Source organism: Rhizobium indicum, assembly GCF_005862305.2.
In the GTDB taxonomy this organism is placed as follows: domain Bacteria; phylum Pseudomonadota; class Alphaproteobacteria; order Rhizobiales; family Rhizobiaceae; genus Rhizobium; species Rhizobium indicum.
Genome location: NZ_CP054021.1, coordinates 2,135,758 through 2,247,290 on the forward strand (window position 1 = coordinate 2,135,758; position 111,533 = coordinate 2,247,290).

General features: G+C 61.5%; 112 protein-coding genes, 1 tRNA gene and 2 pseudogenes (1 of these 115 running past the window's edge). 57 read left to right on the forward strand and 58 right to left on the reverse strand.

Annotation, left to right across the window (positions count from 1 at the left end):
• Positions 1-284: 284 nt before the first annotated feature.
• Entirely contained in the window at positions 285-1,184 is a 900-nt protein-coding gene (locus FFM53_RS10605) for a GntR family transcriptional regulator (RefSeq protein ID WP_138388238.1), read from the reverse strand.
• Positions 1,185-1,526: 342 nt separating this feature from the next.
• Here FFM53_RS10605 and FFM53_RS10610 point away from each other — a divergent pair, with 342 nt between their 5' ends.
• The 7 genes from FFM53_RS10610 to FFM53_RS10640 all read left to right on the forward strand — a co-directional run bounded on the left by FFM53_RS10610 (position 1,527) and on the right by FFM53_RS10640 (position 9,496).
• Positions 1,527-3,029, forward strand: a complete 1,503-nt coding sequence (locus FFM53_RS10610; protein WP_062940023.1) for a UxaA family hydrolase — start codon at positions 1,527-1,529, stop codon at positions 3,027-3,029.
• A 45-nt stretch (positions 3,030-3,074) separates the two neighbouring features.
• Positions 3,075-4,094, forward strand: a complete 1,020-nt coding sequence (locus FFM53_RS10615) for an aldo/keto reductase (protein ID WP_138388240.1) — start codon at positions 3,075-3,077, stop codon at positions 4,092-4,094.
• 9 nt (positions 4,095-4,103) lie between these two features.
• Positions 4,104-4,550 (forward strand): RbsD/FucU family protein, encoded by a 447-nt coding sequence (locus FFM53_RS10620; protein ID WP_138388242.1) that lies wholly within the window; start codon positions 4,104-4,106, stop codon positions 4,548-4,550.
• Positions 4,551-4,759: 209 nt separating this feature from the next.
• Positions 4,760-5,749, forward strand: coding sequence for an ABC transporter substrate-binding protein (locus FFM53_RS10625; protein ID WP_138388244.1), 990 nt, complete (start codon positions 4,760-4,762; stop codon positions 5,747-5,749).
• A 108-nt stretch (positions 5,750-5,857) separates the two neighbouring features.
• Positions 5,858-7,411, forward strand: coding sequence for a sugar ABC transporter ATP-binding protein (locus tag FFM53_RS10630; RefSeq protein ID WP_138332397.1), 1,554 nt, complete (start codon positions 5,858-5,860; stop codon positions 7,409-7,411).
• Positions 7,412-7,438: 27 nt separating this feature from the next.
• Positions 7,439-8,413: an ABC transporter permease gene (locus FFM53_RS10635; RefSeq protein ID WP_138332396.1), complete on the forward strand. Its 975-nt coding sequence runs from the start codon at positions 7,439-7,441 to the stop codon at positions 8,411-8,413.
• A 63-nt stretch (positions 8,414-8,476) separates the two neighbouring features.
• Positions 8,477-9,496: a zinc-binding alcohol dehydrogenase family protein gene (locus FFM53_RS10640; RefSeq protein WP_138388246.1), complete on the forward strand. Its 1,020-nt coding sequence runs from the start codon at positions 8,477-8,479 to the stop codon at positions 9,494-9,496.
• Between the two features lie 402 nt (positions 9,497-9,898).
• Here the strand turns inward: FFM53_RS10640 and FFM53_RS10645 are convergent, their stop codons facing one another.
• Together FFM53_RS10645 and FFM53_RS10650 are read right to left on the reverse strand one after the other, a co-directional pair.
• The gene (locus FFM53_RS10645) at positions 9,899-10,624 is read right to left on the reverse strand and encodes a copper homeostasis protein CutC (RefSeq protein ID WP_138388248.1); all 726 of its coding nucleotides are present in this window, start codon (positions 10,622-10,624) and stop codon (positions 9,899-9,901) included.
• Entirely contained in the window at positions 10,621-11,868 is a 1,248-nt protein-coding gene (locus FFM53_RS10650; protein ID WP_138388250.1) for a LysR family transcriptional regulator, read from the reverse strand. Before FFM53_RS10650 ends, FFM53_RS10645 begins: the two co-directional genes overlap by 4 nt.
• Positions 11,869-12,388: 520 nt before the next feature.
• Here FFM53_RS10650 and osmF point away from each other — a divergent pair.
• The 6 genes from osmF to FFM53_RS10680 all read left to right on the forward strand — a co-directional run bounded on the left by osmF (position 12,389) and on the right by FFM53_RS10680 (position 19,231).
• Complete coding sequence (gene osmF, locus FFM53_RS10655) at positions 12,389-13,297, forward strand: glycine betaine ABC transporter substrate-binding protein OsmF (RefSeq protein WP_138388254.1); 909 nt, start codon at positions 12,389-12,391, stop codon at positions 13,295-13,297.
• A gap of 87 nt (positions 13,298-13,384) precedes the next feature.
• Positions 13,385-14,551 (forward strand): ABC transporter permease, encoded by a 1,167-nt coding sequence (locus FFM53_RS10660; RefSeq protein WP_138388256.1) that lies wholly within the window; start codon positions 13,385-13,387, stop codon positions 14,549-14,551.
• The gene (locus FFM53_RS10665) at positions 14,548-15,492 is read left to right on the forward strand and encodes an ABC transporter ATP-binding protein (protein ID WP_138388258.1); all 945 of its coding nucleotides are present in this window, start codon (positions 14,548-14,550) and stop codon (positions 15,490-15,492) included. The genes FFM53_RS10660 and FFM53_RS10665 overlap by 4 nt, the downstream gene beginning before the upstream one ends.
• The gene (locus tag FFM53_RS10670) at positions 15,489-16,238 is read left to right on the forward strand and encodes an ABC transporter permease (protein WP_138332390.1); all 750 of its coding nucleotides are present in this window, start codon (positions 15,489-15,491) and stop codon (positions 16,236-16,238) included. The genes FFM53_RS10665 and FFM53_RS10670 overlap by 4 nt, the downstream gene beginning before the upstream one ends.
• A gap of 56 nt (positions 16,239-16,294) precedes the next feature.
• The gene (locus FFM53_RS10675; RefSeq protein WP_138332389.1) at positions 16,295-16,690 is read left to right on the forward strand and encodes a VOC family protein; all 396 of its coding nucleotides are present in this window, start codon (positions 16,295-16,297) and stop codon (positions 16,688-16,690) included.
• Between the two features lie 81 nt (positions 16,691-16,771).
• Positions 16,772-19,231 (forward strand): glycoside hydrolase family 2 protein, encoded by a 2,460-nt coding sequence (locus FFM53_RS10680; RefSeq protein WP_138388260.1) that lies wholly within the window; start codon positions 16,772-16,774, stop codon positions 19,229-19,231.
• 261 nt (positions 19,232-19,492) lie between these two features.
• Here the strand turns inward: FFM53_RS10680 and FFM53_RS10685 are convergent, their stop codons facing one another.
• On the reverse strand, positions 19,493-19,885 hold the full coding sequence (locus tag FFM53_RS10685; protein ID WP_011650296.1) for a PRC-barrel domain-containing protein: 393 nt from the start codon (positions 19,883-19,885) through the stop codon (positions 19,493-19,495).
• A 246-nt stretch (positions 19,886-20,131) separates the two neighbouring features.
• On the opposite strand from FFM53_RS10685, the gene FFM53_RS10690 reads away from it, so the two are divergent.
• The 3 genes from FFM53_RS10690 to otsA all read left to right on the forward strand — a co-directional run bounded on the left by FFM53_RS10690 (position 20,132) and on the right by otsA (position 25,576).
• Positions 20,132-21,832 carry a long-chain fatty acid--CoA ligase gene (locus tag FFM53_RS10690; protein ID WP_138332387.1) on the forward strand — a complete coding sequence of 567 codons (1,701 nt, stop codon included), beginning with the start codon at positions 20,132-20,134 and terminating at the stop codon, positions 21,830-21,832.
• Between the two features lie 151 nt (positions 21,833-21,983).
• The gene (gene pgi / locus FFM53_RS10695) at positions 21,984-23,609 is read left to right on the forward strand and encodes a glucose-6-phosphate isomerase (protein ID WP_138332386.1); all 1,626 of its coding nucleotides are present in this window, start codon (positions 21,984-21,986) and stop codon (positions 23,607-23,609) included.
• Positions 23,610-24,160: 551 nt separating this feature from the next.
• On the forward strand, positions 24,161-25,576 hold the full coding sequence (otsA, locus tag FFM53_RS10700; RefSeq protein WP_138388262.1) for an alpha,alpha-trehalose-phosphate synthase (UDP-forming): 1,416 nt from the start codon (positions 24,161-24,163) through the stop codon (positions 25,574-25,576).
• Between the two features lie 279 nt (positions 25,577-25,855).
• Here otsA and FFM53_RS10705 read toward each other — a convergent pair whose 3' ends face one another.
• The 3 genes from FFM53_RS10705 to FFM53_RS10715 all read right to left on the reverse strand — a co-directional run bounded on the left by FFM53_RS10705 (position 25,856) and on the right by FFM53_RS10715 (position 28,263).
• Complete coding sequence (locus FFM53_RS10705; RefSeq protein WP_138388264.1) at positions 25,856-26,782, reverse strand: carbohydrate kinase family protein; 927 nt, start codon at positions 26,780-26,782, stop codon at positions 25,856-25,858.
• A 62-nt stretch (positions 26,783-26,844) separates the two neighbouring features.
• A complete protein-coding gene (locus FFM53_RS10710) occupies positions 26,845-27,534 on the reverse strand; it encodes an orotate phosphoribosyltransferase (RefSeq protein ID WP_138388265.1) in 690 nt (229 codons plus the stop codon).
• 75 nt (positions 27,535-27,609) lie between these two features.
• Positions 27,610-28,263: a TetR/AcrR family transcriptional regulator gene (locus FFM53_RS10715; RefSeq protein ID WP_138388267.1), complete on the reverse strand. Its 654-nt coding sequence runs from the start codon at positions 28,261-28,263 to the stop codon at positions 27,610-27,612.
• Between the two features lie 100 nt (positions 28,264-28,363).
• Between FFM53_RS10715 and FFM53_RS10720 the strand changes: the two genes are divergently transcribed.
• The 3 genes from FFM53_RS10720 (at position 28,364) to FFM53_RS10730 (ending at position 30,771) form a co-directional block, all read left to right on the forward strand.
• Positions 28,364-29,188 carry an NmrA family NAD(P)-binding protein gene (locus FFM53_RS10720; protein ID WP_138388268.1) on the forward strand — a complete coding sequence of 275 codons (825 nt, stop codon included), beginning with the start codon at positions 28,364-28,366 and terminating at the stop codon, positions 29,186-29,188.
• Positions 29,176-29,673, forward strand: a complete 498-nt coding sequence (locus FFM53_RS10725; RefSeq protein ID WP_173883573.1) for an anthrone oxygenase family protein — start codon at positions 29,176-29,178, stop codon at positions 29,671-29,673. The genes FFM53_RS10720 and FFM53_RS10725 overlap by 13 nt, the downstream gene beginning before the upstream one ends.
• A 537-nt stretch (positions 29,674-30,210) precedes the next feature.
• Positions 30,211-30,771 carry a hypothetical protein gene (locus FFM53_RS10730; protein WP_138388566.1) on the forward strand — a complete coding sequence of 187 codons (561 nt, stop codon included), beginning with the start codon at positions 30,211-30,213 and terminating at the stop codon, positions 30,769-30,771.
• 7 nt (positions 30,772-30,778) lie between these two features.
• Here the strand turns inward: FFM53_RS10730 and FFM53_RS36275 are convergent.
• The 8 genes and pseudogenes from FFM53_RS36275 to FFM53_RS10770 all read right to left on the reverse strand — a co-directional run.
• Positions 30,779-30,966 (reverse strand): annotated as a pseudogene (locus FFM53_RS36275) (diguanylate cyclase domain-containing protein); the annotation flags it as partial.
• A 29-nt stretch (positions 30,967-30,995) separates the two neighbouring features.
• Positions 30,996-31,532 carry a glyoxalase superfamily protein gene (locus FFM53_RS10740; RefSeq protein ID WP_138388272.1) on the reverse strand — a complete coding sequence of 179 codons (537 nt, stop codon included), beginning with the start codon at positions 31,530-31,532 and terminating at the stop codon, positions 30,996-30,998.
• A gap of 190 nt (positions 31,533-31,722) precedes the next feature.
• Entirely contained in the window at positions 31,723-32,901 is a 1,179-nt protein-coding gene (locus FFM53_RS10745; RefSeq protein WP_138388273.1) for a GGDEF domain-containing protein, read from the reverse strand.
• 179 nt (positions 32,902-33,080) lie between these two features.
• Positions 33,081-34,127 carry a dihydroorotase gene (gene pyrC / locus FFM53_RS10750; RefSeq protein ID WP_138388275.1) on the reverse strand — a complete coding sequence of 349 codons (1,047 nt, stop codon included), beginning with the start codon at positions 34,125-34,127 and terminating at the stop codon, positions 33,081-33,083.
• 72 nt (positions 34,128-34,199) lie between these two features.
• Positions 34,200-34,832, reverse strand: coding sequence for a nucleoside triphosphate hydrolase (locus tag FFM53_RS10755; protein WP_138388277.1), 633 nt, complete (start codon positions 34,830-34,832; stop codon positions 34,200-34,202).
• A complete protein-coding gene (locus tag FFM53_RS10760; RefSeq protein ID WP_062945140.1) occupies positions 34,829-35,611 on the reverse strand; it encodes an ATP-binding cassette domain-containing protein in 783 nt (260 codons plus the stop codon). Before FFM53_RS10760 ends, FFM53_RS10755 begins: the two co-directional genes overlap by 4 nt.
• 2 nt (positions 35,612-35,613) lie before the next feature.
• The gene (locus FFM53_RS10765; RefSeq protein ID WP_138388278.1) at positions 35,614-36,678 is read right to left on the reverse strand and encodes an ABC transporter permease; all 1,065 of its coding nucleotides are present in this window, start codon (positions 36,676-36,678) and stop codon (positions 35,614-35,616) included.
• A 155-nt stretch (positions 36,679-36,833) separates the two neighbouring features.
• Positions 36,834-37,853: a sugar ABC transporter substrate-binding protein gene (locus FFM53_RS10770; protein WP_017958798.1), complete on the reverse strand. Its 1,020-nt coding sequence runs from the start codon at positions 37,851-37,853 to the stop codon at positions 36,834-36,836.
• A 228-nt stretch (positions 37,854-38,081) separates the two neighbouring features.
• Here FFM53_RS10770 and FFM53_RS10775 point away from each other — a divergent pair, with 228 nt between their 5' ends.
• The 4 genes from FFM53_RS10775 to FFM53_RS10790 all read left to right on the forward strand — a co-directional run bounded on the left by FFM53_RS10775 (position 38,082) and on the right by FFM53_RS10790 (position 42,723).
• The gene (locus tag FFM53_RS10775; protein WP_138332374.1) at positions 38,082-39,329 is read left to right on the forward strand and encodes an ROK family transcriptional regulator; all 1,248 of its coding nucleotides are present in this window, start codon (positions 38,082-38,084) and stop codon (positions 39,327-39,329) included.
• On the forward strand, positions 39,313-39,789 hold the full coding sequence (locus FFM53_RS10780; RefSeq protein ID WP_138388280.1) for an RbsD/FucU family protein: 477 nt from the start codon (positions 39,313-39,315) through the stop codon (positions 39,787-39,789). The genes FFM53_RS10775 and FFM53_RS10780 overlap by 17 nt, the downstream gene beginning before the upstream one ends.
• A gap of 246 nt (positions 39,790-40,035) precedes the next feature.
• Positions 40,036-40,710, forward strand: coding sequence for a hypothetical protein (locus FFM53_RS10785; RefSeq protein ID WP_138388282.1), 675 nt, complete (start codon positions 40,036-40,038; stop codon positions 40,708-40,710).
• 468 nt (positions 40,711-41,178) lie between these two features.
• Entirely contained in the window at positions 41,179-42,723 is a 1,545-nt protein-coding gene (locus FFM53_RS10790; RefSeq protein WP_138388283.1) for a putative bifunctional diguanylate cyclase/phosphodiesterase, read from the forward strand.
• Positions 42,724-42,776: 53 nt separating this feature from the next.
• On the opposite strand, the gene FFM53_RS10795 is transcribed toward FFM53_RS10790, so the two are convergent.
• A complete protein-coding gene (locus tag FFM53_RS10795) occupies positions 42,777-42,944 on the reverse strand; it encodes a hypothetical protein (RefSeq protein WP_246413135.1) in 168 nt (55 codons plus the stop codon).
• A gap of 67 nt (positions 42,945-43,011) precedes the next feature.
• On the opposite strand from FFM53_RS10795, the pseudogene FFM53_RS10800 reads away from it, so the two are divergent.
• A pseudogene (locus FFM53_RS10800) lies at positions 43,012-43,338 on the forward strand (TetR family transcriptional regulator C-terminal domain-containing protein); the annotation flags it as partial.
• A gap of 243 nt (positions 43,339-43,581) precedes the next feature.
• Positions 43,582-43,878 (forward strand): YciI family protein, encoded by a 297-nt coding sequence (locus FFM53_RS10805; protein ID WP_138388285.1) that lies wholly within the window; start codon positions 43,582-43,584, stop codon positions 43,876-43,878.
• A gap of 62 nt (positions 43,879-43,940) precedes the next feature.
• On the opposite strand, the gene FFM53_RS10810 is transcribed toward FFM53_RS10805, so the two are convergent.
• Complete coding sequence (locus FFM53_RS10810; protein WP_138388287.1) at positions 43,941-44,573, reverse strand: TetR/AcrR family transcriptional regulator; 633 nt, start codon at positions 44,571-44,573, stop codon at positions 43,941-43,943.
• A 487-nt stretch (positions 44,574-45,060) separates the two neighbouring features.
• On the opposite strand from FFM53_RS10810, the gene FFM53_RS10815 reads away from it, so the two are divergent.
• Positions 45,061-45,876 carry an oxidoreductase gene (locus FFM53_RS10815; protein ID WP_138388289.1) on the forward strand — a complete coding sequence of 272 codons (816 nt, stop codon included), beginning with the start codon at positions 45,061-45,063 and terminating at the stop codon, positions 45,874-45,876.
• A gap of 144 nt (positions 45,877-46,020) precedes the next feature.
• On the opposite strand, the gene FFM53_RS10820 is transcribed toward FFM53_RS10815, so the two are convergent.
• On the reverse strand, positions 46,021-46,761 hold the full coding sequence (locus FFM53_RS10820; RefSeq protein WP_138388290.1) for an SDR family NAD(P)-dependent oxidoreductase: 741 nt from the start codon (positions 46,759-46,761) through the stop codon (positions 46,021-46,023).
• 81 nt (positions 46,762-46,842) lie between these two features.
• Between FFM53_RS10820 and FFM53_RS10825 the strand changes: the two genes are divergently transcribed.
• A complete protein-coding gene (locus FFM53_RS10825; RefSeq protein ID WP_138388292.1) occupies positions 46,843-47,511 on the forward strand; it encodes a TetR/AcrR family transcriptional regulator in 669 nt (222 codons plus the stop codon).
• 106 nt (positions 47,512-47,617) lie between these two features.
• Here FFM53_RS10825 and FFM53_RS10830 read toward each other — a convergent pair whose 3' ends face one another.
• The 11 genes from FFM53_RS10830 to FFM53_RS10880 all read right to left on the reverse strand — a co-directional run bounded on the left by FFM53_RS10830 (position 47,618) and on the right by FFM53_RS10880 (position 57,547).
• Positions 47,618-48,016, reverse strand: coding sequence for a hypothetical protein (locus FFM53_RS10830; protein WP_138388293.1), 399 nt, complete (start codon positions 48,014-48,016; stop codon positions 47,618-47,620).
• Between the two features lie 162 nt (positions 48,017-48,178).
• Positions 48,179-49,216, reverse strand: coding sequence for a 4-hydroxyproline epimerase (locus tag FFM53_RS10835; RefSeq protein WP_138388295.1), 1,038 nt, complete (start codon positions 49,214-49,216; stop codon positions 48,179-48,181).
• Positions 49,217-49,231: 15 nt separating this feature from the next.
• On the reverse strand, positions 49,232-49,942 hold the full coding sequence (locus FFM53_RS10840; protein ID WP_138388296.1) for an SDR family oxidoreductase: 711 nt from the start codon (positions 49,940-49,942) through the stop codon (positions 49,232-49,234).
• An 8-nt stretch (positions 49,943-49,950) separates the two neighbouring features.
• The gene (locus FFM53_RS10845) at positions 49,951-51,201 is read right to left on the reverse strand and encodes an NAD(P)/FAD-dependent oxidoreductase (RefSeq protein ID WP_138388298.1); all 1,251 of its coding nucleotides are present in this window, start codon (positions 51,199-51,201) and stop codon (positions 49,951-49,953) included.
• Positions 51,202-51,383: 182 nt separating this feature from the next.
• A complete protein-coding gene (locus tag FFM53_RS10850) occupies positions 51,384-52,661 on the reverse strand; it encodes an alpha/beta hydrolase (protein WP_138388300.1) in 1,278 nt (425 codons plus the stop codon).
• 698 nt (positions 52,662-53,359) lie between these two features.
• Positions 53,360-54,241 (reverse strand): aldo/keto reductase, encoded by an 882-nt coding sequence (locus FFM53_RS10855; protein WP_138388302.1) that lies wholly within the window; start codon positions 54,239-54,241, stop codon positions 53,360-53,362.
• 309 nt (positions 54,242-54,550) lie between these two features.
• The gene (locus FFM53_RS10860) at positions 54,551-55,186 is read right to left on the reverse strand and encodes a TetR family transcriptional regulator (RefSeq protein WP_138388303.1); all 636 of its coding nucleotides are present in this window, start codon (positions 55,184-55,186) and stop codon (positions 54,551-54,553) included.
• Positions 55,187-55,205: 19 nt separating this feature from the next.
• Positions 55,206-55,877 (reverse strand): class I SAM-dependent methyltransferase, encoded by a 672-nt coding sequence (locus FFM53_RS10865; RefSeq protein ID WP_138388305.1) that lies wholly within the window; start codon positions 55,875-55,877, stop codon positions 55,206-55,208.
• Positions 55,878-56,208: 331 nt separating this feature from the next.
• On the reverse strand, positions 56,209-56,511 hold the full coding sequence (locus FFM53_RS10870; protein ID WP_138388306.1) for a hypothetical protein: 303 nt from the start codon (positions 56,509-56,511) through the stop codon (positions 56,209-56,211).
• 154 nt (positions 56,512-56,665) lie between these two features.
• Positions 56,666-57,037: a cell surface protein gene (locus tag FFM53_RS10875; RefSeq protein WP_138388307.1), complete on the reverse strand. Its 372-nt coding sequence runs from the start codon at positions 57,035-57,037 to the stop codon at positions 56,666-56,668.
• A gap of 189 nt (positions 57,038-57,226) precedes the next feature.
• Positions 57,227-57,547, reverse strand: coding sequence for a hypothetical protein (locus FFM53_RS10880; RefSeq protein WP_029873856.1), 321 nt, complete (start codon positions 57,545-57,547; stop codon positions 57,227-57,229).
• A gap of 199 nt (positions 57,548-57,746) precedes the next feature.
• Between FFM53_RS10880 and FFM53_RS10885 the strand changes: the two genes are divergently transcribed.
• Positions 57,747-58,448, forward strand: a complete 702-nt coding sequence (locus FFM53_RS10885) for a class I SAM-dependent methyltransferase (RefSeq protein ID WP_138388308.1) — start codon at positions 57,747-57,749, stop codon at positions 58,446-58,448.
• An 84-nt stretch (positions 58,449-58,532) separates the two neighbouring features.
• On the opposite strand, the gene FFM53_RS10890 is transcribed toward FFM53_RS10885, so the two are convergent.
• Positions 58,533-59,120 (reverse strand): hypothetical protein, encoded by a 588-nt coding sequence (locus tag FFM53_RS10890; RefSeq protein ID WP_138388309.1) that lies wholly within the window; start codon positions 59,118-59,120, stop codon positions 58,533-58,535.
• Between the two features lie 211 nt (positions 59,121-59,331).
• On the opposite strand from FFM53_RS10890, the gene FFM53_RS10895 reads away from it, so the two are divergent.
• Positions 59,332-59,823: a hypothetical protein gene (locus tag FFM53_RS10895; protein WP_138388310.1), complete on the forward strand. Its 492-nt coding sequence runs from the start codon at positions 59,332-59,334 to the stop codon at positions 59,821-59,823.
• A gap of 212 nt (positions 59,824-60,035) precedes the next feature.
• Entirely contained in the window at positions 60,036-61,514 is a 1,479-nt protein-coding gene (locus tag FFM53_RS10900) for a hypothetical protein (protein WP_138388311.1), read from the forward strand.
• A 26-nt stretch (positions 61,515-61,540) separates the two neighbouring features.
• Here FFM53_RS10900 and FFM53_RS10905 read toward each other — a convergent pair whose 3' ends face one another.
• On the reverse strand, positions 61,541-61,837 hold the full coding sequence (locus FFM53_RS10905; protein ID WP_138388312.1) for a hypothetical protein: 297 nt from the start codon (positions 61,835-61,837) through the stop codon (positions 61,541-61,543).
• 28 nt (positions 61,838-61,865) lie between these two features.
• Positions 61,866-62,048 (reverse strand): hypothetical protein, encoded by a 183-nt coding sequence (locus FFM53_RS10910; protein WP_138332347.1) that lies wholly within the window; start codon positions 62,046-62,048, stop codon positions 61,866-61,868.
• A gap of 198 nt (positions 62,049-62,246) precedes the next feature.
• Here FFM53_RS10910 and FFM53_RS10915 point away from each other — a divergent pair, with 198 nt between their 5' ends.
• Positions 62,247-62,768 (forward strand): hypothetical protein, encoded by a 522-nt coding sequence (locus FFM53_RS10915; RefSeq protein WP_138388313.1) that lies wholly within the window; start codon positions 62,247-62,249, stop codon positions 62,766-62,768.
• A 175-nt stretch (positions 62,769-62,943) separates the two neighbouring features.
• The gene (locus FFM53_RS10920; RefSeq protein WP_027666185.1) at positions 62,944-63,189 is read left to right on the forward strand and encodes a DUF982 domain-containing protein; all 246 of its coding nucleotides are present in this window, start codon (positions 62,944-62,946) and stop codon (positions 63,187-63,189) included.
• Here FFM53_RS10920 and FFM53_RS10925 read toward each other — a convergent pair.
• Entirely contained in the window at positions 63,179-65,074 is a 1,896-nt protein-coding gene (locus FFM53_RS10925; protein ID WP_138388314.1) for an adenylate/guanylate cyclase domain-containing protein, read from the reverse strand. The genes FFM53_RS10920 and FFM53_RS10925 overlap by 11 nt on opposite strands.
• 386 nt (positions 65,075-65,460) lie before the next feature.
• Between FFM53_RS10925 and FFM53_RS10930 the strand changes: the two genes are divergently transcribed.
• Positions 65,461-65,655 carry a hypothetical protein gene (locus FFM53_RS10930; protein WP_138388315.1) on the forward strand — a complete coding sequence of 65 codons (195 nt, stop codon included), beginning with the start codon at positions 65,461-65,463 and terminating at the stop codon, positions 65,653-65,655.
• 22 nt (positions 65,656-65,677) lie between these two features.
• Here the strand turns inward: FFM53_RS10930 and FFM53_RS10935 are convergent, their stop codons facing one another.
• From FFM53_RS10935 to FFM53_RS10950, 4 genes are all read right to left on the reverse strand, one after another.
• A complete protein-coding gene (locus FFM53_RS10935) occupies positions 65,678-67,549 on the reverse strand; it encodes an adenylate/guanylate cyclase domain-containing protein (protein WP_138388316.1) in 1,872 nt (623 codons plus the stop codon).
• A gap of 475 nt (positions 67,550-68,024) precedes the next feature.
• Positions 68,025-68,101: transfer RNA gene (locus tag FFM53_RS10940), tRNA-Arg, on the reverse strand.
• A gap of 122 nt (positions 68,102-68,223) precedes the next feature.
• The gene (locus tag FFM53_RS10945) at positions 68,224-69,744 is read right to left on the reverse strand and encodes an ATP-binding protein (RefSeq protein ID WP_138388317.1); all 1,521 of its coding nucleotides are present in this window, start codon (positions 69,742-69,744) and stop codon (positions 68,224-68,226) included.
• Positions 69,745-69,962: 218 nt separating this feature from the next.
• Positions 69,963-71,960, reverse strand: a complete 1,998-nt coding sequence (locus FFM53_RS10950) for a methyl-accepting chemotaxis protein (protein ID WP_138332341.1) — start codon at positions 71,958-71,960, stop codon at positions 69,963-69,965.
• A gap of 420 nt (positions 71,961-72,380) precedes the next feature.
• Between FFM53_RS10950 and rpmH the strand changes: the two genes are divergently transcribed.
• From rpmH to FFM53_RS10990, 8 genes are all read left to right on the forward strand, one after another.
• On the forward strand, positions 72,381-72,515 hold the full coding sequence (gene rpmH, locus FFM53_RS10955; protein WP_003545006.1) for a 50S ribosomal protein L34: 135 nt from the start codon (positions 72,381-72,383) through the stop codon (positions 72,513-72,515).
• Between the two features lie 20 nt (positions 72,516-72,535).
• Positions 72,536-72,937, forward strand: coding sequence for a ribonuclease P protein component (rnpA, locus tag FFM53_RS10960; RefSeq protein WP_138332340.1), 402 nt, complete (start codon positions 72,536-72,538; stop codon positions 72,935-72,937).
• A complete protein-coding gene (yidC, locus tag FFM53_RS10965; protein ID WP_138332339.1) occupies positions 72,937-74,730 on the forward strand; it encodes a membrane protein insertase YidC in 1,794 nt (597 codons plus the stop codon). Before rnpA ends, yidC begins: the two co-directional genes overlap by 1 nt.
• 153 nt (positions 74,731-74,883) lie before the next feature.
• Positions 74,884-75,537: a ribosome biogenesis GTP-binding protein YihA/YsxC gene (gene yihA / locus FFM53_RS10970; protein WP_062939810.1), complete on the forward strand. Its 654-nt coding sequence runs from the start codon at positions 74,884-74,886 to the stop codon at positions 75,535-75,537.
• A 267-nt stretch (positions 75,538-75,804) separates the two neighbouring features.
• On the forward strand, positions 75,805-76,014 hold the full coding sequence (locus FFM53_RS10975; RefSeq protein ID WP_003545000.1) for a cold-shock protein: 210 nt from the start codon (positions 75,805-75,807) through the stop codon (positions 76,012-76,014).
• A gap of 132 nt (positions 76,015-76,146) precedes the next feature.
• Positions 76,147-76,371 carry a hypothetical protein gene (locus tag FFM53_RS10980; RefSeq protein WP_024323875.1) on the forward strand — a complete coding sequence of 75 codons (225 nt, stop codon included), beginning with the start codon at positions 76,147-76,149 and terminating at the stop codon, positions 76,369-76,371.
• 121 nt (positions 76,372-76,492) lie between these two features.
• Positions 76,493-76,768 (forward strand): hypothetical protein, encoded by a 276-nt coding sequence (locus FFM53_RS10985; RefSeq protein WP_003556110.1) that lies wholly within the window; start codon positions 76,493-76,495, stop codon positions 76,766-76,768.
• A gap of 121 nt (positions 76,769-76,889) precedes the next feature.
• Positions 76,890-77,966, forward strand: coding sequence for a sensor histidine kinase (locus tag FFM53_RS10990; protein WP_138388318.1), 1,077 nt, complete (start codon positions 76,890-76,892; stop codon positions 77,964-77,966).
• A gap of 272 nt (positions 77,967-78,238) precedes the next feature.
• On the opposite strand, the gene FFM53_RS10995 is transcribed toward FFM53_RS10990, so the two are convergent.
• From FFM53_RS10995 to FFM53_RS11005, 3 genes are all read right to left on the reverse strand, one after another.
• Positions 78,239-78,793 carry a fasciclin domain-containing protein gene (locus tag FFM53_RS10995; protein ID WP_138388319.1) on the reverse strand — a complete coding sequence of 185 codons (555 nt, stop codon included), beginning with the start codon at positions 78,791-78,793 and terminating at the stop codon, positions 78,239-78,241.
• 137 nt (positions 78,794-78,930) lie between these two features.
• Positions 78,931-79,650, reverse strand: coding sequence for an anti-sigma factor (locus FFM53_RS11000; RefSeq protein WP_131719561.1), 720 nt, complete (start codon positions 79,648-79,650; stop codon positions 78,931-78,933).
• Positions 79,647-80,186, reverse strand: coding sequence for a sigma-70 family RNA polymerase sigma factor (locus tag FFM53_RS11005; protein ID WP_138332336.1), 540 nt, complete (start codon positions 80,184-80,186; stop codon positions 79,647-79,649). Before FFM53_RS11005 ends, FFM53_RS11000 begins: the two co-directional genes overlap by 4 nt.
• 143 nt (positions 80,187-80,329) lie before the next feature.
• Between FFM53_RS11005 and argB the strand changes: the two genes are divergently transcribed.
• Together argB and FFM53_RS11015 are read left to right on the forward strand one after the other, a co-directional pair.
• Positions 80,330-81,217, forward strand: coding sequence for an acetylglutamate kinase (gene argB, locus FFM53_RS11010; RefSeq protein ID WP_011650234.1), 888 nt, complete (start codon positions 80,330-80,332; stop codon positions 81,215-81,217).
• Between the two features lie 69 nt (positions 81,218-81,286).
• Positions 81,287-82,435 (forward strand): alpha-hydroxy acid oxidase, encoded by a 1,149-nt coding sequence (locus FFM53_RS11015; protein ID WP_138388320.1) that lies wholly within the window; start codon positions 81,287-81,289, stop codon positions 82,433-82,435.
• A 66-nt stretch (positions 82,436-82,501) separates the two neighbouring features.
• Here the strand turns inward: FFM53_RS11015 and FFM53_RS11020 are convergent, their stop codons facing one another.
• Both FFM53_RS11020 and FFM53_RS11025 read right to left on the reverse strand, forming a co-directional pair.
• Complete coding sequence (locus tag FFM53_RS11020) at positions 82,502-83,272, reverse strand: isocitrate lyase/PEP mutase family protein (protein WP_138332334.1); 771 nt, start codon at positions 83,270-83,272, stop codon at positions 82,502-82,504.
• Positions 83,269-84,342, reverse strand: a complete 1,074-nt coding sequence (locus FFM53_RS11025) for a bifunctional transcriptional activator/DNA repair enzyme AdaA (protein ID WP_138388321.1) — start codon at positions 84,340-84,342, stop codon at positions 83,269-83,271. Before FFM53_RS11025 ends, FFM53_RS11020 begins: the two co-directional genes overlap by 4 nt.
• 102 nt (positions 84,343-84,444) lie before the next feature.
• Here FFM53_RS11025 and FFM53_RS11030 point away from each other — a divergent pair, with 102 nt between their 5' ends.
• Positions 84,445-85,152 (forward strand): pyrimidine 5'-nucleotidase, encoded by a 708-nt coding sequence (locus FFM53_RS11030; RefSeq protein ID WP_138388322.1) that lies wholly within the window; start codon positions 84,445-84,447, stop codon positions 85,150-85,152.
• A 104-nt stretch (positions 85,153-85,256) separates the two neighbouring features.
• On the forward strand, positions 85,257-85,895 hold the full coding sequence (locus tag FFM53_RS11035; RefSeq protein WP_138388323.1) for an EF-hand domain-containing protein: 639 nt from the start codon (positions 85,257-85,259) through the stop codon (positions 85,893-85,895).
• Positions 85,896-85,970: 75 nt separating this feature from the next.
• On the opposite strand, the gene FFM53_RS11040 is transcribed toward FFM53_RS11035, so the two are convergent.
• Positions 85,971-86,837, reverse strand: a complete 867-nt coding sequence (locus FFM53_RS11040) for an LOG family protein (protein ID WP_138332330.1) — start codon at positions 86,835-86,837, stop codon at positions 85,971-85,973.
• A gap of 193 nt (positions 86,838-87,030) precedes the next feature.
• On the opposite strand from FFM53_RS11040, the gene dapD reads away from it, so the two are divergent.
• The 3 genes from dapD (at position 87,031) to FFM53_RS11055 (ending at position 89,768) form a co-directional block, all read left to right on the forward strand.
• Positions 87,031-87,891: a 2,3,4,5-tetrahydropyridine-2,6-dicarboxylate N-succinyltransferase gene (gene dapD, locus FFM53_RS11045; RefSeq protein ID WP_138388324.1), complete on the forward strand. Its 861-nt coding sequence runs from the start codon at positions 87,031-87,033 to the stop codon at positions 87,889-87,891.
• Between the two features lie 100 nt (positions 87,892-87,991).
• Positions 87,992-89,185 (forward strand): succinyl-diaminopimelate desuccinylase, encoded by a 1,194-nt coding sequence (gene dapE / locus FFM53_RS11050; RefSeq protein WP_138388325.1) that lies wholly within the window; start codon positions 87,992-87,994, stop codon positions 89,183-89,185.
• Positions 89,172-89,768 carry a hypothetical protein gene (locus tag FFM53_RS11055; RefSeq protein ID WP_138332327.1) on the forward strand — a complete coding sequence of 199 codons (597 nt, stop codon included), beginning with the start codon at positions 89,172-89,174 and terminating at the stop codon, positions 89,766-89,768. The genes dapE and FFM53_RS11055 overlap by 14 nt, the downstream gene beginning before the upstream one ends.
• 6 nt (positions 89,769-89,774) lie before the next feature.
• Here FFM53_RS11055 and truA read toward each other — a convergent pair whose 3' ends face one another.
• The 6 genes from truA to FFM53_RS11085 form a co-directional block, all read right to left on the reverse strand.
• The gene (truA, locus tag FFM53_RS11060) at positions 89,775-90,593 is read right to left on the reverse strand and encodes a tRNA pseudouridine(38-40) synthase TruA (protein WP_138388326.1); all 819 of its coding nucleotides are present in this window, start codon (positions 90,591-90,593) and stop codon (positions 89,775-89,777) included.
• Complete coding sequence (fmt, locus tag FFM53_RS11065; protein ID WP_138388327.1) at positions 90,593-91,528, reverse strand: methionyl-tRNA formyltransferase; 936 nt, start codon at positions 91,526-91,528, stop codon at positions 90,593-90,595. Before fmt ends, truA begins: the two co-directional genes overlap by 1 nt.
• A 20-nt stretch (positions 91,529-91,548) precedes the next feature.
• On the reverse strand, positions 91,549-91,971 hold the full coding sequence (locus tag FFM53_RS11070) for a type II toxin-antitoxin system VapC family toxin (protein ID WP_138388328.1): 423 nt from the start codon (positions 91,969-91,971) through the stop codon (positions 91,549-91,551).
• On the reverse strand, positions 91,968-92,252 hold the full coding sequence (locus FFM53_RS11075) for a FitA-like ribbon-helix-helix domain-containing protein (RefSeq protein ID WP_062943809.1): 285 nt from the start codon (positions 92,250-92,252) through the stop codon (positions 91,968-91,970). Before FFM53_RS11075 ends, FFM53_RS11070 begins: the two co-directional genes overlap by 4 nt.
• Before the next feature lie 64 nt (positions 92,253-92,316).
• Positions 92,317-92,832 carry a peptide deformylase gene (def, locus tag FFM53_RS11080; protein ID WP_138388329.1) on the reverse strand — a complete coding sequence of 172 codons (516 nt, stop codon included), beginning with the start codon at positions 92,830-92,832 and terminating at the stop codon, positions 92,317-92,319.
• 97 nt (positions 92,833-92,929) lie between these two features.
• Positions 92,930-94,426 (reverse strand): globin-coupled sensor protein, encoded by a 1,497-nt coding sequence (locus FFM53_RS11085; protein ID WP_138388330.1) that lies wholly within the window; start codon positions 94,424-94,426, stop codon positions 92,930-92,932.
• A gap of 206 nt (positions 94,427-94,632) precedes the next feature.
• Here FFM53_RS11085 and FFM53_RS11090 point away from each other — a divergent pair, with 206 nt between their 5' ends.
• The 3 genes from FFM53_RS11090 (at position 94,633) to FFM53_RS11100 (ending at position 99,424) form a co-directional block, all read left to right on the forward strand.
• Positions 94,633-95,859 (forward strand): DNA recombination protein RmuC, encoded by a 1,227-nt coding sequence (locus FFM53_RS11090; RefSeq protein ID WP_138388331.1) that lies wholly within the window; start codon positions 94,633-94,635, stop codon positions 95,857-95,859.
• Positions 95,860-95,939: 80 nt separating this feature from the next.
• Entirely contained in the window at positions 95,940-96,839 is a 900-nt protein-coding gene (locus FFM53_RS11095) for a ribokinase (protein WP_138388332.1), read from the forward strand.
• Between the two features lie 245 nt (positions 96,840-97,084).
• Positions 97,085-99,424, forward strand: a complete 2,340-nt coding sequence (locus FFM53_RS11100) for a methyl-accepting chemotaxis protein (RefSeq protein ID WP_138388333.1) — start codon at positions 97,085-97,087, stop codon at positions 99,422-99,424.
• An 88-nt stretch (positions 99,425-99,512) separates the two neighbouring features.
• Here the strand turns inward: FFM53_RS11100 and ptsN are convergent, their stop codons facing one another.
• The 7 genes from ptsN to lptC all read right to left on the reverse strand — a co-directional run bounded on the left by ptsN (position 99,513) and on the right by lptC (position 105,839).
• Positions 99,513-99,977, reverse strand: a complete 465-nt coding sequence (ptsN, locus tag FFM53_RS11105; RefSeq protein WP_017995882.1) for a PTS IIA-like nitrogen regulatory protein PtsN — start codon at positions 99,975-99,977, stop codon at positions 99,513-99,515.
• 70 nt (positions 99,978-100,047) lie between these two features.
• Positions 100,048-100,623, reverse strand: a complete 576-nt coding sequence (gene hpf, locus FFM53_RS11110; protein ID WP_011650214.1) for a ribosome hibernation-promoting factor, HPF/YfiA family — start codon at positions 100,621-100,623, stop codon at positions 100,048-100,050.
• Between the two features lie 292 nt (positions 100,624-100,915).
• On the reverse strand, positions 100,916-101,839 hold the full coding sequence (locus FFM53_RS11115) for a DMT family transporter (RefSeq protein ID WP_173883574.1): 924 nt from the start codon (positions 101,837-101,839) through the stop codon (positions 100,916-100,918).
• Between the two features lie 130 nt (positions 101,840-101,969).
• Positions 101,970-103,529, reverse strand: a complete 1,560-nt coding sequence (gene rpoN / locus FFM53_RS11120; protein ID WP_138388334.1) for an RNA polymerase factor sigma-54 — start codon at positions 103,527-103,529, stop codon at positions 101,970-101,972.
• A 173-nt stretch (positions 103,530-103,702) separates the two neighbouring features.
• Positions 103,703-104,479, reverse strand: a complete 777-nt coding sequence (gene lptB / locus FFM53_RS11125) for an LPS export ABC transporter ATP-binding protein (protein ID WP_138332433.1) — start codon at positions 104,477-104,479, stop codon at positions 103,703-103,705.
• Positions 104,480-104,519: 40 nt separating this feature from the next.
• Positions 104,520-105,158, reverse strand: a complete 639-nt coding sequence (locus tag FFM53_RS11130) for an LptA/OstA family protein (RefSeq protein ID WP_138388335.1) — start codon at positions 105,156-105,158, stop codon at positions 104,520-104,522.
• 15 nt (positions 105,159-105,173) lie between these two features.
• Positions 105,174-105,839 (reverse strand): LPS export ABC transporter periplasmic protein LptC, encoded by a 666-nt coding sequence (gene lptC, locus FFM53_RS11135; RefSeq protein ID WP_138332314.1) that lies wholly within the window; start codon positions 105,837-105,839, stop codon positions 105,174-105,176.
• 225 nt (positions 105,840-106,064) lie between these two features.
• Between lptC and sppA the strand changes: the two genes are divergently transcribed.
• The 3 genes from sppA to FFM53_RS11150 all read left to right on the forward strand — a co-directional run bounded on the left by sppA (position 106,065) and on the right by FFM53_RS11150 (position 107,837).
• Positions 106,065-107,015 (forward strand): signal peptide peptidase SppA, encoded by a 951-nt coding sequence (gene sppA, locus FFM53_RS11140; protein WP_003544935.1) that lies wholly within the window; start codon positions 106,065-106,067, stop codon positions 107,013-107,015.
• Positions 107,016-107,044: 29 nt separating this feature from the next.
• Positions 107,045-107,344 carry an integration host factor subunit beta gene (locus FFM53_RS11145; protein ID WP_062943815.1) on the forward strand — a complete coding sequence of 100 codons (300 nt, stop codon included), beginning with the start codon at positions 107,045-107,047 and terminating at the stop codon, positions 107,342-107,344.
• 160 nt (positions 107,345-107,504) lie between these two features.
• Positions 107,505-107,837: a LapA family protein gene (locus tag FFM53_RS11150; protein ID WP_003544923.1), complete on the forward strand. Its 333-nt coding sequence runs from the start codon at positions 107,505-107,507 to the stop codon at positions 107,835-107,837.
• Positions 107,838-107,889: 52 nt separating this feature from the next.
• On the opposite strand, the gene FFM53_RS11155 is transcribed toward FFM53_RS11150, so the two are convergent.
• The gene (locus tag FFM53_RS11155) at positions 107,890-108,324 is read right to left on the reverse strand and encodes a GNAT family N-acetyltransferase (protein ID WP_062943816.1); all 435 of its coding nucleotides are present in this window, start codon (positions 108,322-108,324) and stop codon (positions 107,890-107,892) included.
• A 36-nt stretch (positions 108,325-108,360) separates the two neighbouring features.
• Complete coding sequence (locus tag FFM53_RS11160) at positions 108,361-108,816, reverse strand: SRPBCC family protein (protein ID WP_138388336.1); 456 nt, start codon at positions 108,814-108,816, stop codon at positions 108,361-108,363.
• A 114-nt stretch (positions 108,817-108,930) separates the two neighbouring features.
• Here FFM53_RS11160 and FFM53_RS11165 point away from each other — a divergent pair, with 114 nt between their 5' ends.
• The 3 genes from FFM53_RS11165 to FFM53_RS11175 all read left to right on the forward strand — a co-directional run.
• Entirely contained in the window at positions 108,931-109,521 is a 591-nt protein-coding gene (locus FFM53_RS11165; RefSeq protein ID WP_138332311.1) for an NUDIX hydrolase, read from the forward strand.
• Between the two features lie 185 nt (positions 109,522-109,706).
• Positions 109,707-110,804 (forward strand): class I SAM-dependent methyltransferase, encoded by a 1,098-nt coding sequence (locus FFM53_RS11170; protein WP_138388337.1) that lies wholly within the window; start codon positions 109,707-109,709, stop codon positions 110,802-110,804.
• On the forward strand, positions 110,801-111,533 hold the 5' portion of the coding sequence (locus tag FFM53_RS11175) for a TrmH family RNA methyltransferase (protein ID WP_138388338.1). Its footprint extends 128 nt past the window's final position; 733 of the gene's 861 nt are visible here — the first part of the coding sequence; its start codon is at positions 110,801-110,803; its stop codon lies beyond the right edge, outside the window. Before FFM53_RS11170 ends, FFM53_RS11175 begins: the two co-directional genes overlap by 4 nt.

Sequence of the window (111,533 nt, forward strand, 5' to 3'; positions counted from 1 at the left end):
CCGGACATTTGCAGCGACGCTGCATCAGGATGGGCTAATCGTCGTTGATGTCGTGCCTGTGGCCCCCTCATCCGACCCTTCGGGCCACCTTCTCCCCGCTGGGGAGAAGGGGAGATCGCGGCGTCGCCATCGACTCCATTGGATGGAGTGCCTTTAAGCAGGCCGTTCGTTTGGGCAGTGTCGGCGCGCCTTGCTGCCTCTTCTCCCCTCGGGGAGAAGGTGGCCCGAAGGGTCGGATGAGGGGGCTGCACGGCACGACTTTTGTCGCCCTTCGCTTACGCTCCTCACGCGCTCTCCGTCGCGACCTGCGGCAGGGATTGCAGCAGGGTCTGGCGGGCGGAGTGCAGATGCGCGCGGCAGGCGGCGTCGATCGCGGCCTGGTCGCCGGATTCGAGCGCTGAGATATAATCCAGATGTTCGTGGATGGCGCGCTCGTTGCGCTGGCGGGCGGCCGTCTTGTTCCACTGGTAGTGATAGTGGAACACGATGGCGATCGCATCGTAGAAATCGGCGATGAAGCGGTTTTTCGAGGCGCGGTGGATCAGCAAGTGGAAGCGCTCGTCGAGGACGGAGAAATCCTTGAAGCGCTGGTTGATGTCGGCCAGCATGGCGTGATGTTCGTCGCGGATGGCGGCAAGATCGGCCCAGCTCTGATTATCCCTGGGAAGCCGGCCGAATTCGGCGGCGGAATGCAGCTCGAACATCTCGCGCACATCGGCAAGTTCGAGGGCGAATTCGCGGGTGAACCCTTTGAGCGTCCAGTGGCTGTTCGGCCGTTTCTCGATGAGGCCGAAGCGGGAGAAGCGGATCAGGAATTCGCGCACGCTGGTCGTGCCGGTGCCGATCTCGCGGGCCAGCTCCAGCTCGTTGATCTGCATGCCAGGTGCTGCATCATCGGCAAGGATGCGCTGCATGAAGCTGCGCTCGATGATATCGTGGAGGGAGTCAGTTTCCTCGGAGGGAAAGAGGTCATGGTCTGTGGGTTGTCGCAGCACGATCTTCTGGCGCTTGTTCCAGCGGATGATGCCTTCTTCGCTCAGCCGCGTCAGGATGGCGCGCGCCGTCGAGCGGCTGACGCCGAGCTGGGCGGCGATCTCCGGTTCCGAGGGCAGCGCCGTATCCGTGCGCAGGGCTACGGCATACCTGTTATAGGCTTCCTTGAAGACCGTATTCTGCCTTGCCACCAGACCCCGCTTTCCGCCCTCGTGACCGTCGCCCCGCTTCAAAGCAGGACGGAGCGGACCGGGGCTTGTTCAAACGACCTTTAGCTTATTTCCGGTCGCCTGCGGCTCATTGCCTCCCTCGTCCACAGGATCAATATTCCCGTTGACTTGAAAATGTTTATTGTAGATAAAAAACAAAATCAATGCGCTTTCGCCGATGTAGCGAGCCTTTCGCTAGAACAGGATGATTTTAGGTGGGATGGCCTAAAAATCTGAATCCTGTTCTAAATTAAAGAGTTAGAGCACGATGTCGTCCGAAAACCGCTGACACTTTTCGGTATCATGCTTTAGGGAGATAGAGACTTGGACAAACTGCCTTGGATCATCCTTTCGGCCGGCGACAATGTCGCTGTTGCAACGGCGGCAATCGCGCCGGGTTCGACGGTTGCCGGCATTCAGACCCGTGAGAAGATCGACCCCGGCCACAAGGTGGCGATCGCGGATATTCCGCTCGGGTCGCCCGTGGTCAAATACGGACAGGCGATCGGCCGCACCACGGCCGAGGTCAAGGCCGGCGACCATGTGCACAGCCACAACCTGCATTTCGAAAACGACCGGCTGGCGGCAACCGCCAATTCGGCGCCGGAAACGGCGACGGCCGACGACGTGGGGCGCACCTTCATGGGCTATCGCCGCGCCGACGGGCGGGCAGCGACCCGCAACTACATCGGCATCATCGCCAGCGTGAACTGTTCCACCACGGTCTGCCGGGCAATCGCCGATGAGGCGAACCGGACGATCCTGCCGCATTATGAAGGCATCGACGGTTTCGTGCCGATCGTGCACGACCAGGGCTGCGGCATGAGTTCGACCGGCGACGGCATGAACGTGCTGCACCGGACGCTGGCCGGCTATACAAGACATGTGAATTTCGGCGGCGTGCTGATGATCGGCCTCGGCTGCGAGGTCAATCAGCTGACGCTGTATGGCCAGAGCGGTGCGGGCGCGTCGAAGCGGCATTTCAACATCCAGGATGCCGGCGGTTCGCGCCGCGCGGTCGAGCGCGCCATGGGCATGCTGCGCGAAATCGCCGCCGATGTCGGCAAGGAAAAACGCGTGCCGATGTCGATCGGTGAGATCATCATCGGCCTGCAATGCGGCGGCTCCGACGGCTTTTCCGGCATCACCGCCAATCCGGCGCTGGGTGTCGCGGCCGATCTGCTGGCGGCGGCCGGCGGCACGGCGATCCTGTCGGAAACCTCCGAAATCTATGGCGCCGAACATCTGCTGCGCAGCCGCGCCGTCAGTGACGAGGTGGCAAAGAAGCTCGACGACAAAATCGCCTGGTGGGAAGATTACGTCGCCCTGCACGGCGCCTCGCTCGACAACAACCCGTCGCCCGGCAACAAGCGCGGTGGTCTCACAACCATCCTCGAAAAGTCGCTCGGCGCCGTCGCCAAGGGCGGGCGTTCGCCGCTGACGGCGGTTTATGGTTATGCCGAGCGCGTCACGGCCCCCGGTCTCGTCTTCATGGACACACCCGGCTACGACCCGGTCTCGGCGACCGGCCAGGTGGCCGGCGGGGCAAACATGATCGCCTTCACCACGGGCCGCGGCAGTTGCTTCGGCTGTCGGCCGGCGCCGTCGCTGAAGCTTTCCAGCAATTCGGCGCTCTTTGCCTCGATGGAAGAGGATATGGATATCGATTGCGGCACGATCGCCACGGGTGACGCGACGATCAGCGGCAAGGGCCGCGAGATCTTCGACCTCATCGTCGATACGGCATCAGGCAAGAAGACCAAGAGCGAGCTCTTCGGCTACGGCGACAATGAATTCGTGCCGTGGCATCTGGGTGCGACGCTGTAAGCTTTTGTTTTTAACAAAAATTCAAGTTCTTCGCGAGGAGGCATGATGAAGACGAGACGGATCGGCAAGACCAAGCTGGAGGTGACCGAAATCAGTTTCGGTGCCGCCGCTCTCGGCGGTCTCTACCGCGCCTGTCCGCGCGAGGTGGCGATGGACACGCTGCAGGCGGCCTGGGATAGCGGCATCCGCTATTTCGACGTGGCCCCCTGGTATGGGCTCGGCCTTGCCGAGCGGCGGGTCGGCGATTTCCTGCGCGACCAGCCGGATGGCAGTTACGTGCTTTCCACCAAGGTCGGCCGGCTGCTTCGGCCGGTGCCGACAGGCACCGTGCCTGATTACAGCTATGTCGACCCGCTCTCCTTCGATGCCGATTACGACTATTCCTATGACGGCATCATGCGCTCGGTCGAATTCAGCTATGCGCGCCTCGGCCTCAACCGCATCGATATTCTCTATGTGCACGATCTCGGCGTCTACACGCATGGCGCAGCGAAGAACGCGGTCCACCAGAAGCAGTTTCTCGATTCCGGCGTGAAGGCGCTGGAGGAACTCAAGTCGTCTGGCGCGATCTCCGCCTTCGGCCTCGGCGTCAACGAAGTGCCCGTCTGCCTCGACGTCATGCGCCATTCCGATCTCGACTGCATCCTGATGGCCGGCCGATACACGCTGCTCGACCGCTCCGCCGTCGCCGAACTGCTGCCGCTCTGCCGTCAGAAGGGCACCTCGCTCGTCGTCGGCGGCGTCTTCAACTCGGGCATTCTCGCAACCGGCCCGGTGCCGGGTTCGCATTTCGACTATATGCCGGCTGATGACGACGTGCTTGCCAAGGTCGGCGCCATGGAGGCGATCGCCAAGAGCCACGGCGTGCCGCTGGCAGCGCCCGCCCTGCAGTTTCCGCTGCGTGAGCCGATCGTCGCATCGGTGCTGATCGGCACGGCGAAGCCCTCGAGCCTGACGCGCAATATGGAGATCGTCGAGCCGCGGCTTGCCGACGAGATCTATGCCGAATTCGAACCCTATACGCTGGTCGCGCCGCCGCTCGGCGCCGAAGCCGTCCGAGTCTGAGGAGAGATTATGCTCAAGGGTATTCATCCGCTGCTTGGCCCCGACCTGCTCCATGCTTTGAAGACCATGGGACATGGCGACGACATCGTCATATCGGACGCCAATTTTCCCTCGGGCTCGATGGGCCCGCCGGTCATTCGCGCCGACGGCGTCAGCGCCACTGACATGGCCGAGGCCATCCTGACGCATATGCCGCTCGACACGTTCGTGCCGGAAGCGGCGTGGCGGATGGAAGTGGTCGGCGATCCCGATGCGATGCCCGAGGTCTGCACCGAGTTCCAGCAGATCGTTTCCAAGCACGCCGGCGATTTCCGCATCGTGCCGGTGGAGCGTTTTGCTTTCTACGCGATGGCCCGCAAGGCCACCTACATCGTCGCAACGACGGAATTCCGGCTGTACGGCAACCTGATTTTGAAAAAGGGCGTTGTGCATCCGCACGAGGTCGACAAGGCCTGATCCCTATTTTAGGGTATCGTTGTATTGGAATAAAATCAGTTGCTTGGCGGGAGTTTACCAAAGCAAAAAAGCCGGTTTGGCGCTCTTGCAATTTGATTGCGCCTCGGCTAGCTTCACCTGGCAAATGTTTTTTATCGATAAAAATCGTCCGCCTGCGTTCAGCGGCCGATTTAATTCGGAGGAGAACGCACCCTGAGAGGAGAACCCTTATGAGCATCGTGAAATCCCTTCTGTCCCGCCGCGCCTTTACCGCGCTTGCAGGCGCCGCAGTCATCGCCACGGCGATGCCGGCACCATCGTTTGCCGCCGACGTGACGATCCCGATCATCGTCAAGGACACGACGTCCTTCTACTGGCAGATCGTTCTGGCCGGCGCCCGCAAGGCCGGTCAGGATCTCGGCGTCAAAGTGCCGGAACTCGGCGCACAGGCCGAATCCGACGTCAACGGCCAGATCAGCATTCTGGAGAACGCCGTTGCCGGCAAGCCGGCCGCTGTCGTCATTTCGCCGACCGAATTCAAGGCGCTCGGCAAGCCGATCGATGAAGCGGCCAAGTCGGTTCCGATCATCGGCATCGACTCGGGCGCCGACTCCAAGGCGTTCAAGTCGTTCCTGACGACCGACAACGTTCAGGGCGGCCGCATCGCCGCTGACGGCCTGGCCGCCGCCATCAAGGGCGCCACCGGCAAGGAAGAGGGCGAAATCGTCATCCTCACCAATCTTCCGGGCGTCGGCTCGCTGGAACAGCGCCGCGAAGGCTTCCTGGATCAGGTGAAGACCAAGTATCCGGGTCTTAAGGTCATTGCCGACAAATACGGCGACGGCCAGGCAACGACCGGCCTCAACATGATGACCGACCTGATCACGGCAAACCCGAACCTCGTCGGCATCTTCGCCTCGAACCTGATCATGGCGCAGGGCGTTGGCCAGGCGATCGCAGAAAACAAGCTCGGCGAGAAGATCAAGGTCATCGGCTTCGACAGCGACGACAAGACGGTCGGCTTCCTCAAGGATGGTGCGATTGCCGGCCTCGTCGTTCAGGACCCCTACCGCATGGGTTATGACGGCGTGAAGACCGCTCTTGCCGTCTCCAAGGGCGAGAAGGTCGAAGAGAACGTCGACACCGGTGCAAACCTCGTCACCAAGGCGAATATGGCCGATCCGAAGATCGACGCGCTGCTGAACCCGAAGATCAAGTAACAAAAACAGACAGGCCGCGCCGGCTTCAAAAACCGGCGCGGCTTTTTCCATCCGTGCTATGTTTTGCGGGGGATGGAGAGCAGACGCGACACAAGGAGGAGAGGTCCCATGATCGGACTGGAAGAGGTCAGTCATCGCCATGATGACAGTGCGACGCTGAAAGAAGCCAATCGAATTCCCGCCGGATCGCCTATCCTCGAACTCAAGGGCCTGCAGAAGAATTACGGTCATGTGCAGGCGCTGAAGCCAGCGACGCTGACCTTTCTCGCCGGTGAAATCCACGCCATCGTCGGTGAAAACGGCGCCGGCAAATCCACCCTCATCAAATTGCTGACCGGCGTCATTACCCGCACAGCGGGCGAAGTGCTGTGGTGCGGCCAGCCGGTGGGCCTGTCGACGCCGAACGAGGCGATCGCCCGCGGCATCAACGCCGTCCACCAGGAAGTCGTGCTCTGCCGGCACCTGACGGTCGCCGCCAATCTCTTTCTCGGCGACGAGGTCAACCGCTTCGGCCTGATGCGCAAGAAGCAGATGGAGAAGATGGCGCAGGCCGTGCTCGACGATCTCGGCTTCGGCCTGCCGGCCGGTGCGCTGTTGAGCTCGCTGACGATCGGCCAGCAGCAGCTGGTGGCAACGGCGCGCGCGGCTATGCGCGGCACGCAATTCCTCATCTTCGACGAACCGACTGCCTATCTGACACGCCAGGAATCGGCGCAGCTCTTCAAGCTGATCCGCCGGTTGCAGGGCGAAGGCGTCACCATCGTCTATATCAGCCACCGCATGGAGGAAGTGTTCGAGCTTGCCGACCGTGTCTCGGTGCTGCGCGACGGCACGCATGTCGGCACGCGGCTGATCGGCGAGACCAACGATGCCGAACTGATCTCGCTGATGATCAACCGCTCGATCGAACAGATCTACCACAAGGAAAAGATTGCGATCGGCGAGACGATCCTCACGGTCAACGGCCTCTCCGGCCCGGGCTTCGAAGATGTGTCGCTGAGCGTCAAGGCGGGACAGATCGTCGGCCTCTACGGCCTGATCGGCGCAGGGCGCAGCGAATTCGCGCTCGGGCTCTACGGCCGCCAGCCGACGACATCGGGCGATGTCGAATGGATGGGCAAGCGTGTCGACATCCGCAACGAACGCACCGCCATGGAGCTCGGCATTGCGCTGGCGCCGGAAAGCCGGCGCGACCAGGGACTTTGCCTCAACCTGCCGATCGGCCTCAACATCAACCTGCCGGTGTTCGGGCGGCTGAGCCACGGGCCGGTGATCAATCACACGCGCGAATCGGCCAATGCCGACCAGCAGATCCGCAATCTCAGCATCAAGACGCCGAGCCGGCGCGTTCCGGCCTCCAGCATGTCGGGCGGCAACCAGCAGAAGATCGTCATCGGCAAGTGGCTGAGCCATGGCGCCCGGCTTTTCATCTTCGACGAGCCGACCGTCGGCGTCGACGTCGGCACCAAGGCGGAAATCTACCGGCTCTTCGCCAAGCTTCTGAAGGACGGCGCGGGCATCATCCTGATCTCCTCCTATCTGCCCGAGGTCTACGAACTGGCCGACCGGCTGCACGTCTTCCGCGCCGGCAAAATCGTCGCGAGCCATGACTATCACGCGGCGACGCATGAAGAAGTGCTCAGCGAAGCGATCGGCGTCTGAGCCAAAAGAATAAGAGGGAGAAAATTCATGACTGCCACCCCCACTGAAATCGTCGCACCGCCGCCGCGCCGGAAAATGAACATCCTGTTCGGCCTGACGCTGATCGGCCTGCTGATCTTCCTCTGGATCGTGCTCGGCCTTGTCACCCCGAGCTTCTGGACACCGCTCAACATTTCGAACCTGCTGCGTCAGGGCGCGATGACGGCGATCCTCGCGCTCGGCCAGACCTTCGTCATCATCACCGCCGGCATCGACCTTTCGGTCGGCGCCATCGTCGGCTTCTGCACCGTGATCATCGCCTGGCTGCTGCAGGCGGGCGTGCCGGTCTGGGGTGCGATCGCGCTGACGCTGCTCATGGGTGTGGCGATCGGCGCCTTCCATGGCTTCGGCATCGTGCATATGGGCCTGCCGCCGTTCATCATCACGCTGGCAACCCTGACATCGCTGCGCGGCATCGGCCTGCTGATCACCAACGGTTCGACGATCAACATCACCAATGAGGGCTTCAGCAATTTCGCCCGCGCCGATCTGCTCAGTATTCCGAGTCTGTTCTGGATGGTCATCCTGGTGGCGGTGCCCTCCTTCATCTTCCTGCATCTGAGCCGGTGGGGCCGCTATCTCTTCGCGGTCGGTTCGAACGCCGAGGCGGCGCGCCTTTCCGGCGTCAACGTCAAGGGCATGATCTACCTTGCCTATATCCTGTCTGCCTCCTTCGCCGCCTTCGTCGGCGTGCTGCTCGCCTCACGCATCGCCATCGGCAATGCGACGCAGGCCGACGGCTGGGAACTGCAGGCGATCGCCTCCTCCGTCATCGGCGGCACCAGCCTGTTCGGTGCGGTCGGCTCGGTGCATGGCCCGCTGATCGGCGCCTTCATTCTCGCCACCATCAACAACGGCGCCAACCTTCTGAACGTCAACTCCTTCTGGCAGCGCATCATCACCGGTCTGCTGATCATCGTGATCGTGTTCTTCGACCAGCTGCGCCGCCGCCGGAGCAATTGAGCGACAAGAGACAGCCGGCCTGAACAGGCCGGCTTCCTCCATTCCAGGAATGCGAGACCCGTCATGAAAGCAGTTCTTTGCCGGGAGCCCGGCGTGCTCGATATCGTCGAGCGTCCCTCGCCAGCGGCTCCCGCCGCCGGCTGGGTGCGGCTTGCCGTCAGCCATGTCGGCATTTGCGGCACCGATTACCACATCTTCGAGGGCAAACATCCCTTCCTCGAATATCCCCGGGTGATGGGGCATGAGATCTCGGCAACGGTGCTGGAAGCGGGCGACGGCGTTGCCATGGCGGTCGGCACGCCCGTCATCGTCAATCCCTATCTCTCCTGCGGGCAATGTATCGCCTGCCGTCAGGGCAAGCCGAATTGCTGCACCAATATCAAGGTGCTCGGCGTCCATACGGATGGCGCCTTCTGCGAGGAGATTTCGGTTCCGGCCGAGAACCTCTATGCCGCCAAAGGTGTAAGCCTCGAAGCGGCGGCAACGACCGAGTTTCTGGCGATCGGCGCCCATGCGGTGCGCCGTTCGATGACCGGTGCGGGAGCACAGGCGCTCGTCATCGGCGCCGGGCCGATTGGCCTCGGGGCGGCGATCTTCTCGCGCATCGCAGGACATGAGGTGACGCTGCTCGATACCAGCAGCGAGCGGCTGCAGATGGCATCCGAGCGTTTCGGCTTCACCTCCGGCATCGTTGCCAACGAGGCGACGGCGGAAGCCGTCCGGGAAAAGACCAATGGCGACGGTTTCGACGTGGTCTTCGATGCGACGGGGTACGGACCTTCGATGGAGAAGGCCTTCTCCTTCGTCGCCCATGGCGGCGCACTGGTGCTGGTCAGCGTCGTCAAGGACGATATCCGCTTCTCCGACCCCGAATTCCACAAGCGCGAGATGATGGTGATCGGCAGCCGCAACGCCACCCGCGTCGATTTCGAGCATGTCGCGGATTCGATCGCCAAAGGGCTGGTGCCGGTGGACAAGCTCATCACCCACCGCACGACGCTTGCCGATGCGCCGCGCGATCTCGCGCGCTGGGCGCATGAGAAGAATGGGTTGATCAAGGCGGTGATCAGTATTGGTGGTTAGGGCAATTTCGGGAACAGTCTGAAGCGGCTGAGTTCTGTTCAATACCACGGCTGTCCGTTTTGCGCTTGTGGCTGCCCCTCACCCTACCGGGGCCTGCCATGCAACAGCGCAAGGGAACGGCGAGGACGCGGCAAATCTCTTCTCCCCTCGGGGAGAAGGTGCCGGCAGGCGGATGAGGGGGCCACATGGCACACCCCCTCCTCTCATAACCTATCCCGCAACGCCCTGAGACAACGCGAGCCGGTGAAACCCGCATGGACGTTGGGAAAGACCGGCTTCGCCGGCCCCCTCATCCGCCCTACGGGCACCTTCTCCCCGCTGGGGAGAAGAGGGAGTCGAGAGGTCACGGCATGTCTGTCCGAAGGACGGGTCAAGACCTGTGGCTCGACCCAGGCTACAAGTCTAACCCGCCGCCTCAATTGCCCTACGCATCTGCCTGACAATCGCGACATCCGTCTTGTTCGTGCTTCTCGCCTCGAAACCAAAAGCAACCGCGCGCGGATCGGCGCTTTCGACCGGTGAACTGCAGGAGCCGTGGACCTCGCGGGCGCCGGTCGCCTTCAGTATCTCGCCGACATTGGTGGGGCGGATCCCGCTGCCGGGCATGATGGCGATGCGGCCGGCGGCCTTTGCCGAAATGTGCTTCAGCGTGTCGAGGCCGTCGGCGGCCTTCAGGGCGCAGCCGGAGGTCAGGATGCGTTCACAGCCGAGCTCGACCGCCTGCTCCAGCGCCTGGTCGGCATCCGGTACCAGATCGAAAGCGCGATGCAGCGTCGAGCCGAGGCCGGCCGCATGCGCCTTCAAACGGTGGATCAGCGGCATGTCGAGCGTGCCGTCCGGCCGGTTGGCGCCGATGACCACGCCGGCAAGGCCTGATGTACGCACGGCATCGATATCGATCATCATCGCTTCCTCGTCTGCCCCGTCGAAGACGAAGGGCCCGGCATGAGGGCGGATCATCGCGTAGACCGGAATGGGTGCCCGGGCGGCGATCCGCATCAGGCTCGGCAGCGGTGTCAGGCCACCGAGTTCCAGCGCCGAGCAGAGCTCGATGCGCCCGGCGCCACCCTCGATCGCGGCGGCGAGGCCTTCGGCGCTGTCCACGCACACTTCGAGCAAAATCGTCACGCTGCAGTCTCCCTGGCTCCGGAGTCCGTCGGCCTTATGGTGTGTACGACGGTTTCCGAGGTAATTCTCGCCGCCACCTCGATGATGACAGTGCAGGCATCGGCGGCGGCTTTTCGATGGTTGAAGGCGACGTGATAGGACATCGGCAGATGCTCGTCGAGATCGACGATGCGCACCTTGTCGGCGATCGGCATGGCGCTGACGCGGCCGAGGAAGGAGACGTAGCCGTGATTAGCGACGAGGTCGACGATGACAGGCAGCGAATCCGCCGCGGTGATATCCTGGCCGCGCAAGCGCCGATTGGGCGCGCGCTCGTAGCTGAAGGCCATCGCCGCATGGCCGAGGCCGGTGCGCGGGCTCGGCATGCAGATCGGGTGGCCGGCGACGAGATCGGCGACGCTGGTTTCGGTACTATCAGGCGGCGCGATCACCACCATGTCGGTCTGCAGCAATTCGCGATGCCGAAAGTTTTCCAGCCCGAAGACCGAATCCAGGATTGCGACATCGATGCGGCCGCTCTTCAGCGCCTCGCGCAGATCGTCGGCGGTCATCGAGACCAGCGAGATCGCATTGTTATTGCGGCGTACATTCCATTCCGAAACCAGTGTGCCCAGGCAGCGGGCCACCCAGCTTTCCGATCCGGTCGGGATGATCGAGCCGATGCGCAGCGACCGGGCGGTGCGCCGATAACGCTCGTCGGCCGACGATTTGAGATCGTTCCACGCCTGGCTGATCGCCATGAAGATCTGGTAGGCGCGCCTGCCCTCCTCCGTCAGCACCGAGCCCTGCGCCTGGCGCTCGAACAGGCGGTGCCTCAGAAATTTCTCAAGATTGGCAAGCTGAAGCGAAAGCTGCGGCTGACCGAGGCGAAGGCGGCGGGCGGCCCGGTTGATGCTGCCCTGGTCGGCCACTTCGAGAAAACGCTCCATCGTGACGATCTTGACGGAAATGCGGGATGCCCAGGCCTCGTCGATCCCGGCGGCTGCGGCGTCATGGCCGGCCCATTGGCCGAGCTCACCGATCGCAGCCATGATCGGCTTGAGACCTTCCAGCACCCTGCCGCTCGCAATCAGCGTCGCCAGCTCGCCTGAGGCGCGTTCCGTCAGCGTCATCGCCAGTTCGGTCTCGAGATTGTGGATTGCCGTCGAGACAGTGGAGGGCGACAGCTGGAAGCGCCGCGCGGTCTCGCGGACCGAACCGGAGGTCAGGACATGGCTTGCGATGAACAGGGCACCAAGATGCAAACGTCCGCCTCCGGAAAGCGCTGGAAAAACCGGACGATATGATGTGTTCAGGAAAAAAGATATCCCTGCCTCCGGAGAGGCGGGCTATCGTTCGATCATAGAAAAATCCGGGCGGCGGGAATCCGCAACAGAGCCTGGGAATATCGTGGAAACACGCAAGGGGACAAAAACAAATCGCGCCGCCCTTGGAAAAGGGAATGCGTTTCCGCGCGCGGAGGTGCATTCGCCGCCATAATCGTGCCGCGACCGCAAATACTGGAGGGGGCGTGCATCGATTTTTCGGGCATGAACGCTATTTCCATGACGCACGCAATTCCGGCATGATGGCGACTTGGTCGCCTTCGCCGGCGGATTTCCTATGCGCAAGCCTCCCGCCAAGGGCTTGGGCAACTGCATAATTCCTGAAGTCGGAGCCGATTTCAGGATAAATTATGCAGAAATTCAAAGTGCTACAGTGTCCTTGCACGTCTGAAAGACGTGCGGCGCTGTAGGTCAACGGTGTTTAACAAGGGGATATTCCATGCTGAAGAAACTCGCACTTGCCGTTTCGCTCTCCGCCTTCGCGGTGGGTGCGGCCCATGCTGCAGACGTCGTCGTCTCGTCGAAGATCGACACGGAAGGCACGCTGCTCGGCAACGTCATTGCGCTCGCTCTCGAAGCGAACGGCATCAAGACGCAGGACCGCATCGCGCTAGGCGCGACACCGGTCGTGCGCAAGGCGATCACCGCCGGCGAAATCGACATCTATCCGGAGTATACCGGCAATGCCGGCTTCTTCTTCAACAAGGCCGATGACGCCGCCTGGAAAAACATCGACCAGGGCTATGAGCTGGCGAAGAAGCTCGATTTCGACGCCAACAAGATCGTCTGGCTGACGCCGTCGCCTGCCAACAACACCTGGGCGCTCGCCGTGCGCAGCGACGTCGCCGGCCCGAACAAGCTGAAGAGCCTCACGGACTTCGGCAAATGGGTTGCCGGCGGCGGTGCCGCCAAGCTTGCGGCCTCCGCCGAATTTGTCAATTCGGCCGGCGCGCTTCCCGCCTTCCAGACGACCTATGGCTTCCAGCTGAAGCCCGACCAGATGGTCGTTCTTTCCGGCGGCGACACGGCGGCAACGATCAAGGCGGCCGCCGACCAGACGAACGGCGTCAACACCGCCATGGTCTACGGCACCGACGGCGCGATCGAAGCGGCCGAACTCACCGTTCTCGAAGACGACAAAAACGTGCAGCAGGTCTATGCCCCGACGCCGATCATCCGCGAAGAGGTGTTGAAGGCCAATCCGAAGATCGAAGAAGTGCTCTCGCCGATCTTCAAAAGCCTGACCGCCGACGAGCTGCGCAAGCTCAACGCCAAGATCCAGGTCGACGGCGAGCCGGCAAAGTCCGTCGCCGAAGCCTATCTCAAGGAAAAAGGCTTCCTGAAGTAGTGATAGCCCGCTCCGCCCGATTAAGGGCGGAGCCTCCTTTGCTGATAGGGTTGGGCTGACAGGGTTGGCCAGACAGGGTTGATTTGAATGGCAGAAACCTTAGCGGTCCGCAGGCTGGACCGGCTCGGCGTGGTTCTGGTGGCCGGCGGCATCGCGGCGACAGCACTGATGCCCTTCATCTACGTGAAGGCAAACCGCATCGCCGCCGGCAAGCCGATGCTGCTGATGCAGCTTCTTCCCCAGCCTTCGGTCATCATCCTGACCGTGCTCCTCCTTCTCACCGCTTTCGCCACGCTGTTCCTGCGCAATGCCCCCGCCCGGCTCGCGGTCGCCACACTTTGCCTTGCGGCGCTGATCGTGGCGATCGGCCTCGTGTCGACGGCGGCAACGCCACCCGGCAGCACGGTGGCGCGCATGACGCCCGGCGGCGGCTTCTGGGTGCTGTTTGCCGTGATCGGCCTCGTCATATCCGATGCGCTGGTGAAGATCCGGCTGGCGCCGTGGATGCGGGTCGCAGCCCTTGCAGCCTATACGGCGCTGCTCTTCATCTCGCTCTCCTCCGGTCTGCTCGACAGCCTTTCGATCATGAAGGAATTCTCGACCCGGGCCCCGCAATTCGAGACCGAAGCGATCTCGCATCTGCTCTTGGCGTTCGGCTCGCTTGCCATCGCCATTGTTCTCGGCCTGCCGCTCGGCATCCTCTGCTTCTGGGTGCCTAAGCTGCGCGCCGCCGTGCTGCAGGGGCTGAGCCTCATCCAGACGATCCCGAGTCTGGCGCTCTTCGGCCTGCTAATGCTGCCGCTCGGCTATCTCGCCACCCATGTGCCGCTCGCTGCCGCGATCGGCATCCGCGGCATCGGCACGGCGCCTGCCTTGATTGCGCTGGTGCTCTATTCGCTGCTGCCGATCGTCGCCAACACCGTCGTCGGCCTGCAGGGCGTCGACCCTTCGGTGCGCGATGCTGCGGCCGGCATGGGGCTGACGCGCTTACAGATCCTTGTTGGAATCGACATGCCGCTCGCCTTTCCGGTCATCCTCACCGGCATCCGCATCGTGCTGGTGCAGGCGATCGGCATGGTGACGATCGCCGCACTGATCGGCGGCGGCGGCTTCGGCATCTTCATCTTCCAGGGGCTCGGCCAGACGGCCATGGACCTCGTCCTGCTCGGCGCCGTGCCGACCGTCTTCTTCGCCTTCTCATCGGCCGTCATCCTCGATGCGGTCATCGACAGCATCCGGGGATCCGCCGCATGACCATGATCGAGATCAGGAACGTCACCAAGCGCTACGGCGTGGCCACCGTCGTCGACAACGTCTCGATGAGCGTCGAGAAAGGCGAGATCACCGTCATCGTCGGCACGTCTGGCTCGGGCAAATCGACGCTGATGCGGATGATCAACCGGCTGGTGCCGATCACCGAAGGCGAGATCTTCGTCGGCGGACAGAATGTGATGGACGTTGAGGTGACCGAGCTTCGCCGCAAGATCGGCTATGCGATCCAGGGCCACGGCCTGTTTCCGCACCGGACCGTGGCGCAGAATATCGCCACCGTGCCGCAGCTTCTCGATTGGGATTCCGCCCGCATCTCCAAGCGGGTCGAGGAACTGCTCGGGCTCTTCAATCTCGATCCGGCAACATTTGCCGACAAATATCCGCATCAGCTCTCCGGCGGCCAGCAGCAGCGCGTCGGTGTGGCCCGGGCGCTGGCGGCCGAACCGGAACTGCTGTTGATGGACGAGCCCTTCGGCGCGCTCGATCCCGTCATCCGCGGCAAGGCGCAGGACGATCTGCTGGCGATCCAGAAGCAGTTTGGCACGACGGTCATTCTCGTCACCCACGACATGGACGAGGCCTTCCATCTCGGCAATCAGATCGCGGTGATGAGCGAGGGCAGATTGCTGCAATGCTCGACGCCGGAAAAGATCCTCACCGAACCCGCCGATCCCTTCGTGCAGCAATTGACCGGCACCTCCGACCGGGCGCTGAAGCTGATGTCGCTGCTGCCGCTGAAGGAGAGCATGGAGCCGGCCAAGACCGGTCTCGCCTATGCCCTGCCGCAGTCGCTCAGCCTGCGTGATGCACTGGCCGAGATGATCTGGCAGGGGGTCGATGAGGCGGCCGTGCAGGACGGCGAGAAGGAGCCGGTGGGATCGATCTCGATGACGCGGCTTCTCGAACTGGGCCGCAAGGCATGAAGCTCGTCGTCGCCAATCTCTTCCGCCTGGCGGCGCTGGCTTTGCTGCTCATCCTGCTGTTCAGGACGGAGTGGCTTTCCTTCATGCTGGTGCCGCTGACCAGCAACAATGCGCCTGCCGTCTATACGCAGAACAGCCTTGCTTCGCTCGCCGCCGGCCATCTGCAGCTGGTGATCGGATCGATCGTCTGCAGCGCCGTGCTTGCCGTTGTCGGCGGCATCTTCGTGACGCGGGAAAGCGGGGCTGACTTCCTGCCGCTGTCGCGCGCCATCGCCAATGCCGGGCAGACCTTTCCGCCGGTCGCGGTGCTGGCGCTCGCGGTTCCCGCCACCGGCTTCGGCGCCATGCCGACGCTGATTGCGCTCTTTCTCTACGGCCTGTTGCCGATCTTCGAAAACACCGTCGCTGGCTTGAAGCAGGTTTCGCCGCAGGTTCTCGATGCTGCCGACGGCATGGGCATGAACGGCACGCAGCGGCTGCTGCGGGTCGAGCTGCCGCTTGCCTTGCCGCTGATCCTCGAAGGGCTGAAGGTCGCGACCGTGATCAATATCGGCACGGCGACGATCGGCTCGACGGTTGCGGCAAAGGGTCTCGGTGAGGTCATCATCGCCGGGCTGATTTCCGACAACACCGCCTTCATCCTGCAGGGCGGCCTGATCGTCGGCCTCATGGCGGTGCTGATCTATGATGCCATGGGCTTGGTCGAAGCGGCGATTACCCGAAGAATCGGCTTGCGCGCGGCGTAGGAGGGCGAGTACCAAGATGCCGTAACTGCGGCGCTGTAGTGCAATGGGAGGCAGACTTGGCGAAGATGATCCACTCCATGATCCGCGTTCTCGATGAGGCGCGCTCCGTCGGTTTCTACGAGAGGGCCTTCGGCCTTTCGGTCGCCGACCGCGTCGATTTCGAAACCTTCACGTTGATCTATATGAGCAATGCCGAGACCGGCTTCGAGCTGGAACTGACGGTCAACAAGGGCCGGACCGCGCCCTATGACCTCGGCAATGCCTATGGCCATCTCGCCGTCTCGGTCGAAGAGGTGGCGGTCGAGCGCGAGCGGCTGTCGAAGCTTGGGCTCAAGCCCGGTGAACTGGTGGAGCTCAACCGCGACGGCAAGCTCTTCGGCCTGTTCTTCTTCATCAGCGATCCGGATGGCTACAAGATCGAGGTGCTGCAGCGCCACGGCCGGTTTCTCTGAGGCATCTCATGCCGAACCACCGATACCTTCCAAACCACAGATAATCCCACAGCTTCAAGCGGCATGCATCAGGAGCCCGCCATGATCGAAAAGACTGCGCTCAATTCCGGCTGGACGCTCTCCTGTAACGATACAGCAAGACCCGGCCTGCCGGCTGCGATACCCGCGACGGTGCCGGGCTGCGTGCATCTCGACCTTCTCGCCAACCGGCTGATCCCCGATCCCTATATCGAAGTCAACGAGATCACCAGTGACTGGATCGGCAAGACCGACTGGACCTATCGCTGCAGCTTCGAGGCGATGCCGGATGATGGCAGGGTGCAGGAGCTCGTCTTCGACGGGCTCGATACCGTCGCGGTGATATCCCTCAACGGCGAAGAGATCGGCCGCACCTTCAACATGCACCGTACCTATCGTTTCGATGTTTCCCGGCTGCTGAAGGCTGGCCAGAACGAACTCACCGTCACCTTCCGCTCGGCTTACGCCTATGGTGCGGAGATGGAAAAGCATTACGGCTACCGTCCCAACAACTATCCGGGACCGGGCAACCTGATGCGCAAGATGGCCTGCAATTTCGGCTGGGACTGGGGGCCGACGCTGGTGACGGCGGGCGTCTGGAAGCCCGTCCGGCTGGAAAGCTGGGATCGGGCGCGGCTTGCCGAAACGCGGGTGTCGGCGACACTTGCCGGCGGCGACGGGCTGGTAAAAGTGCATGCCAGGCTGGCGCGGCATGGCGATAAGGCGCCATGCAAGCTCATCGCCGAAATTGGCGGCGGCGTGACCAAGACGGTGGTGATCGGCGCCGGCGAAGACGAGGTTTCCTTCGAGCTTGCCCTCCCCTCGCCGCAGCTCTGGTGGCCGCACCATCTCGGCGCGCAGCCGCTTTATCCGCTGACGCTCAGGCTGATCGGCGAGGCCAGTGACGATCTGCTCGACGCTCACGAGCGCGAACTCGGTTTCCGCTCGCTGCGGCTCGATACCTCCGCCGACGAGCATGGCTCGGCCTTTACCTTCGTCATCAACGACGTGCCGCTCTTCATCTGCGGGGCGAACTGGATTCCGGACGATTGTTTCCCCCCGCGGGTGACGGCCGAGCGTTATGCCGCTCGGATCGAGGAGGCAAAGGCCGCCAATATCCACATGCTGCGCGTCTGGGGCGGCGGTATTTTCGAGGCCGACGAATTCTATGAGGCCTGCGACCGCGCCGGTATGCTGGTCTGGCAGGATTTCCTCTTTGCCTGCGCCGCCTATCCGGAAGAAGAGCCGCTCAGAAGCGAGGTCGAGGCGGAGGTGCGCGACAATGTCGTGCGGTTGATGCCGCATGCCTCGCTGGTGCTCTGGAACGGCAATAATGAGAATATCTGGGGCTTCGACGAATGGGGCTGGCGGCCGATCATCAAGGCGGGCGAAAGCTGGGGGCTGGGTTATTATCTCGACCTGCTGCCGAAACTCTGCATCGAACTCGATCCGGACCGGCCCTATTATCCCGGCAGTCCCTATTCCGGCTCAATGGAAATCGAACCCAATGCCGACGCACATGGCTGCAAACATATCTGGGACGTGTGGAACGATGTCGGCTACGAGGTCTACCGCAATTATATCCCGCGCTTCTGCTCTGAATTCGGCTGGCAGGCGCCTGCAGCCTGGGCAACGATCGAAGAAAGCGTGCACGACGCGCCGCTGACGCCGCAATCGAACGGCGTCTTTCACCATCAGAAGGCAACTGATGGCAATGACAAGCTGATCCGCGGCCTATCCGGCCATCTGCCGGAGCCACGGACAATGGATGACTGGCACTTCGCCACCCAGCTCAACCAGGCGCGCGCCATCCGCTTCGGCGTCGAACACATGCGCTCGCATCGCGATATCTGCAAGGGTGCGGTGGTCTGGCAGTTCAACGATTGCTGGCCGGTGACCTCGTGGGCGGCCCTCGATTCGGCCGGACGCCGCAAGCCGCTCTGGTATGCGCTGAAGGCGGCCTATGATCCGCGCCTGCTGACGATCCAGCCGCGCGGCGGCGGGCTTGCGGCGGTGGCCGTCAATGAACGAACGCTGTTCTGGCGGGCGAAGATCAGCGGCAAACGCATGAAGCTCGACGGCACCGTGCTTGCCGAATTCGAATTCTGGCGGCTGCTGTGCGACCGCTTCGAGGCAAAGGAATTTCCGCTGCCCGAGGATATCGTCACTCCCGACTTACCGAAGGACGAGGTGATCGTCGTGCAGATGCTCGACCGGCGCGCCTTCCATTATTTCGTCGAGGATATCGAGCTTGCCTTGCCGGCACCGCGGCTGACTATCGGTGTCGTCGGAATCGACGGCGGGTATCAGGTCAAGGTGACGGCGCAAAACTTCCTCAAGGATCTTTGCTTGATGGCAGACCGGCTGGATCCGGATGCCGTCGTCGATTCGATGCTGGTGACGCTGTTGCCGGGAGAGAGCCATGTCTTTGCGGTCAAGATGGCAAAGACGACCGGGGCAGACGACATTGTCGTCGGCACCGTTCTGCGATCGGCCAACGATCTTGTTGTCGGCTCGCGCTAGCTGCCCCTCACCCTAACCTTACCGGGGTCGAGCCACGGGTCTCGACCCGTCCTTCGGACCCCCGTAAAAACGGGGAGAGGGGACGTGCCATGCGAGAGGTTGGTGGGAACGGAGAGCTTGAGGCATGGTCCCTTCGCCCCGCGAGCGGGGAGAAGGTGGCGGCAGCCGGATGAGGGGCTGCCGAGCCACGACGTTTATCACCAAACACCAAAAAGGCCCCGCATCACGCGGAGCCCTTCCAACTCGGCCTATCGGACGACGTTACATCCAGTAGGGCGGCACGCCGTAGTAATCATAGACCCGGCGGCCATTGTCGTTGTACCAGGTGTCGTCATCGTCCGAATAGCTCGGGGCGCCTTCGATCTGCTCCTTGGTCAGGTCGATGCGATAGCCATCCAGCTGGGTGTCGTAGTTCAGCTTTTCCCAGGGAAGCGGATAGTGATCGTGACCGATACCCAGGAAGCCGCCGAAGCTCAGCACGGCATAGGCAACACGGCCGTCGAGCTTTCCGATGATCAGGCGTTCGATCGAGCCGATATGCTTGCCATCTGCCCCATAGACACGGGTGCCCTCGACGCGGTCGCTGGCGATCAGCGAGTGGGTGCTCTTGACATTCGGGTCACGGCGGGTGGCGTCGGTATCCTGGTTCAACATTGTGCACCTCCTTTTGGTGTTTCCTCATGATGAGTATGCAAGATCAACGTGATGGCGGACTCAAAGTTCCCCATCTTTCCATGATCGTGCGCTGGCGGAATGTTGACGTTTACGTCAAGGTTAGTATAGCTTCATTCGGCTTGAACCATTCAGGCAATGGCATAAGCTGCCGCACTGGAAGATGGAGGATCTTTCTGGTTATCTGCCGAATGATGTCGGCGCGGCGGCCGCAGGGGAGAGAGACAGATGAACAGCATTTCCGTCCATCCGAACGGAGCCAAGCCCGACAAGCCCTGGCTTGCGGCCTATCCCGATATCGTTCCGGCAGAGATTCCGCCGCTGGAATATGCCTCGCTTGCCGAACTGCTCGAAAAATCCTGCGCCCGTTACGCCGACCGGACCGCCTTTTCCAGCATGGGTAAGGCGATGCGTTACCGCGAGCTGGAGAGCCAGACGCGCAAACTCGCCGCCTGGCTGCAAAGCACCGGCCTTCAGAAGGGCGACCGCGTCGCCGTGATGATGCCGAACGTGCTGCAGAACCCGATCGCGACCTACGCCATCCTGCGCGCCGGCCTCGTCGTCGTGAACGTCAACCCGCTCTATACGCCGCGCGAGCTCGAACATCAGTTGCGGGATTCCGGCGCCAAGGCGATCTTCGTGCTGGAGAATTTTGCCCGCACGGTGGAGCAGGTCCTCAACAAGACCGATCTCCGCCATGTCGTCGTCACCTCGCTTGGGGAAATGCTGGGGCCGAAGGGGCTGATCGTCAATTTCGTCGTGCGCAAGGTGAAGAAGCTCGTTCCCTCCTGGTCGATCCCTCAGCACAAGAGCTTCGGCCAGGTGCTGCGCGAAGGTGCGGGAAAAAAGCTCCAGCCGGTCACGCTGACGGGCAGCGACATCGCCTTCCTGCAATATACCGGCGGCACGACGGGCGTCGCCAAGGGCGCGGTGCTGACGCATGAAAACCTGCTCGCCAACAAGCTGCAGCTGTCCCTCTGGCTGCGATCGGCCTTCGAGCGCAAGAAAGAGCCGGAGGTGCTGAATTTCCTCTGCGCCCTGCCGCTCTACCACATCTTCGCGCTGACGGTGAATTCGCTGATGGGCATGTCGCATGGCGCCCACAATATCCTGATCGCCAATCCGCGCGACATTCCCGGTCTCGTCAAGGAATTCGAAAAATCGAAGGTGCATATCTTCCCCGGCCTCAACACGCTGTTCAATGCGCTGATGAACAATGCCGATTTCGCCAAGCTCGATTTCTCGTCGCTGATCATGTCGCTCGGCGGCGGCATGGCCGTGCAGCGTCCGGTCGCCGAACGCTGGCTGAAGATGACGGGCACGGCGGTGACGGAAGGCTACGGCCTTTCCGAGACATCGCCCGTTGCCACTGCCAACCGCTTCGATTCGCCTGAGTTCACCGGCACGATCGGCCTGCCGCTTCCCTCCACCGACCTCGATATCCGCGACGAGGACGGCAATTCGCTGCCGCTCGGCCAGGTCGGTGAAATCTGCATCCGCGGGCCGCAGGTGATGGCCGGCTACTGGCAGAAGCCGGAAGAGACGGCGCGGGTGATGACCGACGACGGCTACTTCCGCTCGGGCGACATGGGTTTCATGGACGAGCGCGGCTATACCAAGATCGTCGACCGCAAGAAGGACATGATCCTGGTCTCGGGCTTCAACGTCTATCCGAACGAGATCGAGGAGGTCGCCGCCATGCACGCCGGCATCCTCGAGGCCGCGGCCATCGGCGTGCCGGACGGACATTCGGGCGAAGCGGTAAAACTCTTCGTGGTCAGGAAGGATCCGAACCTGACGGAAGCCGAGGTGAAAGCCCATTGCATCGCCAACCTCACCAACTACAAACGCCCGCGCTTCATCGAATTCCGCACCGAGCTGCCGAAGTCGCCGGTCGGCAAGATCCTGCGCAAGGACCTGCGCGGCTGAATTTGACGATTTGATGAATTAGAGGCTTTCCTGAAGGGGCCATCCGCTTGCCGCGGGTGGCTTTTTTCCATTTCGACAGGCGGCTGAACTTGATTTGCGGGTGAGAAAGCGAATAGTTTCCGCAACCTTTCCGCCTCCAAAGGAGCCTCCCATGAACGCCATCGTCGAACAGCTGAAAAGCACCGCTGATGCCACCAAGGCGACAGATATCCGCGCCGCCTTCGCCGCCGATTCGCAGCGCTTTTCGCGCTTCTCCGTCGCGCTTGACGACCTGCTGATGGATTTTTCCAAGACAGCGGTGAATGACGACATCCTCAAGCTCTTGGTGAAGCTTGCCGAAGACGGCGGCGTCGAAAAGAAGCGCGAGGAAATGTTCTCCGGCAAGGCGATCAATTTCACCGAGGACCGTGCCGTTCTGCACACCGCGCTGCGCAACCGTTCCAACACGCCGGTGCTGGTCGACGGCAAGGACGTCATGCCCGACGTCAATGCGGTGCTTGCCGCCATGGGCAAGTTTGCCGACGACGTCCGCTCCGGTGCGCTGAAGGGCGCGACCGGCAAGGCGATCACCGACGTCATCAATATCGGCATCGGCGGCTCGGATCTCGGGCCTGTCATGGCGACGCTGGCGCTTGCCCCCTTCCATGACGGCCCGCGCGCGCATTTCGTCTCCAACATCGACGGCGCCCATATCGCCGACATCCTGAAGCTGGTGCAACCGGAAACGACGCTGTTCATCGTCGCCTCGAAGACCTTCACCACCGTCGAGACGATGACCAATGCGCAGACGGCGCGCAATTTCATCGCCAAGGCGCTCGGCGAAGCCGCCGTGCAGCACCACTTCGCCGCCGTCTCGACGGCGCTCGACAAGGTCGCCGCCTTCGGCATCGATAGCGCCCGCGTCTTCGGCTTCTGGGACTGGGTCGGCGGGCGTTACTCGATCTGGTCGGCGATCGGCCTGCCGTTGATGATCGCCGTCGGGCCGGAGAATTTCGGCAAGTTCCTCGACGGCGCCCATGCCGTCGACAATCATTTCCGTAAGGCGCCGATTACCGAAAACCTGCCGATGCTGCTCGGCCTGATCGGTTTCTACCATCGCAATGTGCTTGGTTACCCCACCCGCGCCATCCTGCCCTACGACCAGCGCCTGTCGCGCTTCCCGGCCTATCTGCAGCAGCTCGACATGGAATCGAACGGCAAGGGCGTCACTATCGACGGCACGCCGGTCGAAGGCAATTCCGGCCCTGTCGTCTGGGGCGAACCCGGCACCAACGGCCAGCATGCCTTCTACCAGCTGATCCATCAGGGCACGAGCATCATCCCGGCCGAATTCATGATCGCCGCCAACGCCTTCGAGCCGGAGTTGCGGCATCAGCATCAGCTCTTGATCTCCAACGTTCTCGCCCAGTCGGAAGCACTGATGAAGGGCCGCACCTTCGCGGAAGCCAAGAAGCAGCTGACCGACAAGGGCATGGACGACAAGAAGGCCGATTTCATCGCCCCGCACCGCGTCTTTACCGGCAACCGTCCGTCGATCACCTTCGTCTATGACAAGCTGACCCCTTATGCGCTCGGCCGGCTGATCGCGCTTTACGAACACCGCGTCTTCGTCGAAGGCGTGCTCTTCCGCATCAATTCCTTCGACCAGTGGGGCGTCGAGCTCGGCAAGGAACTGGCGACGGGCCTGCTGCCGGTTGTCGAAGGCAAGGAAAGTGCAGCATCGCACGACTCCTCGACACAGGGCCTGGTTGCGGCGCTGGCGAAGCTTGCGAAGTAAGCGATCGAGATTGCCCCTCACCCTAACCCTCTCCCCGTTCTGACGGGGAGAGGGGACGTGCCCTGCGAGAGGCGAGTGAGGAACGAAGAGGTCACGGCATATTCCCTTCTCCCCCGTCAGAACGGGGAAAAGGCGCCGGCAGGCGGATGAGGGGCTGACGCTGGCTCCAACCTTACAAACCAATCTCACGCGCCGGGGCGGATTGGCGCCAACATCGTCATTGCGGCCCGCAAATGATGAACTGATATCAGCGGGCCTGGGGCATCCGCACGATGGGCTTCGTCGTACGAAACCGGATGAACGTTCTTCTAATCAAAAAATTGTAGAATGAATTCTTTCAATTCGTTGGAATCGCCCTAGATTCAAGCAAAATCTGTGCGGAAAATGCTCCGTTCGTTGTTCTTGTTGGCATCTGCACCGGGCCGCTCGCGTCCGGGTCGGCTCTGTCGATGTCGGCGCTTTCACTGCATGGTCCCTGCCCAAGTTCAGGAGATGCCTCAAGACGCTCGTCACACAGCGTTTTTATGTCCCATCTTCATTAAAGGAAGCTCATGAGCCGTCTTGTCGTCGTTTCCAATCGTGTTCCCATGCCGGCAAAAGATGGGAGCGCCGCTGCCGGCGGCCTGGCCGTCGCGCTGCAGGCAGCCCTGCAGGAGCGTGGCGGCATCTGGATGGGATGGTCGGGAGAATCGAGCGGGGACAGGGAACCTGGCCCGTTGTCGCAACTGCAGAAGGGCAACATCACCTATGCGCTGACCGATCTCACCGACACCGACGTCGAGGAATATTATCGCGGCTTTGCAAACCGTGTTCTCTGGCCCATCTGCCATTATCGACTGGACCTCGCCGAATATGGCCGGAAGGAAATGGCCGGCTATTTCCGCGTCAACCGCTTCTTCGCACACAGGTTGGCGCCGATGATCGAGCCGGACGACATCATCTGGGTTCATGATTACCACCTCATTCCGCTGGCCGCCGAACTCCGACAAATGGGGCTGAAGAACCGGATCGGCTTCTTCCTGCACATTCCCTGGCCGCCGGCCGATATTCTCGTCACGATGCCCGTCCATGAGGAAATCATGCGTGGGCTCTCGCATTACGATGTCGTCGGCTTCCAGACCGACTACGACCTCCAGAACTTTGCCGGGTATCTCAGAAGGGAGGGAATTGGCGACGACCTCGGAAATGGATTGTTCGATTCCCATGGGCGGATATTCAAGGCCGGCGCCTATCCGATCGGGATCGAAACCGCGGGTTTCGCCGAATTCGCAGAGAGAGCCGCAAACCATATCATGGTACAGAAGACCCGGCGCAGCGTTGAAGGCCGGGACATGATCATCGGTGTCGACCGCCTCGATTATTCGAAGGGCATCATTCAGCGGCTGGAAGCGTTCGAAACCTTCCTCACCAGCAATCCTGCCTACCAGAACAAGGTCACCTATCTGCAGGTCACGCCAAAATCGCGATCGGAAGTTCCCGAATACGAGCATATGCAGAAGATGGTCGCCGAACAGGCCGGCCGCGTCAACGGCGCCATCGGAACGGTCGACTGGGTGCCGATTCGCTATGTCAACCGATCGATCAGCCGCAACGTGCTTGCCGGCCTCTACCGGCTGGCGACGATCGGGCTGGTCACGCCGTTGCGCGACGGCATGAACCTCGTCGCCAAGGAATATGTCGCCGCTCAGGATCCCGATCGCCCAGGCGTATTGGTGCTATCGCGCTTCGCCGGCGCGGCTCGCGAGTTGAAGGGTGCGCTGCTGGTCAATCCTTACGATGTCGAAGGCACTGCCAATGCCATCGCCAAGGGCCTTGCCATGTCGCTGGAGGAGCGCCGCGACCGCTGGAGCATGATGATGGAGCATCTGCTAACCCACGACGTCTCGCTTTGGTGCGAAAACTTCTTGCGGGACTTGGTACTTGCTCCCGAGCTTCAACCGGAGCGTGACTCCCTGATCGTCTCTTGATCGATCGGCGTCGACCTGTCATCGCGCATCCGACCCTTCGGGCCGAACCGTCCTTCGGATCCCCCCGGGAAGACGAGGGAATCGAGAGGTTGCGGCATGTCCCTTCTCCCCTCGGGGAGAAGGTGCCGTCAGGCGGATGAGGGGGCCGCACGGCACAACCCCTCATCGCCGAACCCAGCAGGAGCGTTGTTGACCGGCTTCGCCGGCCCCCTCATCCGCCCTACGGGCACCTTCTCCCCGCTGGGGAGAAGAGGGAGCCGAGAGGCTGCGGCATATGCCTTAAAGCCCAATCTCGCGCGCCCAGGGCGGATTGGCGCCGGCGCGGGAGACGGTGACGGCCGCCGCCTTCGCACCCAGCGCCAGGGCGTTGCGCAGCGCCTGCTCATCCAGCGAAGCGACTTGGCGCTTGGTCAGCAGATTATCCATCTTCAGCGACGCCAGGATGCCGGCATCGAAGGTATCGCCGGCGCCGACTGTGTCGACGACGGTGACGCGTTCGCTCGGCACCGTCACCTTGCGATCCTTGGTATAACCGGACGCGCCTTCCGCGCCTTTGGTGATGACGACGAGCTTGGCGCCGTGGTTCAGCCAATGGGCGGCGAGCGCATCATGGTCGCCCTGCAGGCCGAACCATTCGAGATCCTCGTCGGAGAATTTCACGATGTCGGCTTTCGCGGCCATGCGCTTGATGCGGGCCATATGCGACGGCTTGTCCTTGATGAAACCCGGACGGATATTCGGATCGAGCGAGATGACGCGGCGAGCGGCTTCGCGGTCGAGCAGGGCTTCGTAGGTTTCGCCGCAGGGGCTGGGGATCAGGCTGATTGCGCCGAAATGCAGCGCCTCGCAATCATCACCGAGATCCGGCAGGTCGGCCGTGGTGATCATCCGGCCGGCCGTGCCCTCGTCGTAGAAGGCATAGGTCGCCTGGCCGTTCACCAGCTTGACGAAGGCGATGGTCGAGGGACGTGGCGTGATGGCGCACGGGCTGTAATCGACATTGCTCGCCTTCAGCGTCTCCAGCAGGATTTCGCCCATCATGTCATCGGCGATGCCGGTGAAGAAGGCGGTGGGAATGCCGAGGCGGCCTAGCGCGATCGCGGTGTTGAAGATCGCGCCGCCGGCATAGGGCGAAAAGCCCTTTTCGCCCAGCGTCGTGTCCCTCGGCAGCATGTCGATCAAGGCTTCGCCGCAGCACAAAATCATCGTATTCCTCCCAACAGCACTTATGCGTTCATCAACCGATTAAGCGAGCTTTTGTCAACTGGCTAGAGCGAAAGCTCACTAACCCCACCATTCCTTCCCGACCAGGCCAGCGGCGCATCGAGGAAGGCCTCGACTTCCGACAGCGTCTTGTCGTCGAAGAGCTTCTGCGCCTTGGCGACGGCCAGAACATTACGCCAGGTGGCGATGTGATGCAGCCTGACTTTGCCGTCGGCAAAGCGCTGTTCACCGAATATGCCGTAGAAGAACAGCGCGATGCCGTGATCGACGATGCCGCCGGCGGCGCGGACCGCTTCGATGAATTTGAACATGCTGCCGCCGGCTGTCGTCAGGTCTTCGATAACAAGCACGCGCGAGCCTTCCGGCATGTTGCCTTCGATCTGGGCATTGCGGCCATGGCCCTTCGGCTGCTTGCGGACATAGATCATCGGCAGGCCGAGACGATCTGCCAGCAGGGCGGCGAAGGGGATGCCGGCGGTCTCTCCGCCGGCGATGCAATCGAACTGCTCGAAGCCGGCATCGCGCAGCAGGGTGCTGGCGGCGAAATCCATCACCGTCGAGCGGATGCGCGGGAAGGAGAGCAGCTTGCGGCAATCGATATAGACCGGGCTCGCCATGCCGGAGGAGAGTTTATAGGGCTGGGCGGCATTGAAATGCACCGCCTTGATTTCCCAGAGCATCTTGGCCAGCAATTCGGCCATCACGGCGCGGTCGGGAAATGTGGTCTGGATCATGCGGCTCTCCTTCGGCTTGGATCCTTGCGGGAATAGCAGCAAGAGCCCGCCGTTTCCAGACGAAAGGCGAGCTCATTACAGCAGCAGACGGCCGATATCGGCGATCTGCATCTTCTTGAATAGGGCAATCGCCTGGGCGCCCTCCTCCGCATCGAGCGAAACGGCATAACGCACGCCAGCGGCAAGCAACTGCATCGTCAGCCGCGCGATCGCCAGCAGCTCCTTCCGGTCGCGATCCGGCCATAGACGGATAAGCACGGCAAGAAATGCCTGGGCATGAAATTCCATGTCCTCGGCATCGACCTGCTGCAGCAGCTTGTCGGTATGGGTCGCATGCCAGACGTCGCGCATAACAGGTTCGCGGCGGAAGAAGGCGTAATATTCATCGGCGATATTGGCGAGCGCGCCCTGCAGGGCCGTAGCGTCGGTCACCTTCGCCAGCTCCTCTTCGACGCACCGCCTGCCCTCTTCGTTGAAGCGCTCGGCCAATGTGCGGATGATCGAAGTCTTGTCGGGGAAATATTGGTAGAGGGCGCCGAAGGAGAGACCGGCCTTTTCGACGATCTCGCTCATCTTCAAGCCGTCGCTGCCATGGCTTTCGATCAGTTGCGAGGCAACGGCGAGGATCTTTTCGAAGCGCTCGCGGCCGCGCTGCTGGCTGGGGATGCGGCGCAGTTGGCCGGTGGACTCCTGCTGGCGCCTGCGCGTTGCGACCGGCTGTTCCGACATGCTCTCTCCTTTTCCACGTTGACAAACAAAATAAGAGAGATTATCTCATTTTGCAAATGAGAGAGTTTCTCTTGTTTTCAAGTTTGGGAGGAGTTTTGACATGCAGACTTCCGAAATCGTCCTCGTCGGTGGATCGGGAAAGACCGGCGGCCGCATCATCAAGCGCCTGGAAGCGCGCGGCCTCACCGTCCGCGCCGCATCGCGCTCCAGCGCACGGCCCTTCGATTGGGAGGACAGGTCGACCTGGCGCGGCGCGCTTGACGGCGCGTCGAGCGCCTATGTCGCCTTCCAGCCCGACCTTGCAGTCGCCTGGGCGGCGGAGGCGATCGAAGCGCTCGCCAAGGTCGCGGTGGAATGTGGCCTTGAGCATATCGTGCTGCTTTCCGGCCGCGGCGAAGAGGGCGCGCAGCGCAGCGAGGCGGCGCTGAAAGCGTCCGGCATAAACACCACCATCCTGCGCGCCTCCTGGTTCTGCCAGAATTTCAGCGAGGGCGCCTTCCTGGAGCAGATCCTGAGCGACCGCCTACAATTGCCGGCGGGCGAGATCAGCGAACCTTTCATCGATGCCGACGATATTGCCGATGCGGCGGTCGCCGCCCTGACCGATCCCGGCCACCGCAACAAGATTTACGAACTGACCGGCCCGCGGGCGCTGACCTTCCGCCAGGCGGTCGCCGAGATCGCTCAGGCCGCCGGGCGGCCGATCGAATATGAGCAGGTGTCGATGGCGGATTTCACCGGCGGGCTTGCGGCGGCCGGCCTGCCGCAGGGCCTGATCGAACTTCTGGAGGAGCTTTTCGGCCAGGTGCTCGATGGGCGCAACTCCGGCACCATGGGCGGTGTCGCCGAAATTCTCGGCCGCCCCGCCACCGATTTCGGCGAATATGCCCGCCGGACCGCGGCAACCGGAATATGGAGCGCCTGACCATGCAGATCATTCTCATCCTCTCCCTCGTCGCCGCGGCGATCGGCAGCGGCCTCGTCGCCGGCATCTTCTTCGCCTTCTCGACCTTCATCATGACCGCCTTCTCGCGGATTCCGGCAGAGCAAGGCATCGCGGCGATGAACTCGATCAACGTTACGATCGTCCGCTCGCCCTTCATGGGCCTCTTCGTGCCGACAGCGATCCTCTGCCTCGTCATCGCCGTGCTCGCCCTGATCGACTGGCGCGGCGGGGCATCCTTTCTGATGCTGGCGGGCGCAGCCCTCTACATCTTCGCCTCCTTCCTCTCGACCATCATCTTCAACGTGCCGATGAACGATGCGCTGGCAAAGGTCGGCGGCAACGGCCCGGAAGCGGTTCAGCTCTGGACCACCTATGTCAGGGACTGGACGTGGTGGAACCATGTGCGGACCATCGCCTCGCTGCTTGCCTCGGTCGCCTTCGTGCGGGCGCTGATAATCGTTTGAGAAGCAAGCAGAAGAGCTGGCCGCTCCAGCTTATTTGCCAGCATCCCGGCTCCGGAAAGAGCGCCAGGCTGAGCTCACAGCGAGCAACAAGAACAGCCCCGCCAAACCAGCCCACAGAGAGCCGCCTTGCGTTAGATTGTCACCGTCGGGAGTGAGGCAACTGGATAGGGCTTGCGATATGCAATCTCGGAACTTCCAGTACCTTTCATAGAATAACCATCCGAAAAAAATCGACAGAAACGCTAAAATCAGGACCGAAACACATTTCATCTGGTTCCCACCCTGCCGACCAGGACTCATTTCCATTGAAACAACGTCGATGGTGTGACTGTAAGTTCCAAGGACGGAGATGCAAGCGCCGACATCCATGGGAGCGCCATCATTGTAGTTTGTCGTTGGTGTATAAAGGGGTTCCGCGACCTCTTAGACGCAGCCAAAATGGTTTTTGCTGCCCTGATCGTGCCCCCTTGAAGCCGCCAGCCGAAATGTGCCACAGAGTGATTGACAGGTTGCGATGTAAAGAGCGGTACGTTGTCCATGGGGTCGAAGGAAGAGAGTGTCAAATGGCCGCTCGGCAAACCGGGCCGGATCCTTCTGGCCATGTTGTTTTTGCCGGCTGTACTTTCCATTTTCGTCCAGATATCCGGCTTTAACTTTCTGCCGTCAAACGAGTGGATCGCCAAGGCGGCCCTTCCTGCTCTCGCCGTCGGCGTGGTCTCGGCGGCATTGCCGTTTTGGCTCATTTTGAAGAGCAGGCGCGAGATCGACGGCGTGAGGAAAGGTTTCGGCCTGCTAATCGCTCCGATCGCTGGTTATTTCTTCGGAAAGCATCTCGTCATCATCGCAGTGCCGATGCTATTCGCCTTTATCGCTGGCCATCTGGTGGAGCTTTCTTTCACCGTCGTCGACGCCCATGAAAGGGGTAGCAAAAAATGTCGGTCACCGGTTCAGGTCGAAGGGGTTCCGATGCTATTCGACGAAATTTGCCGTGTCCCTGAGAACATCAGGCGAGAACTTGGACCGGGACAGCGGATCGCCGTTTCGGGCCGAGGCACCAGTCGGGGTGTCTTTGTGGAAAGTCTGCGCCGGGTAGATTGAAGAAACGCCGCGCCTCGAAGGCTTTCCGGATGAGCTCGGCCCGGCGGGGCATGATCTCCGTCAGCACCAGCGCAAACTCTTCGCCGCCGAGCCGGCCGCGGTATCGCCGGGGCGGCAACGGGCCGTCAGTTCATCGGCGAAGAGCTGGAGCACGCGGTCGCCGGCGGCCTGGCCATAGCGGTCGTTGATCGATTTGTCACCTTTAAGCCAAGCTGCGCTGACGACTACGTCTGCTCGCAAAAGGCGATGCGGTTGCTGAACGGGTCGGTGACGGTCATCTCCAGTCCCCACGGCGCTTGCTCGACGCCGGGCTTCATGTAGCGGTAGTCCTTGCCTGAGAGTTCGGCGTGATAGCTCCGCACGTTGGCGACGCGGACGAAGGCCTTGGCGCCGGGGCTGGCGTCGCCGGAATGTTCGCTGAGGTGCAGCGCCATGCCGTCGCGCGAGACCTGGCAATAGAGCGGGAAGTTTTCGCCGAAACGGTGTTCCCAATCGAGATGAAAGCCGAGGAAGCCGCAATAGAACTCCATCGCCTTTTCGACCGAGAAGATGCGGAAGATCGGCATCGGCGGTTCGATGCCGATGGCGGAGCGGGAGGCGCCCGCCTCCTCTATTTTGGCCGAGAGGATATTCCATTGATCGAGCCCGAACTGCCGGGCGACGATTTCGAGCGTCTCGCTGCGGGTGAGCGAAATGTCGCGGTCGGCAAGGGCCTGCCGCAATGTCTTTGCCATGAGCTTGGCATCGCGAAAATCGCGCATGATGTCATCCTTCCGTCGGCGGCAAACAGGAAGATCAGTGCCCGCGTCTGCTGACCCGTTCGCCATCGATCGCCAAACGGCAAGGGATGTGAAGGAGGTTGTCTGGATGCATTCACCATAACGCAGAAGCGTCGCGGGGCGGCTGGCCGCATCCGGCCGAGGGCGATAATATGAGAGGGTCGATCAGGAATCAAGACGCGGTGCGCGTTGCCTCGACGGGAACCGCCTTGAGGTAGCTGGCAAGCTCGACCCGGTTGCGGCCGGCGCGCTTGGCGACATAGAGCGCCTTGTCGGCGGCACTCAGCATGGTGTCGAAATCCAAGCTCTTTGAACGGCCGGGGGCGACGCCGACGCTGACCGTGCATTTGAGCATCTCGTCGTCGATATGGATCTCGCGCGCCTCGAACGCCCGGCGGATACGCTCGGCCGCCAGTTCCGCCCGGCCGGGCATGATCTCCTTCAGCACCAGCACGAACTCCTCGCCGCCGAGCCGGGCAGCAGTGTCGCCGGTGCGGCAATGGGCCGAAAGTTCGCCGGCAAAGACATTGAGGACGCGGTCGCCGGTGGCATGGCCGAAGCGATCGTTGACGGATTTGAAATGGTCGATATCGAAGACGATGACGGCCGTGGTCGTTCCCATCGGGCGCGTGCCGTATTGGTCGAAAAGGGCGCGGCGGTTGAGCAGGCCGGTCAGCGGATCGGTGATCGCATCGAGGCGATGGCGGGCAGCGAGCCGCCATTGATGCAGCGCCAGCGACAGCGCGCCGATCCCGGTCATGCCGGCGATGCAGACGGCAAGGCTCAGATCTTCGGCCCAGTTGCCGGGGGCTTTGCCGAGCACCAGCTTGCCGTCTGATATCAGCACCGCAGCGCAGAGAAAGAAGGAGATCGCCGTCAACGTATAGAGCGCTGTGATGCCGAGAAGCGGCGCCGGTGCTTCGGCACGGGCGAGCCAATATTGCCGGGCGGTGGCAAAGAGCAAAAGGGCGATGGCGAGATTGTCGGCGATGAAGGCCAGGCCGTCATAGCCTGACAGCATCGGCACGACGGAGAAGACCATCGCCGCAAGCGCGCGGATCGCGATGGCGAGGAGAGACACCCGGCCGGTGAGGAATTGTTTGCCGGCGCCCCAGATGGTGGCAAAACCGGCATGAAACAGCACGAAATTGGCGACGCCCAGCCATTTCTCCGGCGTATTGACATAAGCGCTATAGACGAAAATGCCGCTGACGACGAGGACAAGGCCGACAGTGGCGGTCAACAGCACGGTTTCTGCGCGACGGACAAGCCAACTGCCCATCAGCGTCACCGCCAGGCAGGCCGCGGAGACGCCGAGCGCCAACAAGAGGGAGTTATAGTCAAGCATCATGCTTTCAGTCTCCGCGACTGCAGCCGCGCCGGATGATGTCGGCAGCTCATGGGGTCGGTGCTGAGGAATGTCTTATGCATCCGTTAACAAATGATGCACCGCACAATACAAATGTTACGCGTTTAACGTTACGCCGGAATTTAGGATAAAAAATCTATTTAAAATTGAAATCTGAAAGCTTACGCCTGCTGCACCACCTGCCAATGCAGGGGAAACATCGGATCGAACACCGTCACGGGACCGGCGCCAGTTTCAATCCTCGCGGGAAAGACAACCGGCTCGGCCTGCCTCGACAGGGTGATGCGCTCCTCGTTCGGCTGTAGCCCGTACCAGGCCGGCCCGTTCAGCGACACGAAGGCTTCGAGCCGCTCCAGCGCGCTTTCCTGTTCGAAGACATGGGCGAGGCAGCTCATCGTATTGACCGAGGTATAGATGCCGGCGCAGCCGCAGGCGCATTCCTTCAGCGGATCGACATGCGGCGCGGAATCCGTGCCGAGGAAGAAGCGCGGGTCACCGCTGACGGCCGCCGCACGCAGGGCCAGCCGGTGGTTTTCACGCTTCGCGACCGGCAGGCAATAATAATGCGGGCGGATGCCGCCGACGAGGATGGCGTTGCGGTTGATGATCAGATGGTGGGTGGTGATCGAGCCGGCGAGATTGCCCCTGGCCGCCTTGATGTAATCGACGCCATCGGATGTCGTCACATGCTCCATCGTCACCTTCAGCTCCGGCAGGCGCTGCCGCAGCGGATCGAGCACGGTCTCGATGAAGACGGCCTCGCGATCGAAGATATCGACCTCCGGCGTCGTCACCTCGCCATGGACGCAAAGCGGCAGGCCGATCTTCGCCATGCGCTCCAGCACCGGCATCGCCTTTTCCATGTCGCGCACGCCGCCATGCGAATTGGTCGTGGCGCCGGCGGGATAAAGCTTCACGGCGGTGATGAGGCCGCTGTTCTTCCCCTCTTCGACGTCATCGGGGCTGGTATGTTCAGTGAGATAAAGCGTCATCAGCGGCTGGAAGCGATGGCCGTCCGGCAAGGCCTTGAGGATGCGCTCGCGATAGGCCTTGGCGTCAGCTGACGTGACGACCGGCGGCACGAGATTGGGCATGATGATGGCGCGGGCGAAGGTGCGGCTCGTATCGGCGATCACGCCCTCCAGCATGGCGCCATCGCGCAGATGCAGGTGCCAGTCATCAGGACGGCGGATGGTGATCGATTGCATGGCAGGCCTCCGAAGCGATGCGTCTGCCGTCTCGATAGCACTATCTTTTACATGAAAACAATCGCCGCGGCATCACGCCAGCGCGATCTCCAGCGTCACATCGGCTGGGCGGCGGTTTTCGAGGATCAGCCGGCCATTCGGCAGGTCGTTGCCGTAGACCTTGGCGCTGGCGGCCTCTTCGGTGAGGCTATAACCGCGCCAGCGCGCCCAGAGCCGCTCCTCGAGCACCTCGATCGGGGGCGCCAGCATGATCGAAAAATCGAAAACGCCTTCGAGCTCGGCCCATTTGCCGAGCGAAAACAGCAGATAATTGCCCTCGACGATGATGAAGCGATGATCGGGGGAAACGGGGCGAGCCGAGGCGATGGCGAGTTCACGCGAGCGATCGAAGACCGGCACCAGAACCTCCTGATCGGCCAGCCTGACGGCGCGGATGATATCGAGGAAACCCCGGACATCGAAGGTCTCGGGGATCCCCTTGCGCGCCAGCAGGCCGCGTTCGATCAGGATGGCGTTGTCCATGTGGAAGCCATCCATCGGCAGGACTTCGGCACTTTCGCCCCTGGCCTTCAGCGCTTCCGCCAGATTGTCGGCCATGGTCGATTTGCCGGCACCCGGCGGTCCGGCAATGGCGACCAGGAAACGCCGGGAATGGCCGGCGCGGTCAAGCACCTCGCCGGCGATTTCATCGATGCGTGCGCTCATGCGGCGACGGGCTCCGTTGGCACCGCCTTGGCGCCGGTCATGAAGGCGACGGCGTCGGACATGGTGTATTCCTTCGGATCGATCACCGTCAGCCGCCGGCCGAGACGGTGAATGTGGATCCGGTCGGCCACTTCGAAGACATGCGGCATGTTGTGGGAGATCAGCACGATCGGCAGGCCGCGGGCCCTGACGTCGAGGATCAGTTCCAGCACGCGGCGGCTTTCCTTGACGCCGAGCGCTGCCGTCGGTTCGTCCATGATGATGACCTTCGAGCCGAAGGCTGCGGCACGGGCGACCGCGACACCCTGGCGCTGACCGCCGGAGAGCGTTTCCACCGCCTGGTTGATGTTCTGGATGGTCATCAGGCCGAGTTCGGTGAGCTTGTTGCGCGCCAGCTTTTCCATGGCCGGCCGGTCGAGCATGCGGAACATCGAGCCGAGCAGGCCAGGTTTGCGGATCTCGCGGCCGAGGAACATGTTGTCGGCGATCGACAGCGCCGGCGACAAGGCGAGATTCTGATAGACGGTCTCGATGCCGGCGTCGCGCGCCTCCATCGGCGAGCGGAACTGCACCTGCCGGCCTTCGAGCGTGATCACCCCCTCGTCCGGGGTGACGGCGCCCGATATCGCCTTGATCAGCGAGGACTTGCCGGCGCCGTTATCGCCGATGACGGCGAGGATTTCACCCGGATAGAGGTCGAAATCGGCATTGTCGAGCGCGGTCACGCGTCCATAACGCTTGACGAGACCGCGGGCGGTGAGAAGGGGTTCGCGAGCCATGATTACACCGAAACCTTTCTGATCCACTGATCGATGGCGACGGCGGCAATGATCAGCACGCCTGTCAAAAGGACTTTCCATTGCGGGTCGGCGCCGAGCATGTTGAGGCCCATCGAGACGACGCCGACGATCATGGCACCGAAGAGCGTGCCGAGAATGGAGCCGCGGCCGCCGAACAGCGAGATGCCGCCGATCACAGTCGCGGTGATCGCCTGGAGGTTAAAATCGGTGACGGCAGAGGACGGCGAGATCGAGCCGTTGCGGCCGATCGAGACCCAGGCCGCCAAGCCGGCAATGACGCCCGAGATGGCGTAAACGGTCAGCAGCACCTTCTTGGTCTGAATGCCGGAGAGCTTGGCCGCCTCCGGATCATCGCCGACCGCATAGACATGCCGGCCCCAGGCGGTGTGATTGAGGACATACCAGAGCACCAGGACGAGCAGCACCATGGCGATGACGCCGAGGGTGAGCACGGCGCTGCCGAGCTTGAAGCTCACGGCGAAAAGATGCAGCAGCGGCGCCTTTTCGTCGACGTCGGTGTCGCGGATCGTCTCATTGGCGGAATAGATGAAATTCGTCGCCATGACGATGTTCCAGGTGCCGAGCGTGACGATGAAGGGCGGCAGCTTCATGTAGGCGACGAGGAAGCCGTTCAGCAATCCGCAAAGGCCGCCGACAAGCATGCCGGCTGCGACCGCGATCGGCGTCGGTATGCCGTAGGTGATCGCGACATTGCCCATGACGACGGCCGAGATCACCATGATGACGCCGATCGAAAGATCGATGCCGGCCGTCAGGATGACCAGCGTCTGGGCGGCGCCGAGAATACCGACGATGGCGATCTGCTGCAGGATCAGCGTCAGCGTATAGGACGAGAAGAACCGTCCGCCGATCGTCATCCCGAAGATGACGATCGCCAGCACCAGCACGATCAGCGGCACGGCGGCCGGCGTCGAGTGGAGAAAATGCTGCGCGCGCTTGATCAGCGAGACTTTCTCGTGCTCGAAGGAGGCAACGCTCTTGTCGCTGCCGTCGAGGACACGTTCGAATTCCTGTGTTCCGGTCATGGTTCCTCCTCCGCATCCGCGCGCCGAACTCGCGCGGGGGCCGTCACCGATATCCATCCGGTCTTTGATTAGCCGGTTCGTGAGGCGACGGCACATCGTCCGTCGAAAACGGCCGGGGATCAAGCCCCGGCCGGTCTGCTTTCAACAATCAGGCCTCAGCCCCAGCACTTGTCCGTGCCTTCCTTGGTGTCGATCGACTTGACGCCGGAAACCGGCTTGTCGGTGACGAGCGAGACGCCGGTGTCGTAGAAGGACTTGCCTTCGGTCGGCTTCGGCTTTTCACCATTGTCGGCGAACTTCTTGATCGCTTCGACGCCAAGGGCTGCCATCATCAGCGGATATTGCTGCGAGGTGGCGCCGATGACGCCTTCCTTGACCGACTTCACACCCGGGCAACCGCCGTCGACCGAGACGATCAGCACGTTCTTTTCCATGCCGACGGCCTTCAGCGCCTGATAGGCGCCGACAGCGGCCGGCTCGTTGATCGTGTGGATGACGTTGATGCTCGGATCCTTCTGCAGAAGGTTTTCCATGGCCTTGCGGCCGCCTTCTTCATTGCCGTTGGTCACGTCATGACCGACGATACGAGCATCGTCCTCGTCGCCGATCTTGTTCGGGTCCTTCGGATCGATGCCGAAGCCCATCATGAAGCCCTGGTCGCGCAGAACGTCGACCGTCGGCTGCGACGGGGTCAGGTCGAGGAAGCCGACCTTGGCATCCTTGGCCTTGTCGCCCATCGTTTCCTTGGCCCACTGGCCGATCAGCTTGCCGGCGAGCAGGTTGTCGGTGGCGAAGGTGGCGTCGGCGGCATCGGCCGGCTCGAGCGGCGTGTCGAGAGCGATGACCAGCAGGCCGGCTTCACGCGCCTTCTTGACCGAAGACACGATGCCCTTGGTGTCGGAAGCAGCAATCAGGATGCCCTTTGCGCCGTCGGCAATGCAGCTTTCGATCGCGGCCACCTGGCTTTCGCTGTCACCGTCGACCTTGCCGGCATAGGACTTCAGCGAGACGCCGAGTTCCTTGGCCTTGGCGGTCGCACCTTCCTTCATCTTGACGAAGAAGGGGTTGGTGTCGGTCTTGGTGATGAGGCAGGCAGCAACGTCAGCCGCCATCACAGGAGCGGAAAAGGTGACACCAAGCGCGAGCGCGCCGAAAGCGAGAACAGATTTCTTCATGGAACTCCTCCCAGAGTTTGCCGGCGCCGCCCCTGCGGGGCCGGAAGCTTAAGATATGACACTTCGCCGTGGATCGCTAATGCCTCCCAGCGGTCCCGTGCCCTTGACGACGGCAATTAAGAGCGAAAAGAAATTGGCTTGTCAATAAATAAATCCAATTGAATTATTAATTCGATGTGGCATGCTCGATCGAATTAGGGCATAGGCCAACAATCGGGAGGAGCGGCCATGTCGTCCTTGGATGGACCGGAACACACGCCGGTCCCGCCACCAATTCTGAATCCGGCCGGAGGTGCGAACCAGGTCAGGGTGCGAGCCTATAACGAACGGCTCGTGCTGTCGCTGGTGCGTCTCTACGGCGCATTGTCGAAGGCCGATATCGCGCGCCGCAGCGGGCTGTCGGCGCAGACCGTCTCCGTCATCATGCGGGTGCTGGAGAAGGAAGGGCTGCTGTCGCGCGGGGAACCGGTGCGCGGCCGTGTCGGCCAGCCGTCGATCCCGATGCATATCAATCCCGATGCTGTCTATTCCTTCGGCCTGAAGATGGGCCGGCGCAGCGCCGATCTGGTGCTGATGGATTTCGTCGGCCGCATCCGCATGCAGTTGCACCGGACCTATGCCTATCCGCTGCCGGATGAAATCCTCGCCTTCGTCACCTCGGGCATCCGGGAACTCGAAGAGCGGCTCGACGACAAGCAGCGCGGCCGTATTGCCGGCCTCGGCATCGCCGCGCCTTTCGAGCTCTGGAACTGGGCCGAAGAGGTGGGCGCGCCGGCTGGCGCCATGGAGGTCTGGCGCGATGTCGACCTGCAGGCCGACATCGCCGCGCGCGTCTCGCATCCGGTCTTCATGCAGAACGATGCGACCAGCGCCTGCGGCGCCGAACTGGTCTTCGGCGTCGGGCCGTCCTACCCGGATTTTGTCTATTTCTTCATCGGCTCCTTCATCGGCGGCGGCATCGTCCTGAATTCGGCGATCTTTTCCGGCCGCACCGGCACGGCGGGCGCGATCGGGCCGCTGCCTGTGCGCGGCAAAAACGGCGAGACTATGCAGCTGCTTGAAATCGCCTCGATTTTCGTGCTCGAAAACATGCTGCGCGAGCGGGGCATCGATCCCGAGCCGCTCTGGTATTCGGCCGACGGCTGGGTGGATTTCGGCGAGCCGATGGAAGCCTGGATCCAGGATAGCGCCAAGGCGCTGGCGCAGGCGATCGTCGCCGCCGCCTCGATCGTCGATTTTAGCGCGGCCGTCATCGACGGCGGCTTTCCCGATTGGGTGCGCAGCCGCGTGGTGCAGGCCACCATCGATGAAGCCGCCAAGCTCGACCTGCAGGGCGTCGTCATGCCCGAAATCATCGAGGGCGCTGTCGGCGCACAGGCGCGCGCCATCGGCGGCGCCAGCCTGCCGATCTTCGCGCGTTACCTCACCGACCAGAACGTACTCTTCAAGGAGGTAGACCATGCTGAAAGGACTTGATCCGCTGTTGAGCCCGGAGCTGCTTCTGACGCTTCGCGCCATGGGCCACGGCGACGAGATCGCCATCGTCGACGGCAATTATCCGGGCGTCGAACATGCCCGCCGGCTGATCCGGCTCGACGGCCACCGCCTCATCCCGGTTCTCAACGCCGTGCTCAGCGTGTTGCCGATCGACGATTTCGTGGCGGAAGCGATCTTCCGCTCGACCATCAAGGCCGAGCGCGACAAGCTCGACCCCGTGCACGAGGAGATGATCGACTGCTGCGCCCGCCACGAGCCGCACCGGCAGGTGGTGCCGCTGATCGGCCAGGATTTCTACGGACGGGTGAAGGCTGCCCATGCGGTGATCCAGACCGGCGAGCCGAGGCTCTATGCCAACATCATCCTGCGCAAGGGCGTGATCTACCCCAAGGAAGCGGACGCCCATGCGGCGGCCGAGGTGGATCCGTTCGTCTACTAGCAATTCCAGCAAAAATGCGCAGCGGTTTGGTCGTCGGTAGGCTTTGGCTTTCGGCCGGCTGAAGGTCAGTCTTTCGCCATTCGTTGGTTGGATGTTACTGTGCGGCCGGTGGGTTGGTCCGCCGCGCCGGCAAACCGCTCGCTAAGCCAAGTGCTGCGAATGGCGCCTCCCACCAGGGACGGACGTCGAGCGGCTGCATAGACACGCGGGACCAGGCCGGTGAAGCGATGAGGACACGGATCTCACATGGCACCTCACATGAACGCGCCTCCTCGTCGCAGCACCACTGGTCTGCGCAAGTTTCTGGATCCTGAGCAGCAGCGCGATTGGATAGAAGGCGAGGCGGAGTTGATCGACGCCGAAGAACGCTTGGAGTCCCTGGAACAGCGGTTCAAGTACGTCGCCCGGTACGAGAAGCTGCTTCGTCGCCCGCAGACGCAAGACGTTCTGGAAATTCTCAGGGTATACGGGCAGACCTGCATCCCCATCCCGCGCCAGACCGAGCGTCACTACTGGTCGGTTTCATGTCTGCCCTCGACCTCAGACAAGCCGCTCGTCCGCGTGAATGCGAGCTGGATGGAGCTTTTCACGCTCTATGCCGACAGCGAGGGCCTGCGTGCACGATTCCTGGTGCATCTTTCGCATTTCACCACGGATCATTCACCCGCGCAGGGCGATGTGGACGAGCCTTTTCTCGAGGACTGCGTCGCGACACCCGAAGACGTCGGTTATTTTTTTCCGCGCGGCGACGACATTTTCGGCATCACTGTGCGGGGCTCGGCCTCGATCCGCAAATTCCTCGCGGAGCGCCGCATCTTGCGCGCCATTCGGACTTTCAATGTGACGCATATGAACCGAGGTCGGAACGCCTATCAGGCGAGCCACTGCTACAGCCTGGGAGATACGATGCTGGCAGATTGATCGGCTCGGGGATGCGCCCTACCCTGGCGAGACTGCCGAGCGCTCCGCGGTCGCCGGCGACGCGCAGATGCTGAAAAGACGCGGGGGCGCTGTAAACCCATCACACCCATTCCTTTTCAAGGACTACTTAATCCTCCGGCGGGTTCTTCAGCCGTTCGAAGAATGGGAGATAGCGGCGACCGGCAGACACCATGGAATCGAGGCCCGATCCGATTTACGGGAAAGATATCCAATTCACGCAGCGAAACGCCCGCACCTTCGTCACTGCAACCCGCCATTAACCTTCGAAGGTCAGACAATCTTACGGACTTGTCGGTGCTGCGCAGCTTGATCAACGACTGCAATGCCCGACCCGGCATTCGGTGATACGAGCATCAGCCATGTCGGCTGTTGATTGAAAACATGTCGGGGACGATGCGGTTCTCCAAACTGGCCATGACGGCTCGTCACACAACAGGAGCCTGTTATATGCCTCGCATCCAACCGACCAGACCCCAGGTGGAGATCGTTGTCTGGCTCGCGGCCTTCCTGCTTCTCTTCTGCCTATCGTGGTCCTTCGACTGGCATGAGGGGCTGGATGCGTTCATCGAGAAGCATCATGACTATCCGCTCGACCACGCGCTCCTTGCCCTTAATATCTCCGGGTTTCTCGGGCTGATTTATTCCGCGCTGAGGATCCGCGATCTTTCGAGGGAGGTTCATCGCAGGCTGCAGGCCGAAAAGAACGTGGACTGGATTGCCTGTCACGACACGCTGACCGAACTGCCGAACCGCAGGTTTCTGGATTCCATCTGCGCGCAGGCGATGAGCGATCAAAGGGAAGAAACCTACGCCGTCTTCAGCATCGATCTCGACGGCTTCAAGAAGGTCAATGATCTCCTGGGACACGATCACGGTGATGCGGTGCTGAAGACTGTCGCTCAGCGGCTCTCTTCCCTCTTTCCCCGTGAGCACGTTTTTCGTCTTGGCGGAGACGAGTTTGTCGTTCTGGCGCGGCGCACTGGAAATCCCGATCTTGCCGCGTTGGGGAACCGCATCGTGAGCGTGATCGGCAAACCCTTCACATTCAATGGCGTCGCCGTCGATCTCGGCGCCAGTGTCGGCTTCGCACTTTATCCGGAGAACGGCGATGACCTGAGCCAGGTCATCCGACATTCGGACTGTGCGATGTATGTCGCCAAAAAGCAGGGGCGCAATCTGGTGAAGCCCTTCATGCCTTCGATGCAGGATGAGTTGGCGAAACGGATTCGGGTGGAAGCCGATCTAAGAGCAGCCATCAGGAAGGCTGAGATCGTTCCCTACTATCAACCGCTCGTGGACCTGAAGACGAACAAGATTATCGGCTTTGAGGCGCTGGCACGCTGGAAGACGGCCTCCGGCGAATTCATCCCGCCAAACGAATTCATTCCGGTGGCGGAGGAAGCCGGGCTGATCGTCGAATTGACGGACCAACTGCTTCGCCACGCCTGCACCGATGCGCTTTCCTGGCCAAGTGAGCTCGTCCTGTCATTCAACCTTTCTCCGATCCAGCTGAGCGATCGGTTGCTGGGGCTCAGAATTCTCAAGATATTGGGCGATGTCGGTCTGCCGGCGCACAGGGTCGAGCTGGAAGTGACGGAGAGCGCCATCATCCAGGACGCCGTCACTGCACGAATCGTGCTCGACGATCTGGTGAACGCTGGGGTCAGGATTGCCCTCGACGATTTTGGAACAGGCTATTCCAGCCTCTCACAACTCTCCAACTACCGGTTCGACAAGATCAAGATCGACAGGAGTTTCGTCTCTACATTCGAAACCAATGACAAGCAGGACAAGGTGATCAAGGCCATCATCGCTCTCGGCGTCGGACTTGGCGTGACGATAACCGCCGAGGGTATCGAAGAGGAGAGCCAACTTCAGCGGCTTCAGGATCTGGGTTGCGACATCGGCCAAGGATATCTGCTTGGTAGGCCAGCGCCGGCCGCGGAGCTTGCCACAGGTCAGGTCAGCGCCAGAATTTTGCAACGCGGTTGATGGGGGCCGCGGTATGTCGGCTCTGAATCAGAGCCGATACGAGCTTACCGACTTCAAGTTACGCTTATCAATGCCTCACTTCTCGCCCAAAGCTGCTTGGCTTTGTCGGCGTCGAGCGCATAGGACCTGACGCCGTCGGCAAAGGGGTTGGGCGTGTCATTGATCGGCGCGACCGCGCAATCTTCGAGATAGTGTCCGCCGATTTCGTCCTTGTCAGCCACGACTGCGGCCCAGACCGAGGTTGCCGCTACCTGCGGGATCTCTTTCAGCTCTGCCGGCGGAAGACCGGCTTATCCCGACCATACGGGATGTCTCGGCATCAATGGCGCCGTGGCGGGATCGGATGAAGCGGAACCCGTGCGGCAGGCGTTGATCGATTTTCGTGCGGCCGGCCAGGCGCAGCTTCGTGAACGCTTCGAACGGGCCAAGGCCGAGGGCGACTTGCCGGAGACGGCAAAAGCCGATGCCCTTGCAGCCTTCGTGATGGCTCTCACGCATGGCATGGCGGTGCTGGCCAAAGCCGGATTCAGCCGCGAGATGCTGGAGGCCGTTGCCGAGCAAGCGCTGTCCACCTGGCCGACCGACCGTTCCACGCTCTCCGAAAATTCATCCTAAACCTCAAGCGACGGGTGCTGCCCTTCGCCGCGCTCACCATCGAGCAAAGCGCCTGCGACGACGGTCGTTCGGCCCGTGAAGATTCTTCGTATCGATATCTTTTTGATAGTGACTTAGTCTTAAATTGATAGTAACCAAATGCGGGTCGATGTTCCATCGCAGAAGACGGCCTGAAAGAGGCAAGGCTCAGCTGTGGGGGGGCGTAGGACCGTCTTCAGTGTTCCGGCAACTCAGGAGTCAGATATGAAATACTACCTGTGCAAATACATTCCGCCCCGCCCAGACTTTCTGGCGACCATGTCTGCCGACGAGCAGGAATGGATGAAGCAGCACGGGGTTTTCCTCGATATGCGCCTCCAGGAAGGAAAGATCGTCGCGCATGGTCCGGTGATGGATCCTGCCGGCGGCTACGGCGTATCGCTCTACCAGATTGGCGATGATCAAGACATTCAGGCGATCACGTCGGAAGATCCGATCGTGAAGAACGGCGCCGGCCATTATGAGCATCATCCAATGCTTCATCTGAAGGCGCGTGGCTGACGTCGCATCGGCACTGTTGCCAGCCCGAGAGGGAGCACTTTCTCAGCGAGCTGTTGACCGGCTCATTGCGGATCTCTCACCGGCCAATGGAAGTTCAACATCGACGGCAGCAAGGTGCCCAGCAGCTCGGCTTCCGGCTCGTCGCTTCCGAGCACGAAGGAGAATTTGTCTTCGATTGCCATGTGGGCAATCCCATGGATCGTCGACACAGCCGCGACGATGCCGGGATGCACGGCTTGGTCCGTTTCAGGTGGAAAAGTCGATCCATAATATTCTGCGGCGGTAAGGACGAAGCCAGTCATAGCGGAATAGACGGCAGGCTCGAAGTCGGGGTGATGGCGGTTGACCAGATCCTTGCGGCAGATCAGGCGGAAATGACCGGGATTGTCGAGGGCGTATCTGACATAAGCCGTCCCGAGCGACTGGAGCTTCTGCTCAGCAGTTTGGTTCGCAACGAGAGCATCGGACAAATACCGAGCTAGTTGCCCATAGGCCGCGATCGCCACCTCGGTGAGCAGGCCGACGATGCTGCCAAAATGGTGTTTCGGCGCGCCGGGTGACACGCCGGCCCGGCGGGCTGCCTCCCGCAACGAAAATCCCTCGACGCCGCTTTCCCGGATGATCTCATCCGAGGCCGCGATCAAAGCCGAGCGAAGTTCGCCGTGATGGTAGTTTTCCCGGATTGTCACGCTCACGTTAATTCCTCAAAAATTGCACCGAAATCTATACACTGTATAAATTCCCCTTTACACGGAATTTATACAGTGTATAGATCATGCCTGTCCAGTCCACGCATAACCGAAACTTCAGGGATTTGCATCCATGAGTATATCAATCGCCCTTATCGGCCAGGAAGAGCAAATGGCCTCGCAGGTCTGCGCTCGTCCGAACAGATCGACTTCTTTCGAGGGTGGGTTGGATCGCAAATCCCCTAGCGCTGCATCGGTGGTTCCGTCGAGTTTGCATCTCGCCACGGCGATCACTCAAGAGATTTCCGCGGGGGACCGGTCGTGTGCTTGAACTCGGCCCCGGCACTGGCGTGCTGAACTAAGTCACACCAGCAATCCCTTTCAACATCAGGTTCCAACCGGGCGGTCCCACGAGGCCACCCGACCCAATACGACGACCGTAATATCCCACAACCCCATCGCCGTTGGCGGCACGATCCGAAGGAAAATTGAAATGAGCAACAACAACCGCGGCGTCGCCGTCGTCACAGGTGCAGCGACCGGTATCGGCCGCGCCACGGCAAAGGCTCTGGTAACCGCGGGCTACCGCGTCTTTGGAACCAGCCGCAAGGCGACAGCCGGGTCTGCCAATGGCATCACGATGTTGACCTGCGACGTGACGGACAGTCAATCGGTCGCGGGCATGATCGCCGAGGTCATCAAACAGGCTGGCCGCATCGACGTTCTCGTCAACAATGCCGGTGGCGCACTGATCGGCGGAGCGGAAGAGTCCTCGATCGAACAGGCTCAGGCACTTTTCGACCTGAATGTCTTCGGGATCATTCGTGTTACGAACGAGGTGTTGCCGATCATGCGGAACCAGCGCAACGGCCGCATCATCAACATCAGTTCGGTCGTCGGCTTCATTCCGAGCCCGTTCAGCGCGCTCTACACTGCGACGAAACATGCTGTCGAAGGTTATTCCGAATCGCTCGATCACGAAGTCCGCACGTTGGGGATCCGCGTCCTGCTCGTCGAACCTGCATTTACCCGCACAGCTCTCGACCATAACTCGACGCAGCCCGACCGCATGACTGGTGTTTACGACGGCGGCCGCAAGACGACAGAAGCTGTCTGGAACAGCGCGATCAAGGCAGGCGATGCGCCCGAAGTGGTTGGCGAAGCGGTCGTCAAGGCAGCCACCGCGAAATCGCCGAAACTGCGCTATCCCGCCAGCAAAGCCGCCCGTCAACTGCTCTTCCTGCGCCGCTTCGTTCCCGCCAGTGCATTCGACAAGAGCCTGCGCAAGCAGATGAAGCTGCCAGTCTGACACAGCCTGCGGCTCAACAATGCGTCTCATGCCGGTATCCGGCATGAGACGCAGGCAAGACACTCATAGGCGATCGGCTCGCATTCGAGGGGACCAACCTCCGTCGATCCCCGTGTCGTTTGCGCGGCGGCAACAGATCCCAATTCAGGTATTCAAGCCGCCATCCACCGTGAGGATGGTTCCCGTGATGTGCCTTGCAGCAGGGCTTGCAAGGAAAGCCACAGCCGCCGCCACATCTTCCGGCTCGCCGTAACGACCAAGTGGGATCAGGGCACGCTGGAAGTCGGCGAAGTCACCATTGGCGGGATTCATTTCGGTGTCGGTCGAACCCGGCTGGACCAGGTTTACGGTGATATCGCGAGATCCGAGTTCCCGCGCGAGGCCGCGGGTAAACGAGTGGAGCGCGGATTTTGTCATAAAATAGACCGTGCCGGTGTCGCCGACGATGCGTTCGGCGCCGACCGAGCCGATCGTGATGACGCGGCTTCCCGCCTGCAGATAGGGAATGGCCGCCTGCGAAGCGAGCAGAGGCGACCGCACATTGACATCAAGCAGCGCATCGATCTGCTCGACGCTGACGTCGGCGATCGCACCGTAAAGCGCGATTGCGGCATTGTTGACGAGGATGTCGAGACCGCCAAGTGCCTGGGCGGCCTCGTCGACCGAGCGCTTCACGGCCGCCGGATCGGCGCTGTCGGCCTGGATGGCAAGCGCTTTGCGGCCCTTGCCCTCGATCGCCCGGACGACTTCGGCGGCGCGATCGGCCGAACGCTCATAGGTGATGGCGACATCTGCGCCCTTGTCGGCAAGCGCCAATGCGATGGCGGCGCCAATGCCACGCGAGCCACCTGTGACGAGGGCACGCTTTCCAGCCAGTTCTGTCATGATCTTCTCTTTCTGTAGTGATCGATATATAAATAGCTAGGCACGTTGCGATGGGGTGTCAATGGGTTTATATAATGATCGATGCAAAAATCGGATGAGATGTCGAACGTCAATGAAATCCCTGCCCGCAGTCGCGGGCGGCCGCGGGCGTTCGACCGGGAAGCAGCCCTGGCGCAGGCGACCCGGCTGTTCTGGATCAAGGGCTTCGAGGCGACCTCGATCGCCGACCTCACCGAGGCGATGGGGATCGGATCGCCGAGCCTTTACGCGGCATTCGGTTCGAAGGAGGCGCTCTATGCCGAGGCGCTGCGCCACTATCGCGACAACAACGAGGCGCTGGTCTGGGCAGGCTTCTTTTCCGCGGGCACGGCCCGTGAGGCGGTGATGTTGTTTCTGATGGATTCGGCTGCTGCCCTGACCGGCTGTGTCGTGGATATTCCCCGCGGCTGCATGGTGGCGCTCTCTTCGGTCGGCAGCGAGGGCCATGTGGAACTCGGCGAACTCGTGCGAGCCGCCCGCGCCGTCACGCTCGAGCGCCTGAAGGCGCACCTGAACCAGGCGATATCAGCAGGCGAAATTCCGGTCTCGACCGACGTCCACGCGCTTGCCCGCTTCGTGCAGACCGTTCAGAACGGCATGTCGATCCTGGCCCGCGACGGAGCGACCCGCGGCGAACTGGAGGCAGTCGCCGAGCTGGCCATGCTGGGTTGGGACACTCGAACCGGGGATGCTGAGCGCAGGCGGGGCTGACCGCGTTTCGAATATCGTTACGCGAATGCTCCTGCGTCACCCTTTGATCAGTCGGTCGCGGAAGCTTGGTAAGACCCAACTAGAATGCGACGCGGTCGGATTTCGCTCATCGCAGGGCGCCAATCAGCGTTTTATGTTGTGGACCGCCTTCTGCGTCTTGGCTGATGAGAGACACCGTCTCGAAGATCACTTCGATCATGACGTCATTGAAAGATATAAGCCAAAGTCGTGGATTGAGGGCCTTCCATTTGGCTGTCTCCTCACCGCCAATAATCTCATTGAAAGCCCACGGATTGACCGGGTACCTGCACTCTCTCAGGCCGTGAACGTTCATGGGGGTTATTCGGAAATCGATAACCTCACCGAATTTGAGCACGACATTGTAGCCTCCCCCGCGCGCGGAGGCTTCATAGCACACGAAAGCGTCGTTCCCGTCGTACAGCACTGCAGGATTGGCAACGGTTCCTATCTGGGGGTAGGCCTCTTGGGGACTTGATACCTGCATGGTTCTATCGCGTACCTATCGGTGAAACGTCGAGGACACGGTTCGGCGTAATTAGCCATCTTGTCAACGCGGCCCACGTCGTCACTACGGACCAGTTGATCTTGCGGCCTGCGCCGGGTGTTTTTGCGCGCTATAGAAGATCGCTCACAATGTCATGAACGCTCAAATCTCTCCCGCCGAGGGCCCCCAGACGTCCGTCAGCGCAAAACCGTTCGGATGCGGGTCAAAGGGGTCGAGTGCTACCTGGGTCAGGCCGAAGGTGAAGCCGCGGCCGGTGATGGTTGGGATGACGGCGGGGCGGCCAGCCACTTCGGTCACTGCCTGCAGTCCGACCTCAAATTCCGAGCCGATGATCGATTTCGAGGTGAAGGTGTCGCCGACCTTCGCCTTGCCGCGGGCATAGAGCGTGGCGAGATTGGCGGAGTTGCCGGTGCCGCAGGGGGAGCGGTCGGCCCGGCCCGGCCACATGGTGGTGCAGGTGCGCACCGTGCCGTCGGCTTCGGTATCGCGGAACATGACATAGGCGACGCCCGAGATCGCCGGGATCTCGGGATGGACGACCTTGATGTCGCGGTTGATCAGCTCCTTGAGGATCATGCCGGCCTGGACGAGGCCGGCGGCATTGGCCTTCTCGATCGTCAGACCGATCTGGCCGACATCAACAAGCGCATAGAAAATGCCGCCATAGCAGATATCGGCCTTGATCCTTCCCCAATGCGGCGTGTCGATCCCGACATCGAGCTCATGCACGAAGGAGGGCACCATGGTGAGCTTCACCTTCTCGCAGCGCCCGTCGCGGCAGGTCGCCGTCGCCTTGACGAGGCCGGCGGCAGTTTCGAGCGTCACGATCGTCTCCGGCTCTTTCATCTCGACGATGCCGGATTCGAGCAAGGCCGTGGTGACGCAGATCGAGTTCGAGCCGGAACTCGCATGCGCCTGATCGGGCTGCAGGATGATGAAGGCAGCGTCGGCCTCCGGGTGGCGCGCCGGCAGCAGCAGGTTGACCGAGCCGATCGGGGCGCCGCGCGGTTCCAGGCAAAGGAAGCGGCGAAGCTCGCCACCCTTCGGATCGGTGTTCAGCCAATGCAGCTGGGCGGCAATGGTATCGCCCGGGATCTTCGGCACGCCGCCGATCGCGACGCGGCCGATCTCGCCTTCGGCATGGACATCCAGCAGCTGGATGGTGCGCTTCCATCTCATATCGAAAACTCCAGATCAGACGTGACGGGTGACGCCGCCATCAACGCGGATATTCTGGCCGGTGATATAACCCGCGCCATCGGACAGCAGGAAGGCCGCGGTCTTGGCGATCTCCTCCACATGGCCGATGCGCTTCATCGGCACCGTCTCGGCGGTCCCGGGCTTGTGGTTCAGGCTGTCGATATAACCCGGCAGGATGCAGTTCATGCGGATATTGTCGGCCGCATAGCGATCGGAATAGAGCTTGGTGAAGGCGCCGGCAGCGGCGCGATAGGTGCAGGAAACCGGGAAGACCAGCGTCGGCTCGTAGGCGGCGAAAGTGGTGATGTTGACGAAGGCGCCCTTGCCCTGTTTCAGCATGACCGGCGTCACCAGGCGGGCCATGCGCACCAGCGACAGGATCATCATGTCGGAACCGAGCGTCCAGTTCTCGTCCGATATATCGAGCAGGTCGCCCTTCGGCGGATGGCCGCTCAGGTTGACGACGGCGTCGATGCGGCCATAGGTCTTCATCGTCAGGTCGAAGATCGCCTTCAGATCCTCGGCCTTTTCGGCCACGCCGCGCGCGGCGACGCCGCCGAGTTCGGCCGCCAGCTTCTCGCAGCTTTCCGAAGGCGACATCAGCGCCAGCTGATAGCCCTGCGCGGAGAGCTCGCGGGCGATTGCCTCGCCCATGCCGCGGCCGCCGCCGGTGATCAGCGCTACGGGTTTGGTGGTTTCGGACATGGGGCCTCCTAATATCGGTCTATGCGGAACGGGGTCATATCGAGGGATGGCTTGAGCCCGGTCACCATATCGGCGATCACCAGCGCTGTCGTTGCCGAAAAGGTCAGGCCGAGATGGCCGTGGCCGGTCGCATAGAATACACCCGGCATCTTCGACGACGGCGAAATGATCGGGATCGTATCGGGCAGCGCCGGACGATGCCCCATCCATTCCGTCGTCTCCTCGACCTTCAGGCCGGGCAGCGCGCGCTGGGCATGGCGCACCAGCACCCGCGGACGGCGGAAATCGGGAGCAGCATCGAGGCCGGCGAGCTCGACATTGCCGCCGACCCGGATGCCGCCCGCCGTCGGCGTCACCATGAAAGCGCGATGCGGCCAGATCACCGAATAGCGCATGGAAATGCCGGGCTTCATGATCTGCGTGTGATAGCCGCGCTCGGTTTCGAGCGGGATCGGCTCGCCGAGCTTTTCGGCAAGGAAACGGGTGTGGACGCCGGCGGCAAGCACGACCGAACCGGCCTCGATCCGCCTGCCATCCTCGAGGAGAACGACGGCGGCGCCATCGCCCCTGCGCTCGATATTCCGCACAGTGCCGGAGACGAAGGTCGCGCCCGCGGCCTTTGCGGCGTCGGTGAGTTTCACCACGAGCTTGTAGGGGTCGCGGATCGACTTGTTGTCGGGGAGCAACACGGCTTTGGCGATCGCCGGCGAAAGGGTGGGTTCGTAATATTGGATGGCGCCGTTGCTCAAAACCTCGAATTCGAGGCCGTAACGCTGCATCATGGCGAGATGGCCGCGATCGGCGGCAAATTCCGCCTCCGTTTCATAGATCGCGAGACAGCCCTCCTCGGTCATCAAGTCGGGTGCGCCGATTGCTTGGAGCATCTGCCTGAAATCGCCGAGCGCGCGGTTTGACAGGCTCATGCCGGCATCCTCGATCTCTCGGAGGCGCGAGGGCCGGCCGGCAGCGAGGAAACGCAGGAACCAGGGCAGCATCCGGGCGGCATAGGAGGGACGCAGCCAGACCGGGCCTTCGGGATCGAGCAGCCAGCCGGGGATCTTCTTCCAGGTCGAAGGGCCGGAGCCGGCGGCAAAATCGAGCGCAATGCTCGCCATATTGCCGAAAGAGGTGCCGCGACCCGGCTCGCCCTTGTCGATCAGCGTCACATCAAGGCCGCGCCGTTGCAGCTCGAAAGCGATCGAGGCGCCGATCACGCCCGCGCCGACCACCGCCACCCTCTTCTTCATCTCATCCGCCATGCCATCAACCCATCGCACGGCAGACAGAATTGCCGTCGTGAATCTGATATATCACATCAAGATGCGATGCCTAGAGAATTTCCGTTTTCTCCGAAGCACGGAGATTCCCTATCTCTTTGTTTTTCGCAATTCCGAAACGCAAAACCGCTCAGCACTTTTGCTGGAATTGCTCTGCGGAATTTTTAGTGGCTTTCCGGCAGGCCGGCACCGACGCTGTCGCCGACCGAACCGACAGTATTGTTCATCGACTGGCCGAGACGCTTCAGCTGGGCATCGTAATTGCGCCGGGTGCGCGGATCGAAGATCGCAATCGGCGTGCTGACAGCAACACTGACAGCACTTCCGGCAGTCTGGGCAGCGCCCATCGCCACCGCACCGACGGCCTCGCCGAGCCCGACATTGGAATCAGTGATCGTCTGGCCGGCAATCAGCCGGTCGCCGATCAGCTTCACCACCTCGGGGCTTTCGGCGAACTTGCCGTGGTTCAGCCGGTCGCCGCCCTTGAGCTTGGTGAGATCGAGCACGGTGATGCCGGCCGCCTCGAGCTTGCTGCGGTAAGGCTCGACGGAAGGATCGATCTGGCCGAGCCGGTCGACATTGCCGGAGATGCGCCGCGACAGCGCCAGAGCCCGATCGTCCTGCGAGACGAAGATGGTGAAGTGCGGCTTTTCCTTGCCGAGGCTGGCGAACTGGCGCCCGAAGACATCGACATCGAGATCCGGCGAAGCGAGGATGACATTGTTGATCTTCGGTGCGACGTGGCCGTTGCGGATCGCCATCTGCCTGAGCGCTTCGACCGTCAGCCACGTGCCCATCGAATGCGCCATGATGGTGATGTCGCTGACAGCCGGATTGGCGGCGGTGCGGGTGAGCAACTCCTCCAGCGCGTCGCGGGAATAGTTGGTGCTTTCCTTGTCGTAATTATAATCGAAGATGCTGCCGCGCGACGGCCAAGTGAAGACGACGGGCGCGACGTCGGCATGCGAATCGTGGACGATCTGCGCAAAGCGGTAGACGGCGTCCTCATAACGATTGTTGAATCCGTGCACGAAGACGAGCACCCGGCGGCTCTTCGGCATATGGGTCTGCAGCCAGGTCTCGCCGGCTCGCTCGCCTTCCAGCGGATCGACCGAAACGGTGACGAAATTGCGCAACGGATCGGCCGGCAGACGGCTTGGCCATTGCACCTGGCCGACCTTGCGATTGGCTTCCGGCGGGATCGAGACGTCGACGGCATTGACGGCGAGCCCGGTGCCGCGTTCGCCGGAGAAAAGCACGGCGGGATTGTCGTCGGCAGCGCGCGTCGTCGCGACGAGCAGGTCGACCTTGGAGGTGCCAGGGGCCGCGGTGCCAGCCGCCTGCATGACACCGACCGGCCTACCGCCGCAGCCGGAAAGCACCATCGTTGCAACCAGAAGACCTGTCAGAGCCGCGGGCAAGCCGCGTCTTTTGCCGATCATGACCAAACTCCAATCGGTTCCCGCACCGGACAGGCGGCGCCCGTTCAAATAGTCCGACGAGGCTTGCCGAGTCAAACCGCGGGAGGTGGAAGCCTTTGTTTTGCGCAATCCCTCGTGAAAACCGCAGGACCGGCGTTGCCCGGATCGGCAATTGATCGATTTCGACTTGAGGGGAAGAGACTTGGTGGGGAAAGACTTGGGGGGAAAGAAAAAAGCCCGACGCGGGAGGAGGTGCGCCGGGCTCTTGATCCTGACTGACAACTGGGAGGAGGAGTGTTGTCAGTCCGATGTAAGAGCGCTGGGAGGAGGAGTGCGCTGCTTACGAAGATAGTAATAGCCAATTCTTTTGATTCGGAATAGCGAAAATACCGCAATGCAGCAATGCGCTGGACGCAAGGCTTGCCCTCAAAATAACAGGTCACCGCCTCATTTTGCAGCATGTTTGACCAGATGGTCAAATTTATGCCGAAATTTGCGGCCTCGGCCTGGGGAACTGCCCCTCATCCGGCTGCCGCCACCTTCTCCCCGTAAACGGGGAGAAGGGACATGTCGCGGCCTCTCGATTCCCTCTTATCCCCGTGGCCTACCCGTTCCTCGCCAACCTGTCGCAGGGCACGTCCCCTCGCCCCGTTTTTACGGGGAGAGGGTTAGGGTGAGGGGCAGCCATCGGCACGGACATCTCTCGCCGGTTTGCCCCGTCAAACAGCCTTGAAGACCTTGCTGCCCTCGGCGTCGAGGGCGGAGAATTCCTCGTTTGAGAGGGTGATGTCGACGGCCGCGACGTTTTCCTCAAGATGCTTGACCTTGGAGGTGCCGGGGATCGGCAGCATGACCGGGCTGCGCTTCAGCACCCAGGCGAGCGCGATCTGGCTGGGTGCTGCATTGTGCTTTTTGGCGATCGTATCGAGCAGTGAGCCGGGCTTGGCGAGGTCGCCGGCGGCGAGCGGATACCACGGGATGAAGCCGATATTGTGCTTGGCGCAATAGTCGAGCACATCCTCGCTGGTGCGGTCGACGAGATTGTAGCGGTTCTGGACGGTCGCGACCTTGAAGTGCTTCGAGGCGGCCTCGATGTCGGCAACGGATACTTCGCTCAGACCCGCATGGCGGATGAGGCCGGTATCGAGCAGCGATTTGATCGCATCGAACTGTTCCTTGGCCGGCACCTTCTGATCGATCCGATGCAATTGCCAGAGATCGATCTGCTCGACGCCGAGATTGCGCAGGCTCTTATGCGCCTGCTGGATCAGGTATTCCGGACGGCCGACGGGCAGCCAGATATCGGGACCGTGGCGGGTCAGCCCGCCCTTGGTGGCGATGACCGACTTGCCGCCATACGGATGCAGGGCTTCCTTGATCAGCCACTCGGAGACATCAGGGCCGTAGGAATCGGCCGTATCGATGAAGTTGACGCCGAGTTCCGGCAGGCGCTTCAGCGTACGGATGGATTCGGCATGATCGGAAGGCTCGCCCCAGATGCCCTTGCCGGTGACGCGCATGGCGCCGAAACCGAGACGATTGATCTCGATATCGCCGCCGATCTTGAAGGTGCCTGACTTTGCTGCGTTGTAACTGGACATGGTCTTTCCTCTCTTATCAATCAATCATTGAAATCGGTGGAACGGTCGGAGGCGGTTCAACAGCCGCGGCACGAATGCCGAGGCTTTCGGAGATACCTTCGAGCGCGAATGTCTGCCCTGATCGAAAGCGATGCCCGGCATGGTGATGATCCGCCTATCGAGGGGATCATCAGAATGTGGCCGCTGCGACGCTTGCAGATATAGGAAGGCCCGGTTCCGATAACAGGGCCTGATGACAGGGATGAGCGGAAACATTGACATCGAGCCGATGTCGTTGAAAGTGCGCACGGCGGCGCAGGCGGTCCCGCGTCAACGCCTGGTCTTTGCCTCGTCGCCGAATTCCGCCAGCATCTTCCAGAGGTCGGTGAAAATCTCCCGGGCGAAATCCTGCGGCGAAGCACTTGGCGGGCGCTGCTGCCAGAGCTCAGCCCCGACGCGCAGCGCACCGATGACGATGGCCGCAAGGACGCGCATGCGGGGCCGTTCAAGCGGATCACCTCCCTTGCGCAGCAGCAGCGCCTCGGCGAGCTTATGTTCGAGCTTGGCATATTTCAGCTGGTCGCGGGCCTTCAGCGCCGGCGTGCGATGGATGAGGTCCCCACGCGCCAGACCAGGCTCGTCGACGGAAGCGATGACGGTTGCGGTGATCGCCGCCTCGACCGCCGCGACGGAGGATTCGTCCGCCGGCCTTGCAGCGATTGCTGCCATCAGGCGATCGGCGAAGGCATCCTGCCAGGCGAAGACAACCTCTTCCTTGGAGGGGAAATAATCGAAGAAACTGCGTTTGGAGACATCGGCCGCCTCGGTGATGTCCTCGATCGTCGTGGCCTCGAAGCCGCGCTGCAGGAAGAGGGTCATCGCCGCCTGCTCGATGCGCTCGCGCGTCTGCCGCCGCTTGCGTTCCCGCCTGCCTTCGGTCGTTTCCGTCCGCTTGTTCTCAGCCATGCAGGCCCGGCATCATCATTCAGCCGCCGGTTTCGTTGGAAAAGGCGGCGACATTGTCGATGTCAGCCGCGCTTTCCCGATAGCTGAAGCGCTCGCGCGACAGTTCCAGCGGCTTGCGGCGCGAAATCCGGTAGACGGAGGCCGGCGGCAAGTTGCGCACCGTGCCGCCGATACGCACCGCCTTCAGGCCGAGACGGTCGAGGATCGGCCGCGGCACCGGGCAGCGCGGGCCATAGGTAAACTGATAAACGGCCCCGCCCGGCCGCATATAGGCGAAGGCACCGGCCAGGATCGAGGCGATCTTGCGCGGCGACATGGAGAGCAGCGGCAGGCCGCTGACAACGGCGCCGACCGGTTCGCCTTCGAAAATATCGGCATGGGCGAGATGGGCGGCATCCATCTGCAACACACGGGCCGTTGGAAAGCGCGCCTGCAGCGATGAGATGAATTCCGGACCGTACTCGATCAGGGTCAGATCCGCTTCGCTGACCCCGCGCGCCAGCAGCGCTCGGGTGAAGACGCCGGTTCCCGGGCCGAGCTCGATGATCGGCCCGTCGAGTGCGGCAATTTCACTGGTCATGATCCTGGCAAGCGAATCCCCCGACGGCGCGATAGCCGCGACCCGAAGCGGGTTGCTGACCCAGGAGCGGAAAAAATGCAGGAAATCCGAGCATGCGGCCTTTGCAGTCATGACTATCCCACCCGTCTGAAATTCGATTGATTGTGAAAAGCGACCATCGCGGCGAGCATGGCAATTCCAAGGCAGAGGCGTCAATCGCTCGTCGCTGCGGCTTTTCGCAACACCCACCGTCAACAGCTTGCTGATTTTGTACTTATTGCATTTTTGCATTCGATGCAACATCGTACGAACGACAATTGGGGAAGCACATGCCGTATCCGGCTGGCAAGGCCGAGGATGGCGCCGAGGGAAAAGCGAGGTCTGCTAACAAACTGAGGGCGGCTCGGAGGCCGCCCTTCAGCTCAGACGGGCCGCTCGCGATGGCGAACGGCCGAGCGTTTCGTCAGTAGTTGCAGCTGGAGCTGCTCGTCGGGTTGAAGCCGAGCTTGCAATCCATGTTGAGCGGCTTCTTCGGGTTCATCATATAATGTGTCGAGCCCCTGGTTTCCGAGGCGCGCTCGCCGATCGAACCGGTCGTGCGCCTGTCGTGCTCAACCGTGGTTTCTTGGCTCGCAACCGGACGCTCGGCTGCGCCCTGCTCTGTTGCACTCGACTGGAGGGGAGCTGCCGTGGCCGAGAAGGCCGAAAGGCCGAGGATTGCGCCGAAGGCAGCGGCCATCAGGCCATTCTTGAAAGTCGTGGTCATAATCGTCTCCTTGGGAGGATTCGGGGAATTTACGCCCCGGAGTTAGGAAGGCGATCTGTCACATACTACGGCGCCAAAGCAGAGGTCACGGACATGTGAGCGGCGGCCCGATTAAGAAAAAGGCGGCTCATCGCCGCCTTTTTCATTTGCCGGCTCAATAGCCGTTATCGCAAGGCATGCTGCCGGGGCCGATCGATCCGGAAAACGTAGGGTTGCACATTTCCGGGGCTGCCGGCCTGTTCACCGGCGCGCGGACGATGGAGCCCGTAGTGCCGGCCTCGACGCCGAAGGCGGCAAGCGGATACCAGTAGCCATCGGAATGGCGGCGGGTGCCGGGGTGCTCCGTGCGAAAGCCCTGATAGCCATGCCATGACCCGGCATGTGGTTTATATTGCACCATTTTTACATCCGAGACAGCGGGCGGCCGAGCCGTCTGAACGGGTGCTGCCTGCGCGGGGATGATCGACGTGAGGGCGAGAAGGGCGCCGAGCGCGGCGGTGGATGGGCCAAGTCTGAACATCTTCATGATAAACCCTCCTTATGGATTTATCTCGGAAGAATGCCTTTCAGACGAGCGGAGTTCCATGGCTCACACGCAATTCCAAAACTCGTGATTGCAGGCGATCCGGCGTGACTAAATCGCCAAAAAACGTGAAAAGTCGCGATTAGGAAAGGGCTCAAACAGCGCTGGTGACGAAACGTGAATTCTCTGTTCTCAATTCGCGTATAATGTCCGGTAGCCCTGGCCGGAGAGGCAGGCGACATATTGCCGATGGGCGGCGGCGCGCGCTATCGTTTCGGCCTCAAGCTCATCGGCCTGAGCATATCCGGTCAGTTGGGCGCGCAGCTGATACTGCTTCCTCGCCTCATCATACATGGCGTTGCCGTCGGTCATGCAAAGGCCGTGCGCAACGACCGGCGGATTGACCGGCACGCCGACCGCCAGGAGCACGGGATCATTGGCATGGTCGATGCAGCCGCCAAGGGCCGTCATCATCGCCAGGGCAGCCAGAGCCCGAAAAATTCCCACCGCCATGCATTCCTCCGGCTGAAGCGCCTTAAAGATCATCAGACCTGCGGATACATCAGGAAGGTTGCGCGAAACTAGGCTGACGGCTTGCCCGCCAATCCCGACCGGACGCACCACCTGACCAGAGATGCTTAAAATATTGCTAAAATATTATATTAATGCTTACTTGTAGTCGTAAACGCTAATCTTTCGGGAGGGAAAGATTATGGCTTCGCCGTGGGTAAACGACGCGCTCTCGCACGCACAATCAGCATTTTCCAGCAAGACTGATACAAATATCCTTGAGGTCGGGGGCGGCTCCCGCACGCATATCCCCTTGAAAGGTGCGCGATATACCGTTGTCGACATCTCCAAGGAGCAACTCGAAAAGAACCAGGACGCCGCTGAGAGGATCCTGGGCGATGCTCAAACCATCGACTATGGAGATCGTCACTTCGACGCCTGCGTCTTCTGGGACGTCCTCGAACATTTGGAAAGCCCGCGCTCTGCCTTGTTGAGAGCCCATGATACCCTGTCTCCCGGTGGTCTGGTGTTCGTCAAGGGTCCGATCCTGAATTCAGCCAAGGGGATATTCACCGACCTCACGCCATGGTGGACACACGTCTTGTTCTATCGCTACGTTCTCAGGCAGAAAAACGCCGGAAAGCCGGGCTATGCCCCGTTCCGCGTCGAGCATGCCGCAGAGGCATCCCATTCGGAGATTGCCGGGACATTGAAAGACCTCGGGATGGATGTCGTCTTTGTCGGCGAATATGTGTCGACGCAGGTGCATGCGCTCAAGGATAGAATTCCCCCGCTTTACTGGCTCTATGAAGCTTTCGGTCTTGTGCTTCGCACGGTTTCGGCCGGGAAGATCGGGGGTCGGGAGACGGAGTTCCTGATCGTGGCAAAGTGCCTTCGACAGTAACTCCACCAGAATCTATATAGCACTTCGGAATCCCGAAATTGGTTGGGGCATTGAAATCATTCAGCGTTTCTCCCTGTCGACAACTCACGAAGCGCGGCGGATTTCGGAATCCCGAAGCGGGGGGATTTCGGGATTCCGAAGTGGGGTTTTTTTCTTTCTGCCGACGCGCCCGCGTTTGTCGGCGGCGATCTTTCGGTCGGTCTCGGACCATTTCCGGCACCTTTCCGCTGTGCATCGCTTCCACTCGTCGGTGGGTGGCGCACCTTCATGGTCACCGACAAAGGTCAGCGTGAACCGGTTGGGATGCGCGACGCCGCTGCCTGCCCGGCCGCGGCGAACTTTTATCAGCCCCTTATATTCAAGCTCATCGATCGCATCGGCTACATATTCCCCGGTCACGCCGTAAGATACGAACTGAGGATGGGTCACGATCAGCTTGCCGTTTTCCAAGGCGGCGTGGGCCGTGTGCTCGATGACGATGCGGAAGAAGGCGCGGCAGGCGTTCGCACTCAGGGTCGTGAAGGCCGGGGATTCCAGCAACTGAATGGTGAACCATTGCCAGCGAAGGCTGCCGTCGTCCGTGCCGCTCGGCGGAGCGGTATGCTTGCGCACCATCGCCCGCGACTTTCCCTGACTGGTTCGGCTTTTGTCGCGAGGGTTGAATTCCGCCATCAGCCTCTCGCCCGTGTTGTCGGTCGGTATCCGCCCGCCCTCCCGAGCCTGTTGCGGGAACTCCGTTCATGCAGCGCGTGACGGCCAAAGCTCGTCCGCGCCATCACCTCATCTCTGAGAAAAAATTTGCTCAGCATCTAACAGTCCGTGGTTGCAATGGCGGCAAGCCTAGCGCAAGAACGATCCATGAACTAGGAAAATATTCTTAGTTATGATCTTCTGTTATCCGGTCCCTTCTGCTAGGATCGCTGCAGTGAATCTCGGGGGTAGAAGCGCGATGCGAATAAGCGGTATGGGGGAGAAGAGCGTGGTCGTTTGCGTCCAGCGATTGTTGGCATTGATTTCGATCTTGCTGGGAAGCGCCGTGCAAGCCTTCCCCTGCGATCAGCCGATCATGATATCTAACTGGTCGTTCTGTGCGATCGCCAACGTGACCGACGAGGGCGGTGACGCTGATTGGAAAGTCGTTCCTGCATGGACTCGCGAGAAAGCCATAAGCGCGTATTTCGGAAACGATCCGCGGCTCTTAGCAAACCACGGACTTTGCAACGCCAAATTCCATCGCGTTGTACTCTGCCAGCCGGGATGGCAAACGGGCAACCCGGATGAGTGCTCATATCTGGTTTGCAGCGGCTATTACTCATCCTTGTTCGGGAAGGAAGAAAGGGAAGCCTATGAGAGAGACCACCCGACCGCTCAATAGTTTTTCGCTTCGCTGTCTTGGGGCACAGACTGGAGCGGCCGATGAGAAGTGCTTAACCTTGATCTCCCGATCTCGATCTTGAAAACCTGAAGCATTTTCGCGCATAACGATTATCGCAGCGTCGGCACTACCAATCCTCTTCATCGGCAAATATGCTCGCTGCCGGCAGCCGGAAGGCGCCGCAACCTTCAATGTTCAGGGGCCTTGCCAGCATGACATCATTGTACTGGAAGAGTTTTGTCTGGTTTTGCCTGTGCGTCACACTCTCCACTCCGGCATGGTCCGCCGGCGGCGTCATGATCCCCGGCTACGCGCCAGCGACCGGCGTCGAGCGCAGCTACCGCGTTCAAAAAGCGACCGAGACCGATATGTCGTTCTGGTTCGACAAATCAGGCACCCCGCCGGTGACGGCGCGCGGCGCGTTTCGCCAGGCTATGACCGTCCTGTCGCGGGATGAAGACGGCATGCGGGTCCGCTGGTCCCTCAGCGCCGATTTGCCGGAAGGCATTGCGGGCCTTGCCGACAGCTATCAGATGAACCTGCTCTATCGCAATTCCCTCACGGCCTATGGCACCGCGACGCTCGAACTCGAAACGGACCTGAACGGCAACCCGCGCGATCTCTCCGGTGTCGATCAGATCGTGGCACACATGCGGAAGGTGGCGGCCAATGGACCGGGTGGAGTTCCCGCGGCACCACAAAGCGGGGTCTATGACATCATCGCCAAGCTGGAGGCAAACCCTCTTCAAATTGTTGCCGCCTTGGTGCCGGAGGCGCAACTGCTCGCCACGGGACAATCCTACAAGGATGAGACCATGGACATCGGACCGGCCTCGGCGACCTCGCGGGACGAAGATTATGGCGGCGTCAGTGTTCCGGTGACATCGACCTGGACCCTGAAATCCACCGACGCGACCGCACACACGGCAACCCTTTCCCTGTCGGAGGAAGCCGACGCTTCGGCATTCAGCCAATCGCAGCAGCCGGCGATCGCAAATTTGATCAGCGGCTTTGCCGAGCGGGCAAAGAACCTCACCGCCGATCAGCTGGCTTCCGTCAAACGCGCCAGCAAGAGCCGAAGCGTCGAGCTCGTGGTGTCCCTGAACGATGGTTCGACGCTTGAAGCGTCGGAGATCGTCACCGTTGAGGCAGGCGGGACGAGGTTGCGCACATACACCCACATCCAACGCGAGGATATGCCGGCCAGCCTGCTGCTCCCCGCCGTGCTGACAGCAAAAGACCTGCAGGCGCCCGATTTGCATATCGAGCCGCTGCCATCGGCCAAGGCCGGGCCGGGCATCCTGGATGAGCTTTCGACACCGCCTGCTCCGCCGACGGCACCGCAAGAGGCGGCCATTGCTGCAGACAATGACGCGGCCAAGGCGATCGCGCCTGTCTCGCTTGAGGTGAAGAGTGCGGAGGTAACCCTGTCTCCCGTGTCCTACGACCATGGCCTGAATATCGTGCTCACCCCGGAAAGCGCCGCTACATTCCGCGATTTCACGCAGGCGGTATTGGGACGACAAACGCAGATGCTGATCAACGACGAGGTCGTCATGGAACCCTGGATGAGGGAGCCGATCATGGATGGTCGCATCGTTCTGGCGGGAACGGATAGGAAAGATCTGGAATCGATGGCGGAACAGTTGAGGGTTCCCGGGGCCAAGATTCTCGTCCGGTTACGCCCATGAGGGCGCCAGCTGTGTAAAGGCGGACTTCAATCTTTCGCTTCAGAGATCAGACGTATCAGAGTTCCGTCACTCGCCGCGGCACTGATTGCCGTTGCGATCTGCCGGAACGGCCCACGCGCGACGAGCGTCTCTGGCGGAGGGTGTTTTCCGGGACCCGGATCGATAAAGGCTGAGCACTCATGACCCGAGTCGAGCATTGCCATGTACGATGTCGTAACAATCGTTTCGCCGCAGGCGGCGCATCGAAGAATGTAGGAACCGCGGTGGACGATCGATTCTGTTTTGTCCAATCCGCAGGACGGGCAGGCCAACATATTGGTCATTGCTTCACTCCAGCATGAGCACGCGGCTCTAGGAAGCGGCGGCCAGAACGATGGCGATCGCGAGCAGCAACGGACCCATCCACTTGAAATGGCGAACCAACGGCGGCCGGCTGGCCGGCTTGCCTGGATATGGCAGATAACCAAGGCCGACGGACGTCATCCACAGGCCGGCGCAAAACATGATGATTTCGTCGATATAGGCTGCGATCATGACTTTCCTGCCTTCGGATCGGTGCGATATCTCCGTCTCCGCGTCCGATACCACTCATCCTACCCATCAGCACGGCCAGACGGAAGAGAAGAGTGGATCTGAGAGATTAAACTTTGGGTAGCATAATTACCTCGAATCCCCTAGTCATTCGAACTCGTACACACGAATCCGCTAGAGCCACTTTCTCGGGAATGTTTCATGCACAACGCCAAATTCATTCGTTACGCCGCCTTCTCTGCTTGCGTCGCTTTTGCGGCATTTCAGGCCGGGCAGGTTCTGGCCGATTCGGCCAATGACAAGTTCTTTGACGCAGCCCTTTGCAAGCCGCCCTATACGATGACATCGGCAATGAAGATCTATGATGTCGTGGAAGCTCTGGCCAAGCCGGACACATCATCCTTGGGCGCGGCGATCTACAAACTCCCGAACCAGATAGGCCGCGACGGCTTTAAGTCGACCGAGATTTTCTTTGCTAACAACGCTGTTGGCGTCTTGATCGAGGGCGAACGCGCCGACGATCTGGCCGCGAAATACGGTTTGAAGCCGGAGACCTCGGACCTGCTCGGCACATCCACCAAGGGCTATTCGCGCGAGCTGCCGGCAGATCTGCAGCCGGAACCCGGAATGGCCGGCCCCGGAAAGGTCTCCATCGTTGCCCGCCAAGGCAACGCCCTGCCAGGCAAAACCTTGCTGGCGTGTGAATTCGTTCAGGATTTCTAAGAGGCGTCGCATAAGCGCGCAAAACGGCGGGATGAAACCCTTTTCGAAAACCACATCCCAGCAGTTCGCTGCTCGAGAAAAGCATCTCGTTCATACCGTACTCGCCACGCCGGATGAATCGCCCTATGTGTGCAGGCTGCAGCGGCAGAGAACACGCAGTGGAGATCCTGAGATCATGCAAACCATTTGGAAGAAGCCGGTAACGCTCGCCCTTGAAGGGCCGGATCAGTGGGTGGTGATCCAGACGACCCAGGCCGCGACATGGGCGCTGGTCGAAGATTGGCCGACCGAAGAGGGGCCGGCCTTGGATAGAGCCTGTGCGGTTTGCGCCGATGTCATGGCGGGAAAACGAAACCGGGAAGAGGCGCGGCAGGCGTTCATCGACGCTGCTATCGAAGCCGGAATCCCGATTAAGGAATAGGGCCAGGAGGCTCTGCTAGCTGAACTTCCATCCGGTCGGCGAGAGCCAGGTAGCGCGGATGGTTCCGGAGAGGATCTAGGTCGCTGTCCTTTTTCATCCAGGCCACGACCGATGCGACATAGGTAGGCGACCCGGACGCCTGCCGCTCAAGGCAGGCGATGGCCTCTGCAGGTTTGCCGAGCTTCGCATAGCAACAAGCGAGATTATAGAGGACTCTGAGATCGTCCCCAGCGATTGCGGCGGCACGGGACGCCCACGACGCTCCACGCTCCATCTCGCCCAAATCCGCCAGCAAACAGCCGCCGTAGCACATAAGGATCGGCTCGTCGGGATGTGCGGCGATCTCTCCTTCTATCAGTCGGAGGCATTCTCGCGCCGACTGTACCGCCTCTTGATGGTGTCCAAGGGATACATGGACCGCTCGCAACTGGTCCCAGGCCCGATAATCATCTGGCTTCAAGGTGATGGTGCGCTCATAGAAGCCGCGCGCCCTTTCGAACTGGCCCTGCGCGTGAAAATTGCGCCCATGGAAGAAGTTCGCCTCGAAAGAGGTCGGATCTCGTTCGAGGGCGAGCTCAAACTCGGCCTCCGCCTCAGCGCGTAGGCCCTTGCTAAACATTGCGATGCCTCGCGATGCATGGGCGTCGGCGAGACCTGGATCGAGCTCCAGAGCCCGGTCGGCGTTGCCTATGATGTTGTCATATGTGGCGGTCGGATCGTTGGCGAGCAGAAGGTAGGAGTCGCAGTCGGCCAGTCCGGCATATGCCCGCGCATAGAGCGGATCGACGTCGATGGCCTTCGCGAATAGACCCCGGGCTGCCTTTATGCTCCTCGATTCGTGTCCACGGTTAAAGAACGATCGCCCCATCAGATAAATTTGATAGGCCTCCAGATTGTCGGTTCCCCGCTTGGTGATGGTCTCAAGCTCCTTTGCGAGGAGCCGCACCTTTAGCGCGTCGACAATGTGCTTGGAGATTTCGTCCTGCAGCGCGAAGATATCTTCAAGGTCGCGGTCGTACCGCTCCGCCCACACGTGCCGGCCATCCATTCCATTGATGAGCTGAGCCGCAATGCGCACTTTGGTTCCGGCCTTGCGCACGCTGCCTTCCAGCACATAGCGCGCGCCGAGTTCGCGTCCCACCTGCTTGATGTCCACGGAGCGACCTTTGTAGACAAAGCTTGAATTGCGGGCGATGACGCTGAGCGCCGACACTTTCGCAAGATCGGTAATGATGTCCTCAGTGACGCCGTCACTGAAGTATTCCTGTTCCGGATCGCCGCTCATGTTGGTGAACGGCAGCACCGCGATAGACGCGCCGTCGCGCTCGGCGGCGGCCGCCGCAGCGGGCCGCTTCGGCGGCGACCATGGGTGTGCGAAGCGCGCCATATGGACTTGTATGGGCCTCTCATGATTCTTCACGGAATGTTGGCCGAAATCCTCGAAATCGATCCCCAACCCGTTGCCGATGTGATCGCGCACAATGCCGGCGATCGCGACCCCGCCGGGATCGGCAAGGGATTGCAGGCGCGCCGCGACGTTGACCCCGTCACCATGGATGTCGTCGCCATCGACGATGATGTAGCCGAGATTGACCCCGATGCGATATACGAGGCGGTCCTGGGCGGCCTCCTGAGGTTCGGCTCTAGCCATCCCGCGTTGAACCTCGGTCGCGCACCTTACGGCATCGGCGACACTGGCGAACTCCACCAGCATCCCATCACCCATCAGCTTGACGATCCGTCCGTTGTGAGCGGCAATACAGGGGTCGACCAAGTCATGCCGCAACGACTTGAGGCGGCTCAGCGTACTGATGTCATCGATTTCCATCAAACGGGTGTAGCCGACGATGTCAGCTGAGAGGATCGCCGACAGCCTGCGTTGCATCGGAAGACCCCACACCCTGTTGACCGCAATGCTTGATCGTAGCGCTTAGAATCCGGCGCAATCATGTCGGGAAAATAGCAGACGCTAAAGGTGAGCCGCTGGGTGGCCGCTTTGGGTGCAATTGGCTCCTCCGGAAACACTGACGCCCTAAGCCGCTGCCGGGCGACCATCCAATTATGGTACCCTGGCTGTAGCGGTCGTTGATGACGGCGATAAAGACGGGAGCATCTGCTTTGGTGGCGTATTCCAGAGCCTCTTCTTGCGCAAGGGATCGTTACCTGCAGAGGCCGAGACGAGATCGCGCGGGGCTTCGCGTAGAGCCCGGCCTGCTAGGGTGCGCCATCACGGGGTGAATCGGAGAGCCTCAAGAAGCAGCTGGAAAGCCGGTGAAGACCGGCGACGGGAGGAATACGGCGAATCGGCAGTGCGGTTCTCGGCAGTTCGCCGGCCTGGAAAACCCGCCGAAGCAGTTCATGGCGGGCGGTGACGCCATATCAGCGGTGGTCCCTGTTCTGGAGCAGCGCCTCATTGAGCTGGATGCCTATGAAGAGCTGTCCAAGTCCACGAACGGATCGTTCTAAAACCGCGACGCTGACAGGAACGTCAAGCCGTCTCCGGGGCTTTGGCTCTCGCTAGGTCCTGCAGGAACTCTTCCATCAAGGGCTCGTCGCCGAACCGGCGATAAGCCCTTTCCGCTTCCAGCGAGAATGCCGGATGGGCTTCAACAAGGCTCGCCATGGTAGCCTGCGCCTTTTCAAGCTCTCCGCTTCCACCCTGCAACGCGGCTTGGATGAGAAGGCAATTCACATCGCGGGGCGCTCTGACAAGACACTCGCTGATGACCGTGGCCGCCTCTTCGCGGCGGCCATCGGCATAAAGCGCCTGACCATGCACGTAGGCATAGTATTCCGGCGCCATGGGGTGCAGTCGGCGCGCCCGCTCCGCGTTGGCGACAGCGTCCGGATAGTCTCCGAACCGGACCTGCGCTTTGGCCAGCGCAATCATACTGTCGGGATCGTTGGGGTTCAGTTCGACCGCACGCTGCGCCGCCTGAAGTCCGCCGGAATAGTCCGCCTGCAGCGCAAGTCCGAAACTGATTACCTGATATCCAAAACCGAGATTGGGATCGAGCCGCACGGCCTGCCGCGCCTCACTGAGCCCCAAATCCAGCTCGGGCGCTGCGGCTTGACCGCCGGGCCTTTGCGCCACTTCGCCGATATAGGTCAACGCAAGGCCTGCGCGGGCTGCGGCATAAGCCGGGTCCATTTCCAGGGCGCGCTGGTACAGGCCACGGGCGGCGAGAATAGCGTTATGGTCAGTGGCGCCGTGCCGGTAACGGTCGCGGGCCTGCAAGACTAGATCATAGGCCTGCAGACTATCCGTCGGCCGCAGCGCCGCCGCTGCCGCTTCGCTTCGGCCGATATAGGGCGCGAGTTGCGCGACGATTTCCGTGGTGAGCTCGCTCTGGACGGTGAAAACGTCAGCAACCTTCTTGTCGAAGCTGCGCGACCATAAGTGCGCGCCCGTGCCTACATCAATGAGCTGCGCCGAAACGCGGAGCTGGTCGCCTTCCCGGCGCGCGCTGCCTTCAACCACGTAATCAACGCCAAGCTTTGCCGCGAGCTTACGCACATCCGTCTCCTGACTGCGCACGGCATAGGTGGAATCGCGGGCGATGACCTGAAGCTCGGGATTACGAGCGAGCGCCGTGGTCACGTCCTCGGTCAGTCCGTCCGCAAAGTAAGGCTGGTTGCCGCTGCCGCTCATGGTTGCGAACGGCATGACGGCAATCGAGGGCCTGGGGTCTGCACGGGCCTGGTCCAGAGAGAGTGCAGCCGGGATGCCGCTCACCATCGCTGCCAGCGGAAGAGGTGAAATCTGGGTGCCGATAAGAATGAGAGCGATGGCAGCAACGCCATAAGACCAGCGCGCCGCGCTGCAGCGCAGGACATGTGGCACCTGCCGCCAGATCGACCAGGAAGAGCCCGCCCGCCTTACGCGGTACACTTCAAGCAGCTCGGGAATATTCTTGGCGCGCCTGCGGCCGACTCGCGCGAACAGATCGCCGCGGTTGCGCTCGGCGGCCATCACCACAGCGCCGCTGACGAATATCTGGCCGGGCTCGGTCATGGCTTCAAGCCGGGCCGCGACGTTCACCCCATCCCCATAGACATCACCATTATCCTCGATGACATCACCGAGGTTGATGCCGATACGCAGCTTGAAAGGCCCGTCGTCAAAACCTTGCTGGATGGCAAGTGCCGCATCAACGGCCGCGTTGACGCTCGGGAACATCGCAAGGAAGCCGTCACCCGTCGTTTTGAAGGTGGTTCCGCCATGGCGGGCGACAGTCGGGTCGATCAGATGGTCAAAAACGGTGCGCAGCTCTGCATAGGTGGAAGACTCGTCCTCGGCCATCAGCCGGCTATAGCCGACGATATCAGCGGCCATGATTGCCGCGAGCTTGCGTTGCATTTCAGTCTCCCAACGGAGTGGCTTGGCACACGGCCGTCACTGCTAACAATTGGTGTGCAGCGATCATTCAGACTAGTCCTGCAATTCGGGAAGCGGTAATCAATACAGCTCATAAATGCGTGAATATTTAGACGGTCCGTCAATTTGGCGGTCCGCCGGCCTCTACTTCGTCTGGAGCCGTCCCGTCGCCTCACCGATGAGGGCGAGCGCGATCACGCGAAGGCCGCGCTGGAGCGAGCGTTCGCGGCGTTGCGTCCTGACACGCGCGGGACTGAGGAGAAGATCGACGCGTCGCCCGCCTCATGCGGAAGAAGGCAACGCAAGGGCCGATACCTTTCCGCCGCGCCTACCTTCGCTCCGTTATCGATCAGGTCGAAGTCGATGGAAACCGCATCTTCGGAAGGCGGGACGTTCTGGAACGTCTGGTGATGAGCGGAGAGGCTGCGGCTGGAGCGCCCAGTTTTGTATGGAAAAATGGCGCACCCGAAGAGATTCGAACTCCTGACCCCCAGATTCGTAGTCTGGTGCTCTATCCAGCTGAGCTACGGGTGCGTGCAAAATGCGGCGGTGCCGCTTGCGTGGCGATCCTCTAAAACGTCCGTCGGGACAATGCAAGAGCATTTCTGAAAAAATCGCGTCTTTGTCTGCCCGAAGCTACGCCTTACGAAACCCCGTCACTTTTCAATATGCGTCCGGCTGCGGTAATCCTCCAGCGAAACCGGGCGATCGGGGATCTCGATGCGGAACTGGGTGCCGACCGTCGGTTTTTCCACCAGCGCGATCGTGCCGCCATGGGCGAGCACCAGCTCGCGGGCGATGGTGAGGCCAAGGCCGGTGCCGCCGGAGCGGGCGGAGCCGCGGAAGGCAGCAAAAAGGTTCTGGCGCGCCTTCAGCGGCATGCCGGGCCCGGTATCATCCACGGTGATGTTGACGACGCTGCCGACGCGCTGGGCGGAAACGGTGATGCGCCTGACGGAGCCTGGGCCGCCCTCGCCCGGCGACGTCAGCGCCTGCAGCGCGTTGCGGCAGAGATTGTGGATGACGCGGAAAAGCTGCTCGCTATCGGCATCGACCTCAAGCTCGGCGCCGATCTGCTCTGCGAATTCGATGCCGCTTTGCGGATCGATCGCCAGCATGTCCTTGACGTCCTGGGTCAGTTCCAACAGGCGGATATGGCGGCGGCGCGGCGCGGATTCACTCGCCTTGCCGTAGGACAGCACCTCGGTGGTATAACCGACGGCGCGGTCGATGGTGCGCAGCAGTTTCGGGGCAAAGCTTTTCACCATCGGATCATCGACATCGACCAGCCGGTCCGACATCAGCTGCGCAGACGCCAGGATATTGCGCATGTCGTGATTGATCTTGGAGACGGCGAGGCCGAGAGCGGCCAGGTTCTTCTGCTGCTTCAGCGTCTTCTGCAGCTCCATCTGCATCGAGGTGAGATTGCGGCCGGCGACCGCCAGTTCGTCGCGGCCGCCATCGCCGATATAGATATGGGCCGGGTTGTCAGGATCGGAGGAGAATTGCTGCATGCTGCCGGTCAGCCGGCGGATCGGGCCGATGAGGATGCGGTTGATCGCAAAGAAGATCAGCGTCGCCGTGAACAGCGAGATCAGCACCGACAGCAAGAGGACGTTGCGGGAATAGACGAACATCGCCCTGCGCAGCGGCCTGTCCTTCATCACCACCTCGACGCCGGTGTTGGTTTCGCCGACGGGGCCATAGACGCGGATTATCCTGCTGCCGCCGAAGACCAGCGTATCGAGTGCGTCGCGTATCGCCGTTACCGGCGGCACGTCAGTGAGATCATAGGCTTCATCGACGGAGGCCGGCATGTCGGTCGTCGCCAGCAGCCGCGAGGTGCCGTCCTTGCGCAGCACGATCGCCTTGGTGCCGGTCGCCTCCAGCGTCTCCTTCTGCAGCGCGCGCGGCAGCTCGACCGGCTGCAGCCCATCGATGACGATGGCGGCGGCAGCGGCGGTGTTCAGCCTGTCCTGCAGCCAGCGCACGCGCATGCTGGCGACCGAGGGAAAGAAGATCAGGATTTCGGCCAGCATGATAAAGAAGACGGTGAGCCAGAGCAGCTTGCCGGAGAGGCCGCCGAACATACGGGCAGGCGGGCACGGCGCCCTTACGGCCTCGCCGGCCGCCGGGTTTTCCGCCGAAGGATTGTCGGCCTGGTCTCTCATCGGCATTCTCGTCTCGCCCGATCGGCAGCACCCAGGCCGCCCTTACCGTTGAGCTCTATATTAGACCAAGATGCTCCGCTTTCAAATCTTTGCGAGCAGCGTCATGTCGTCACAAAGAAACGCCGCCCGGAGGCGGCGTTAGAGTGGCGTGACTCGAGTCTTTTATTTTACGCAATTCCGGACAGAAAATCGCTTTCACACTTTTCCTGGAATTGCTCTGAGGATCAAAACTCTTCCCAGCTCTGCTCGGCTGCGGCCGCATTGCCGCCGAAGGCGCGGGCGACCTTGGCAATCGCCCGGCGGGCGGGCGAGGCAACCGGTCTTTGCGGCTCGTGGCGGACGAGCGCCACGGGTGCCGGCGCATCATCCGGCAGTTTGAAGCGGGCAATGAGGCGCACCAGTCCACCAGCTTCGGCCGACAGCCTGTGCGTGGCGGCGGAGGTCTCTTCCACCATTGCCGCATTCTGCTGTGTCACCTGATCCATCTGGTTGACGGCGGTATTGACTTCCTTGAGGCCGGTCGACTGTTCGGTCGCAGCCGTCGCGATCGAATGGATATGATCGTTGATGGCAATGACGCGGGTGCCGATTTCGGCCAGCGCCTCGCCGGTCGCCTGGACCAGCTTGACGCCAACCTGCACCTCGTTGCCCGATTTGGTGATCAGCGCCTTGATGTCCTTGGCAGCCGTTGCCGAACGCTGGGCGAGTTCGCGCACTTCCTGCGCGACCACCGCGAAGCCCTTTCCGGCATCGCCGGCGCGTGCCGCCTCGACGCCGGCATTCAGCGCCAAGAGGTTGGTCTGGAAGGCGATCTCATCGATGACGTTGATGATCTGGCTGATTTCGCGCGAGGCCTGCTCGATCCGGCCCATGGCCTCGACGGCATTGCCCACGACGACACCGGAGCGGCCGGCATTCTCCTTGGCTTCGGACACCATGATGGTGGCTTCATGCGCCCGCTCGGTGGAATTCTGGACGACGGCGGTGATCTCGTCGAGTGCTGCCGAGGTCTCTTCGAGGGCGGCTGCCTGCTGCTCGGTGCGCTTCGACAGGTCGTCGCTGGCATTGCGCAGCTCGGCGGTGTTGCCGTTCATCGCTTCCGTCGTCTCGCGCACTTCGCGCATCGTCGCCTGCAGGGTGACAAAGGTATTGTTGACGTTCTGCTGCAGCTCGGCGAAGGCGCCCTGGAAGTTGCCGCTCATCGTCTGGGTGAGGTCGCCTTCGGCAAGGCTTGCGATGACGCGGCGGGTCTCACCGATGCCGGCATCGACGCTCGACAGCAGCATGTTGATGTTGCCGGCGAACTGATTGAGGTTATCGTCCTCGTAGTCCTTGCTGATGCGGTGGCCGAAATCGCCGGCTGCTGCCGCTGCCACGACGACAGACATGCTCGACTGCAGGTCGTCGCTCTTGGCGCGCATCGCCGCCTCCTGGGCGTTCAGGCGCTTGACGGCAAGGCCGTTCGCCTTGAAGACCGCTACCGCTGCGGCCATCTCGCCGATTTCATCCGGACGGCCGGCAAAGGGGACCTCGGCGTCGAAATTGCCGTCGGCAACTTCCTTGATCGCATGGGTGACGCGCTTGATCGGGCGGCTGAGATGGCTGGTGCCGATATAGAAGCCCATGCCGACGCCGACCGCGATGCCGATGCCGGTGATGCTGAGCACAAGCATCAGCACCCAGGAGCGGAAGCTCTCGATCTCGGCGTTGACGGTCTCCAGCGCTGCCTTGTCGATGGCGACGACGGCATCGATTTCCGCCTGGAACGCCTTGCGGTTGGCGCGGTTGGCGTCATTGTTGCCTTGTTGGCCGGCGGCTTCGGGGCCGACTTCCGTGCCGAGGCGGGCCGTTTCCGTGCGGAAGGTGCGGAATTCCGCGGCGCGCGCGACAAGCTTGGCAAAATCGTCCTTTTCATCCTCGGGAACGAGCGGCGCCCAGCCCGAGATGACCTTGTCGATCTCGTCGAGGCCGGCCAGCAAGCCCTTGGCGAAGTTCGGCGTATCCTTGATCGTTTTGGCGGCATAGATACCGCGCGATTCCATGACCACGGCGGTGACGAAACGATTGAGGCGTTCGCCGGCATAGGCGCGGCTGGCGGCCTGCTCGTAAGCCGTCAGGTTGCGACTGTATTCGTGCATGGCGGACAATGCCGTCGCACCGATCAGAAGTGCGACCGCGCCCATCACGCAAACCAGCAGATTAATTTTGCCCCGGATCTTCAATGCAATGCTCCTAGCTACGCCACTGCCTGGAAAGCAAATTCCCAGTCGATACGTTGAATATCGGCGAAATTTATTAAAGTTAGATTTCTAATATTTACGATTATGGCTTCGGAATTGATCCATGCCGAATACGGTCGGGCGGCGTAAACGCCTGAAAACCGGGGCGATCGATCTGCCGCGGCGCAAAATTACAACCACTCGGGGCAGGCCTCATTTCTTAACACCAGAGTGCGAAATTACTTTCGTGACCGGCAGCGCAGAGCGAAATTATCCGGCATAATTGACTTTTACAGGCTTCATCCTTATAAGCCCGCGCACGTTCGGTCACTCAAGCCTTTCATGGCCCCGCCCGTTCGAAAAACAACGCTCCTTGCATTATGCAAATTCAAGAAGGGCCGCACTCCGCGGTGTTTAAAATAAATGAAGCGTACCTACCAACCATCCAAGCTTGTTCGCAAGCGTCGCCACGGTTTCCGTGCCCGCATGTCCACGAAGGGTGGCCGCAAGGTCATCGCAGCCCGCCGCGCGCAGGGCCGCAATCGTCTGTCGGCGTAAGCCGGGTTGCCCGGTAAGAGATGGCGGGCGAATTGACGATCAGTGATAAGAAACACACTGTCGGGCGGCTGAAGAGCCGCCCGCAGTTTCTTGCCGCGCGCGAGGGCGAAAAACGCCGGGGCGGCTTCTTCCTTCTCGAAGTCCTCGACCGGAAGGAACCCGACAGCCAGGCACGCGTCGGTTTTACAGTCACCAAAAAACATGGCAACGCGGTCGAACGGAACCGTATGCGCCGCCGCCTGAAAGAGGCGGTGCGGCTTCATGCGGGGTTTGCAATGCAGCCCGGACACGACTATGTGGTTGTCGCGCGCAGGGACGTGCTTGACGCGTCCTTCCAGGAATTGGCCGCGGAACTGAAATCCCGCGTGGAAACCAGGCCGAAACATCGGCGCTCCGGAGACGGACGCCCCAGGAACGTATGATGGAAAACAACCGCAATTATTTCATTGCGATCGCTCTCTCGGTGCTGATCGTCCTCGGCTGGCAGTTTCTCTATATGAACCCGCGCATCGAGGCCCAGCGCAAGGCGCAGGAAGCTCAGAAGGCGCAGCAGCAGACCGAGCAGGTGCAGCAGCCCGCAGCAGGCGGTCAGGCACCGGCCCAGACGAGCGGCGCTGCCCCTTCCGGCCAGGCGGCCGCGACGGCGACGCTCGAGCAGGCGTTGGCAAAGACCCCGCGCGTCGTCATCGATACGCCGGCACTTTCCGGCTCGATCAACCTTGCCGGCGCCCGTCTCGACGATCTGAAGCTCAAGGGCTATCACGAGACCGTCGACGACTCGAGCCCGATCATCACGCTGTTCAGCCCGGCGGAAACCAAGGACGGCTATTTCACCGAACTCGGCTATATCGGCAGCGACGCGACGGGCAGCGTTCCGGGTCCCTCGACGCTCTGGACCGCACCTGAGGGCGCCAAGCTCACCGAAAAGACGCCGGTGACGCTTTCCTATACCAATGACAAGGGCCTGACCTTCACCCGCACCATTTCCGTCGACGAACGCTACATGTTCACCGTCGCCGACAAGATCGAAAACACAGGCCAGGCGCCCGCTGCGCTGTCTTCCTACGGCCGCGTGACGCGTTACAACAAGCCGACGACGCCGTCCGTCTACGTCCTGCATGAAGGCTTCATCGGCGTGATCGGCGATGACGGCCTGATCGAAACCAAATATAGCGCCGTCGAGAAGGAAGCCGTGGCACCGGCGAAATCCACCGGCGGCTGGCTTGGCATCACCGACAAATATTGGGCGGCGACAATCGTTCCGCCGCAGAGTGCCGCCTATGAGGCGCATTTCTCCTATTTCGCCGATGGCCAGCCGCGCTATCAGGCCGACTACAAGGACGATGCCTTCACCGTTGCGCCGGGCCAATCGATCGAGCTGAAGAACCTCGTCTTCGCCGGCGCCAAGGAAGTGCCTGTTATCGACGGTTATGAGGCCAGCTATTCGATCCCGAAGTTCGACCGGCTGATCGACTGGGGCTGGTTCTATTTCATCACCAAGCCGATGTTCAAGCTGATGGACTTCTTCTTCCGCTACTTCGGCAATTTCGGCGTGGCGATCCTGTGCACCACCATCGTCGTCAAGGCTCTGTTCTTCCCGCTCGCCAGCAAGCAGTACGCTTCGATGGCGAACATGAAGCGCATGCAGCCGAAGATGGAGGAACTGAAGGCGAAATTCGCCGACGACCGCATGGGGCTGCAGCAGGCAACGATGCAGCTCTACAAGGAAGAAAAGATCAACCCGATCGCCGGCTGCTGGCCGGTGGCGCTTCAGATCCCGATCTTCTTCTCGCTCTACAAGGTGATCTACATCACCATCGAAATGCGGCACGCACCCTTCTTCGGCTGGATCAAGGACCTTTCGGCGCCCGATCCGACGACGATCGTCAATCTGTTCGGCCTGCTGCCTTTCGAGGGGCCGACGCTGCTGCACCTCGGCGTCTGGCCGCTGATCATGGGCGTCACCATGTTCGTGCAGATGCGCATGAACCCGACGCCGCCCGATCCGACACAGGCGATGATCTTCAACTGGATGCCGCTGGTGTTCATGTTCATGCTGGCAAGCTTCCCGGCCGGCCTGGTCATCTACTGGGCCTGGAACAACACGCTCTCGGTGGCGCAGCAGGGGCTGATCATGAAGCGCCACGGCGTCAAGGTCGAACTCTTCGACAATCTGAAGGGTCTGTTCCGACGAAAAGAAGCGCCGTCGAAATGACGCTTGCCAAGCCCCGCTCCGGCGGGGCTTTTCATTTCCGGGTGGCGGACGAAGGACACAAGGCATGCCGCGCAGGCGCCTGAAAAGCTTGACATCCGCCCGCAAAACCATGAAGCCCGGTAAAAGACCCAACCCAGAGATTGCAGAGCCCGCATGCCCGAAACCGAAAAGCCGCTCTTCGGCCACCCATGGATCTTCATCCGCGGCGTGCCGTCCCTGAACTTCCTGCCGCCGGAAGGGCCGCTGGAAGTGGCCTTTGCCGGTCGCTCTAATGTCGGTAAATCCTCGCTGATCAATGCGCTGGTCGGCCAGAAGGGCCTGGCGCGCACCTCGAACACGCCCGGACGCACGCAGGAACTCAATTATTTCGTGCCGGACGGTTATTCCGGCGAAGGCCAAGACCTGCCGCCGACGGCGATCGTCGACATGCCGGGTTATGGTTATGCGCAGGCACCGAAGGAGCAGGTCGACAAGTGGACCAAGCTCGTCTTCGATTATCTGCGCGGCCGCGCGACGCTGAAGCGCGTCTATGTGCTGATCGACAGCCGCCACGGCATCAAGAAGAACGACGACGATGTGCTTGATCTGCTCGACAAGGCCGCCGTCTCCTACCAGATCGTGCTGACCAAGACCGACAAGATCAAGGCGGCTGGCGTGCCGAAGCTCATTGCCGAAACGGCGGAAAAGATCCGCAAGCGCCCGGCCGCCTATCCCGGCGTGCTGTCCACCTCGTCCGAAAAGGGCGACGGGCTGGACGAACTGCGCCAGGCGATCGCCGAAACCGTCGGCATCGCCCGCTGGAAGTAGAGGGCGTAAGCGGCCCGGACGCGGCGACCTGTCTGGTGTAAAGGCCTCCGCGACACCTCAAAGTTGAATATGTTTCCAATTGAAAACTAAAGGTTGACGATGCAAGCTCGATGAGCTAGACATCGATCATCGAATTTTGCTTGCTGGCTTGGTTATCGCGCGATTGGCACCGCGCTCTGAACGAACTTCCTTTCAAAAATCGCTATCACCATCCGCATCGCCTTGGCGTTGCGGTTCTTCAATATTGCTATGAAAGGGTTCATCATCATGGCCACTGGCACCGTTAAATGGTTCAATTCCACCAAAGGCTTCGGCTTCATTCAGCCTGATAATGGCGGCGACGACGCCTTCGTTCACATCTCCGCCGTCGAGCGCGCCGGAATGCGCGAACTCGTCGAAGGCCAGAAGATTGGCTTCGACCTCGAGCGTGACAACAAGTCGGGCAAGATGTCCGCTTGCAATCTCCAGAACGCTTAAATCGGTATCGCTTCCCTTTGACCACGGATGTACTGGCACTGCCGGAAGCACGTTATCAATCCAAGGCCAGGCAATTTGCCTGGCCTTTTTTGTTTTCGCTCGCGCGTCGAGCCCATCCGTATCGGAGCCAACATGACAGAGACATACAGCAAATCTCGACAGCGGGCGGAGATTGCCTTCGGCAACGTCCAGACCCAGTTCTTCGCGAAGAACCAGGCGGCCGAAGAGCTCGAATCCGACGCCCAATCGCAACAGGCAAAGACGTTGCGGCTTCGGGAGGCCCGGCTTGCCAGGGAACAGAGTGACCGGGTGTCGGCAACCTCTGCCCTCGTTGCGAAACGCGCCAGGGCCCGCTGAGATCACAACCCGATCGCCAAGCCTCGAGATTTAAAACGCGTCTGAATCGACGGGCTTGCAGATCGCTCGCTGCAGCATGGGCGAAGGCGTGCTGACATTCACTCGCATCAAGGAAGCATCAATGGCAGAGACTCCGCAGGAACTTCAGTCGATCAATACTGCCTGGCAGATCGCCATTCAGGAAATTCTGCGCATGGTGATCAGAGACATGTATCACGGCGGCGGCGAGGCTTCGTTCAAGACGCATATCAAGCGTATCGAAGAAGCGGCCGTCGACAGTATTTACACGGATTTGCGGCTGCGCGGGACTGATGAATGGACGGAAGTGCTGGTCAAGGAAAGGGCGAGCAATTTCGTTACGACCCTGCTGACGTCATTTACCTATGACCGGGCTTAAATCACCCTGTGGCAGGAAATCGATGGACGTGCCGCCGATCAACGCTTGCGTCCCAGCAGTTTTTAAAGCAACCCTAGTTCTCCTGCTGTGCGGGAAAAGCCGCGTCCAAGAGTAATATTTGATGACCGATAGCAAAGACCAGCCGATTTCGCCGGAAGGCGTCGGCAACTTGCCCCATCTTGCCGAAGCCCTTGATGACGACCGGTTTCGACACTTTCTCGATCATGTGCCATTCGCGGTGGCTGTCTCAGAACTCGGTGGCGACGAGCCGCTGGTTTATGTCAATCTCGAATTCGAACGGCTGACGGCGCTTGAGGCAACCGAGGTCCAGGGAAAACCCTGGCCGGAAATTAAATTGAACTCCACCGCCGTCTCCGGAGAGGTGCCGCTCACAGCCGCGGTGACCTCTGCGGAAGAGTATGTTGGTGCCTTCTCGCTCGCCGCCGAACCCGAGAGCACCGTCATTATCGATGTTTGGTCGAATACGATCGTCGACGATGATGACACCCCACTCTTCCGATTGGTGGCCTTTGCTGCCCGCAATGAGGCGACGGCCGCTGAGAGCTTCAGCGAACTGCTGACGGAGAAAGATGTCCTTCTGCGGGAACTACAGCATCGCGTGAAGAACAATCTTCAGATGATCACGGCGCTCATCCGAATGGAGGCGCGCAATGCTCAACAGAATGAGGAAAGCGAAAGGTTTGCACGGCTTGCCGGGCGGATTGAAGCCTTGGCCCTGCTCTATCGCTCGCTGTCAGACGAAGAGAAAGGCGCCACAGTCGATCTTGGTACCTATGTCAGCCAGATTGCCGCCTCGGTGATGGCGGCCCATGCCGTGGAAGGGATCCGGCTGGACATGAAGGTCGATACCTGGCCGGTTTCGGTCGATGTCGCCATGCCGGCCGGCCTCGTCATCAACGAACTCCTCACCAATACGCTGAAGCATGCCTTCTTGGGGCGCGATGGCGGCGAAATCACGCTCCGCTGTGTCGTCAGCGATACCGGGTGCAGGATCACCGTTGCTGATAACGGGGTCGGTCTTCCCCAGGATGTGACCTGGCCGCAGCCGGGAAAGCTGAGCGCGATGATCGTACAGTCGCTGAAACAGAATGCCCGCGCCGAGGTTGAAGTAAGCTCATCCCCTGACACCGGCATGAGTGTTTCCCTCGTCTTCCCGAGAGCTGAAGTGGCCCAATAGAGCGCCGCGCGTCTTTTCAGACGCGCTAGGGACGCTCTATCACTTTGAATCTGCGCGTAATCCTTTCCGAAAATCGATTCCGATTTTCGGGGTTATGCGCTAGCCACCTCATCAATTGTGTTTGGGGCGCCCTTAGAGCGGTTCAGCTTTTTATGGAAGCGCAGAACCGCTCTAACCTTTTGTTTTTGCGCAATTCCGGACGGAAAACCGCTCTGCACTTTTCCTGGAATTGCTCTAGGAGCGCCCCAATGCATCTGCCGATACGAGCGGGCCTACATCTTCGGCAGCAGCACCTTGTCGACGACGTGGATGACGCCGTTCGACTGTTTGACGTCGGCGATCGTCACATGGGAAACGCGGCCGTTTTCATCGGTCAAGGTGATCTTGCCCATGTTTTCCTTGGCTTTCAGCACGCAGCCGCCGACGGTCTTGATGTCGTGCTCGCCTCCGTCATCCTTGATCATCTTGGCGACGGTCTTGGCCATCGCATCGGCGGCAACGACGTGGCAGGTCAGAACCTTGGTCAGCGTTGCCTTGTTTTCCGGCTTCAGCAGTGTATCGACGGTGCCCTTCGGCAGGGCGGCGAAAGCTTCGTTGGTCGGCGCAAAGACGGTGAAGGGGCCTTTGCCCTCGAGCGTGCTGACCAGGCCGGCTGCCTTGACGGCTGCGACCAGCGTCGTGTGATCCTTGGAGTTCACGGCGTTCTCGATGATGTTCTTGCTATCGAACATCGCCGCACCGCCGACCGTCGGGTTTTTCGCGGCGGCAAAGGCGACAGCGGACATGGCGGCGGCGAGCGCGAAGCCGCGCAATACGGACTTGATCATGATTTTCTCCTCACCGGATACAGTCCGCCGGCTTTATGCCTGAGCGTCGTCCGGACATTTCGAACTACGGAGGGCCGCGCCGAAGAGTTTCAGACAGGAGAAATGATTTATGACCGACACGATCATGACCGGTGCGATTAGGGTCGGCGCAGGGGGCCGCTTGCGATCACCGGACCGGTTGCCTGGCCGGTCGGCGAACCGCCGAAGGGTTCGAGACTGACGGCAAGCGTTGCGCCATCGGCTATCATGCTGCGCAGTTCGGCGGGAATGACAAGTTCACCGCTTTCGCCCGGCTGGAAGACGCCGAGCGATCTCGTCATGCCGCTGCCCGGGACCAGCCAAAGTTCCAGCGACTTCTCCTCCGGCTTGCCGGCGGCGACCGGCACGATCTTCAGCCGGCCGCTCTGAAGCTCGTAGGAGGCAAGAAGATTGATGGTGCTGTTCTGGCCCGAAAGCGAGGCCACCAGGGGTGCAGGCCCCTGCGGCTCCGGCACCACGCCGGAGGCGAAGATGACGGCGCTGACGGCGACGACGATGCAGGCAAAGCTCAGCGAGCGCCAGAAAACGGCTGAATTCCAGAGCCCCTGCGAAAAGGATGGGGGCTTTTGGCCATCGCCGAACAGCCGCGCCTCGATCTGCTTGAAGGTTTCCCGGTTCGGAGCAACGCCTTCATACTCGTCGTTGAAGGAAGAGAGGTTGGTTTCCCAGCGGCTGACGATCGCAGCGAAGGGGCGGTCGTGGCGCATGCGCTCTTCCACCACCCGGCGATCCTGCAACGACAGGACGCCAAGCACATATTCGCCGGCGAGAACCTCGTCGCGGGAGCGGTCTCCCTTGCTTTTGTCGGGCGATGTCATCGTTCCATGCACTCTCTCAGTTTCAAGAGGCTGCGTCTGAGCCAGGTCCGCATCGTGTTCAGCGGGACACCAAACTGATCGGCCAGTTCCTGATAGCTCAGCCCTTCGACATAAGCCCGTTTCACCGCGACCGCACGATCAGCTTCCAACTCTTCCATGCAGGTGTCAATCCGCCTTCCTTCATCCTTGGTCACCGTCTGCATTTCCGGGTCGGGTCCGGCATCGGCAAGATCGTAGACCGTGTCCAATTCGTCGGCGACGGGCTTGCGCGCCCGCAGCGCATCGATCGACCGATTGCGGGCGATCGCCGCCAGCCATGCCGAGGACGAACCCGAGGCGACGGAGAAGCTGCGAGCGCGTTGCCAGATGCTGATATAGACTTCCTGCAGAGCTTCTTCGGCTTCCGTGCGATCCTTCAAGATACGCAGGCAGATCGAAAAAAGTTTCGGTGCGGTCTGATTGTAGAGGGCCACGAAAGCCCTGCGATCGCCGAGTGCGACGCGGCCGATCAAGTCTGCGATCTCATCGCCTTGCATGCCGTTCCTCATCTCAAGCTTGCGTGCGCCAGACGGTAACGGCGTCCGGCTCCGCGACAGATACGAAAAACTATTGCCCTCTGGATTATTCCCTCTGTCAGAAACTTGCGATAAAAGGCCGCGAACAATTCTGCGGGGTTCCCATGAACGAAACCGAAAGCGAAATGCAGGCACGGCTTCTGGCCAAGGCACTGCCCTTCATGCAGCGTTACGAGAACAAGACGATTGTCGTGAAATATGGCGGCCACGCCATGGGCAATCCCGAGCTCGGCAAGGCCTTTGCCAGCGACATCGCGCTGTTGAAGCAATCGGGCGTCAACCCGATCGTCGTTCATGGCGGCGGCCCGCAAATCGGCGCCATGCTGAGCAAGATGGGCATCGAATCGAAATTCGAGGGCGGCCTTCGCGTCACCGACCAGAAAACGGTCGAGATCGTCGAGATGGTGCTCGCCGGCTCGATCAACAAGGAAATCGTCGCGCTCATCAACCAGACCGGCGAATGGGCGATCGGCCTTTGCGGCAAGGACGGCAACATGGTCTTCGCCGAAAAGGCGCGCAAGACCGTGAAGGATCCGGATTCGAACATCGAGCGCGTGCTCGATCTCGGTTTCGTCGGCGAAGTGGTCGAGGTCGACCGGACGCTGCTCGATCTGCTTGCCCGCTCCGAGATGATCCCGGTCATCGCGCCCGTGGCGCCTGGCCGCGACGGCGCCACCTACAATATCAATGCAGATACCTTCGCCGGCGCCATTGCCGGTGCGCTGAACGCAACCCGGCTGCTGTTCCTGACCGATGTGCCGGGCGTGCTGGACAAGAACGGCCAGCTCATCAAGGAGCTTTCGGTCGCCGAAGCACATGCGCTGATCGCCGATGGCACGATCTCGGGCGGCATGATCCCCAAGGTCGAGACCTGCATCGATGCGATCAAGGCCGGCGTGCAGGGCGTCGTTATCCTAAACGGCAAGACCGCCCATTCCGTGCTGCTCGAGATCTTCACCGAGCACGGCGTCGGAACGCTGATCGTTCCCTGAACCAGGCTGCGCCCTTCACTTGCGAAGAGCGGATCTTCCTGACGCGGAAACAGGGTATCGAGGAAACAAATGCGCCTGACAGACTGCTATAATTTTCACGATTTCCGGCGCATGGCTAAACGGCGTCTTCCCGGACCGATATTCGACTATATCGACGGCGGTGCCGATGACGAGGTGACGTACCGGCGCAATACCGCGGCCTTCGAGGCCTGCGATCTGGTGCCCGACGTTTTGCGCGGTGTGGCCGATGTCGACATGTCGGTGACTGTCATGGGCCAGAAGCTCGCAATGCCGGTCTATTGCTCACCGACAGCGTTGCAGCGGCTTTTTCACCACCAGGGGGAGCGGGCGGTCGCGGCGGCGGCGGCAAAACACGGGACGATGTTCGGCGTCTCCTCGCTCGGCACGATCAGCCTGGAGGAAGCGAGACGGATCAGCAACGGGCCGCAGGTCTATCAGTTCTATTTCCACAAGGACCGCGGCCTCAACCGCGAGATGATGGCGCGAGCAAAAAATGCCGGCGTGCAGGCGATGATGCTGACGGTCGACAGCATCACCGGCGGCAACCGCGAGCGCGACAAGCGCACGGGCTTTGCCATTCCCTTCAAGCTCAATCTTGCCGGCATGACCCAGTTCGCGATCAAGCCTTCCTGGGCGATCGACTGGCTGACTCATGAGCGCTTCCGGCTGCCGCAGCTCGAAAACCACGTCAAGATGGATGGCGGCACGCTGTCGATCAGCCGATACTTCACCGAGATGCTGGACCCCTCGATGTCGTGGGACGACGTGGCGGAGATGGTGCGCGAATGGGGCGGGCCATTCTGCCTGAAGGGCATCATGTCGGTGGAAGACGCCAAGCGCACCGCCGAGATCGGCTGCAGCGGCATCGTGCTTTCCAATCATGGCGGGCGCCAGCTCGACGGCTCGCGCAGCGCATTCGACCAGCTGGCCGAGATCGTCGACGCCGTGGGCGACCGGATCGACGTGATGATGGATGGCGGCGTGCAGCGGGGAACGCATGTTCTTAAAGCGCTGTCGCTGGGGGCGAAGGCCGTCGGGCTCGGGCGCTACTATCTCTTCCCGCTTGCCGCTGCCGGACAGCCCGGCGTCGAACGGGCGCTGGAGACGATGCGCACCGAGATCGAGCGCGGCATGAAGCTGATGGGCTGCACCTCGGTCAGCCAGCTCAGCCGGCGGAATCTTCGCTTCCGTTCCTGAGCGGAATGGGATGTCATTCCAGGCCGCAGCTTTCGCACCAGATCTGCGGCCCTCAGGCATTCGACGTCAAAGCGGGCTATAAATCGCCGCCGCCTCCTGTTTCAACTTTTCCATCATCGACCGGTAAGGCCCCGGACCATAACTGACACGGCCGACGCCGAGCTTTGCCAGCGTCTTCACATCAGGGGCGCCTGTCCGCATCATGATGTTGACCGGCAGCGGCGATGCGGCGCAGATCTTTTCGATCAAGGCGGGATCGATCAAGCCAGGCACGAAGAAGCCGCTGCCGCCTGCGGCCGCATAGGCCTTGCCGCGCTCGATCGCCTCGTCCACCAGACCAGCATGTTTGGAAAGATCGCTCTCGGCCAGGAAGAGATCGGTGCGGGCGTTGATGAAGAAGGGAATGCCCTTGCCTTCCGCCATGGCGCGAATGGCGCGGATGCGGGCCGCCTGCCTCTCGGCCGGATAAAGCCCGCCACCGCCGACCACCTGATCCTCGAAATTGATGCCGATAGCGCCGACCTCCACCAGCTTGGCGACATTGGCGGCCGCACCCTCAGCCTCGGCCGAATAGGCGCCTTCGAAATCGACCGAAAGCGGCAGGTCGATGACAGCGGTGATGGATTTCGCGGTCTCGACCAGCACCGACATCGGCAGCTTCTCGCCGTCGGCATAACCATGGGCAGCCGCGACCGACCAGCTTCCTGTGGCAAGCGCCTTGGCGCCGCCATCGGCGACGGCCTTGGCCGTGCCGGCATCCCAGATATTGTAAAGAACAACCGGGGCGCCCTTGCGATGCAATGCGCCGAATGCCTTGGCCTTTTCGTTCTGGTTCATGCTGTCTCCTCCATCTTTGCTTGCGTGCTGATCTTCTCTTCATGCCGCAGCAGCCATTGCTTGCGCCAGAGCCCGCCGCCATAGCCGGTCAACGAACCATCCGCGCCGAGGATGCGATGGCAGGGCACGATGATGGCAAGCTGGTTGGCGCCATTGGCGCGGCCGACAGCACGCACCACTTCCGGCCTTTCCATTTCCCTTGCGAGATCGCCATAGGCGCGCGTCTGGCCAGCAGGAATCTCCATGAGCTTTGCCCAGACATGTTTTTCGAAGGGTGTGCCGCCGGGCGCCAATGGCGTCTTGAAGACGGTGAGCCGTCCTTCGAAATAATCCCGGATCTCCGCCGCGATCTGATCAATCGCCGGCGTGCGGCCGATCGCGACCGACGAGCGGATGCGCTTCTGCAGCGCCTCGAGCTCGGTCGGCAGCGCCTTACGGTCGTGGAATTCGAGAAGATGCAGATGCGTCTGGTCGGCGACGGCTATCATCGGCCCGAGCGGGGTGTCGAACCAGTCGGCAAAGAGCAGTTCGCGGTTCTGCGACAGCGCCGGCGCCTTGCCGACCAGCCGCTGGAAAGCCGCCCGGAAACCGCTTGGGGAGTCATATCCCGCATCGAGCTGCGCATCGATGACGCGCGCGCCATCGGCCAGTTGCCGGGCCGCTTCACCCAGCCGGCGATAGCGGACGATATCGTGGAAGGTCATGCCGAGCGCCCGCTTGAAGGCGCGACGCACGGTCGAGGGATCGTGGCCTCGGCGCACAAGCTCATCTTCGGTCCAGCGCAGCTGCGGCTCACGGTCGAGCGCGGCAAGCAGCTCATCGACGATCGGCTCCCTGCCCGGCTGCTCCAGCGGCCTGCAGCGCTGGCACGGGCGGAAGCCGGAATGCATGCAGGCGGCGATCGTATCGAAAAAGAGCGTATTTTCCCGCTTCGGCTTACGCGCCGGGCAGGTCAGGCGGCAGAAGATGCCGGTCGTCTTCACGCAGACATAGGCTTGCCCCTCATAATCGGCACTGCGTGCGATCAGGGCATCATAGAGCGTATCATCATCGGGGCGTACGAAAAGCATGACCGCTTTCTAGCATTCAGTGCCGGCGCCGTCCGCCGAAAATCGGGCGTCTATTCTCTCTTGTCGATTTCCTTGGCGGATAAGCCGTGCCATAAGACCGCCATGACCAAGATCGACCGCACGCCTGATAAGACCGATTTCGAGCACGTCACAGACTGGGTCTTCGACCTCGACAACACGCTCTATCCGCATCATGTCAATCTCTTCGCGCAGATCGACAAGAACATGACCGCCTATGTTGCGGCACTCCTGAAGATGGAGCGGGAAGAGGCGCGCAAGCTGCAGAAGCAATATTACCTCGATCATGGCACGACGCTGCAGGGCCTGATGATCCATCACGGCATCGACCCGAACGACTTCCTCGAAAAGGCGCATGCGATCGACTACACGGCGCTGACGCCGCAGCCGGAACTCGGCGAGGCGATCAAGGCGCTGCCGGGGCGCAAGTTCATCTTCACCAATGGCAGCGTCAAGCATGCCGAAATGACGGCGGAGGCGCTCGGCATTCTCGAACATTTCGACGACATCTTCGATATCGTCGCCGCCGACTACGTGCCGAAGCCGGCGCAGGCGACCTACGACAAGTTCGCGGCGCTGAAGCGGGTCGAAACCACCAAGGCCGCCATGTTCGAGGATCTACCGCGCAACCTGACGGTGCCCAAAGCGCTCGGCATGCAGACCGTGCTGCTGGTGCCGCGCAATCTGGAAGAGACGGTCGTCGAATGGTGGGAAAAGACCAGCGGCGATGAGGATCACATCGATTTCGTCACCGACGACCTTGCCGCTTTTCTCGGCAAGATTACCGGCTGAAGCATTACCAAGTTTTCACTTAGCTTACCGATGTTTAACTGGGTCTTGCGGACCTGCTGCCATAGCTTCTTTCGTGAGGGGACACCTTACGAAAGGCAAACACGATGTACCGCAACAAGCTGATACTGGCAGCGCTTTCCTCCACCCTCATCTTCGGCGCAGCCGCCGGAGCCGGCTATGCAGCGCCCGGTGACGGGCCGCGTCAGCACCCCGGCAGGCACGGTCCCATGCACGGTCCGGGGCCTGCCGCCTTCCGCGAAATCACGTATGTCAGAATGCTCAAGCAGTTCGACACCAACAAGGACGGACAGATCTCCAAGGACGAGGCGACCGCCGGCATCGACAAGATCTTCGCTGCGATCGACACCAACAAGGACGGCTCGCTGACCCCAGGCGAAATCGGCGCATACCAGAAAGCGCAGATGCAGGCGATGAGAGATCAGCGCAAGCAGGATGCCAGCAATAACAAGGATGTGAAGACCGCAGACGCGACGCCTGATAATAACGACCAGGGCCGGCCGCCTCAGGGTGGTCACGAGGGTCGTGACGGACATCGCTGGATGCGCCATGGCGGCAACATCATGCGTGCCTCGATCATGATGCACCGGGTCGACACCGACCAGAACGGCCAGATTTCCAAACAGGAAGCTGAAGCCGGCATGGACAAGCTGTTCACTCGAATGGACCGCAACAAGGACGGCGTCATCTCGATCGACGACATGCCGGACCGGCCACTTCTCTAAAGCCAAGCGACGACTTGCCCTCGCCTTTCCCCGGCTCGACGGGGAGAGGCTCCGCAGTTTGTGCCTCTGAAGCGCCTATTCGCGGTGTTCGTAGAAATCCTGGACGATCTTCCAAGCGGCTTCTGCCGTATCCACGAAGCTGATCAGCTTGACGTCGTCGGGCGCGATCGTGCCGAATTCGGCCAATGCCTCGAAATTGATAATGCTCCTCCAGAAGGTCTCGCCGAAGAGGATCAGCGGCAGGCGCTCCATGCGGCCGGTCTGGATCAGCGTCAGGCATTCGAAGAATTCGTCGAGCGTGCCGAAGCCGCCCGGGAAGACCGCGATCGCCTTGGCGCGCACCATGAAATGCATCTTGCGGATGGCGAAATAGTGGAAGTTGAAGCTGAGCTCCGGCGTCACATAGGCGTTCGGCGCCTGCTCGTGCGGCAGCACGATGTTGAGGCCGATCGAAGGGGCGCCCTCGTCGGCTGCGCCGCGATTGCCGGCCTCCATCACTCCGGGGCCGCCGCCGGTGACGATGACATATTCGTGGAAATTGAAGGTGGCAGAATATTTCGAGCAGAGCCGGGCGAATTTGCGCGCCTCGTCATAATAGACGGAAGCTGCCTCCAGGTTGACGCGCTGGATGTCGTTGCGGGCTGCCCAGGCGCTCTGGCCGGGGGCGGGAATGCGGGCGCCGCCGAACATGACGACTGTTGATTTGATGCCGCGTTCGGTCAGCATCATCTCCGGCTTCATCAGTTCCAGCTGCAGGCGGATCGGCCGCAGCTCCTCACGGCAGAGGAAATCCTCGTCGACATAGGCAAGGCGATAGGCAGGCGACATCGTCTGCGGAGTTTTCGGCACGGCTTCGGCGCGCTGCCTGTCGGTCGAGCTGCTCTTCAGCGGGTCCCATACGCCATCCTTGCGCCGCGAACCGCCGTTTCGTCCCTTCGCCATGTCGAAATGCCTTTCAGTATTGCCGGCCACCAAGCCGGATATGTCGCTATAACGCCTTGAATCCAGATATGATCTTGTCGGAAAAATCATTCCGTTCTACGGCTTCATGCTGTAGAGCAGGATACATCCCTGCCAACCGCATTCCGGAGACCCCGCCGTCTCCACGATAAAGATCGAAGTTTAAGGAATTCTCATGAGCGCCACCGACCTCGCATCCCTCGAAAAGATCATCGAAGCCGCCTTCGACAATCGCGACAATGTGAACACGTCGACGAAGGGCGAGGTTCGCGATGCGGTCGAAGCAGCGCTCGATCTGCTCGATGCCGGCAAGGCCCGTGTCGCCGAACGCTCCGCCGACGGCGCCTGGTCGGTCAATCAATGGCTGAAGAAGGCCGTGCTGCTGTCCTTCCGCCTCAACGATATGGACGTGGTCAAGGGCGGTTCGGGGAACTCGACCTGGTGGGACAAGGTTCCCTCGAAATTCGAGAACTGGGGCGAGAACCACTTCCGCGCCGCCGGTTTCCGCGCCGTGCCGAACTGCGTCGTGCGCCGCTCGGCTTACATCGCCCCGAACGCCATCCTGATGCCCTCCTTCGTCAATCTCGGCGCCTATGTCGGCGAAGGCACGATGGTCGATACCTGGGCGACGGTCGGCTCCTGCGCGCAGATCGGCAAACATGTGCATCTCTCCGGCGGCGTCGGCATTGGCGGCGTGTTGGAGCCGATGCAGGCGGGCCCGACGATCATCGAGGACAATTGCTTCATCGGCGCCCGTTCCGAGGTGGTCGAAGGCTGCATCATCCGCGAGGGCTCGGTGCTCGGCATGGGCGTCTTTATCGGCAAGTCGACCAAGATCGTCGACCGCGCCACCGGCGATGTGACCTACGGCGAAGTGCCGCCCTATTCCGTCGTCGTCGCCGGCTCGATGCCGTCGGGCAATGCGACGATGGGCAACGGCCAGCCGGCGCCGCATCTCTACTGCGCCGTCATCGTCAAGCGCGTCGATGAAAAGACCCGATCGAAGACCGGCATCAACGAGCTGCTCAGAGATTGATGACACCGGGACGTTGATCCGGTAAACAGACGGCGTCTTTTACGCGAGGCGGCCCCGCCTTGCCATGTCTTTGCCATTCCCGCCGGATAGTTCGACCGCCATGACCGCTACCGACCCCGTCGCCAATCTCCAGACGCTGATTCGCTGCCCGTCCGTGACGCCCGCCGAAGGCGGCGCACTGTCGGCGCTGGAGGCGATGCTTGCGCCGCTCGGCTTTTCTGTCGACAGGGTGAAGGCGAGCGAAGCCGGAACACCCGACATCGAAAACCTCTATGCCCGCCTCGGCAAGGATGGCCCGCATCTGATGTTTGCCGGCCATACCGATGTCGTGCCGGTCGGCGACGAAGCCGCCTGGACGCATCCGCCGTTTGAGGCCCAGATTTCGAAGGGCGAGCTTTTCGGCCGCGGCGCCGTCGACATGAAGGGCGGCATCGCCTGTTTCGTCGCCGCCGTCGCCCGCCATATCGAGAAAAACGGGCCACCGGCCGGCTCGATCTCCTTCCTCATCACCGGCGACGAAGAAGGTCCGGCGATCAACGGTACGATCAAGCTGCTGCAATGGGCGGCCGAGCGCGGCGAGCGCTGGGATGCCTGCCTTGTCGGAGAGCCGACCAATCCGGACAGGCTCGGCGACATGATCAAGATCGGCCGGCGCGGCTCGCTGTCGGGTAAAATCACCGTTCACGGCGTGCAGGGCCATGCCGCCTATCCGCATCTTGCCGACAATCCGGTGCGCGGCATGCTGCAGCTGACCCAGGCGCTGATGGACCCGCCGTTTGACGGCGGCACCGACGATTTCCAGCCGTCGAACCTCGAAGTGACCACGGTCGATGTCGGCAATCCGGCGACCAACGTCATTCCGGCCAAGGCATCGGCAAGCTTCAACATCCGCTTCAACGACAGCTGGACCGTCGAAAAGCTGCGTGCCGAAATCCTGCGCCGTCTCGATGCCGCCGCCCGGGATGGCGCCTTGCGGCCGGGCCGCCAACCGGTGGCCTATGATATCGTCTGGGCCGATCGGCCGAGCCATGTCTTCCTGACGCGCAACAATGCGCTGATCGCCTCGCTGTCTTCAGCCGTCGAAAGCATTTCCGGCCAGTCGCCGCGGCTTTCGACCACCGGCGGCACATCGGATGCGCGCTTCATCAAGGATTATTGCCCGGTCGTCGAGTTCGGCCTCGTCGGCCAAACGATGCACATGGTCGACGAGCGCGTCGCTGTCGCCGATCTGGAGACGCTGACGGCAATCTACGAAACCTTCATCGCCCGCTGGATCGCCAATGCCGGGCTTTAGGGAAGTTCAATATTACCTGGCCGGCCTCTGGCTGCTGATCCGGCTGGATCCGCGCGGCTTCCGCTACCTTGATATGTCCGAGCGCGGCGTCAACCGTTCGTTCTGGGCGATGCTCTGGTGCCTGCCGCCGATGGGTATTTCCTGGCTCTGGTGGCGACAGGCCTTCCTGCGGGCGATGCCGCCGGAAGCCGATGTCGATTTTCCCTTCTATATCAGGCTCGGCCTCGTCGAGGTCGCCAACTGGTTCGTGCCGCTGGTCTTTGCCGGGTTTCTGCTGCTTGCCGTCCGCATGGGCGAGCGTTTCGCCCCGGTCGTCGTCAGCGTCAACTGGCTCGGCGTGCCGCTTTCCTATATCAACGGGCTGCTGCTGGCGCTGGTGTTCTTCCTGCCCGGCTCCGTCGGCCTCGTCTCGCTGCTGCTGCTCGCCTTCATGCTGGCGCAGGTCTTCGTGCTGGCGCGCATTCTCCGGATGATCTGCCACGGTCATGCGCTGATGGTCGGGGCGCTGACACTGGTGCTGCTCGTGCCATCGATGATCCTTTCGGAATATCTGCAGCACTTCCTCGGCATCTATCCCGTCTGAGTAAACTTACGAGGGATCGTCAGCATCCCCGTCATTGGCATCGGTATCGGTAACCGGCCTTCGGCGGTCGGGGATCACGTCGGGATAATCCACCTGCATGAAATAGAGTCCGTCCGGCGGCGCCACCGGGCCGCAGGCCTTGCGGTCGCGCGCCTTAAGCGCCGCCTCGACATCATCAGGCGTCCATTTGCCTTCGCCGGCGAGCTTCAGCGTGCCGGCGAAGGAACGGATCTGGTTGTGGAGAAAACTCTGCGCCGTGGCGCGGATCTCGATCAGCTCGCCATTGCGCGTCACATCCAGCCGGTCGAGGGTACGCACCGGACTGTTTGCCTGGCAATGGGCGGCGCGGAAGGTGGAGAAATCGTGCTTGCCGACCAGCCTCTGGGCGGCAGCATGCATGACCTCGTGGTCGAGCACTTTCGGCACCCACCAGGCCTTGCCGGCTTCGAGCGCCAGCGGCGCCCGGCGGCTGACGATGCGATAGAGGTAATGGCGCCGCAGCGCCGAAAAACGCGCATCGAAGAACTCGGGAGCCACCCCGACGTCGAGAATGGAGACGCGCTCGCCGGCAAGCCTCAGATGCGCGTTCAACGCATTCTGCAGCTGGTAGGGCGACCACTCCTTCGAAAGATCGGCATGGATCACCTGCCCCATGGCGTGGACGCCGGAATCGGTACGGCCGGCGCCGCGCACCAAGACCGTCTCACCGGTCAGCGAAAGCACCGCCGCCTCGATCGCGCCCTGCACCGAGTGGCCATTTTCCTGCCGCTGCCAGCCGACATAGGGGCCGCCGTCATATTCGACGGTCATGCGGAAACGCGGCATCAGGAAAGCCTCGTGCCCGCCGCAAGCGGCGTGCCCCTGAGGAAATCGGCGGCCGCCAGCGGCTTGCCGCCGGCCTTCTGCAGCCTGGTCAGCCGCACCGCGCCCGAGCCGCAGGCGACCACGAGATCATCGGTCAGCAATCGCCCGGCAGCACCCTGCCCCTCAGCCAGTTCGGACGCCAGCACCTTCACCCGCTCCGGCTTGCCGCCGATCTCAAGCTCGAACCAGGCACCCGGAAACGGCGCCAGGCCGCGGATGTGATTGTGCACGTCGCTGGCATCCCTGGAAAAATCGATGCGCGTCTCGGCCTTGTCGATCTTGGCGGCATAGAGCACGCCGTCTTCCGGCTGCGGCGTCAGCGGCAGGTCGTTCATTTCGAGTTTCACCATGGCTTCCGCCATCGCCTTGGCGCCGACCAGCATCAGCCGGTCGTGCAGTTCGCCAGCCGTCATGTTCAGGCCGATCTCGATCTCGCGGGTGAGTGCGACGGCGCCGGTATCCAGGCCCTTGTCCATCTTCATCACCATCATGCCGGTCTTTGCGTCGCCGGCCATGATCGCCCGCTGGATCGGTGCCGCACCCCGCCAGCGCGGCAGCAGCGAGGCATGACCGTTGTAACAGCCATCCCTGGTGCCGTTCAAAATCGCTTCCGGCAGCAACAGTCCGTAGGCAACGACGACGCCGACATCGGCATTCAGGCCACGAAACCTCTCGCGCTCCTCGGGGTCTTTGAAATTGACCGGGGTGAAAACCGGCAGGCCGAGCAGTTCGGCCGCCTGATGCACCGGCGATTTCTGCAGATCGAGGCCGCGCCGGCCGCCCGGCCGTGGCGGCTGCGTATAGACCGCAACGATCCTGTGGCCGGCATCGACGAGCAGGCGCAGGGTCGGAACCGAGAACTCCGGGGTTCCCATGAAGATGATACGAAGAGACATTTTATATCGCCAATTGAGGATCAACCGTCTTCAAACGGGTTTACGAGCTTGAGATCAAGCCCTTCGAATTCTCTGGTGTTGCGGGTCGCAAGCGTCGCGCCGTTTTCAAGGCAGATGGCGGCAATCATGGCATCCTGGACCGAAATCGGCCGCCCCATGTTTTCACGTTTCGCCCGCAAGCGACCGGTTGCCATGGCCGTTTCCGAATCCCAGCCGGCGATACGATCGCGAAACTGGCCTTTCACCAAATTCTCGATCGCGCGAAAGAAGCGGTCCGATCCTGTCTTCAAGAAAACCCTTTCGGCTCCGTAAATCTGCTCCATCAAGCCAACCGTGCAAAGCCAGATTCTCGCGCCATCCTGCCGCAACATCCAGGCCTTCACCTTTTCATTCGGCACTGGCCTGGCGAACTCGGAAATCACATTCGTATCGAGAACGATCATTCGAAATCCTCGAACGGCCGGCCGAAATCCTTTTTCCGCGCGGCCTCGATTTCGTCCATGATTGCAGCAAATTCATCGTCGACTGCGTTTTCGCTGACGAAAGCGGCGCGTATTGCTTCATACGCCGACAGAGTCTCGGGCTTTGCCTCGGTTTTTCTTTTCAGCGCTTCCCGCAAAAGCTCCTTGGCCTCGTCGGAAAGGCTGTTTCCGCTCCGCTGCGCCGATTCCGCAATGTCTCGCTTCATTGCGTCGGAAATATTTCTGATCAGAAAATCACCCATACGGCGCCTCCATCATGATATCAGTGATATCATAGTGCGTCGCCGGTGAATTTTCAACGTAGCGTCAGAGCGCCTTGGACTTCGCCGCCTTGGTGAATTTCTTGATCACCATCTCCCGCTTCAGCCGCGAGATGTAATCGATGAACAGCACGCCGTTCAGGTGGTCGATCTCGTGCTGCAGGCAGGTGGCGAGCAGGCCGTCGGCTTCCACGGTCTGTTCCTTGCCGTTGCGGTCGAGATATTTGACCGAGACGACAGCCGGGCGCTCGACCTCAGCATAATAATCCGGAATCGAAAGACAGCCTTCCTCATAGACGGAACGCTCGTCGGACGATTTGACGATCTCAGGATTGATGAAGACCTGCGGCTGCTTTTCCTCGCCCTCGCGGGCGATGTCGATGACGAGCACACGGCGCGGCACGCCGATCTGGATGGCGGCAAGGCCGATGCCTGGCGCGTCGTACATGGTTTCCAGCATATCGTCGGCAAGACGCTGCAGGTCGGAATCCAACCGCTCGATCGGCGTGGACAGCTGGCGGAGAACGGGATCGGGAAGAATGATGAGTGGCTTGATGGTCATGGCGTTCCCATAACCCATCTTTTCCGACTATGGAATTATCCGGCAGGCGGGGAATACGCTTTTTTGCATCCCCGCCTGGAATTTCGCCATATTCGCCTCACGCCGCCCGGCGGGCACTGGTGGCGGAACGGCCTTCCGGCCGGGCGCGGAAACGCCGCAGCAGCTCGATCAGGGTCTCCACCTCGTCCTTCAGGCGGCGGGTTTCTGCTGAAGAGTGCTCGACCATGTCCGAATTCTGCTGGGTGATCGCACCCATGTTGCGGACGGCGAGGCTGACCTCGTTGACGCCGGTCGCCTGATCGCGGGCAGCGGCGGCGATATCGGCGACGAAACGGTTGATGATGTCGATGCGGCTGATCATGTCGTTCAGCGCTTCGCCGGTGCTGGAGACGATGCCGACGCCCTGATTGACCTGCGTCGAGCTCTGCGAAATCAGGTTCTTGATCTCCTTGGCCGCTTCCGCGGTGCGTTGCGCAAGCTGGCGGACTTCCTGGGCGACGACGGCAAAACCCTTACCGGCATCACCGGCACGCGCCGCCTCGACGCCCGCGTTCAGCGCCAAGAGGTTGGTCTGGAAGGCGATCTCATCGATGACGCCGATGATCTTGGAGATCCCGGTCGAGGATTTCTCGATGCCGGCCATCGCCGAGACGGCGCTGGTGACGAGTTCGCCGGAGTTCTTCGCCTTCTCTTGCGTCTCGCGCACGGCATCCGACGCCTTCTCGGCGTTGGCGGCCGTCTGGCCGACGCTGACGGACAGCTGCTGCAGGGCGGCCGAACTCTCCTCGACGCCTGCCGCCTGCTGGGCAGTGCGCAGCGCTAGATCGTTGGTCGCATTGGAAATGACGTCGGCACCGCTCATGATATGGCCAGAAGTCTCGCGCACGGAGGCGAAGGAGTGGCTTAGCGCCCTGACGGCGCGGTTGTAATCCTCGGCCATCTGCCGGAAATTGCCCGGCAGGTCGGACGGCAGGGTGGCTTCGAGATCGCCGTTCGACAGCGCTTCCAGACCGCGGCGCAGTTGCTCCAGCGCGATCGCCTGATCGGATTCGGCCTTAGCGCGCTGCTCTTCCAAAGCGCGGCGCTTTGCTTCGAGCGTCTCGAGATAGACCGAGATGGAATAATCCATGTCGAGCATGCCTGATTTGATGACGGCCGACAATTTCTCGGCCAATGCTTTGCCCTCTCGGCGCGCGAAGATCGACGGCCACTGCTTCTCCATGATGCCCTTGACCAGCTCGGACATGACGATGGCGTAGCCGCCAATATACCAGCGCGGCTCCAGCCCGATGCGGGCGTGCGTCCGGCCGACCGCGGTCACGCCGTTGACATAGCTCTCGTCGAACGCGCCGCCGGCGAGATTGGCCCAATGGTCCTGCTGGCGCTTCTTGGCATGGCCGACATGGTTCTTATCGGCGAAGAAGCCTGCGACAGCCGGGGTCTTGGCGATCTTGGCGTAGAATTTATCGAGGGCGCCGCCGATCAGCTCTGATATGACAGGGCGCAGATCCCGCATCGACTTGCGCGCTGCCTCATCCAGTTCGATGAAATCGAGGCGCTGCCTGAGGGCACTGTCTGTCTGCTGGGCGGTCATGGAGATCTCTGTACTTGGCGCGACGCACGCGGGAAGGAATTTCTGCGCCGCAGGTTTTGGCCAATATGGTTGAGCAATCGTTAAATCGGACGGCGATTTCTTCTCCCCGAGCGAGGAAGAGCGATAGCTTGGAAGGATATTGAGGGCGGCTCATTCCGTTCACGTTTTGATCTATATCTCGCCGTTTCTTCTGTTATGCTTGCGGCATGACCATCCATACCGAATCGCTCGCCCTTGCCCTTGCTTCGATCAGCCCGACCATGCTGGCGCTTGTCGGCGGCGTTCTCGCCGCCCTCGCCCTGCTGGTGATCGTGCTTCTCCTGCGCGGCGCCAGCCTTCGCCGCGAGCAGGCGGAGGAAGCGAGCTTTCGCGCTGAGGAAAACGAAGCGCGCATGGCCGAGCTTTTGAAGATCCAGGCGGAGATGCAGGGCCGCATCGCGGCGATGACCGAGGTCTTCGGCGCGCGGCAGAGCGAACTCAACCAGACGATCAGCCAACGCCTCGACGGCATGTCGCAGCGCGTCAGCTCGACGATCACCGAGCAGACCAAATCGACGCATGAGAACCTGCAACGGCTGCAGGAGCGGCTGGCGGTCATCGATGCCGCGCAGAACAATATCCAGACGCTCGCCAAGGATGTCGTCGGGCTGCAGGCCATTCTGTCCAACAAGCAGACGCGCGGCGCCTTCGGCCAGTCCAGGATGGAAACGATCGTCGCCGACGGTCTGCCGATGGGCGCCTACGCCTTCCAGCAGACGCTGTCCAACGGTTCGCGGCCGGACTGCACGATCCGCATGCCGAACGGCGCGCCGCCGCTGGTGATCGACGCGAAATTTCCGCTCGAAGCCTGGAACGCGATCCGCGACGCCGGCAGCCCCGAAGCCGGCAAGATCGCCGGCCAGCAGTTCCGCCGCGACATGGAGGTCCATATAAGGGACATTTCCGAGAAATATCTGATCCAGGGGGAAACCCAGGATACTGCCTTTCTCTTCGTGCCGTCCGAATCGATCTTCGCCGAGATCCACGAGCACTTCGAGCCGGTGGTGCAGAAGGCGCACCGCGCGCGCATCGTCATCGTCTCGCCATCGCTGCTGATGCTGTCGATCCAGGTCATCCAGGCCGTGCTCAAGGACCAGCGCATGCGGGCGCAGGCGCATCTGATCCAGGGGGAAGTGGCGATCCTGATGGACGACCTCAGCCGCCTCGATGAGCGGGTGCGCAAGCTGCAGGGCCATTTCGCCATGGCACAGAAGGATATCGACATGGTGGTCACGTCAGCCGACAAGCTCACCAAGCGCGGCGCCAGGATCGAAGCGCTGGAATTCGAGGCCGGCGGCGGCGATGCCAAGCCTGCCCGCGACAGCGAAGCTGCGGCCAAATCGGTGGAAAGCCGCACCGGTCTTCTGAAGCTCCGGGTGGTTGACGAGGAGTGACCGCTTCGGGCAGTGTCTCGCCCGCATGAAATAGTAGGAGCATGATGTCGCTCGCATGCTCCATAAGATGGGACACATTCATGATCACAGTTTTCGGGTCCATCAACATGGATCTCATCGCCACGACCGAGCGCCTGCCGAAGCCCGGCGAGACGGTGGCCGGCAACGGCTTTGCCACGGCCGCCGGCGGCAAAGGCGCCAACCAGGCGCTGGCAGCGCGCCGCGCCGGCCGCTACGTGCATATGGCCGGCGCCGTCGGCAAGGATGCTTTCGCCGCGGAGGCGCTGGCTCTGCTTGATGATGCGGGCACCGACCTTTCTCTGATCAAACATGTCGACGGTCCCACAGGCACGGCGCTGATCCTTGTCGGCGGCGATGGCGAAAACATGATCGCCGTCGTTCCCGGCGCCAATGGCCAGGTCACGCCTGCCGATGCCGAGACGGCGATCGGCCGCATGGACGAAGGCGATATCCTGATGCTGCAGCTCGAAGTGCCGGCTGCGGCCGTCGAAGGCGCGCTGTCGGCGGCCCGCGCCAAGGGGATCACCAGTATCCTCAACCTCGCGCCGCTGATCCCAGATGCGGCCCGCCTCGGCCGGCTCGCTGATATCGTCATCGCCAACGAGACCGAGTTCGAGCGGCTCGCCGGGCAGGAGGGCATGGACGCGCAGGCGCGCGAGGCAGCCCTTGTGCATCTGCATGCGGAGACGGGCCAGACGCTGATCGTGACGCTCGGCGCCGACGGGGTCATCGCCATTCGCGACGGGTCGATTTCGAGGGCGCAGGGTCTCAAGATCGAACCTGTCGATACGGTCGGCGCCGGAGACACTTTCTGCGGCTATTTCGCTGCCAGCCTCGACGACGGCCTCGATTTTGTCTCGGCGCTGCGCCGTGCGGCGGTTGCCGGTTCGCTCGCCTGCCTCAAGGCCGGGGCGCAACCGTCGATCCCTTTGAGCGAGGAAGTCGCAGACAGGATATAGTTCGCGTCTCTTTGCGAAACGGCCGCCGGAACGCCCTGTAATTCAGGGCGTTCCGGCGATTTTCCTGGCCCCGATCGATAGAGTTTTCATTCAAATTTAAGAGATTTCCGGCGATGTTCCTCATGGCCGCCGGCGCCTCCCACTTTCTGGAATCCGGCCGTCCAAGCGGCTGCTCCATGATGGGGCGAAGCCTTTGCTCCTGCGCCGGAGAATGCCCGTTCGGCGCATCCTTGCCCGAGGACCCCATGTTCATTTTTCGCATGAAATCGCTTGCCGCGAAACTCATCGTCATCACCGGCATCGCCATCGCGCTTGTTCTCATCGTTTCGAACTTTTTCCTCATCGGCCAGACCCGGGATCGCGTCCAGACGCTGACGATGGATCAGGCCAACCTCGAGGCAAAGTCGATCGCCAATGAAATTGCGGCCAATGTCGGCGAGCTCGCCAGCGCCGCCCGCACCATGTCGGGCGTCATCGGCCGCGGCCATGAAGGCAAGTCGCTCGATCGCAAGGGCATGATCAACGTGCTGAAGGCCAATCTCGAGCAGAATGCCTTCGCCTTCGGCAGCTGGTTCTGCGAGCAGCTCGGCGCGCTTGACGGCAAGAGCACCGAGATCGCCAACAACAATGACGAAGGCACCAACAAGAACGGCGCCTTCACGCCCTACTGGTCGAAGACCAAGGACGGCGGCATCCAATATTCGACCTTCGACAATGATTATACCGCCGCATGGTGGAAGCTCGCAGCCGACAGCGGTAAGGGCGCGATCACCACGCCCTATATGGCCGAAGGAACCGACGTGCCGACGCTGCTGACCTCGATTGCCTATCCGGTCATGTCTGATGGTAAGATGATCGGCGTCGGCGGCGTCGATATTTCGCTGAAGTCGCTGACCGACAAGCTGCAGGCGCTGCATCCTTTCGGTTCGGGCCGCGTCACGCTGCTGTCGCAGGCCGGCAACTGGATCGTCGCGCCGATCCCCGAGCTGATGACCAAGGAATATGACGGCGAGGGCGCCGATATCGTCAAGTCGGCGCTGTCGAGCAAACAGCCCGGCCTCGTCAGGAACCTCACCTATGATGGCCTCGATCCCTTCGATCGCGTCGTCTATCCGTTCGCGGTCCCCGGCGTCAACGCCACCTGGGTCGTGCTCGTCGACGTGCCGCACACGGCAATCAACGCGCCGGTGCGAGACCAGACCTATATGATGATCATCAACGGGCTGATCGTGCTTGGCGCCGTCATGCTGGCGCTCTATTTCGCCATCCGCTCTTTCGTGCAGCGGCCGCTCGGCGGGCTGGTCGCCAGCGTCAAGGCGCTGAGCGACGGCCAGTATGGCGAACCGGTCGCCGCCCAGGACCGCAGCGACGAAGTCGGTTCTGTCGCCAAGGCGCTCGAAGGCTTCCGCTTCACCCTCGCCGACAGCCGCCGCCTCGAAGACGAGGCCGCCGACCAGCGGAAGGCGGCCGAGACCGAGCGCAGCCGCTCGGAATCGGAACGCCAGGAATCGGTGTCGCTGCAACGCCATATCGTCTCGATCGTCGGCGCCGGCCTTTCCGCGCTGTCGCAGGGCAATCTCAGCCACCGCATCATCGACGAATTCCCCGGCGAATACGGCAAGCTGAAACAGGATTTCAACGCCGCGCTCGCGAGCCTCGAAGAGACCATCAACACGATGAACCTCAGCGTCGCCAATATCGGCTCCGGCACCGGTGAAATCAGCAACAGCGCTTCCGACCTCGCCAAGCGCACCGAGCAGCAGGCAGCCAGCCTGGAAGAGACGGCGGCCGCGCTCAACGAGCTCACCGCGCAGGTCGATTCCAGCGCCGAGAATGCGCGCACGGCGGCCGACAGCGTCAACCTCGCCTGCCAGGATGCCGAAAAGTCCGGCGAAGTGGTGCAGAAAGCGATCGCCTCGATGCAAGGGATCGAGCAGTCTTCGACGGAGGTTTCGCGGATCATCGGCGTCATCGACGAGATCGCCTTCCAGACCAACCTGCTCGCCCTGAACGCCGGCGTCGAGGCGGCCCGTGCCGGGGAAGCCGGCAAGGGTTTTGCCGTCGTCGCCCAGGAGGTGCGTGAACTCGCGCAGCGTTCGGCCAACGCCGCCAAGGAGATCAAGACGCTGATCAACAGTTCGGCCGTCCAGGTCAAGGAAGGCGTCGATCTCGTCGGGCGCGCCGGCGGCACGCTACACAAGATCGCCGAACAGGTGATGGGCATCAACGATCTCATCCGGCAGATCTCGGCATCGGCCAGCGAACAGGCTGTCGGCCTGAAGGAAATCAACCAGGCCATGAACCAGATGGACCAGGTGACGCAGCAGAATGCAGCCATGGTAGAGGAAGCGACCGCTGCCAGCGTCGCACTCAACGACGAGGCACAGACGCTGAAGGCGCTCGCCACACGCTTCAACGTCTCGGGTTCGGGCAACGCCGCGGCCCTTGCCTCCGTCGCGCAAAAGATGCGGGCACCGGCGACTTCAGCCCTTTCGCCTCGCGCGAGCGCCCCGGCGGTCCGCCGCCCCGTTGCCCCGTCGCGCGGATCCGCTGCCGTGGCGCAGGACAGCTGGGAAGAGTTCTGATCGTTCAGCCCCTCGTAACGCAAAAGGCGCCTGGGAGATCAGGCGCCTTTTTGCATTCGAGAATTAATGCGTTATCGCGCGACGCGCGTCAGGCAGCGTTCGACGTCTGCTCTTCGTTGAGGAAGGCGTAGATCGCCGAGGCAGAATCGGTGGCGCGCAGCTTGGCGACCAGATCGTGATCGCGCAGCACGCGGGCGATACGCGACAGAGCCTTGAGATGATCAGCGCCCGCGCCCTCCGGCGCAAGCAGCAGGAACACGAGATCGACAGGCTGGTCGTCCAGCGCCTCGAAATCGACCGGCTGCTCCAGCCGGGCGAAGATGCCGACGATCGAATGGATGTTTCCCAGCTTGCCGTGAGGAATGGCGATGCCGTTGCCGACTCCGGTCGAGCCCAGGCGTTCGCGCTGCAGGATGACGTCGAAGATCTCCCGTTCGGAAAGCCCGGTGATCCTGGAGGCTCTTGCAGCCAATTCCTGAAGCAACTGTTTCTTGGAATTTACTCTGAGGGCGGGAATGATCGCATCCTGATGGAGCAAATCTGCCAATGCCATTTCTTTTTCCTTCTGTCGCCGGGATCAAATGCAAGGAGCGGCGGCAATACCGCCGCTCACCACCCTGATCTCAGCCTTTGATACTGGCTGAATCGATCCAGCCAATATTTCCGTCGTGCCGACGGTAAACGATGTTCAGATGTTCCTTGCCGGGGCTGCGGAACAGGAGAAGCGGCTCGTCGGTCATGTCGAGCGCCATCACTGCGGTGGCGACTGACATGGTCTTCAGCTGCTTCGTGCTTTCAGCGACGATCGCGGGAGCGAAATCGTCAGCGATTTCATCATCGTGATCAGGAACGGAATCCATGACCGTGTAGGAGACCTCTGCAAAACCATTCAGATGGCTTCCGGCGTGATGGTCCTTCAGCTTGCGCTTGTATCGCCGCAGCCGCTTTTCGATCCGCTGGGAGGCGGCGTCGAAAGCCAATTGCGGGTCGGTCGCCTCGCCGGCTGCATGCAGCACCACCCCGCTGTCGAGATGCAGCTTGCAATCCGCCGAGTAACGAGAACTCGCCTTTTCCACGGTCACCTGGCCGGAATATCCCCCGTCGAAGTATTTCGTGATGGCCATACCAATTTGGTCCTCGATCTTTTGACGGAACGATTCACCAATTTCCATATGTTTCCCGGATACACGCACACTCATGGAGTTTCCCTTCTTATGGTCGTTTGCGGGTATCAGTTTACGCCAAGCCTCAGGTTCATCCAAGCACTTCGCACAATCTCAAGCAAGATCGGCTTAGGCCTGCGGGTCCTTGGTGCCCTTCTGATGCTGGGGATAACTCCAGACGCCGTTCGCGGCATCGATTGCGGCGGGCTTCTAGCCAGAGCGTGCCGAAAAGTCAATAGGGCGCCGAATCACCCTCGGCGGCACGCGGTCAACGTGTGGCGGATACCTTGTCGGGCAAGGCATGTCGCCGATCGCCACCCCATCCACTTTACGCGTTTCGCGCTTGCGTTGCGCGCCTTCTTGCAGGGATCGTCATGGCGGCGACACCTGATATGACGCAGACGAGCCCAATCCAGGCCGTCGGGCTCAGCCTTTCGCCGAGGAAGACGATGCCGATCGCAACACCGATCGGCACTCTGAGATAGGCTTGCGCGGTGGTTCCGACCGAACCCAGCGTCTGGACGAGGCGGAAATAGATCACAAAGGCAAGCGCCGTCGAAAAGGCGGAGAGGGCCAGCAGCGCCAGCAACGATGCCGCCGAAGGATCGATTTCCCACGGTCGATCGACGACGAGGCTCGTTGGCAAGAGAATGACCGCGCCTGAGATCAACGAGCCGGCCGCCGGCACTGCGGGATCGAGCCCCTTGAAATTCTTGCTGAAAATCGCGGCACCTGCATAACAGATGGTCGCCAGGATGATGGCAAGCTGCGCCATCAGGTTTTCACCGAGACCGCCGAGCGCTTCGACGCCGATGACGAGGCAGATGCCGGCAAGCCCGGCCATGACGCCGAAAAGCCTTCGCAGCGTCACCTGCTCATGGCGGGTGATCAGCACGGCCAGCAGGAAGGTGAAGATCGGCGTTGCCGAATTCAGGATTACCGCCAATCCGGCATCGACGGACTGTTCCGCCCAGGCGATCAGCGTGAAGGGGACGACGCTGTTCAGGCAGGCCTGAACGAAAAACCGCCGCCAGGTGGCACGATCGCGCGGCAGACGGACACGCCGATGGTGCAGGACGGCCAGCAGAATGCCGCCTGCAATCAGCGTGCGGGCGGCGATCAACGTTATCGGCGGGATCGTCTCGACGCCGATCTTGATAAAGCTATAGGAGGAGCCCCAGAGGGTCGCCAGCACCAGCAGCAGGAAAAGCTCCCTGGCAAGGTTGGAATTTTGCGGCGTCATGGTCGGCATTTCGATCTTCGTTGAAGACAATTCAAAGGGTTGCAGCGCCGTTGCGCGTCTGAAAAGACGCTTGGGCGCTGGAGAGGAATAACCGGATTTGCGGGCCGGATGCTTCGATCGAGGTCGAAGCATTGCTGCGTCAGAAGCCTGCGACCTTGGCGAGCGCCCGCTTCTCGCGGCGGCGCTGGACCGAAGAGGCGATGTTCATTGCCTCCCGGTATTTCGCAACAGTGCGGCGAGCGAGATCGACGCCGCCCTTCTTCAGCATGTCGACGATATCGTCATCGGAAAGCACCGCCTCCGGGCTCTCCTGCAGGATCAGCGCGCGGATCTTGTGACGCACGGCCTCGGCCGAATGACTGTCGCCGCCGGCGACGGCGCTGATCGAGACGGTGAAGAAATATTTGAGTTCGAAGAGGCCCCGCGGCGTCAGCATATATTTGTTCGACGTGACGCGGCTGACGGTGGATTCATGCATCTTGATCGCCTCGGCGACCGTTTTCAGGTTCAGCGGGCGCAGGTGATCGACGCCGTGCAGCAGGAAGGCGTCCTGCTGGCGGACGATTTCGCTTGCCACCTTCATGATGGTTTTTGCCCGCTGGTCGAGGCTGCGGGTCAGCCAGTTGGCGCTCTGCAGGCAATCGGAGAGGAAGGCGTGGTCCTCGCCGTTCTTCGTCACACGGGAAAAATAGGACTGGTTGACCAGTACGCGCGGCAGCGTATCCGGATTGAGTTCGACCAGCCAGCCGCCGTCCGAGGCGGGCCTGACGACTACATCCGGCGTGATCGCTTCGGATACACCCGCTTCGAAGCCGCTGCCGGGCTTGGGGTTGAGCTGACGGATCTCGCCGAGCATGTCGAGAAGATCTTCCTCATCGACGCCGCAGAGCCGCTTCAGCGTGGCAAAATCACGCCGGGCCAGCAGTTCGAGGTTTTCGACCAGAGCCTGCATGGCCGGGTCGTATCGGTCCTTCTGCCTGAGCTGGATCGCCAGGCATTCGGAGAGGCTGCGGGCGAAAACACCTGGCGGATCAAGGCTCTGGAGGGTGGCGAGCACGCGCTCGGCCTGTGCGAGGCTCGTGCCCAGCCTCTCGCCGGCCTCGACGATATCGGCCTGCAGATAACCGCAATCGTCGAGCTGGTCGACGAAATTCTGCGCGATCAGCCGGTCGGCCATGTCAGGTAGGACGAAGGGGATCTGCTGGGCGAGATGATCGCGCAGCGACACCTGGCCGGCGACGAAATCGTCGAGATCGTAGTCGGCGCCCTCGCCGCTGCCCGGCATCGACTTCCACTGGCTGACGAGTTCCGGCGCATCGAGGCGCTGCGGGGCGCCATCGTCAGGAAATACATTGGTGTAATTGGCGTCGAGTTCGTCGTTCAGCCGGCTGGTGCTGGCGCTGCCGCCATTGTCATACCAGTCGCTGGAGAGCGCCTCGGCGCGGTTGTCATAGCCATCGTCGGAGCCGGCATCCTCGGGCTGATGAGCATACTCTCCATCTTCGGCATCGCCGCGTTCGCCGCCCGCCTCACCGTCATTCGACGGAAATTCGAGCAGCGGGTTCTTCTCCACTTCCAGGGCGATGAACTGGTTGAGTTCGAAATGAGTCATCTGCAGCAACTGGATGGATTGCATCAGTTGCGGTGTCATCACCAGGGACTGGGTCTGGCGCAGGAAAAGATTGGCGGACAGTGCCATGACGGACGCGAAACTCCCCTCGATTCCTCCGGGAAACCGCGTCCGATCAAGGCTTCAGGCCACGGAAATCCAAGTTGGCCCAAAAATTGCTTTTTTATTGTATTTGGTCAAGCGGAACTATGACGGCACGGTGAATTTCTGCCGATCCGGCCTAAAATCATCCGGATCCGGCGTCAGAGGCTGAAATTGTCGCCGAGGTAGAGCCGGCGCACTTCCGGATTGTTGACGATGTCGTTCGCCCGGCCATGGGTCAGCACCTCACCGGCATGGATGATGTAGGCGCGGTCGATAAGGCCCAGCGTCTCGCGCACATTGTGGTCGGTGATAAGCACGCCGATGCCGCGTGCCGTCAGATGGTGAACGAGATTCTGGATGTCGGCGACCGAGATCGGGTCGACGCCGGCAAAGGGCTCGTCGAGCAGCATGAAGGTCGGGTCGGTCGCAAGCGCACGCGCGATTTCGAGGCGGCGGCGCTCACCGCCGGACAGGGCGACGGCGGCACTTTTGCGCAGCTTCTGGATATGGAATTCTTCCAGCAGCTCGTTCAGCTTCTGCTCGCGCTCGGCCTTGTCCTTCACATGCACTTCGAGGACGGCGCGGATATTCTCTTCCACCGTCAGCCCACGGAAGATCGAGGCTTCCTGCGGCAGGTAACCGACGCCGAGGCGCGAGCGGCGGTACATCGGCATAGTCGTGACATCGTTGCCGTCGATCTCGATCGTGCCTTCATCGACCGGCACGAGGCCGGTGATCATGTAAAAACAGGTGGTCTTGCCGGCGCCGTTCGGGCCGAGCAGGCCGACGGCCTCGCCACGGCGCACCACCAGCGAGACGCCGTTGACGACGCGCCGCGTCGCATAGGTCTTCGTCAGACCCCGTGCGATCAGCGTTCCCTGATAGCGGCTCTTGTCGGCGCCGCCCGCAGCTTGTGGCCCGGGCTTGCCGAACATGGTGGATAGCGATGATAATTTCACGTGGGAGGCCGGCTTCTCAGTTCTGCTTCTGCTGCTGCGCATTCGGCTGCGATTTCGGATCGAGCTGAATCTGGACACGCCCGCCGCAGCTTTCAAGCTGCGCCTGGCCAGTCTGCATGTGAACCGTCAGTTTGCAGCCGGTAAAGACGTTCGGCCCGTCCGACAGAATAACCTTATTCCCTTCATCCGCCGTGAGGATGAATGTCTGCGAGGCCATGTCGAAATTGCCATCATCGGCAGTCGCCGTCTGCGTACCCGAGGTCAAAAAGACCTTGTCCGTCACCAGGATCTTGTCGATATCGGCACTTCCCGATGCAAGCGAGGCCGACTGCTCCGGCTGTGCTGCGGGCTGCGCGCCGTCAGCGGCCGGCTTTGCCGCCTTGTCCTTGTAATAGACGGTCATCTTGCCGGACTGCATCGTCGTCGTCCCCTGGACGACCTTGACGTTGCCGGTGAAGAGCGCGGTGTGTTCCTGGTCGTGGATCTCCAGCTTGTCGCTTTCGATCTGGATCGGCTGGTCGTTGGACAGCTTCATGCCCGGCATCGTGGCCGTCGCCTGCGCGCCGGCGCCCGTGGCCGTCAGAATAAGGGCAAATGCGCCGGCAATGAATGCCATGCCTGTCTTGCAAGTGGAAATGCGACAATCTTTTGTCATGGATGACCCGGCTGGTTAAGTGCCCTGTTTATGGATGGTGGATGGATCGACATTCATGCGAACATTCCCCTCGAATGTGATCACCCGTCCCTTATCGGTTATCTGAAGCGTCTTCGCAACAATGGAGGCATTGTCCTTGGTGATGGTGACAGGGTCGTCGCTGCGCATGTTTCCGCCCTTGATGTCGAGCTGCGCGGACTGGAAATTCGCATTGAGGCCGCTGCTCAGCACCAGGGTGAAGGGGGCCGTCATATGCAGGTTGTCGGTGGCGCGGTTGTAATCGGCGGTCGAGGCGACGACACGGGCGATCAGGCCGTCATTCATCGGCACGGCGGCCTTGATGGTCTCGAGGGTGATGAGATCGGGATTGCGGATATCCTGCAGCGCCCTTTCGGCCAGCATCGAATAATTGATGCCGTCGGAATTGCGGCCTGATATCGCCGGCTTTTCCATCACGACCTTGCCGTTCTCGATCTTGGCGCCTTCCATCTTGATATTCTCGGGCAGATAGGTGCGGATCAACGACACCGTGATGAAGGCGAATGAAACGACAAGGGCTGCCACCGGCAGCACTATCTTCAGCCGCCGCACGCGGGCGGAATGGAACAACGCATCGCCATAGGCATTCTTGCCCGACCCTGAATAGGCGGCATGTCCGTTGTTCTTCAGGGTATCGAGCATAGGCCTCGTCCATGTGCGGTGATCGCCGCGCCTTCATAACAAAGCCGGCCGCCAATCACAGTTCGTTTCGCATTATTACATTGGCTTGCCAATATGGAATTTTTTCTGCAACAAGCAACAAAACGGAAAAACATTGAAAAGTGGCATTCGTACGGGCCGCTGCCACCCTATTTCACCGGATCGATCGGCGGCATGCCGAGGCCGGTGCCAGCGCTGGAGGTTTCTATGGACAGTTCGATCATCGCGGATCGCCGGCGACTGCGCCGCAAGCTGGGCTTCTGGCGCCTCATCGCGGTGGCCCTCATCGTGGCACTTGGTTTCGCCTTCTACCGCTTCGCCCTCGGCGATGCCGGGACGCAGCGCCCGCATATCGCCCATGTGACGATATCCGGGCTGATCGTCGATGACGACGAGCTTCTCGAGCGGTTGAAGAAGGTCGAAACCAGCGACCAGGTGAAGGCAGCGGTGATTTCGATCTCCTCGCCCGGCGGCACGACCTATGGCGGCGAAAAAGTCTTCAAGGCGATCCGTGCGATATCTGCCAAGAAGCCTGTCGTCTCCGACGTGCGCACGCTTGCCGCCTCCGCCGGCTACATGATCGCCACCGCCGGCGATACGATCATTGCCGGCGACAGCTCGATCACCGGCTCGATCGGCGTCATCTTCCAGTATCCGCAGATCCAGCCGCTGCTCGACAAGATCGGCGTCTCGCTGCAGGAAATCAAGTCCTCGCCGCTGAAGGCCGAGCCCTCGCCCTTCCACGAGGCGAGCGAGGAAGCCAAGGCGATGATCCGCAACATGGTGGTCGACAGCTATAACTGGTTCGTCGATCTGGTCGCCGACCGGCGCAAGCTGCCGCGCGACGAGGTGCTGAAACTCGCCGACGGCACGATCTATACCGGCCGCCAGGCGCTGAAGGTGAAACTCGTCGATGCGATCGGCGGCGAGGCCGAGATCCGCGCCTATCTGACATCGCGCGGCGTCGACAGCGATCTGCCGATGGTGGACTGGGACAAGAAGAGCAATACGCCCTTTCTGCTCGCTGGGGCTGTTTCTCGGTTGATTACGATCTTCGGTTATGATGATCTCATGAAAACCCAGGATATCAATGGAATCCTGCCCCCAAAGTTGCTTCTTGACGGGCTGCTTTCAGTTTGGCAGGTTGGCCACGATTGATAAGAAATCAATAATTTAAGGGGGCGAAAGTGATCAAGTCCGAATTGGTGCAGATCGTTGCGGCACGCAACCCGCATCTCTATCATCGCGACGTCGAAAATATCGTCAACGCGGTTCTCGACGAGATCACGGATGCACTGGCTGCGGGTAACCGAGTCGAATTGCGCGGCTTTGGCGCCTTTTCGGTGAAGAACCGCCCTTCGCGCTCCGGCCGCAATCCGCGGACCGGCGATACCGTCTTCGTCGAGGAGAAGTGGGTTCCCTTCTTCAAGACCGGCAAGGAGCTGCGCGAGCGGCTTAATCCCGGCCAGTCCGACGAAGAGGATTGAGCCGCCGCAGCCTGCGGCGAAACCGCACTTGAACTCGAGGGCCGTTTTCCTATTCTGGTAACGCATCGTGCTTTCCGCGTCTTACAAAGACGCGCGGCGCTGCAAGCATGAAACGCGCCCTTCAAAAAGACCGGCGCAATCTGCCGCGTGGAGACCTCAAATGGCCAAGAAGATCGTCAACCTGTTGATTTTGCTGCCGCTCGGCGTCATCCTCATCGTCTTCTGCGTCGCCAACCGGCAGAGCGTCACGCTCGCCTTCAATCCGTTCCGGCCAGAGGACCAGGTGCTTGCGGTTTCCGCGCCCTTCTTCGTCTTCCTGGTCGTCGCGCTGATCGCGGGCATGCTGATCGGGGCGGCTGCCACCTGGTTCAGCCAGGGCAAACACCGCAAGCGCGCGCGCACCGAGGCGAAGGAAGCCATCCGCTGGCAAAGCGAGGCCGACCGCCACAAGAACCGCGCCGAGGAAATCGCCGGGCAGTTACCGGCGCGGTAAAACGGGTCAATATTCGATTGGCTCGGGTTCGGCGGCCGGCTTTCGGCGATCGTCAAACCGGAAAAAAGCTCAGTTCCTCATAGTCGCCCTCCGGGGAGGTGCCGTTGCCGGTCACCTGGAAACCGTGGGCGAGGTAGAACGCCTTTGCCCGCCGGTTCTTCACCAGGCATTTCAGGCGATATCGGTGTTGCGGCCATTCCGGCAGGGCGTGCAGCAGCGCCGTGCCTGCACCCTGACCCTGGAATTCCGGTTTTAGGTAGAGCATGTGGATGAAGTCGTCCTCCGGCCAAAGCGACAGGAAACCGGCGACGCTGCCGCTTTCATGCGCGCAGACGAAGACCGTCTCGCCATTGGTATGGGCGGCGAAATCCTCACGATGGAATTTGCCCGGATCGACCCAGACGAATGTTTCGCGGCGCACGGAAAGGTAAATCTCCGCAAGCACTTCCTGATCTTCCGCCCGCGGCGGCCTGATGGTCCACGTCATGACGTCGATTTAAACACCCCCCGGCCCGCGCCAAGCCTAACCGGCCGCCATCCTCGCGACGACGGCGGCATTGAAATCCGAAAAGAACCCTTCGGCGAGCTTTTGCGAGGTCGAATCGAGCAGGCGGGCGCCGAGCTGGGCGAACCTGTCGCCGAGTTCAGCCTTCGACCGGTAGTGCAGGATCGTCTCGGCGCCCCTTGCCTCGAGCACGATATCGGCGCTGCCCCTGGCGAAGCCGGCAAGACCGCCCTTGCCTTCGGCCGACAGCGTATAGCTCTCCGGTGCGTCGACATTGGAAAGCGTCAGCAGCCCATGGAAGGTGGCAGACAGCAGGCTGAACTTGACCTTGATCGTCGCCTCGAAGACATCAGGCGACAGCCGCTCGATGCTCTGGCAGCCCGGAATGCAGCCGCGCATGATCTCGGGATCGTTGAGTGCTGCCCAGACGATATCCCGCGGCGCGGCGATGCGTTCTTCGCCGGTGAAATCCATTCGATGGCCCCATCTTCGATTCGCTCATCTTATCCCAGCGGGAAAGCGCTTTGCCAAGGCGGCACGGAATGTTATCTGCCGGGTTCCGATCTGACACACATAGGGGATGGGCCGATGAACGACGAACTGAAGCCCTGGAGCGTGACGGCAAGCCGCATCACCTATGAGGATCGCTGGATCCGGGTGCGGAGCGACGATTGCATCACCGCCGATGGAACCGTCGTCGCGCCCTTCCATGTGCTCGACTATCCCGACTGGATCAACATCATCCCCGTGATGCCTGACGGGCGCGTGCTGCTGACACGGGAATATCGGCACGGCCGCGGCGAGATCGTGCTCGGTCTGGTCGCCGGCAGCCTCGAACCCGGCGACAGCAAGACCGGCGATGCGGCGATGGCGGCGGCCCAGCGCGAACTCCGGGAAGAGACCGGCTATGAAGCCTCGAGCTTCGTCAAGCTGCTCACCTCCTATCCGAATGCCGCCAGTCAGAGCAATATGGTGACGAGCTGGCTGGCGCTTGGTCTCAGCCGGGCCGGCGAACCGTCTTTCGACCCCGGCGAGAAGGTCGAGCTGCTGTTTGCGGATCTTGCTGCCATCCTCGGCGAGCTGCAGTCCGGCGCCGTCATCATGCAGTCTATGCATGTGGCAGCCCTCTATGCGGCGGAAAGCTGGCTTCGCACACAGGCCTCCGAGGGCTTGAAATAGGCGCCGCGCCGGGAAAACCCTCCCCTTGCCCGGGCTTGGCCGGCAGCGCAGTTGATCCGCCCCGCTTTTCTGCGCTACTGCATATTCAAAGTGCCGCAGTGTGCTTTGCGCGTTTCAAAAGACGCGTGGGCCTGCAGCCGACGCAAAGCCGATAAGACACCCCGACAGAGACGCGGAAGAGCACGTTGAAACAGAGAGAAGGCCGGCCGGGCCAGAAGAAAACATCAGGTCCTTCCGGTGAAAGCCGCAGGGACGATCGGGCAGGCCGGCCGCCGAAGCCGGTCGCGCGGCCCGCGGCAACCCGTGAGGCAGTGCGCGAGGCTGCCGTGCCTGCCGCCGTCGTGCGTCCTCTGATGACACGCAGCGGCGAGCGTCCGACCGAGCGCGTGCCCGTCATCCTCGAATCGCTCGGGGCCGGTGACTTCCATCTGATCGACAGCGGCAACGGCGAAAAGCTCGAGCAATACGGCCCTTATCGCATCATCCGCCCGGAAGCCCAGGCGCTGTGGCGGCCTTCTCTGCCCGCCCATATCTGGGAAAAGGTCGATGCTGCCTTCACCGGCGACACCGACGAGGAAGGCACCGGCCGCTGGCGTTTCCCGAAGGAGGCGCTCGGCGAGACCTGGCCGCTCAACCTGCTCGGCGTCGATTTCCTCGGCCGCTTCACCTCCTTCCGCCATGTCGGCGTCTTCCCCGAACAGATCGTCCACTGGAGCTGGATGAAGGATCAGGTCGAAAAGGCCGGCCGGCCGCTGAAGGTGCTGAACCTCTTCGGTTATACCGGCGTCGCCTCGCTGGTTGCCGCCGCAGCCGGCGCCGAGGTCACCCATGTCGACGCCTCGAAGAAGGCGATTGGCTGGGCGCGGGAAAACCAGGCGCTCGGGCGCATGGAGAAGCTGCCGATCCGCTGGATCTGCGAGGATGCGATGAAATTCATCCTGCGCGAGGAACGCCGCGGCAGCCAGTACGATATCATCCTTACAGATCCGCCGAAATTCGGCCGCGGCCCCAATGGCGAAGTCTGGCATCTTTTCGAGCATCTGCCGTTGATGCTCGATGTCTGCCGCGAGATCCTGTCGCCGAAGGCAGTGGGCCTGGTGCTGACGGCCTATTCGATCCGCGCCAGCTTCTATTCGATCCACGAGCTGATGCGCGAGACGATGCGGGGCGCCGGCGGTGTGGTCGAATCCGGCGAGCTGGTGATTCGCGAAGCCGGCACCGACGGCAAGACGCAGGGCCGCGCGCTTTCCACCTCCCTCTTTTCCCGCTGGGTGCCGAAATGAGCAAGGACTTCCACGATCAGGGACCGCGCAGGGTCGGACAGGTGAAGGAAGTCACCTCGCTCGCCAATCCGATCATCAAGGACATCAAGGCGCTGACGAACAAGAAGTCGCGCGAGGAAAGCGGTACTTTCCTGGCCGAAGGACTGAAGCTCGTCATCGACGCGATCGAACTCGGCTGGGCAATCCGCACGCTGGTCTATGCCAAGGCTGCCAAGGGCAAGCCGCTGGTCGAGCAAATGGCGGCAAGGACCGTCGCCTCGGGTGGGCTGGTGCTCGAGGTCAGCGAAAAGGTGATCGCCTCGATCACCCGCCGCGACAATCCGCAGATGGTCGTCGGCATCTTCGAGCAGCGCTGGACGCCGCTCAAGAGTATCCGACTGAGCGAGGGCGAGACATGGGTGGCGCTCGACCGGGTGCGCGACCCCGGCAATCTCGGCACCATCATCCGCACGACCGATGCGGCCGGGGCTTCCGGCATCATTCTTCTCGGAGAAACGACCGATCCCTTCTCGCTCGAAACGGTGCGGGCCACCATGGGCTCGGTCTTTGCCGTTCCGGTCGCGCGCGCGACGCCTGAGGAATTCATCGCCTGGCGGAAATCGGCCGGCGTTTCCGTCGTCGCGACACATCTTGCCGGGGCGGTCGATTACCGGACGATCGACTACCGGAAAAAGCCCGTCGTGCTGTTGATGGGCAACGAACAATCCGGCCTGCCGGAGCAGCTCGCCA

Excerpts from the sequence above, each read along its gene's own strand:
- FFM53_RS10615 (WP_138388240.1), top strand. The coding sequence starts at position 3,075 with ATGAAGACGAGACGGATCGGCAAGACCAAGCTGGAGGTGACCGAAATC.
- FFM53_RS10620 (WP_138388242.1), top strand. The coding sequence starts at position 4,104 with ATGCTCAAGGGTATTCATCCGCTGCTTGGCCCCGACCTGCTCCATGCT.
- FFM53_RS10625 (WP_138388244.1), top strand. The coding sequence starts at position 4,760 with ATGAGCATCGTGAAATCCCTTCTGTCCCGCCGCGCCTTTACCGCGCTT.
- FFM53_RS10630 (WP_138332397.1), top strand. The coding sequence starts at position 5,858 with ATGATCGGACTGGAAGAGGTCAGTCATCGCCATGATGACAGTGCGACG.
- FFM53_RS10635 (WP_138332396.1), top strand. The coding sequence starts at position 7,439 with ATGACTGCCACCCCCACTGAAATCGTCGCACCGCCGCCGCGCCGGAAA.
- FFM53_RS10640 (WP_138388246.1), top strand. The coding sequence starts at position 8,477 with ATGAAAGCAGTTCTTTGCCGGGAGCCCGGCGTGCTCGATATCGTCGAG.
- osmF (WP_138388254.1), top strand. The coding sequence starts at position 12,389 with ATGCTGAAGAAACTCGCACTTGCCGTTTCGCTCTCCGCCTTCGCGGTG.
- FFM53_RS10660 (WP_138388256.1), top strand. The coding sequence starts at position 13,385 with ATGGCAGAAACCTTAGCGGTCCGCAGGCTGGACCGGCTCGGCGTGGTT.
- FFM53_RS10665 (WP_138388258.1), top strand. The coding sequence starts at position 14,548 with ATGACCATGATCGAGATCAGGAACGTCACCAAGCGCTACGGCGTGGCC.
- FFM53_RS10670 (WP_138332390.1), top strand. The coding sequence starts at position 15,489 with ATGAAGCTCGTCGTCGCCAATCTCTTCCGCCTGGCGGCGCTGGCTTTG.
- FFM53_RS10680 (WP_138388260.1), top strand. The coding sequence starts at position 16,772 with ATGATCGAAAAGACTGCGCTCAATTCCGGCTGGACGCTCTCCTGTAAC.
- FFM53_RS10685 (WP_011650296.1), bottom strand. The coding sequence starts at position 19,885 with ATGTTGAACCAGGATACCGACGCCACCCGCCGTGACCCGAATGTCAAG.
- FFM53_RS10690 (WP_138332387.1), top strand. The coding sequence starts at position 20,132 with ATGAACAGCATTTCCGTCCATCCGAACGGAGCCAAGCCCGACAAGCCC.
- pgi (WP_138332386.1), top strand. The coding sequence starts at position 21,984 with ATGAACGCCATCGTCGAACAGCTGAAAAGCACCGCTGATGCCACCAAG.
- otsA (WP_138388262.1), top strand. The coding sequence starts at position 24,161 with ATGAGCCGTCTTGTCGTCGTTTCCAATCGTGTTCCCATGCCGGCAAAA.
- FFM53_RS10705 (WP_138388264.1), bottom strand. The coding sequence starts at position 26,782 with ATGATTTTGTGCTGCGGCGAAGCCTTGATCGACATGCTGCCGAGGGAC.
- FFM53_RS10710 (WP_138388265.1), bottom strand. The coding sequence starts at position 27,534 with ATGATCCAGACCACATTTCCCGACCGCGCCGTGATGGCCGAATTGCTG.
- FFM53_RS10715 (WP_138388267.1), bottom strand. The coding sequence starts at position 28,263 with ATGTCGGAACAGCCGGTCGCAACGCGCAGGCGCCAGCAGGAGTCCACC.
- FFM53_RS10720 (WP_138388268.1), top strand. The coding sequence starts at position 28,364 with ATGCAGACTTCCGAAATCGTCCTCGTCGGTGGATCGGGAAAGACCGGC.
- FFM53_RS10725 (WP_173883573.1), top strand. The coding sequence starts at position 29,176 with ATGGAGCGCCTGACCATGCAGATCATTCTCATCCTCTCCCTCGTCGCC.
- FFM53_RS10730 (WP_138388566.1), top strand. The coding sequence starts at position 30,211 with ATGGGGTCGAAGGAAGAGAGTGTCAAATGGCCGCTCGGCAAACCGGGC.
- FFM53_RS10740 (WP_138388272.1), bottom strand. The coding sequence starts at position 31,532 with ATGCGCGATTTTCGCGATGCCAAGCTCATGGCAAAGACATTGCGGCAG.
- FFM53_RS10745 (WP_138388273.1), bottom strand. The coding sequence starts at position 32,901 with ATGATGCTTGACTATAACTCCCTCTTGTTGGCGCTCGGCGTCTCCGCG.
- pyrC (WP_138388275.1), bottom strand. The coding sequence starts at position 34,127 with ATGCAATCGATCACCATCCGCCGTCCTGATGACTGGCACCTGCATCTG.
- FFM53_RS10755 (WP_138388277.1), bottom strand. The coding sequence starts at position 34,832 with ATGAGCGCACGCATCGATGAAATCGCCGGCGAGGTGCTTGACCGCGCC.
- FFM53_RS10760 (WP_062945140.1), bottom strand. The coding sequence starts at position 35,611 with ATGGCTCGCGAACCCCTTCTCACCGCCCGCGGTCTCGTCAAGCGTTAT.
- FFM53_RS10765 (WP_138388278.1), bottom strand. The coding sequence starts at position 36,678 with ATGACCGGAACACAGGAATTCGAACGTGTCCTCGACGGCAGCGACAAG.
- FFM53_RS10770 (WP_017958798.1), bottom strand. The coding sequence starts at position 37,853 with ATGAAGAAATCTGTTCTCGCTTTCGGCGCGCTCGCGCTTGGTGTCACC.
- FFM53_RS10775 (WP_138332374.1), top strand. The coding sequence starts at position 38,082 with ATGTCGTCCTTGGATGGACCGGAACACACGCCGGTCCCGCCACCAATT.
- FFM53_RS10780 (WP_138388280.1), top strand. The coding sequence starts at position 39,313 with ATGCTGAAAGGACTTGATCCGCTGTTGAGCCCGGAGCTGCTTCTGACG.
- FFM53_RS10785 (WP_138388282.1), top strand. The coding sequence starts at position 40,036 with ATGGCACCTCACATGAACGCGCCTCCTCGTCGCAGCACCACTGGTCTG.
- FFM53_RS10790 (WP_138388283.1), top strand. The coding sequence starts at position 41,179 with ATGCCTCGCATCCAACCGACCAGACCCCAGGTGGAGATCGTTGTCTGG.
- FFM53_RS10805 (WP_138388285.1), top strand. The coding sequence starts at position 43,582 with ATGAAATACTACCTGTGCAAATACATTCCGCCCCGCCCAGACTTTCTG.
- FFM53_RS10815 (WP_138388289.1), top strand. The coding sequence starts at position 45,061 with ATGAGCAACAACAACCGCGGCGTCGCCGTCGTCACAGGTGCAGCGACC.
- FFM53_RS10820 (WP_138388290.1), bottom strand. The coding sequence starts at position 46,761 with ATGACAGAACTGGCTGGAAAGCGTGCCCTCGTCACAGGTGGCTCGCGT.
- FFM53_RS10825 (WP_138388292.1), top strand. The coding sequence starts at position 46,843 with ATGCAAAAATCGGATGAGATGTCGAACGTCAATGAAATCCCTGCCCGC.
- FFM53_RS10830 (WP_138388293.1), bottom strand. The coding sequence starts at position 48,016 with ATGCAGGTATCAAGTCCCCAAGAGGCCTACCCCCAGATAGGAACCGTT.
- FFM53_RS10835 (WP_138388295.1), bottom strand. The coding sequence starts at position 49,216 with ATGAGATGGAAGCGCACCATCCAGCTGCTGGATGTCCATGCCGAAGGC.
- FFM53_RS10840 (WP_138388296.1), bottom strand. The coding sequence starts at position 49,942 with ATGTCCGAAACCACCAAACCCGTAGCGCTGATCACCGGCGGCGGCCGC.
- FFM53_RS10845 (WP_138388298.1), bottom strand. The coding sequence starts at position 51,201 with ATGGCGGATGAGATGAAGAAGAGGGTGGCGGTGGTCGGCGCGGGCGTG.
- FFM53_RS10850 (WP_138388300.1), bottom strand. The coding sequence starts at position 52,661 with ATGATCGGCAAAAGACGCGGCTTGCCCGCGGCTCTGACAGGTCTTCTG.
- FFM53_RS10855 (WP_138388302.1), bottom strand. The coding sequence starts at position 54,241 with ATGTCCAGTTACAACGCAGCAAAGTCAGGCACCTTCAAGATCGGCGGC.
- FFM53_RS10860 (WP_138388303.1), bottom strand. The coding sequence starts at position 55,186 with ATGGCTGAGAACAAGCGGACGGAAACGACCGAAGGCAGGCGGGAACGC.
- FFM53_RS10865 (WP_138388305.1), bottom strand. The coding sequence starts at position 55,877 with ATGACTGCAAAGGCCGCATGCTCGGATTTCCTGCATTTTTTCCGCTCC.
- FFM53_RS10870 (WP_138388306.1), bottom strand. The coding sequence starts at position 56,511 with ATGACCACGACTTTCAAGAATGGCCTGATGGCCGCTGCCTTCGGCGCA.
- FFM53_RS10875 (WP_138388307.1), bottom strand. The coding sequence starts at position 57,037 with ATGAAGATGTTCAGACTTGGCCCATCCACCGCCGCGCTCGGCGCCCTT.
- FFM53_RS10880 (WP_029873856.1), bottom strand. The coding sequence starts at position 57,547 with ATGGCGGTGGGAATTTTTCGGGCTCTGGCTGCCCTGGCGATGATGACG.
- FFM53_RS10885 (WP_138388308.1), top strand. The coding sequence starts at position 57,747 with ATGGCTTCGCCGTGGGTAAACGACGCGCTCTCGCACGCACAATCAGCA.
- FFM53_RS10890 (WP_138388309.1), bottom strand. The coding sequence starts at position 59,120 with ATGGCGGAATTCAACCCTCGCGACAAAAGCCGAACCAGTCAGGGAAAG.
- FFM53_RS10895 (WP_138388310.1), top strand. The coding sequence starts at position 59,332 with ATGATCTTCTGTTATCCGGTCCCTTCTGCTAGGATCGCTGCAGTGAAT.
- FFM53_RS10900 (WP_138388311.1), top strand. The coding sequence starts at position 60,036 with ATGACATCATTGTACTGGAAGAGTTTTGTCTGGTTTTGCCTGTGCGTC.
- FFM53_RS10905 (WP_138388312.1), bottom strand. The coding sequence starts at position 61,837 with ATGACCAATATGTTGGCCTGCCCGTCCTGCGGATTGGACAAAACAGAA.
- FFM53_RS10910 (WP_138332347.1), bottom strand. The coding sequence starts at position 62,048 with ATGATCGCAGCCTATATCGACGAAATCATCATGTTTTGCGCCGGCCTG.
- FFM53_RS10915 (WP_138388313.1), top strand. The coding sequence starts at position 62,247 with ATGCACAACGCCAAATTCATTCGTTACGCCGCCTTCTCTGCTTGCGTC.
- FFM53_RS10920 (WP_027666185.1), top strand. The coding sequence starts at position 62,944 with ATGCAAACCATTTGGAAGAAGCCGGTAACGCTCGCCCTTGAAGGGCCG.
- FFM53_RS10925 (WP_138388314.1), bottom strand. The coding sequence starts at position 65,074 with ATGCAACGCAGGCTGTCGGCGATCCTCTCAGCTGACATCGTCGGCTAC.
- FFM53_RS10935 (WP_138388316.1), bottom strand. The coding sequence starts at position 67,549 with ATGCAACGCAAGCTCGCGGCAATCATGGCCGCTGATATCGTCGGCTAT.
- FFM53_RS10945 (WP_138388317.1), bottom strand. The coding sequence starts at position 69,744 with ATGCCGATGAGAGACCAGGCCGACAATCCTTCGGCGGAAAACCCGGCG.
- rpmH (WP_003545006.1), top strand. The coding sequence starts at position 72,381 with ATGAAGCGTACCTACCAACCATCCAAGCTTGTTCGCAAGCGTCGCCAC.
- rnpA (WP_138332340.1), top strand. The coding sequence starts at position 72,536 with ATGGCGGGCGAATTGACGATCAGTGATAAGAAACACACTGTCGGGCGG.
- yidC (WP_138332339.1), top strand. The coding sequence starts at position 72,937 with ATGGAAAACAACCGCAATTATTTCATTGCGATCGCTCTCTCGGTGCTG.
- yihA (WP_062939810.1), top strand. The coding sequence starts at position 74,884 with ATGCCCGAAACCGAAAAGCCGCTCTTCGGCCACCCATGGATCTTCATC.
- FFM53_RS10975 (WP_003545000.1), top strand. The coding sequence starts at position 75,805 with ATGGCCACTGGCACCGTTAAATGGTTCAATTCCACCAAAGGCTTCGGC.
- FFM53_RS10980 (WP_024323875.1), top strand. The coding sequence starts at position 76,147 with ATGACAGAGACATACAGCAAATCTCGACAGCGGGCGGAGATTGCCTTC.
- FFM53_RS10985 (WP_003556110.1), top strand. The coding sequence starts at position 76,493 with ATGGCAGAGACTCCGCAGGAACTTCAGTCGATCAATACTGCCTGGCAG.
- FFM53_RS10990 (WP_138388318.1), top strand. The coding sequence starts at position 76,890 with ATGACCGATAGCAAAGACCAGCCGATTTCGCCGGAAGGCGTCGGCAAC.
- FFM53_RS10995 (WP_138388319.1), bottom strand. The coding sequence starts at position 78,793 with ATGATCAAGTCCGTATTGCGCGGCTTCGCGCTCGCCGCCGCCATGTCC.
- FFM53_RS11000 (WP_131719561.1), bottom strand. The coding sequence starts at position 79,650 with ATGACATCGCCCGACAAAAGCAAGGGAGACCGCTCCCGCGACGAGGTT.
- FFM53_RS11005 (WP_138332336.1), bottom strand. The coding sequence starts at position 80,186 with ATGCAAGGCGATGAGATCGCAGACTTGATCGGCCGCGTCGCACTCGGC.
- argB (WP_011650234.1), top strand. The coding sequence starts at position 80,330 with ATGAACGAAACCGAAAGCGAAATGCAGGCACGGCTTCTGGCCAAGGCA.
- FFM53_RS11015 (WP_138388320.1), top strand. The coding sequence starts at position 81,287 with ATGCGCCTGACAGACTGCTATAATTTTCACGATTTCCGGCGCATGGCT.
- FFM53_RS11020 (WP_138332334.1), bottom strand. The coding sequence starts at position 83,272 with ATGAACCAGAACGAAAAGGCCAAGGCATTCGGCGCATTGCATCGCAAG.
- FFM53_RS11025 (WP_138388321.1), bottom strand. The coding sequence starts at position 84,342 with ATGCTTTTCGTACGCCCCGATGATGATACGCTCTATGATGCCCTGATC.
- FFM53_RS11030 (WP_138388322.1), top strand. The coding sequence starts at position 84,445 with ATGACCAAGATCGACCGCACGCCTGATAAGACCGATTTCGAGCACGTC.
- FFM53_RS11035 (WP_138388323.1), top strand. The coding sequence starts at position 85,257 with ATGTACCGCAACAAGCTGATACTGGCAGCGCTTTCCTCCACCCTCATC.
- FFM53_RS11040 (WP_138332330.1), bottom strand. The coding sequence starts at position 86,837 with ATGGCGAAGGGACGAAACGGCGGTTCGCGGCGCAAGGATGGCGTATGG.
- dapD (WP_138388324.1), top strand. The coding sequence starts at position 87,031 with ATGAGCGCCACCGACCTCGCATCCCTCGAAAAGATCATCGAAGCCGCC.
- dapE (WP_138388325.1), top strand. The coding sequence starts at position 87,992 with ATGACCGCTACCGACCCCGTCGCCAATCTCCAGACGCTGATTCGCTGC.
- FFM53_RS11055 (WP_138332327.1), top strand. The coding sequence starts at position 89,172 with ATGCCGGGCTTTAGGGAAGTTCAATATTACCTGGCCGGCCTCTGGCTG.
- truA (WP_138388326.1), bottom strand. The coding sequence starts at position 90,593 with ATGCCGCGTTTCCGCATGACCGTCGAATATGACGGCGGCCCCTATGTC.
- fmt (WP_138388327.1), bottom strand. The coding sequence starts at position 91,528 with ATGTCTCTTCGTATCATCTTCATGGGAACCCCGGAGTTCTCGGTTCCG.
- FFM53_RS11070 (WP_138388328.1), bottom strand. The coding sequence starts at position 91,971 with ATGATCGTTCTCGATACGAATGTGATTTCCGAGTTCGCCAGGCCAGTG.
- FFM53_RS11075 (WP_062943809.1), bottom strand. The coding sequence starts at position 92,252 with ATGGGTGATTTTCTGATCAGAAATATTTCCGACGCAATGAAGCGAGAC.
- def (WP_138388329.1), bottom strand. The coding sequence starts at position 92,832 with ATGACCATCAAGCCACTCATCATTCTTCCCGATCCCGTTCTCCGCCAG.
- FFM53_RS11085 (WP_138388330.1), bottom strand. The coding sequence starts at position 94,426 with ATGACCGCCCAGCAGACAGACAGTGCCCTCAGGCAGCGCCTCGATTTC.
- FFM53_RS11090 (WP_138388331.1), top strand. The coding sequence starts at position 94,633 with ATGACCATCCATACCGAATCGCTCGCCCTTGCCCTTGCTTCGATCAGC.
- FFM53_RS11095 (WP_138388332.1), top strand. The coding sequence starts at position 95,940 with ATGATCACAGTTTTCGGGTCCATCAACATGGATCTCATCGCCACGACC.
- FFM53_RS11100 (WP_138388333.1), top strand. The coding sequence starts at position 97,085 with ATGTTCATTTTTCGCATGAAATCGCTTGCCGCGAAACTCATCGTCATC.
- ptsN (WP_017995882.1), bottom strand. The coding sequence starts at position 99,977 with ATGGCATTGGCAGATTTGCTCCATCAGGATGCGATCATTCCCGCCCTC.
- hpf (WP_011650214.1), bottom strand. The coding sequence starts at position 100,623 with ATGAGTGTGCGTGTATCCGGGAAACATATGGAAATTGGTGAATCGTTC.
- FFM53_RS11115 (WP_173883574.1), bottom strand. The coding sequence starts at position 101,839 with ATGCCGACCATGACGCCGCAAAATTCCAACCTTGCCAGGGAGCTTTTC.
- rpoN (WP_138388334.1), bottom strand. The coding sequence starts at position 103,529 with ATGGCACTGTCCGCCAATCTTTTCCTGCGCCAGACCCAGTCCCTGGTG.
- lptB (WP_138332433.1), bottom strand. The coding sequence starts at position 104,479 with ATGTTCGGCAAGCCCGGGCCACAAGCTGCGGGCGGCGCCGACAAGAGC.
- FFM53_RS11130 (WP_138388335.1), bottom strand. The coding sequence starts at position 105,158 with ATGACAAAAGATTGTCGCATTTCCACTTGCAAGACAGGCATGGCATTC.
- lptC (WP_138332314.1), bottom strand. The coding sequence starts at position 105,839 with ATGCTCGATACCCTGAAGAACAACGGACATGCCGCCTATTCAGGGTCG.
- sppA (WP_003544935.1), top strand. The coding sequence starts at position 106,065 with ATGGACAGTTCGATCATCGCGGATCGCCGGCGACTGCGCCGCAAGCTG.
- FFM53_RS11150 (WP_003544923.1), top strand. The coding sequence starts at position 107,505 with ATGGCCAAGAAGATCGTCAACCTGTTGATTTTGCTGCCGCTCGGCGTC.
- FFM53_RS11155 (WP_062943816.1), bottom strand. The coding sequence starts at position 108,324 with ATGACGTGGACCATCAGGCCGCCGCGGGCGGAAGATCAGGAAGTGCTT.
- FFM53_RS11160 (WP_138388336.1), bottom strand. The coding sequence starts at position 108,816 with ATGGATTTCACCGGCGAAGAACGCATCGCCGCGCCGCGGGATATCGTC.
- FFM53_RS11165 (WP_138332311.1), top strand. The coding sequence starts at position 108,931 with ATGAACGACGAACTGAAGCCCTGGAGCGTGACGGCAAGCCGCATCACC.